This window comes from Methylocella sp. CPCC 101449, from assembly GCF_031921685.1.
In the GTDB taxonomy this organism is placed as follows: domain Bacteria; phylum Pseudomonadota; class Alphaproteobacteria; order Rhizobiales; family Beijerinckiaceae; genus Terripilifer.
Map to the genome: position 1 here is coordinate 1,717,269 of NZ_JAPDHU010000001.1, position 109,238 is coordinate 1,826,506.

Annotated in this window: 113 protein-coding genes (1 of these 113 only partly in view); 71 read left to right on the top strand and 42 right to left on the bottom strand. The window is 62.3% G+C overall.

Annotated features, from left to right (window positions below):
• Positions 1 to 989: the 3' portion of a xanthine dehydrogenase family protein molybdopterin-binding subunit gene (locus OIM99_RS07885; RefSeq protein ID WP_311849783.1), read on the top strand. Its footprint begins 1,327 nt before the window's first position; 989 of the gene's 2,316 nt are visible here — the last part of the coding sequence; its start codon lies beyond the left edge, outside the window; the stop codon is at positions 987 to 989.
• A 187-nt stretch (positions 990 to 1,176) separates the two neighbouring features.
• Here OIM99_RS07885 and OIM99_RS07890 read toward each other — a convergent pair whose 3' ends face one another.
• Entirely contained in the window at positions 1,177 to 1,455 is a 279-nt protein-coding gene (locus tag OIM99_RS07890; protein WP_311849784.1) for a hypothetical protein, read from the bottom strand.
• A gap of 85 nt (positions 1,456 to 1,540) precedes the next feature.
• Positions 1,541 to 2,464 carry a hypothetical protein gene (locus OIM99_RS07895; protein ID WP_311849785.1) on the bottom strand — a complete coding sequence of 308 codons (924 nt, stop codon included), beginning with the start codon at positions 2,462 to 2,464 and terminating at the stop codon, positions 1,541 to 1,543.
• 431 nt (positions 2,465 to 2,895) lie between these two features.
• Between OIM99_RS07895 and OIM99_RS07900 the strand changes: the two genes are divergently transcribed.
• Both OIM99_RS07900 and OIM99_RS07905 read left to right on the top strand, forming a co-directional pair.
• On the top strand, positions 2,896 to 3,930 hold the full coding sequence (locus OIM99_RS07900; protein ID WP_311849786.1) for an aspartate-semialdehyde dehydrogenase: 1,035 nt from the start codon (positions 2,896 to 2,898) through the stop codon (positions 3,928 to 3,930).
• Positions 3,931 to 4,096: 166 nt separating this feature from the next.
• On the top strand, positions 4,097 to 5,254 hold the full coding sequence (locus tag OIM99_RS07905) for a cobalamin-independent methionine synthase II family protein (protein WP_311849787.1): 1,158 nt from the start codon (positions 4,097 to 4,099) through the stop codon (positions 5,252 to 5,254).
• Between the two features lie 185 nt (positions 5,255 to 5,439).
• On the opposite strand, the gene OIM99_RS07910 is transcribed toward OIM99_RS07905, so the two are convergent.
• From OIM99_RS07910 to acnA, 3 genes are all read right to left on the bottom strand, one after another.
• Positions 5,440 to 6,072 (bottom strand): tetratricopeptide repeat protein, encoded by a 633-nt coding sequence (locus tag OIM99_RS07910; protein ID WP_311849788.1) that lies wholly within the window; start codon positions 6,070 to 6,072, stop codon positions 5,440 to 5,442.
• Positions 6,073 to 6,234: 162 nt separating this feature from the next.
• The gene (gene leuB / locus OIM99_RS07915) at positions 6,235 to 7,344 is read right to left on the bottom strand and encodes a 3-isopropylmalate dehydrogenase (protein ID WP_311849789.1); all 1,110 of its coding nucleotides are present in this window, start codon (positions 7,342 to 7,344) and stop codon (positions 6,235 to 6,237) included.
• 148 nt (positions 7,345 to 7,492) lie between these two features.
• A complete protein-coding gene (acnA, locus tag OIM99_RS07920) occupies positions 7,493 to 10,222 on the bottom strand; it encodes an aconitate hydratase AcnA (protein WP_311849790.1) in 2,730 nt (909 codons plus the stop codon).
• A 145-nt stretch (positions 10,223 to 10,367) separates the two neighbouring features.
• On the opposite strand from acnA, the gene ccmA reads away from it, so the two are divergent.
• The 5 genes from ccmA to OIM99_RS07945 all read left to right on the top strand — a co-directional run bounded on the left by ccmA (position 10,368) and on the right by OIM99_RS07945 (position 14,631).
• On the top strand, positions 10,368 to 11,066 hold the full coding sequence (gene ccmA, locus OIM99_RS07925) for a heme ABC exporter ATP-binding protein CcmA (RefSeq protein ID WP_311849791.1): 699 nt from the start codon (positions 10,368 to 10,370) through the stop codon (positions 11,064 to 11,066).
• Entirely contained in the window at positions 11,063 to 11,731 is a 669-nt protein-coding gene (gene ccmB, locus OIM99_RS07930) for a heme exporter protein CcmB (RefSeq protein WP_311849792.1), read from the top strand. The genes ccmA and ccmB overlap by 4 nt, the downstream gene beginning before the upstream one ends.
• A 121-nt stretch (positions 11,732 to 11,852) precedes the next feature.
• Entirely contained in the window at positions 11,853 to 12,830 is a 978-nt protein-coding gene (locus OIM99_RS07935; protein WP_311849793.1) for an ABC transporter substrate-binding protein, read from the top strand.
• A 3-nt stretch (positions 12,831 to 12,833) separates the two neighbouring features.
• Positions 12,834 to 13,589: a class II aldolase/adducin family protein gene (locus tag OIM99_RS07940; protein WP_311849794.1), complete on the top strand. Its 756-nt coding sequence runs from the start codon at positions 12,834 to 12,836 to the stop codon at positions 13,587 to 13,589.
• Positions 13,590 to 13,611: 22 nt separating this feature from the next.
• The gene (locus tag OIM99_RS07945) at positions 13,612 to 14,631 is read left to right on the top strand and encodes a hypothetical protein (protein ID WP_311849795.1); all 1,020 of its coding nucleotides are present in this window, start codon (positions 13,612 to 13,614) and stop codon (positions 14,629 to 14,631) included.
• A gap of 187 nt (positions 14,632 to 14,818) precedes the next feature.
• Here OIM99_RS07945 and OIM99_RS07950 read toward each other — a convergent pair whose 3' ends face one another.
• The 3 genes from OIM99_RS07950 to OIM99_RS07960 all read right to left on the bottom strand — a co-directional run bounded on the left by OIM99_RS07950 (position 14,819) and on the right by OIM99_RS07960 (position 17,911).
• Positions 14,819 to 15,808, bottom strand: coding sequence for an extradiol ring-cleavage dioxygenase (locus OIM99_RS07950; RefSeq protein ID WP_311849796.1), 990 nt, complete (start codon positions 15,806 to 15,808; stop codon positions 14,819 to 14,821).
• Positions 15,809 to 15,837: 29 nt separating this feature from the next.
• Entirely contained in the window at positions 15,838 to 16,791 is a 954-nt protein-coding gene (locus tag OIM99_RS07955) for an ABC transporter substrate-binding protein (RefSeq protein WP_311849797.1), read from the bottom strand.
• A gap of 148 nt (positions 16,792 to 16,939) precedes the next feature.
• The gene (locus tag OIM99_RS07960) at positions 16,940 to 17,911 is read right to left on the bottom strand and encodes an ABC transporter substrate-binding protein (protein WP_311849798.1); all 972 of its coding nucleotides are present in this window, start codon (positions 17,909 to 17,911) and stop codon (positions 16,940 to 16,942) included.
• A gap of 191 nt (positions 17,912 to 18,102) precedes the next feature.
• On the opposite strand from OIM99_RS07960, the gene OIM99_RS07965 reads away from it, so the two are divergent.
• From OIM99_RS07965 to OIM99_RS07975, 3 genes are read left to right on the top strand one after another with little or no spacing between them, the layout of a single operon-like run.
• Positions 18,103 to 18,858: a heme ABC transporter permease gene (locus tag OIM99_RS07965; protein WP_311849799.1), complete on the top strand. Its 756-nt coding sequence runs from the start codon at positions 18,103 to 18,105 to the stop codon at positions 18,856 to 18,858.
• Complete coding sequence (gene ccmD, locus OIM99_RS07970; RefSeq protein WP_311849800.1) at positions 18,858 to 19,010, top strand: heme exporter protein CcmD; 153 nt, start codon at positions 18,858 to 18,860, stop codon at positions 19,008 to 19,010. The genes OIM99_RS07965 and ccmD overlap by 1 nt, the downstream gene beginning before the upstream one ends.
• Positions 19,007 to 19,612 carry a DsbE family thiol:disulfide interchange protein gene (locus OIM99_RS07975; protein ID WP_311849801.1) on the top strand — a complete coding sequence of 202 codons (606 nt, stop codon included), beginning with the start codon at positions 19,007 to 19,009 and terminating at the stop codon, positions 19,610 to 19,612. Before ccmD ends, OIM99_RS07975 begins: the two co-directional genes overlap by 4 nt.
• Positions 19,613 to 19,764: 152 nt before the next feature.
• Here OIM99_RS07975 and OIM99_RS07980 read toward each other — a convergent pair whose 3' ends face one another.
• Entirely contained in the window at positions 19,765 to 20,424 is a 660-nt protein-coding gene (locus OIM99_RS07980) for a septation protein A (protein WP_311849802.1), read from the bottom strand.
• Positions 20,424 to 21,494, bottom strand: coding sequence for a signal recognition particle-docking protein FtsY (ftsY, locus tag OIM99_RS07985; RefSeq protein WP_311849803.1), 1,071 nt, complete (start codon positions 21,492 to 21,494; stop codon positions 20,424 to 20,426). The genes OIM99_RS07980 and ftsY overlap by 1 nt, the downstream gene beginning before the upstream one ends.
• 132 nt (positions 21,495 to 21,626) lie before the next feature.
• Here ftsY and OIM99_RS07990 point away from each other — a divergent pair, with 132 nt between their 5' ends.
• A complete protein-coding gene (locus OIM99_RS07990; RefSeq protein WP_311849804.1) occupies positions 21,627 to 22,292 on the top strand; it encodes an RNA pseudouridine synthase in 666 nt (221 codons plus the stop codon).
• On the opposite strand, the gene mtaB is transcribed toward OIM99_RS07990, so the two are convergent.
• Both mtaB and dapF read right to left on the bottom strand, forming a co-directional pair.
• Positions 22,289 to 23,584, bottom strand: a complete 1,296-nt coding sequence (mtaB, locus tag OIM99_RS07995; RefSeq protein WP_311849805.1) for a tRNA (N(6)-L-threonylcarbamoyladenosine(37)-C(2))-methylthiotransferase MtaB — start codon at positions 23,582 to 23,584, stop codon at positions 22,289 to 22,291. The genes OIM99_RS07990 and mtaB overlap by 4 nt on opposite strands.
• On the bottom strand, positions 23,581 to 24,450 hold the full coding sequence (gene dapF / locus OIM99_RS08000) for a diaminopimelate epimerase (protein WP_311849806.1): 870 nt from the start codon (positions 24,448 to 24,450) through the stop codon (positions 23,581 to 23,583). Before dapF ends, mtaB begins: the two co-directional genes overlap by 4 nt.
• Positions 24,451 to 24,653: 203 nt before the next feature.
• Here dapF and OIM99_RS08005 point away from each other — a divergent pair, with 203 nt between their 5' ends.
• Positions 24,654 to 25,367 (top strand): GyrI-like domain-containing protein, encoded by a 714-nt coding sequence (locus tag OIM99_RS08005; RefSeq protein WP_311849807.1) that lies wholly within the window; start codon positions 24,654 to 24,656, stop codon positions 25,365 to 25,367.
• A 6-nt stretch (positions 25,368 to 25,373) separates the two neighbouring features.
• On the opposite strand, the gene OIM99_RS08010 is transcribed toward OIM99_RS08005, so the two are convergent.
• Entirely contained in the window at positions 25,374 to 26,438 is a 1,065-nt protein-coding gene (locus tag OIM99_RS08010) for an MBL fold metallo-hydrolase (protein ID WP_311849808.1), read from the bottom strand.
• Between the two features lie 133 nt (positions 26,439 to 26,571).
• Here OIM99_RS08010 and OIM99_RS08015 point away from each other — a divergent pair, with 133 nt between their 5' ends.
• The 3 genes from OIM99_RS08015 to OIM99_RS08025 all read left to right on the top strand — a co-directional run bounded on the left by OIM99_RS08015 (position 26,572) and on the right by OIM99_RS08025 (position 28,883).
• Positions 26,572 to 27,615 (top strand): LLM class flavin-dependent oxidoreductase, encoded by a 1,044-nt coding sequence (locus OIM99_RS08015; protein WP_311849809.1) that lies wholly within the window; start codon positions 26,572 to 26,574, stop codon positions 27,613 to 27,615.
• 377 nt (positions 27,616 to 27,992) lie between these two features.
• The gene (locus OIM99_RS08020) at positions 27,993 to 28,283 is read left to right on the top strand and encodes a hypothetical protein (RefSeq protein ID WP_311849810.1); all 291 of its coding nucleotides are present in this window, start codon (positions 27,993 to 27,995) and stop codon (positions 28,281 to 28,283) included.
• Between the two features lie 330 nt (positions 28,284 to 28,613).
• Complete coding sequence (locus OIM99_RS08025; protein WP_311849811.1) at positions 28,614 to 28,883, top strand: hypothetical protein; 270 nt, start codon at positions 28,614 to 28,616, stop codon at positions 28,881 to 28,883.
• Between the two features lie 75 nt (positions 28,884 to 28,958).
• Here OIM99_RS08025 and OIM99_RS08030 read toward each other — a convergent pair whose 3' ends face one another.
• Both OIM99_RS08030 and OIM99_RS08035 read right to left on the bottom strand, forming a co-directional pair.
• A complete protein-coding gene (locus tag OIM99_RS08030) occupies positions 28,959 to 30,509 on the bottom strand; it encodes a UbiD family decarboxylase (protein WP_311849812.1) in 1,551 nt (516 codons plus the stop codon).
• A 59-nt stretch (positions 30,510 to 30,568) separates the two neighbouring features.
• Positions 30,569 to 31,615, bottom strand: coding sequence for a hypothetical protein (locus OIM99_RS08035; protein ID WP_311849813.1), 1,047 nt, complete (start codon positions 31,613 to 31,615; stop codon positions 30,569 to 30,571).
• A gap of 61 nt (positions 31,616 to 31,676) precedes the next feature.
• On the opposite strand from OIM99_RS08035, the gene OIM99_RS08040 reads away from it, so the two are divergent.
• From OIM99_RS08040 to OIM99_RS08095, 12 genes are all read left to right on the top strand, one after another.
• The gene (locus OIM99_RS08040; RefSeq protein ID WP_311849814.1) at positions 31,677 to 31,862 is read left to right on the top strand and encodes a hypothetical protein; all 186 of its coding nucleotides are present in this window, start codon (positions 31,677 to 31,679) and stop codon (positions 31,860 to 31,862) included.
• Positions 31,859 to 33,445: a CYTH and CHAD domain-containing protein gene (locus OIM99_RS08045; RefSeq protein WP_311849815.1), complete on the top strand. Its 1,587-nt coding sequence runs from the start codon at positions 31,859 to 31,861 to the stop codon at positions 33,443 to 33,445. Before OIM99_RS08040 ends, OIM99_RS08045 begins: the two co-directional genes overlap by 4 nt.
• Positions 33,446 to 33,509: 64 nt before the next feature.
• On the top strand, positions 33,510 to 34,286 hold the full coding sequence (locus OIM99_RS08050) for a hypothetical protein (protein WP_311849816.1): 777 nt from the start codon (positions 33,510 to 33,512) through the stop codon (positions 34,284 to 34,286).
• 256 nt (positions 34,287 to 34,542) lie between these two features.
• The gene (gene ffh / locus OIM99_RS08055; RefSeq protein WP_311849817.1) at positions 34,543 to 36,111 is read left to right on the top strand and encodes a signal recognition particle protein; all 1,569 of its coding nucleotides are present in this window, start codon (positions 34,543 to 34,545) and stop codon (positions 36,109 to 36,111) included.
• 68 nt (positions 36,112 to 36,179) lie between these two features.
• The gene (gene rpsP / locus OIM99_RS08060; RefSeq protein ID WP_311849818.1) at positions 36,180 to 36,542 is read left to right on the top strand and encodes a 30S ribosomal protein S16; all 363 of its coding nucleotides are present in this window, start codon (positions 36,180 to 36,182) and stop codon (positions 36,540 to 36,542) included.
• Positions 36,542 to 37,126 carry a ribosome maturation factor RimM gene (gene rimM / locus OIM99_RS08065; RefSeq protein ID WP_311849819.1) on the top strand — a complete coding sequence of 195 codons (585 nt, stop codon included), beginning with the start codon at positions 36,542 to 36,544 and terminating at the stop codon, positions 37,124 to 37,126. Before rpsP ends, rimM begins: the two co-directional genes overlap by 1 nt.
• A gap of 17 nt (positions 37,127 to 37,143) precedes the next feature.
• Positions 37,144 to 37,590 (top strand): thioesterase family protein, encoded by a 447-nt coding sequence (locus OIM99_RS08070; protein ID WP_311849820.1) that lies wholly within the window; start codon positions 37,144 to 37,146, stop codon positions 37,588 to 37,590.
• Positions 37,587 to 38,141 (top strand): MOSC domain-containing protein, encoded by a 555-nt coding sequence (locus OIM99_RS08075; protein ID WP_311849821.1) that lies wholly within the window; start codon positions 37,587 to 37,589, stop codon positions 38,139 to 38,141. The genes OIM99_RS08070 and OIM99_RS08075 overlap by 4 nt, the downstream gene beginning before the upstream one ends.
• Before the next feature lie 79 nt (positions 38,142 to 38,220).
• Entirely contained in the window at positions 38,221 to 38,532 is a 312-nt protein-coding gene (locus OIM99_RS08080; RefSeq protein WP_311849822.1) for a DUF1330 domain-containing protein, read from the top strand.
• A 31-nt stretch (positions 38,533 to 38,563) separates the two neighbouring features.
• The gene (gene rlmN / locus OIM99_RS08085) at positions 38,564 to 39,778 is read left to right on the top strand and encodes a 23S rRNA (adenine(2503)-C(2))-methyltransferase RlmN (RefSeq protein ID WP_311850371.1); all 1,215 of its coding nucleotides are present in this window, start codon (positions 38,564 to 38,566) and stop codon (positions 39,776 to 39,778) included.
• Between the two features lie 119 nt (positions 39,779 to 39,897).
• Positions 39,898 to 40,875, top strand: coding sequence for a MipA/OmpV family protein (locus tag OIM99_RS08090; RefSeq protein WP_311849823.1), 978 nt, complete (start codon positions 39,898 to 39,900; stop codon positions 40,873 to 40,875).
• 148 nt (positions 40,876 to 41,023) lie between these two features.
• A complete protein-coding gene (locus OIM99_RS08095) occupies positions 41,024 to 42,151 on the top strand; it encodes a PilZ domain-containing protein (RefSeq protein WP_311849824.1) in 1,128 nt (375 codons plus the stop codon).
• Positions 42,152 to 42,350: 199 nt separating this feature from the next.
• Here OIM99_RS08095 and OIM99_RS08100 read toward each other — a convergent pair whose 3' ends face one another.
• The 5 genes from OIM99_RS08100 to OIM99_RS08120 all read right to left on the bottom strand — a co-directional run bounded on the left by OIM99_RS08100 (position 42,351) and on the right by OIM99_RS08120 (position 46,046).
• Positions 42,351 to 42,836 carry a disulfide bond formation protein B gene (locus tag OIM99_RS08100; RefSeq protein ID WP_311849825.1) on the bottom strand — a complete coding sequence of 162 codons (486 nt, stop codon included), beginning with the start codon at positions 42,834 to 42,836 and terminating at the stop codon, positions 42,351 to 42,353.
• Positions 42,836 to 43,417 (bottom strand): YqaA family protein, encoded by a 582-nt coding sequence (locus OIM99_RS08105; RefSeq protein WP_311849826.1) that lies wholly within the window; start codon positions 43,415 to 43,417, stop codon positions 42,836 to 42,838. The genes OIM99_RS08100 and OIM99_RS08105 overlap by 1 nt, the downstream gene beginning before the upstream one ends.
• Positions 43,418 to 43,629: 212 nt before the next feature.
• Positions 43,630 to 44,226, bottom strand: a complete 597-nt coding sequence (locus tag OIM99_RS08110) for a DUF2852 domain-containing protein (RefSeq protein WP_311849827.1) — start codon at positions 44,224 to 44,226, stop codon at positions 43,630 to 43,632.
• A gap of 233 nt (positions 44,227 to 44,459) precedes the next feature.
• Positions 44,460 to 45,119: a TetR/AcrR family transcriptional regulator gene (locus tag OIM99_RS08115; RefSeq protein ID WP_311849828.1), complete on the bottom strand. Its 660-nt coding sequence runs from the start codon at positions 45,117 to 45,119 to the stop codon at positions 44,460 to 44,462.
• 6 nt (positions 45,120 to 45,125) lie between these two features.
• Complete coding sequence (locus OIM99_RS08120; protein WP_311849829.1) at positions 45,126 to 46,046, bottom strand: LysR family transcriptional regulator; 921 nt, start codon at positions 46,044 to 46,046, stop codon at positions 45,126 to 45,128.
• Between the two features lie 89 nt (positions 46,047 to 46,135).
• Here OIM99_RS08120 and OIM99_RS08125 point away from each other — a divergent pair, with 89 nt between their 5' ends.
• The gene (locus OIM99_RS08125) at positions 46,136 to 47,137 is read left to right on the top strand and encodes an NAD(P)H-binding protein (protein WP_311849830.1); all 1,002 of its coding nucleotides are present in this window, start codon (positions 46,136 to 46,138) and stop codon (positions 47,135 to 47,137) included.
• A 43-nt stretch (positions 47,138 to 47,180) separates the two neighbouring features.
• Here OIM99_RS08125 and OIM99_RS08130 read toward each other — a convergent pair whose 3' ends face one another.
• From OIM99_RS08130 to OIM99_RS08150, 5 genes are read right to left on the bottom strand one after another with little or no spacing between them, the layout of a single operon-like run.
• Positions 47,181 to 48,629, bottom strand: a complete 1,449-nt coding sequence (locus OIM99_RS08130) for a porin (protein WP_311849831.1) — start codon at positions 48,627 to 48,629, stop codon at positions 47,181 to 47,183.
• Positions 48,630 to 48,686: 57 nt separating this feature from the next.
• Complete coding sequence (locus OIM99_RS08135; RefSeq protein WP_311849832.1) at positions 48,687 to 50,033, bottom strand: MFS transporter; 1,347 nt, start codon at positions 50,031 to 50,033, stop codon at positions 48,687 to 48,689.
• A 39-nt stretch (positions 50,034 to 50,072) separates the two neighbouring features.
• Complete coding sequence (locus OIM99_RS08140; RefSeq protein ID WP_311849833.1) at positions 50,073 to 51,056, bottom strand: TAXI family TRAP transporter solute-binding subunit; 984 nt, start codon at positions 51,054 to 51,056, stop codon at positions 50,073 to 50,075.
• On the bottom strand, positions 51,053 to 51,385 hold the full coding sequence (locus OIM99_RS08145) for a non-heme iron oxygenase ferredoxin subunit (RefSeq protein WP_311849834.1): 333 nt from the start codon (positions 51,383 to 51,385) through the stop codon (positions 51,053 to 51,055). Before OIM99_RS08145 ends, OIM99_RS08140 begins: the two co-directional genes overlap by 4 nt.
• Before the next feature lie 10 nt (positions 51,386 to 51,395).
• The gene (locus tag OIM99_RS08150; protein ID WP_311849835.1) at positions 51,396 to 52,751 is read right to left on the bottom strand and encodes a hypothetical protein; all 1,356 of its coding nucleotides are present in this window, start codon (positions 52,749 to 52,751) and stop codon (positions 51,396 to 51,398) included.
• 217 nt (positions 52,752 to 52,968) lie between these two features.
• Between OIM99_RS08150 and OIM99_RS08155 the strand changes: the two genes are divergently transcribed.
• From OIM99_RS08155 to OIM99_RS08185, 7 genes are all read left to right on the top strand, one after another.
• On the top strand, positions 52,969 to 53,628 hold the full coding sequence (locus tag OIM99_RS08155) for a TetR/AcrR family transcriptional regulator (RefSeq protein WP_311849836.1): 660 nt from the start codon (positions 52,969 to 52,971) through the stop codon (positions 53,626 to 53,628).
• 24 nt (positions 53,629 to 53,652) lie between these two features.
• Positions 53,653 to 54,651, top strand: coding sequence for an MBL fold metallo-hydrolase (locus tag OIM99_RS08160; protein WP_311849837.1), 999 nt, complete (start codon positions 53,653 to 53,655; stop codon positions 54,649 to 54,651).
• Positions 54,652 to 54,657: 6 nt separating this feature from the next.
• Positions 54,658 to 55,605 carry a fumarylacetoacetate hydrolase family protein gene (locus OIM99_RS08165; protein WP_311849838.1) on the top strand — a complete coding sequence of 316 codons (948 nt, stop codon included), beginning with the start codon at positions 54,658 to 54,660 and terminating at the stop codon, positions 55,603 to 55,605.
• A gap of 61 nt (positions 55,606 to 55,666) precedes the next feature.
• Entirely contained in the window at positions 55,667 to 56,599 is a 933-nt protein-coding gene (locus tag OIM99_RS08170; protein WP_311849839.1) for an ABC transporter substrate-binding protein, read from the top strand.
• Positions 56,600 to 56,601: 2 nt separating this feature from the next.
• Entirely contained in the window at positions 56,602 to 57,417 is an 816-nt protein-coding gene (locus OIM99_RS08175) for an ABC transporter ATP-binding protein (RefSeq protein WP_311849840.1), read from the top strand.
• Positions 57,418 to 57,429: 12 nt separating this feature from the next.
• Positions 57,430 to 58,170: an ABC transporter permease subunit gene (locus tag OIM99_RS08180; protein WP_311849841.1), complete on the top strand. Its 741-nt coding sequence runs from the start codon at positions 57,430 to 57,432 to the stop codon at positions 58,168 to 58,170.
• Positions 58,167 to 58,931 (top strand): ABC transporter permease, encoded by a 765-nt coding sequence (locus tag OIM99_RS08185; RefSeq protein ID WP_311849842.1) that lies wholly within the window; start codon positions 58,167 to 58,169, stop codon positions 58,929 to 58,931. Before OIM99_RS08180 ends, OIM99_RS08185 begins: the two co-directional genes overlap by 4 nt.
• Before the next feature lie 69 nt (positions 58,932 to 59,000).
• Here the strand turns inward: OIM99_RS08185 and OIM99_RS08190 are convergent, their stop codons facing one another.
• Positions 59,001 to 59,480, bottom strand: a complete 480-nt coding sequence (locus OIM99_RS08190; protein ID WP_311849843.1) for a MarR family transcriptional regulator — start codon at positions 59,478 to 59,480, stop codon at positions 59,001 to 59,003.
• A gap of 256 nt (positions 59,481 to 59,736) precedes the next feature.
• Here OIM99_RS08190 and rplU point away from each other — a divergent pair, with 256 nt between their 5' ends.
• From rplU to proB, 5 genes are all read left to right on the top strand, one after another.
• Positions 59,737 to 60,051 carry a 50S ribosomal protein L21 gene (gene rplU / locus OIM99_RS08195; RefSeq protein ID WP_311849844.1) on the top strand — a complete coding sequence of 105 codons (315 nt, stop codon included), beginning with the start codon at positions 59,737 to 59,739 and terminating at the stop codon, positions 60,049 to 60,051.
• A 120-nt stretch (positions 60,052 to 60,171) separates the two neighbouring features.
• Complete coding sequence (gene rpmA / locus OIM99_RS08200; protein WP_311849845.1) at positions 60,172 to 60,444, top strand: 50S ribosomal protein L27; 273 nt, start codon at positions 60,172 to 60,174, stop codon at positions 60,442 to 60,444.
• Between the two features lie 168 nt (positions 60,445 to 60,612).
• Complete coding sequence (locus tag OIM99_RS08205; protein ID WP_311849846.1) at positions 60,613 to 61,221, top strand: GNAT family N-acetyltransferase; 609 nt, start codon at positions 60,613 to 60,615, stop codon at positions 61,219 to 61,221.
• A 97-nt stretch (positions 61,222 to 61,318) separates the two neighbouring features.
• Positions 61,319 to 62,398, top strand: coding sequence for a GTPase ObgE (gene obgE, locus OIM99_RS08210; RefSeq protein ID WP_311849847.1), 1,080 nt, complete (start codon positions 61,319 to 61,321; stop codon positions 62,396 to 62,398).
• 114 nt (positions 62,399 to 62,512) lie between these two features.
• Positions 62,513 to 63,670, top strand: coding sequence for a glutamate 5-kinase (gene proB / locus OIM99_RS08215; RefSeq protein WP_311849848.1), 1,158 nt, complete (start codon positions 62,513 to 62,515; stop codon positions 63,668 to 63,670).
• 219 nt (positions 63,671 to 63,889) lie between these two features.
• Here proB and OIM99_RS08220 read toward each other — a convergent pair whose 3' ends face one another.
• The gene (locus tag OIM99_RS08220) at positions 63,890 to 64,639 is read right to left on the bottom strand and encodes a superoxide dismutase (RefSeq protein ID WP_311849849.1); all 750 of its coding nucleotides are present in this window, start codon (positions 64,637 to 64,639) and stop codon (positions 63,890 to 63,892) included.
• A 228-nt stretch (positions 64,640 to 64,867) separates the two neighbouring features.
• Between OIM99_RS08220 and OIM99_RS08225 the strand changes: the two genes are divergently transcribed.
• Positions 64,868 to 65,617: a sulfite exporter TauE/SafE family protein gene (locus OIM99_RS08225; RefSeq protein ID WP_311849850.1), complete on the top strand. Its 750-nt coding sequence runs from the start codon at positions 64,868 to 64,870 to the stop codon at positions 65,615 to 65,617.
• Positions 65,618 to 65,621: 4 nt separating this feature from the next.
• Here the strand turns inward: OIM99_RS08225 and OIM99_RS08230 are convergent, their stop codons facing one another.
• Together OIM99_RS08230 and OIM99_RS08235 are read right to left on the bottom strand one after the other, a co-directional pair.
• Positions 65,622 to 66,599 (bottom strand): tripartite tricarboxylate transporter substrate binding protein, encoded by a 978-nt coding sequence (locus tag OIM99_RS08230; protein WP_311849851.1) that lies wholly within the window; start codon positions 66,597 to 66,599, stop codon positions 65,622 to 65,624.
• Between the two features lie 14 nt (positions 66,600 to 66,613).
• The gene (locus OIM99_RS08235; RefSeq protein ID WP_311849852.1) at positions 66,614 to 67,507 is read right to left on the bottom strand and encodes an MBL fold metallo-hydrolase; all 894 of its coding nucleotides are present in this window, start codon (positions 67,505 to 67,507) and stop codon (positions 66,614 to 66,616) included.
• 111 nt (positions 67,508 to 67,618) lie between these two features.
• Here OIM99_RS08235 and OIM99_RS08240 point away from each other — a divergent pair, with 111 nt between their 5' ends.
• A complete protein-coding gene (locus OIM99_RS08240) occupies positions 67,619 to 68,518 on the top strand; it encodes a LysR substrate-binding domain-containing protein (RefSeq protein ID WP_311849853.1) in 900 nt (299 codons plus the stop codon).
• A gap of 7 nt (positions 68,519 to 68,525) precedes the next feature.
• On the opposite strand, the gene OIM99_RS08245 is transcribed toward OIM99_RS08240, so the two are convergent.
• Complete coding sequence (locus OIM99_RS08245; RefSeq protein ID WP_311849854.1) at positions 68,526 to 69,551, bottom strand: LacI family DNA-binding transcriptional regulator; 1,026 nt, start codon at positions 69,549 to 69,551, stop codon at positions 68,526 to 68,528.
• Positions 69,552 to 69,692: 141 nt separating this feature from the next.
• Between OIM99_RS08245 and OIM99_RS08250 the strand changes: the two genes are divergently transcribed.
• Positions 69,693 to 70,343 (top strand): hypothetical protein, encoded by a 651-nt coding sequence (locus OIM99_RS08250; RefSeq protein ID WP_311849855.1) that lies wholly within the window; start codon positions 69,693 to 69,695, stop codon positions 70,341 to 70,343.
• 1 nt (position 70,344) lies between these two features.
• Here OIM99_RS08250 and OIM99_RS08255 read toward each other — a convergent pair whose 3' ends face one another.
• Entirely contained in the window at positions 70,345 to 71,226 is an 882-nt protein-coding gene (locus OIM99_RS08255) for a dihydrodipicolinate synthase family protein (protein WP_311849856.1), read from the bottom strand.
• Between the two features lie 174 nt (positions 71,227 to 71,400).
• Entirely contained in the window at positions 71,401 to 72,312 is a 912-nt protein-coding gene (locus tag OIM99_RS08260; RefSeq protein WP_311849857.1) for a LysR family transcriptional regulator, read from the bottom strand.
• A gap of 159 nt (positions 72,313 to 72,471) precedes the next feature.
• Between OIM99_RS08260 and OIM99_RS08265 the strand changes: the two genes are divergently transcribed.
• From OIM99_RS08265 to OIM99_RS08315, 11 genes are all read left to right on the top strand, one after another.
• Complete coding sequence (locus tag OIM99_RS08265; RefSeq protein ID WP_311849858.1) at positions 72,472 to 73,902, top strand: NAD-dependent succinate-semialdehyde dehydrogenase; 1,431 nt, start codon at positions 72,472 to 72,474, stop codon at positions 73,900 to 73,902.
• A gap of 107 nt (positions 73,903 to 74,009) precedes the next feature.
• Positions 74,010 to 74,369, top strand: a complete 360-nt coding sequence (locus OIM99_RS08270; RefSeq protein ID WP_311849859.1) for a metalloregulator ArsR/SmtB family transcription factor — start codon at positions 74,010 to 74,012, stop codon at positions 74,367 to 74,369.
• Positions 74,366 to 74,812 carry an ArsI/CadI family heavy metal resistance metalloenzyme gene (locus tag OIM99_RS08275; RefSeq protein ID WP_311849860.1) on the top strand — a complete coding sequence of 149 codons (447 nt, stop codon included), beginning with the start codon at positions 74,366 to 74,368 and terminating at the stop codon, positions 74,810 to 74,812. The genes OIM99_RS08270 and OIM99_RS08275 overlap by 4 nt, the downstream gene beginning before the upstream one ends.
• Positions 74,813 to 74,814: 2 nt before the next feature.
• The gene (locus tag OIM99_RS08280; protein ID WP_311850372.1) at positions 74,815 to 75,543 is read left to right on the top strand and encodes an MIP/aquaporin family protein; all 729 of its coding nucleotides are present in this window, start codon (positions 74,815 to 74,817) and stop codon (positions 75,541 to 75,543) included.
• The gene (gene arsC, locus OIM99_RS08285; protein ID WP_311849861.1) at positions 75,536 to 75,943 is read left to right on the top strand and encodes an arsenate reductase (glutaredoxin); all 408 of its coding nucleotides are present in this window, start codon (positions 75,536 to 75,538) and stop codon (positions 75,941 to 75,943) included. The genes OIM99_RS08280 and arsC overlap by 8 nt, the downstream gene beginning before the upstream one ends.
• 68 nt (positions 75,944 to 76,011) lie before the next feature.
• Complete coding sequence (locus OIM99_RS08290; RefSeq protein WP_311849862.1) at positions 76,012 to 76,287, top strand: metal/formaldehyde-sensitive transcriptional repressor; 276 nt, start codon at positions 76,012 to 76,014, stop codon at positions 76,285 to 76,287.
• Positions 76,288 to 76,320: 33 nt separating this feature from the next.
• A complete protein-coding gene (dmeF, locus tag OIM99_RS08295; RefSeq protein ID WP_311849863.1) occupies positions 76,321 to 77,235 on the top strand; it encodes a CDF family Co(II)/Ni(II) efflux transporter DmeF in 915 nt (304 codons plus the stop codon).
• Between the two features lie 108 nt (positions 77,236 to 77,343).
• The gene (locus OIM99_RS08300; RefSeq protein ID WP_311849864.1) at positions 77,344 to 78,648 is read left to right on the top strand and encodes a glutamate-5-semialdehyde dehydrogenase; all 1,305 of its coding nucleotides are present in this window, start codon (positions 77,344 to 77,346) and stop codon (positions 78,646 to 78,648) included.
• Positions 78,649 to 78,750: 102 nt separating this feature from the next.
• Positions 78,751 to 79,401 (top strand): nicotinate-nucleotide adenylyltransferase, encoded by a 651-nt coding sequence (locus OIM99_RS08305; protein WP_311849865.1) that lies wholly within the window; start codon positions 78,751 to 78,753, stop codon positions 79,399 to 79,401.
• Between the two features lie 75 nt (positions 79,402 to 79,476).
• Positions 79,477 to 80,610 carry an ImmA/IrrE family metallo-endopeptidase gene (locus OIM99_RS08310; RefSeq protein ID WP_311849866.1) on the top strand — a complete coding sequence of 378 codons (1,134 nt, stop codon included), beginning with the start codon at positions 79,477 to 79,479 and terminating at the stop codon, positions 80,608 to 80,610.
• On the top strand, positions 80,607 to 81,077 hold the full coding sequence (locus OIM99_RS08315; RefSeq protein ID WP_311849867.1) for a DUF4411 family protein: 471 nt from the start codon (positions 80,607 to 80,609) through the stop codon (positions 81,075 to 81,077). Before OIM99_RS08310 ends, OIM99_RS08315 begins: the two co-directional genes overlap by 4 nt.
• A 162-nt stretch (positions 81,078 to 81,239) precedes the next feature.
• Here the strand turns inward: OIM99_RS08315 and OIM99_RS08320 are convergent, their stop codons facing one another.
• The 3 genes from OIM99_RS08320 to OIM99_RS08330 are packed head-to-tail and all read right to left on the bottom strand — an operon-like array spanning position 81,240 to position 85,097.
• Positions 81,240 to 82,478, bottom strand: a complete 1,239-nt coding sequence (locus OIM99_RS08320; RefSeq protein ID WP_311849868.1) for an MFS transporter — start codon at positions 82,476 to 82,478, stop codon at positions 81,240 to 81,242.
• Positions 82,475 to 82,843 (bottom strand): hypothetical protein, encoded by a 369-nt coding sequence (locus OIM99_RS08325; protein ID WP_311849869.1) that lies wholly within the window; start codon positions 82,841 to 82,843, stop codon positions 82,475 to 82,477. The genes OIM99_RS08320 and OIM99_RS08325 overlap by 4 nt, the downstream gene beginning before the upstream one ends.
• 7 nt (positions 82,844 to 82,850) lie before the next feature.
• Positions 82,851 to 85,097: a TonB-dependent receptor domain-containing protein gene (locus OIM99_RS08330; protein ID WP_311849870.1), complete on the bottom strand. Its 2,247-nt coding sequence runs from the start codon at positions 85,095 to 85,097 to the stop codon at positions 82,851 to 82,853.
• 242 nt (positions 85,098 to 85,339) lie between these two features.
• Here OIM99_RS08330 and OIM99_RS08335 point away from each other — a divergent pair, with 242 nt between their 5' ends.
• Positions 85,340 to 86,320 (top strand): AraC family transcriptional regulator, encoded by a 981-nt coding sequence (locus tag OIM99_RS08335; protein WP_311849871.1) that lies wholly within the window; start codon positions 85,340 to 85,342, stop codon positions 86,318 to 86,320.
• On the opposite strand, the gene OIM99_RS08340 is transcribed toward OIM99_RS08335, so the two are convergent.
• Positions 86,317 to 86,949 (bottom strand): DsbA family protein, encoded by a 633-nt coding sequence (locus OIM99_RS08340; RefSeq protein WP_311849872.1) that lies wholly within the window; start codon positions 86,947 to 86,949, stop codon positions 86,317 to 86,319. The genes OIM99_RS08335 and OIM99_RS08340 overlap by 4 nt on opposite strands.
• Before the next feature lie 330 nt (positions 86,950 to 87,279).
• Between OIM99_RS08340 and OIM99_RS08345 the strand changes: the two genes are divergently transcribed.
• Positions 87,280 to 88,650: a dicarboxylate/amino acid:cation symporter gene (locus tag OIM99_RS08345; RefSeq protein ID WP_311849873.1), complete on the top strand. Its 1,371-nt coding sequence runs from the start codon at positions 87,280 to 87,282 to the stop codon at positions 88,648 to 88,650.
• Between the two features lie 120 nt (positions 88,651 to 88,770).
• Positions 88,771 to 89,316 (top strand): DUF1353 domain-containing protein, encoded by a 546-nt coding sequence (locus tag OIM99_RS08350; RefSeq protein ID WP_311849874.1) that lies wholly within the window; start codon positions 88,771 to 88,773, stop codon positions 89,314 to 89,316.
• A gap of 1 nt (position 89,317) precedes the next feature.
• On the opposite strand, the gene OIM99_RS08355 is transcribed toward OIM99_RS08350, so the two are convergent.
• Entirely contained in the window at positions 89,318 to 90,250 is a 933-nt protein-coding gene (locus OIM99_RS08355) for a LysR family transcriptional regulator (protein ID WP_311849875.1), read from the bottom strand.
• Between the two features lie 128 nt (positions 90,251 to 90,378).
• Between OIM99_RS08355 and OIM99_RS08360 the strand changes: the two genes are divergently transcribed.
• Positions 90,379 to 91,374: a tripartite tricarboxylate transporter substrate binding protein gene (locus tag OIM99_RS08360; RefSeq protein WP_311849876.1), complete on the top strand. Its 996-nt coding sequence runs from the start codon at positions 90,379 to 90,381 to the stop codon at positions 91,372 to 91,374.
• A gap of 88 nt (positions 91,375 to 91,462) precedes the next feature.
• The gene (locus OIM99_RS08365) at positions 91,463 to 92,653 is read left to right on the top strand and encodes an FAD-dependent monooxygenase (RefSeq protein ID WP_311849877.1); all 1,191 of its coding nucleotides are present in this window, start codon (positions 91,463 to 91,465) and stop codon (positions 92,651 to 92,653) included.
• Position 92,654: 1 nt separating this feature from the next.
• On the opposite strand, the gene OIM99_RS08370 is transcribed toward OIM99_RS08365, so the two are convergent.
• Positions 92,655 to 94,067: a short-chain fatty acyl-CoA regulator family protein gene (locus OIM99_RS08370; RefSeq protein ID WP_311849878.1), complete on the bottom strand. Its 1,413-nt coding sequence runs from the start codon at positions 94,065 to 94,067 to the stop codon at positions 92,655 to 92,657.
• A 146-nt stretch (positions 94,068 to 94,213) separates the two neighbouring features.
• Here OIM99_RS08370 and OIM99_RS08375 point away from each other — a divergent pair, with 146 nt between their 5' ends.
• The 4 genes from OIM99_RS08375 (at position 94,214) to prpB (ending at position 98,485) form a co-directional block, all read left to right on the top strand.
• Positions 94,214 to 94,636, top strand: coding sequence for an acyl-CoA thioesterase (locus tag OIM99_RS08375; RefSeq protein WP_311849879.1), 423 nt, complete (start codon positions 94,214 to 94,216; stop codon positions 94,634 to 94,636).
• Positions 94,633 to 96,183: an MmgE/PrpD family protein gene (locus OIM99_RS08380; protein WP_311849880.1), complete on the top strand. Its 1,551-nt coding sequence runs from the start codon at positions 94,633 to 94,635 to the stop codon at positions 96,181 to 96,183. The genes OIM99_RS08375 and OIM99_RS08380 overlap by 4 nt, the downstream gene beginning before the upstream one ends.
• Before the next feature lie 9 nt (positions 96,184 to 96,192).
• Positions 96,193 to 97,380 (top strand): 2-methylcitrate synthase, encoded by a 1,188-nt coding sequence (gene prpC, locus OIM99_RS08385; protein ID WP_311849881.1) that lies wholly within the window; start codon positions 96,193 to 96,195, stop codon positions 97,378 to 97,380.
• A gap of 190 nt (positions 97,381 to 97,570) precedes the next feature.
• A complete protein-coding gene (prpB, locus tag OIM99_RS08390; protein WP_311849882.1) occupies positions 97,571 to 98,485 on the top strand; it encodes a methylisocitrate lyase in 915 nt (304 codons plus the stop codon).
• An 8-nt stretch (positions 98,486 to 98,493) separates the two neighbouring features.
• Here the strand turns inward: prpB and OIM99_RS08395 are convergent, their stop codons facing one another.
• The 3 genes from OIM99_RS08395 to OIM99_RS08405 form a co-directional block, all read right to left on the bottom strand.
• Positions 98,494 to 99,150 (bottom strand): hypothetical protein, encoded by a 657-nt coding sequence (locus OIM99_RS08395; protein WP_311849883.1) that lies wholly within the window; start codon positions 99,148 to 99,150, stop codon positions 98,494 to 98,496.
• A gap of 175 nt (positions 99,151 to 99,325) precedes the next feature.
• Positions 99,326 to 100,093 carry an amidohydrolase family protein gene (locus OIM99_RS08400; RefSeq protein WP_311849884.1) on the bottom strand — a complete coding sequence of 256 codons (768 nt, stop codon included), beginning with the start codon at positions 100,091 to 100,093 and terminating at the stop codon, positions 99,326 to 99,328.
• Between the two features lie 36 nt (positions 100,094 to 100,129).
• On the bottom strand, positions 100,130 to 101,020 hold the full coding sequence (locus OIM99_RS08405) for a VOC family protein (RefSeq protein WP_311849885.1): 891 nt from the start codon (positions 101,018 to 101,020) through the stop codon (positions 100,130 to 100,132).
• 198 nt (positions 101,021 to 101,218) lie between these two features.
• On the opposite strand from OIM99_RS08405, the gene OIM99_RS08410 reads away from it, so the two are divergent.
• From OIM99_RS08410 to OIM99_RS08440, 7 genes are all read left to right on the top strand, one after another.
• Positions 101,219 to 101,899 (top strand): FCD domain-containing protein, encoded by a 681-nt coding sequence (locus OIM99_RS08410; RefSeq protein ID WP_311849886.1) that lies wholly within the window; start codon positions 101,219 to 101,221, stop codon positions 101,897 to 101,899.
• A gap of 299 nt (positions 101,900 to 102,198) precedes the next feature.
• A complete protein-coding gene (rsfS, locus tag OIM99_RS08415) occupies positions 102,199 to 102,534 on the top strand; it encodes a ribosome silencing factor (protein WP_409371486.1) in 336 nt (111 codons plus the stop codon).
• A gap of 245 nt (positions 102,535 to 102,779) precedes the next feature.
• A complete protein-coding gene (rlmH, locus tag OIM99_RS08420) occupies positions 102,780 to 103,262 on the top strand; it encodes a 23S rRNA (pseudouridine(1915)-N(3))-methyltransferase RlmH (protein ID WP_311849887.1) in 483 nt (160 codons plus the stop codon).
• Positions 103,263 to 103,396: 134 nt separating this feature from the next.
• On the top strand, positions 103,397 to 104,791 hold the full coding sequence (locus tag OIM99_RS08425; protein ID WP_311849888.1) for a peptidoglycan DD-metalloendopeptidase family protein: 1,395 nt from the start codon (positions 103,397 to 103,399) through the stop codon (positions 104,789 to 104,791).
• Entirely contained in the window at positions 104,791 to 106,254 is a 1,464-nt protein-coding gene (locus OIM99_RS08430) for a S41 family peptidase (protein WP_409371487.1), read from the top strand. Before OIM99_RS08425 ends, OIM99_RS08430 begins: the two co-directional genes overlap by 1 nt.
• Before the next feature lie 176 nt (positions 106,255 to 106,430).
• Positions 106,431 to 107,678, top strand: coding sequence for a divergent polysaccharide deacetylase family protein (locus OIM99_RS08435; RefSeq protein ID WP_311849889.1), 1,248 nt, complete (start codon positions 106,431 to 106,433; stop codon positions 107,676 to 107,678).
• Between the two features lie 115 nt (positions 107,679 to 107,793).
• The gene (locus tag OIM99_RS08440; protein ID WP_409371488.1) at positions 107,794 to 108,291 is read left to right on the top strand and encodes an RNA pyrophosphohydrolase; all 498 of its coding nucleotides are present in this window, start codon (positions 107,794 to 107,796) and stop codon (positions 108,289 to 108,291) included.
• Between the two features lie 186 nt (positions 108,292 to 108,477).
• On the opposite strand, the gene OIM99_RS08445 is transcribed toward OIM99_RS08440, so the two are convergent.
• A complete protein-coding gene (locus OIM99_RS08445) occupies positions 108,478 to 109,023 on the bottom strand; it encodes an acyloxyacyl hydrolase (protein WP_311849891.1) in 546 nt (181 codons plus the stop codon).
• Positions 109,024 to 109,238 lie beyond the last annotated feature (215 nt).

Below are 109,238 nucleotides of genomic sequence, written 5' to 3' on the forward strand. Positions count from 1 at the left end.
GCCGCGCGGAGGCTCGCCGGCGTGGCAAGTTGCGCGGCATCGGCCTGTCCAATTCAATCGAGAAGGCCGGCGCGCCCGGCATCGAAGGGGCTGAGATTCGTTTCGACCGCACCGGCAGCATGACGATCCTGTCGGGCTCGGTGACGCAGGGGCAGGGCCATGAGACCGTGTTCAAACAGCTCGTCTGCGATCGGCTCGGCATCGATCCGGGCGATGTGCATTACGAACAGGGCGACACCGATGTGATCTTCTATGGCGAGGGGACGGGCGGCTCGCGCACGTCCGCCATGGGTGGTGGCGCCATGGTGCTGGCCAGCGAGAAGGTCATCGCCAAGGCGATGAAGATCGCCGCCCACGTGTTGAAGGTCGACGATATCGAATTCAACGATGGCGTGTTCTCAAGCCGCAAGACCAATCGTAGCATGACGATGAAGGAGGTGGCGCTGGCGGCCTCGAAACCGTCCGATCTGCCCGACGACATCGAGCCGGGCCTCAGCGCCACGGCGGTCTACAACGGGCGGCAGCCGAATTATCCCAACGGCTGCCACATCGTCGAACTGGAGATCGACGAGGAGACCGGCACGGTGGAGCTCGTCAATTACAACGTGGTCGACGATGTCGGCGTGGTGATGAATCCGCTGCTGCTGAAAGGGCAGATCCACGGCGGTATTGCCATGGGCGTGGGCCAGATGTTGATGGAGGACATGGTTTATAACGAGAGCGGAGAAGTGCTGACCGCCTCGTTCATGGATTACGCCATGCCGCATGCGGACAATCTCTGCGCCTTCGAGGTGAAGAGCAATCCGGTGCCGACCAAGACCAATCCGCTGGGGGTCAAAGGTGCCGGGGAGGCGGGTTGTGTCGGCGCGCTGCCGGCGGTCGCCAATGCTTTGGTCGATGCGCTGCGGCATCTGGGCGTGCGCGACGTGCCGATGCCGGCGACGCCGCCGCGCCTGTGGCGGATCATGAAGGGGGTGAAGCAGGTTTAGAAAAAGAAGGGCGCGACCTTCGTGTCATCCCGGACACGCGCAGCGTGATCCGGGAACCAGGGGCCAAAGGCGTGGTGTTGCTCGTGTGCTTCGTGGAGAGCCGATGCTTATGGCTCTACCGTTTGCCCCTGGCTCCCGGATCGCGCCGTTGGCGCGTCCGGGATGACACCCAAGGGTTCAAACCAGTTCACATACCCGGCAGATCCCAGCGGCGCGGGAGGGTCTCGCCGCCGTAACGGCCGCGATGGGCGTCATAAGGCATCGAATTGAAGATCGTGCCGACATAGACGTAATTGCTCAGGCTGCCGACAGGCACGACACGGCCGCTGTCGAGGAAGCTGCGGGCCTTGTGGCCCTTGATGACCACTTCGCGCTTCTTGCGCGTCTGGGCATCGGCGGAGGTGACGGTGAGGCCGGTCATTGCCAGGGCGCCGAGCGCCAGAGAAACCATAGCCACGATACGCATTGCATCCCCCGGTTGGTGTTGATGTCACCATAGGTAGTCATCTGTGCGGCGCCTGCACAGAGCTTTTCACGGGGATGTTTAAGATTTATCTGCGCCGCGGTTTCGCCGCCACGCCGCGCAGCGGTGCCGCCGTACCGGTCTGGTCGATCCAGTTCGCTTGCCGGCTCGACTGCGCATTCGGCAAGATATTCATCGGTGTATTTATCGGCTCGCTCGTCTGGCTGGCGCGCCGGGGCAGGCAGGCCGGATCGCGATGGGTCGCGGCACTGGCGAAAAAACGGGCCAGGTCGTGGTCGTCGCCGGCCGAGACCAGTTCGATGCGCTCGATCGTGCAGGCCAGCGTCTGGCGGTCGATCGGATGGGCTGATGTCCCGCAGGCAAAGCCGGTCATGCGGACCAGGCGTTCCGGCGAGGCGAAGCGAAAGCCCATGCAATTGGCCTTGGCGCTGCTGGTCTTGGCGCCATTTGCATCGAGCATGACGTCGGCAGCCTCGAACAGGCCGAAACGGGTCGGCAGCGGATCGGCGACGTTGCCGCGGGTGACGGCGGCGCCGAAACCGGCTGCTTCGCGGACCATGTGGATGAAGAAGGAACTGTCCTCGGTCGGCTCCCGGCCGACCCGGTGGACGGCCAGGCGCAGATAGGGGTGGGCGTCGTCGTCGAGGCGCCCCCAGGTCATCACGTCGATGCGGCCGCGTCCCTCGCGGTGGCGCTTGGCGGTGAAAGTGGTGGGGTCGCGGCCATAGTCGGGGGCGTTGAGGCCGTACATCCCGGCCGGGCGTTCGATGGCCGCCCACGGGCTCTGCGGCAGCGGTTCGGGCGCGGGCGGTGTGGCGGGCGGCGTTGGAATCAGGGCTATCGCTATGAAAAGACTGGCAATCAGGCCGATACCAAGGCCAAGGTAGAGGCCGAAGGAGCGGGTCGTCTTGTGCCACAGCAGCCGGGCGCGGACTGCCAATTCCGCAGCCTTTCCCGGTCCGTCGGGCGCGCCGAAGACGATAAAACTCATGACACGAACTCTCGATACAAGCGGCAGCATGCCGATCGCCGGTCTATCCTTTGGGCCCACCAAGCCCGCGATGTCTCTATTTTGAGCAAAGCTCTTAACGGGTGGGTTACCGGCCGGGACCCAATTGGTCGCACAGTGAACGACCGGTTAAGCTGCGCCCAAGGTGCATGCCCCGCGACGCCGCTGGATCATTGACATTGTTCCAGATCGCGTGTTTTTGGACGCCACGGCATTTGCGCCGGGACACGTTCAGATCATGGTCATCGCTTCCTTCACGAAACCGACGACGAAACCGGCCGCCAAACGCGGCACGGCTGACTGACGCACGTCCTCGCTTCCGGGTTCTCTCCCCTGGCGGGAGAAGAGGCGAAGCCCGCGAAAGCTGGGCGCCATCCCGGGGAGACAGATTTTCCTACGCAAGGTCCACGCAAATGGGTTTCAAGGTCGCAATCGCAGGCGCAACCGGCAATGTAGGCCGGGAGATGCTCAACATTCTCGCCGAGCGCCGTTTTCCCGCCGATGAGGTCATTCCGCTCGCCTCCAGCCGTTCCATCGGCCAGGAGGTTTCCTATGGTGATCGCACGCTGAAGTGTCGCCACCTCGACACCTATGATTTCTCCGACACCGACATCTGCCTGATGTCGGCAGGCGGCAGCGTCTCCAAGGAATGGTCGCCGAAGATCGGCGCTCTGGGCTGCGTCGTCATCGATAATTCCTCGGCCTGGCGCTATGACGCCGACGTGCCGCTGGTCGTGCCTGAGGTGAATGCCCATGCGCTGGCAGGCTTCACCAAGCGCAACATCATCGCCAATCCGAACTGCTCGACCGCCCAGCTCGTCGTGGCGCTGAAGCCGCTGCATGACGTGGCGAAGGTCAAGCGCGTGGTGGTGTCGACCTATCAGTCGGTGTCCGGCGCCGGCAAGGATGCGATGGACGAATTGTTCGCGCAGACCCGCGCCGTCTTCGTCTCCGATCAGGTCGAGAACAAGAAGTTCCCGAAGCGTATCGCCTTCAACCTCATTCCGCAGATCGACGTCTTCATGGAAGACGGCTACACCAAGGAAGAGTGGAAGATGATGGCGGAGACGAAGAAGATCCTCGATCCGAAGATCAAGCTCGTCGCCACCTGCGTGCGCGTGCCGGTGTTCATCTCGCATTCCGAATCCGTCAACGTCGAATTCGAAAAGCCGATCACGCCGGATGAGGCGCGCGACATTCTGCGCGATGCGCCGGGCTGCCTCGTCATCGATAAGCACGAGCCGGGCGGCTACATCACTCCGCATGAAGCGGCGGGCGAAGATGCCACTTACATTTCGCGCATCCGCGAAGACGCGACCGTGGAGAACGGTCTCGCCTTCTGGTGCGTGTCCGACAATCTGCGCAAGGGTGCGGCGCTCAACGCGGTGCAGATCGCCGAAGCGCTGATCGCGCAGAAGTTGATCAAGCCGCGCGCCAAGGCCGCGTGATATTGGCGACCTGATCGCCGCACGTATTTGAAACGATTGAGGCCCTCGCCGTTGCGGCGGGGGCTTTTTTTATCAGCCCTGCTGCGAAGCTCGTGCATCTTGCGCGCACGCGCGTTTGGCGACATCGTGCGAATCTCAATGCATCAAGAAAAGATTGGAAACGCTCATGTCGATTGCCACCGAAAGCCAGCGTCGCATTCTCACGACCCATGTGGGCAGCCTCCCGCGCCCGGATTCGCTCAGCGCCTTCATGGTGGCGCATATGGATGGGCAAGTGGTCGATCCGGCGAAATATGCCGATGCGGTCAAGCGCGCGGTGGCCGATTGCGTTGCCTATCAGGTTGACAACGGCATCGACATCATCAGCGACGGCGAGCAGTCGAAGCCGAGTTTCTATGCCTATGTGCATCAGCGCCTCGGCGGCATTCAGCGGCGCACGGGGTCGCCGCAGGGCCGCACGCATACGAAGGAGCTTGATGCCTTTCCGGATTTCTACACCGCCGGTCATTCCGGCACGCAGCCGGCGGGCTTCGAATGTATCGGGCCGATGACCTATGCGGGCACCGATCTTCTGAAAACCGATCTCGACAATCTGAAAGCCGCGCTCACTGGCCGCAAGCCGGTCGACGTGTTCATTCCGGCGGCTTCTGTGGCCACCGTCGAAGGCGCCGTGGTCGACCGGCATTACAACAATGAAGAGGCTTATCTGGCGGCGATCGTCGAGGCGATGCGGGTCGAATATGAAGCCATCGTCGCGGCAGGTTTCTCGATACAGCTCGACGATCCACGTCTGGCCATGCACTACATGCTCAATCCCGAGATGACCGTGAAGCAGGCGCAGGCCTGGGCACGCCGCCGCGTCGAGGCGATGAACGAATCGGTGCGCAACATTCCAGCGGATCGCATCCGCCACCACACCTGCTATGGCATCAACATCGGCCCGCGCACCCATGATCTGGAGATGAAACATCTCACCGACATCATCCTGTCGATCAAAGCGAATTACTATTCGTTCGAATACGGCAATCCGCGCCATGAGCATGAGGCGGGCATCTGGGAAGGGGTGAAGCTGGGCGATGGTAAGGCGCTGCTGCCGGGTGTCGTCACCCATGCCAGCGTGCTCGTCGAACATCCCGAGCTTGTGGCGCAGCGCATCGTCCGTTTCGCCGACGTGGTCGGCAAGGAGCATGTCATCGCCTCGACCGACTGCGGCTTCGCTTCGTCGCCGCGCGCCGTGCCGGAGGTGATTCCGAGCATCGTCACCGCGAAACTGCAAAGCCTCGCCGAGGGCGCCAAGCTGGCCTCGAAGCAGTTGTTTGGTTGATCACGACGCGCAATCTCGGTGTCATCCCGGACGCGCTGAAAGCGCGATCCGGGAACCAGGGGTGTGTGGTAGAAACGAACGAGTCGGGCTGTGTGGCGGAAAGTTGCTGCCGACATTGAAGCCGTTGCCCCTGGATCCCGGATCACGCTGCGCGTGTCCGGGATGACACGGAGGCCTCAGACCACTTATCGCGCCATCAAGGCGCGCACCGTCGCGCGGTTCGGCGCCATATAGCGTTGGTAATAGGTTTGGCCGCGGGTCTGCGCGACCTTGATCTGGTCGCTGTTGAACGTGCGGGCCAGTTGCATCGCATTGTTCAGGGCCTGCGAGTCCATGATCTCGACATGGGTGGCGGTGTAGATCCAGGCGAAACCTTCGATGGGATCGCGTGGGACGCCTTTGCCTTCCACATAGAGAATGCCCAGTTCATTGGCGGCGCGGAAATGGCCGCGTGTGGCGGCGAAGCGATACCATTTCGCGGCTTGCGCATGATCGACGCCGGTGCCTTCGCCCTTGCGATAGGCCTGGCCCAGATTGTAGGCGGCCAGAACGCTGCCTTTGCTCGCACCCTGCTGATAATAGCTGACAGCGCGGGCCTGATCGCGGGGCACAGCTTTGCCCTCAGCATAGGCAACGCCGAGATTGTAGAGGGCTTGCGGATCGCCGGCACGGGCAGCCTGCTCCCATTCGCGCAAAGCGGTGGCATAATCGCCGCGCTGGTAGGCACTGATTCCGGTGCGCGTATTGGCAACCGCCTGGCCGCTGCTCAGCACCGCCATCAACGCGCCGATCATACCCACGATGCGCTTGCCGCTCATCGCGACCCTCCTTCCTGGCTGTGAGGATATCGAAGGAGATAACGCCGAGGCTGGTGCTTGGTTGCAGCGATAACCGGGGATCGTGCTGTTTGTTTTGTTCAGTCGTCACAAACGACAATGCCCGGCAGAGCCGGGCATTGCGACGACGCGTTGCGTAAAATTTTACGCAGACTTTTGCAGTTGCGCGAGAATGGCGTCGCCCATTTCGCCGGTCGAGATATAGGAGGAGGCATCGCCCTTGATGTCGGCGGTGCGCAGGCCCTGGTCGAGCACGTCGGCGATGGCTTTTTCGATGCGGTCGGCGGCGTCGCCGAGGCCGAAGGAATAGCGCAGACACATGGCGAGCGACGCGATCATGGCGATCGGATTGGCGATGCCCTTGCCGGCGATGTCGGGCGCCGAACCGTGCACCGGCTCGTAGAGCGCCTTGCGCTTCTTGGTCTTCGGGTCGATGTCGCCGAGCGAGGCCGATGGCAGCATACCGAGCGAGCCGGTGAGCATGGCGGCGACGTCGGAGAGCATGTCGCCGAACAGATTGTCGGAGACGATGACGTCGAACTGCTTGGGCGTGCGCACGAGCTGCATGCCCAGCGAATCAGCAAGCTGATGCTCGAGGGTCACGTCGGCATAGTCGCGCTTGTGCAAAGCGGTGACCACTTCGTTCCACAACACGCCCGACTTCATGACGTTGCGCTTCTCGGTGGACGTCACCTTGTTGCGGCGCTTGCGGGCGAGTTCGAAGGCGACGCGGGAAATGCGTTCGATCTCGTAGGTGTCGTAGACCTGGGTGTCGATGCCGCGCTTTTGGCCGTTGCCGAGGTCGATGATTTCCTTCGGCTCGCCGAAATAGACGCCGCCGGTGAGTTCGCGCACGATCATGATGTCGAGGCCTTCGACCAGCTCGCGCTTCAACGAGGAGGCATCGGCCAGCGCCGGATAGCACACGGCCGGGCGCAGGTTAGCGTAGAGGGCGAGATCCTTGCGCAGGCGCAGGAGACCCGCTTCCGGGCGCACGTCATAGGGCACGCCATCCCATTTCGGGCCGCCGACGGCGCCGAAGATCACCGCGTCGGCGGCGTGGGCCATGGCCATATGCTCTTCGCTGATCGACTGGCCGTGGGCGTCATAGGCGGAGCCGCCGACCAGGCCGCGTTCCATGTTGAAAGAGGCGATGCCGCTCTTGTCGAGGAAGCGGGCCACTTTCTCCACTTCCGTCATCACTTCCGGGCCGATGCCGTCGCCGGGCAGGAGAAACAGATTGTAGGTGGCCATGGGATCCTCGGTTTGACGTTGAATTTCGCGGCTTTGCTACCGGCCCGCCGCCGGATTGGCAAGCGATCTGCTCATAGGGTTTGGCTGATATGCAAAAAGCCGCCCCGGAGGGCGGCTTTTCAAAGGTTTGCCTTAACGCGGCGCCCGATTAGGCGGCGGCGAGCTGGCGGATCACGTATTGCATGATGCCGCCGTGGCGGAAGTATTCCAGCTCGTCGAGGGTGAGGATGCGGCAGTCGACCGCCACTTTCTTCTCTGACCCGTCAGCGAACTTGATCAGCGCTTCCATGCCCTGGCGCGGCTTCAGCGTGTCGCCGAGGCCGTGGATGGTGACCTGTTCGTCGCCCTTCAGGCCCAGCGTCTGCCAGGAGGTGCCGGCCTCGAAGGTCAGCGGCAGCACGCCCATGCCGACCAGGTTCGAGCGGTGAATGCGCTCGAAGCTCTGGGCGATGACGGCGCGCACGCCGAGGAGACGCGTGCCCTTGGCGGCCCAGTCGCGTGACGAACCGTTGCCGTATTCTTCACCCGCCATGATGACGAGCGGCACATTCTCGGCGGCGTATTTCATCGCCGCGTCGTAGATCGACAGCTTCTCGCCCGACGGATAGTGGACGGTGTTGCCACCTTCCAGCACGTTGCCGTCTTCGCCCTTGTTCATGAAGTTCTTGATGCGGATGTTGGCGAAGGTGCCGCGCATCATCACTTCATGGTTGCCGCGGCGCGTGCCGTATTGGTTGAAGTCCTTCTCGCGCACCTGGCGGTCGGCCAGCCATTTGCCGGCCGGCGAGGTGAGCTTGATCGAACCGGCCGGAGAAATGTGGTCGGTGGTGATCTTGTCGCCGAACAGCGCCAGGATGCGGGCATCAATAACGTCGGCGACGGGCGCCGGGGTCATCGTCATGCCTTCGAAATAGGGCGGGTTCTGCACATAGGTGGACGACATGTTCCACTTATAGGTCTGGCCCACCGGCGCCTTCACCTTGCGCCAGTTGGTGTCGCCCTTGAACACGTCGGCGTAGCGTTCCTTGTAGGTCTTCTTGGTGACGAACTTGCGGATGAAGGTGTCGATTTCCTTGTTCGTCGGCCAGATGTCGCGCAGGAAGACCGGCTCGCCCTTCTTGGTGTGGCCGAGCGGCTCCTTCGTCAGATCCTTGGTCACCGTGCCGGCGATGGCATGGGCGACGACCAGCGGCGGCGAGGCGAGATAGTTGGCCTGCACGTCGGGGCTGACGCGGCCTTCGAAGTTACGGTTGCCGGAGAGGACAGCCGCGGCGACGATGCCGTTCTTGTTGATGCTCTCGGAAATTTCCGGCGCCAGCGGGCCGGAGTTGCCGATGCAGGTGGTGCAGCCGTAACCGATCAGGTTGAAGCCGAGCTTGTCGAGGTCCTTCTGCAGGCCGGACTTGGCGAGATATTCGCCGACCACCTGCGAGCCCGGCGCCAGCGAGGTCTTCACCCACGGCTTGACGGTGAGGCCCTTGGCGATGGCGTTGCGCGCCAAGAGGCCCGCGCCGATCAGCACGTTCGGGTTGGAGGTGTTGGTGCAGGAGGTGATGGCGGCGATCACCACGTCGCCGTGGCCGAGATCGTAGTTCTTCGCATCGACCTTATAGCGCGTGGCGATGTCGTCGATCTTGCGATAGTCGGTGGTCATCGCCGACGTGAAACCGGCGCTGACGCCTTCCAGCGGTACGCGACCTTCCGGACGCTTCGGGCCGGCCATCGACGGGGCGACGGAGGCGAGGTCGAGTTCGAGCGTGTCGGTGAACACCGGATCCGGCGTCGCCTTGACGCGGAACATGCCCTGCGCCTTGGCGTATTTCTCGACGAGCGCGATGCGGGCCGAAGCGCGGCTTGACACTTTCAGATAGTCGATGGTTTCGGCATCGATCGGGAAGAAGCCGCAGGTCGCGCCATATTCCGGCGCCATGTTGCCGATGGTGGCGCGGTCGGCGAGGGTCAACGCGTCGAGGCCAGGGCCGTAGAATTCGACGAACTTGCCGACGACGCCCTTCTTGCGCAGCATCTGCGTGACGGTGAGCACCAAGTCGGTGGCGGTGACGCCTTCCTTCAGCTTGCCGTCGAGGCGGAAGCCGATGACTTCGGGCAGCAGCATGGAGAGCGGCTGGCCGAGCATGGCGGCTTCGGCTTCGATGCCGCCGACGCCCCAGCCGAGAACCGACAGGCCGTTGACCATGGTGGTGTGCGAATCGGTGCCGACGAGCGAATCCGGATAGGCCAGTTCGACGTTCACGGCCGGGCCGCGCGCCGGCTTGTACTTTTCCTTCTTCGTCCAGACGGTCTGCGACAGATATTCCAGGTTGACCTGGTGGCAGATGCCGGTGCCCGGCGGCACGACGCGGAAATTGTCGAACGCGCCCTGGCCCCATTTGAGGAAGTTGTAGCGCTCGATGTTGCGCTCATATTCAAGCTCGACGTTCTTCTTGAACGCGCGGGCCGAACCGAATTCGTCGACGATGACCGAGTGGTCGATGACGAGATCAACGGGGATCAGCGGGTTGATCTTCTCGGCGTCGCCGCCGAGCTTGGTCATGGCATCGCGCATGGCGGCGAGGTCGACCACGCCGGGAACGCCGGTGAAATCCTGCATCAGGACGCGCGACGGGCGGAAATTGATTTCGTGTTCTTTTTTGCCTTTGTTCGAGGCCCAGGCGGCGCAGGCGACGATGTCGGCCTTGGTGACGGTGCGGCCGTCTTCGAAGCGCAGCAGGTTCTCAAGCACGACCTTCATGGAGAACGGCAGTTTCGAAACGCCTTTGAGCCCGTTCTTCTCGGCATCCTTTAATGAATAATAATGATAAGTCTTGGTGCCAACGGTGAGCTTTTTCCGGCATTTGAAGCTGTCGAGGGAGGTCATTGGATGATCCCGGTTGAGTGGTGGGAGGGATTGACGGGGCTTATAGATAATTCCTGCGGCCCGCGCTACACGCTGATGAGTTGATTTTTCGTCTCACGTCGCAAGGCATCTCTCAAGACATCTCTCATGACAGGCTGGGACCGTTTTGCCTGATTTCTCGGCTTCTTCTTCTGCCGCGCCCGTCGCCATGCCGATCACAGGGCTCCGTGTGGCGGGTCTCGACCTGATCCGGGGCGAGCAGCAGCTCGCCCACCAGCTCAGGTTCACGGTTGCCGCCGGCACCGCTCTGGTGGTGGTCGGCGCCAACGGGTCGGGCAAATCGACCTTGCTGCGCTGTATTGCCGGGCTGCTGCCGTTCGAACGCGGCAGCATCGAACTCGAAGGCCGAGGCGAAACGCCGATCGCCGTCCTGTCCCACTATCTGGGACACCAGGAGGCGATGAAGCCGGCGCTCACCGTCGGCGAGAACCTGATTTTCTGGGCGCAGATGCTGCATTCTGAAGGCGCTGGCACCGCCGCAGGTTTGGCGCCGGCGGCCGCGCTGGAGCGGTTCGGTCTCGCGCATGTGGTTGATACACCGGCAGGTTATCTCTCCGCCGGGCAGCGCCGCCGGGCCGCGCTGGCTAGGCTTTTGGTGGTGTCGCGGCCGCTTTGGCTGCTCGACGAGCCGACGGCGGCGCTCGATGCGGCCTCGGTGAAAAAGCTCACCGAGGTCATGGCGGGACATCTGAATGCCGGGGGCCTGATCGTCGCCGCCACCCATGACGAACTCGGCATCGCGGCGCAGACGTTGCGCCTTGGTGAGCAGGTTGGCGAGCAGATTGACGAGGAAGACGGGCCATGATGGCCGCCTGCGGCGCTCTGTTCCTGCGCGAATTGCGCATCGCCCATCGCCTCGGCGGCGGGGCGACGATCGGCGTCGTGTTCTTCCTGATTCTCGTCACCATTGTGCCCTTCGCCATCGGGCCCGATCTCAATCTTCTGTCGCGCATCGGGCCAGCGGTGCTGTGGATCGCGGCTCTGCTGGCGACCCTGCTCGGTCTCGACCGGCTGTTTCAATCGGATGCCGAGGACGGCTCTCTCGATCTTCTGCGCATGGCTGATCTGCCGCTGGAGCTGATCGTCGCGGTCAAATGCGCGGCCCATTGGGTGGCGACCTGTCTGCCGTTGGTCATTGCGGCGCCGCTGTTCGGTCTGATGCTTGCCGTCGACGGCCTGGCGCTGGCGACGCTGACGGCGACACTTCTCGCTGGGACACCGGCTTTGACCTTCATCGGCGCGATCGGCGCGGCTTTGACCGCGAGCCTGCGGCGGGGCGGCCTGTTGATGGCGGTGATCGTTCTGCCCTTGACGATCCCGGTGCTTATCTTCGGCGTTTCGGCGGCGCAGGCGACCAGCGGCACCGTGCCGTTTCTCTCGCCCTTCCTGATTCTGGTGGCTTTGTCGCTGGGCGCGGTCGTTCTGGCGCCTTTTGCCGCAGCGGCGGCTTTGCGGGCCATGTCGCGATAACTCGTCGCGCTAGCGTCACGACAAGCATCAATTTAGCACATCTCTATTGTTTCACGCATTGATTGCGTCGCGCGTGCTCCTGCGCCATTGTCGCCCGCAAATCACAACAACAGGAGGAACGATGTCCAAGTTGAAACTGATCTTCGGCTGCGGCCCGTATGATCGGATGGAGGCGCTGGCGACCGGCGAGGTGAAGCCGGAGGGTATTGATCTCGATTATCGGGCGATGGAAGACCCGCGCGAATTGTTCGACCGGCTGATGTCGAGCGACGATTTCGACATGGCGGAAATGTCGTCGTCGGAACACATCGCCAATACGGTGGCCGGTACCAGCCCGTTCGTTGCTCTGCCGGTGTTCCCGTCCAAGGTCTATCGCCACGGTTTCATCTGCTACAACCGCAAGTCCGGCATCAAGACGCCGAAGGATCTGGCCGGCAAGCGTATCGGCGTGCCGCTTTATACGATGAGCGCGGCGCTGTGGTGTCGCGGCATGCTGGAAGACGAATATGGCGTCGATCTCTCCGACGTCACCTGGGTGCAGGGCAATATGCATTCGGCCGGCACGCACGGCAATCCGCATGCGCCGCCGTTGCTGCGGCCGATCAAGCTCGAAAACAATGCGTCCGCGTCGCTCAGCCAATTGCTCAGCCGTGGCGAGATCGACGCGACCTTGGGCGCTTTGATCCCGGACAGTTTGGGCGTCGATCCCGATGTGGTGCGGATGTTCCCGAACTTCCGCGAGGTCGAGATTGATTATTACAAGCGCACGAAAATCCATCCGATCATGCATCTCATCGTCATCCGCAAAAGCGTGTTCGAGAAGAACCCGTGGATGGCCAAGCCGCTTTACGAGGCGTTCGAAGCCTCGAAACGCAGCATGTGGGAGAAGCTGCAATATTCCGGCGCGCAACGTGTCATGCTGCCCTGGCTTTACGCGGAGATCGATACGATCAAGCAGACGTTCGGCGACGATCCCTGGCCCTATGGGCTCAAGGCCAATATGCCGACCTTGACGAAGGCGATCGAATATATGCATCGCGACGCCATGATCGCGCGCAAACCCGCCATGGATGAACTCTTCGTGGATGTGGGAGCCTAAATCATGGATATCGTCAAAACCGCCATCCGCGACGTCGTCATCGCCAATCGCATCCTGGCCTATGAGCATGTGCTCGATGCCTATGGCCACGTCAGCATGCGTCATCCGCTCGATCCGAAACGCTATCTCTTGGCGCGTTCGCTGAGCCCCGGCATCGTCACCGAGGCCGACATCATCGAATTCCATCTCGACGGCACGCCCGTGTCACCAGATGAGAAGCGGCCGCTCTATCTCGAGCGGTTCATTCACGGCGGCGTCTACGAGAAGCGCCCCGACGTGATGGCGGTGATCCATTCCCATGCGGAGGACGTGCTGCCCTTCACCATTTCGCGACGCAAGCTGCGACCTGTCCTGCATGCGGTTGGCAATATGGGATCGACCGTGCCGGTGTGGGATATCGCCGAGAAATTCGGCGATCGCACCACTTTGCTCGTGACCAATATGGAGCAGGGCCGCGATCTCGCCGGCTGTCTCGATTGCAATCGCGTCGCCTTGATGCGCGGCCACGGCTTCGTCTGCACCGGCGTGACAATCCAAGATCTGGTGCGCCTGGCCGTTTATATTCCGAAGAACGCGCGCGTGCAGATGGCGGCCATGCGCATGTGTCTTGGTGACGATGAGAACGAGATCAGGGCTCTGTCACAGGGCGAGATCGAAGCGCGTCTGGCGCTCGATCCCAAATCGCCGGCCATGCTGCGCGGCTGGGAATATTGGGCGCGGGAGGCAGGCTGTGGCGATCTGCTTGGCGAACTTTATTAAAAAACAAAAACGGGAGGGAAGAATGTTGAAAGCCAGAGCCATTCTGACATCGGCAGCGATTGCGTTTGCGCCGGTGGCGCAGGCGCAACCGGTCGCCGATTTCTACAAGGGCAAGGTGGTTTCGATTCTCATCGGCTTTCCGCCAGGTGGCGGCTATGACGCCAATGCGCGCCTGCTGGCGCGCTACATGGGCCGCTATATTCCTGGCGAGCCCAATCTGGTGCCGTCCAACATGCCGGGCGCCGGTTCGCTGGTCGCCGCCAACTACACTTACAACGTGGCTCAGGCCGACGGCACGGTCTTCACCATTTTCGCGCCGTCGACGGCGATGGAGCCGATCCTCGGCAATAAGACGGCGCGGTTTGATCCGGCGAAATTCTCCTGGATCGGCTCAATGGCGCAGGAAGTGGCCTATTGCGGTGTCTGGCAAGGGCCGGGTGTCGCCACTTCCTGGGCCGATGCGATGAAGCAGGAGGTGATCTTCGGCGGCGGCGCCACCTCCGCCATCACCTATCAGCACCCGATGGTGCTGAAGAATGTGCTCGGCGCCAAATTGAAGATCGTGCCGGGCTATCCTGGCACGCGCGAGATCAATCTCGCCATGCAGCGCGGCGAGGTGCACGGTTCCTGCGGCCTGTTCGTGTCGTCAATCGCGACGCAATGGGCCAAGGAGGTCGCCAGCGGCCAGCTCAAACTGGTGTTGCAGATGGGATCGAAGACCACCGATCGCTACGGCAAGGTGCCGAGCGTCTTCGATTTCGCCAAGACCGAAGAAGACAGGCAGATCCTCGACGTTCACTTCGGCCAGCTTCTGCTGTCGCGGCCCTTCGCGGCGCCACCCAACGTGCCGGCCGATCGGCTGGCGGCACTGCGCACGGCTTTCATGGCGACGATGAAGGATAAGGAGTTTTTGGCCGAGGCGACGAAGGCCGGGCTCGATGTCGATCCGGCGACCGGCGATGAAATCCAGGCGATCCTGGCGAAGTTCGCCGGCTTCCCGCCGGAGGTGTTGCGTAAGGCCGATGAGGCGATGGGGCGGTAGGTCCGGCTCAGTCTATGTGTCATCCCGGACGCGTTGAAAACGCGATCCGGGACCCAGGGGCAACAAACGAAGTGCTGCTCGTTGGAAGCGCCCTTGGGTGCCATTCGAGATTCGTCCACACGCCCCTGGGTCCCGGATCACTTGCTGCGCAAGTGTCCGGGATGACACCGTGGGCTTCGGGAACCCGTCACCCCCAGATGGCGAAGCCCATGCCGCAGCCGGTGCCGGCGAGCGAACGATAGCAGGGCACATAGTCCTGCCACTGCGTGTCGAGATGTTCGCAGGCGCCCGCCACCGTCAGCCAGTTGCGCACTTCTGACGTGCCGGAATTGAGCTTGTTCATCGGAATGGCGCGCAGCCAGTCGGCGTTCTTATTGCGGAAAGCTTCGAGCAGCGCGAGGTCCAGCTCTTCGTTGATGGTGAAATGGCTGAGGCCGCCGGAGGCGAGAATGCCGACGCGGCGCTGTTCCGGCCAGGCGCGCACGGCGGCGGCGATGGCGCGGCCGAGATCGTAGCAGCGGCGCGGGCGCGGCTGGTTCGGCGGGAAATAGGTGTTGAGCGCGATCGGCACGATCGGCACGATTTCCTGCGGCATCAAACGCTGATGCACGAAGCCGAAAGCATGGCCCTCGCCATGGTCCTTGCCGAGGCGCTTGGCATGGCTGATATCGAAATCGGCCTCCATCAGCGCATTGGTGAGATGGCGGGCCAGGCTGGCATCGACCGGATATTCGATCGAACCGTTGGTGACGTGATATTGCTGGCGTGCCGTGCGCCACCAATCCGGCGCATCCTCGTCCATATGCAGCGGATTGTTGAGAATGGTCTCGCCGGAATAGATCAGGATCGACGGCATGTTGTCGTCGAAGAACTGTTCGTGCTGATCGTCGCCGACGATGATGAGCGTATCCAGCTCGTGCAGCTGAATGACCTTCGCCAGCTTTTCGATATTGGCCGTGCAGCGCGCCGCGCGCTGCTGCATCACCGGCGCCGTGATCTGTTCGGCGAGCGACGGGCGGGCGAGTTCGACAAGCTCGCCGAAGGTGCGCGGATTGCCGTCGCGATCGATCAGCTTGCGGCCGCTTTTGTCGATCTCGGCATGTTTGGGATAGTCCTCGGCCGGCGTGGCGAGCATGGGCGAATGGGACGTGCCGATGCCCAAGACGATCTCAGCCATGGTCTTCTCCTTTTCTTCTTTTTGTTCGATCAGCGCGGAATGATCTGGAACAGGTCCTTGATCTGAGCCTCGGTCAGCGGCGCGGCGATATATTTATAGGTCACGGCGTCGGGCATGATTTCGGCCAGGCCGACGACCTTGTCGGGATCGATGGCGGATTTGGCGAAGAATTCATCGCGCGTGCGCTTGGCGATCGCTTCCGACACGCCGGCGAATTCGGCATAGGTCTTCAGCATGGCAGGATCGTCATACATGCGGTCTATGGTTTCGCGATAAGCCTTCATGAAGCGTTCGAGCTGCGGCTTCTTGTTCTGCAGGGTTTGCGCATGCACGTCGAGCAGGCGCACGGTCTGGTTCTTGAACGCGGTGTCATTGCCGGTGGCGATGACGCGGATTTTCTTCTGGTCGATGAAATCGAGGCTCGATGGCGGCGCCGACCAGCCCATGTCGACCTGGCCGGACATCACCTGCGTCAAGGTCGAGGACGGACTGCCGGTGGCGACCGGCCGGGCCTTCAGCTTCATCTCGTTGATGAAAGCGGTGACGATGCCGTGTGTCGAGGAGCCGTTGGTCGAATAGGCGATGGTCTTGCCGTCCATGTCCTTCATAGTCTTCACGGGCGAATCTTCGCGCACATACCAGAAGAGATCGCCGGCGCCGGTTGATTGTGCGCCGATGACGCGGATGGGCGCGCCTTTCGAGAAGGCGCCCAACGTGCCCATGATGCCGGCGGCGACGCCGACGTCGACGGATTGCGACAGCACCGCCTGAATGGTTTCGCCACTGCCCTGGGTCCAGAGGATCTCAAGTTCCAGACCTTGCTTCTTGAAGATGCCGGCGCGCTGGCCGATTTCGGGAACGGCAGAATCCCAATTGCCGCGCTGGCCCACGGCCAATTTCAATTTGTCTTGTGCGAAGGTGGGCAAAGCCGTCAAAGCGACAGCGAGAAAAAGACCAGTACGGATCAGTTTCGAACCCATCATCTTTTGTTTCCTCCGCACGATTGTTGTTGTGGTTGTCGATCAAAGTGTTGAAATCGCGTGCGCCATAACAGGAAAGCCGCACAGCGGCAATCATGCGCACTCAGATCGAACCGATCGGCTTATGCGATCGGTTCGATGATGTTTTGGTTTAGCGCGGCGGAATCTGGATCAGCTCCTTGAGCTGCGCATCGGTGAGTGGCGCCGCGATATATTTGAAATTGACCGCATCGGGCATGATCTCGGCGAGACCGACGACTTTGTCGGGATCGATCGAGGCGGGCGGGAAGAACTGATCGCGGGTGCGCTTGGCCACTTGTTCGGGAATGCCGACGAAGTCGGCATAGATCTTCAGCGCCGCCGGATCCTTGTACATCATGTCGATGGTTTCGCGATAAGCCTTCATATAGCGGTCGATCGCCGCCTTCTTGCCCTGCAGGGCCGAGACATTGGTGATGACGAGGCGCACCGTCTGGCCCTTGAAGCCCGTGTCATTGCCGGTGGCGATGATGCGGATTTTGTTCTGGTCGAGCAGATCGAGGCCGAAGGGCGGCGCCGACCAGCCGATGTCGATCTGGCCGGACATGACTTGCGTCAAGGTGGCGGAGGGACCGCCGGTGCCTGTCGGCGTTGCCTTGACGCCGAGTTCCTTGACGAAAGCCGTCACCACGCCATGGGTCGAGGAACCGTTGGTGGAATATGAGATGGTCTTGCCGGCAACGGCGTCCTTGAGCGACTTGATCGGCGAATCCGCCTTCACATACCAGAACAGATCGCCGGCGCCCGTGGTCTCGGCGCCTATGATGCGCACCGGAGCGTTCTTGGAGAAGGCGCTGAGCGTGCCCATGATGCCGGCGCCGATGCCGATGTCGGCCGAACCGCCGATGACCGCCTGCTGGGTCTCGCCGCCGCCCTGGGTGTAGAGCAGCTCCAATTCCAGGTTATGTTTCTTGAAGATGCCGGCGCGCTGGCCGATTTCGGAGACCGACGTGTCCCAGTTGCCGCGCTGTCCGACCGCCAATTTCAGCTTATCCTGAGCCAGAGCTTGGCCGGCGATGAAGATGGCCGTCGCGGCGATCGCCAGTTTCCAACCTGCTTGGTGCGAAACCCTCGAAATCGTCATGCATCCCTCCCTATATCGCTGATGTGGCGGCCTCTCCGGGTATTGCCCATCCGATAATGGGCAGCGATAGCAAGAAACCCTAAAGTCGGCAAACAAATGATCCGGCGGGTGTAATTTGCCGCTGTAATTTGATCGAACCGTGACCAGAGGGCGCGTTGCCATGGGCGCCTGGGAGCAATAGACGTTTCTCGATGCTGAAATATGCCAATCCTGCCAATTTCCTCTGGCTTGCCGACCGTTTGATCCCCTGGCTCGGCGGGGCTGCCGCCGTGGTGCTGGCGGTCGGTCTCTATCTGGCGTTCTTCGTCGCGCCGGCCGACTACCAGCAGGGCGAAACGGTACGGATCATGTTCATTCATGTGCCGGCCGCCTGGCTGTCGATGTTCTGCTATGGGCTGATGGGCCTGTCGGCGCTCGGCACTCTGGTGTGGCGCCATCCTTTGGCCGATGCGGCGCAGCAGGCGGCGGCGCCTTTGGGCGCGGCCTTCACCTTCATCTGCCTCGTCACCGGTTCGCTCTGGGGCAAGCCGATGTGGGGCACGTGGTGGGTGTGGGATGCCCGGCTTACCTCGGTGCTGGTGCTGTTCATCATCTATCTTGGCCTCATCGCTCTGTGGCGCACCATCGAGGAGCCGGCGCTGGCCGGCCGCGCAGCGGCGATCCTGACCCTGGTCGGTTGCGTCAATCTGCCGATCATCAAATTCTCCGTCGACTGGTGGAATACGCTGCATCAGCCGGCATCGGTCTTCCGCCTTGGCGGCCCGACCATCCATCCGTCCATGTTGTGGCCACTGCTGTTGATGGCGCTCGGCGCCACTTTGCTTTTCCTCACCCTGCATCTGATGGCGACGCGCAATGAAGTGCTGCGGCGCCGGTTACGCCGGCTCACCATCGTGGCGGCGCAGCGCGGCGAGCGGGCGCCGCTGGCGGCCGGAAAGGTGGTGTGATGGGCGAACATGCGGGCTTCATCATCGCCGCCTATGCGGTGACCGTCGCCGTCATCCTTGGCGTCATCGGCTGGACGCTGTTCGACCATGCGCGGCTGAAGCGCGCGCTACAGCGCTTTCCGGCGCGCGGCGAACTGGATGGTGGCGCATGACCGATCAGGTCAAACCGGAAGGCGGCCAATCGTCGGACGGACATTCTTCGCGCCGCCTGCTGGCGCTGATCCCGCTGGTGGCGTTTTTGGGCCTGGCGCTGCTGTTCTTCTTCCGCCTTGGCGCGGGCGACGCTTCGCGCATTCCCTCGGCCTTGATCGGCAAGCCGGTGCCGCCCTTCAGCCTGCCGGCGGTGGATGGCACGGATCGCCCTGGTTTCAGCGATGCGGACCTGCGCCAAGGGCGCGTTTCGATCGTCAATATTTTCGCCAGTTGGTGCGTGCCCTGCCGCGATGAACATCCGGTGTTGAGCAAGCTTGCTGGCGATCAAGCCTTGAATGCCAAGGGCGTGCGTCTCATCGGCCTCAACTACAAGGACGAGCCAGCCAATGCAGCGCGCTTTCTGAAAGAGCTGGGCAACCCCTACGCGCTCATTGGCGGCGACAAGCCGGGCCGGGCATCCATCGACTGGGGCGTCTACGGCGTGCCGGAGACGTTCGTCGTCAAGGGCGATGGTACGATCGCCTTCAAATTCGTCGGGCCGTTGAGCGAGACGAGCCTGCGCAGCGTGCTGATGCCGGAAATCGAGAAGGCGCTGCGCTGAGCAGTTAAGCGGAAGCCTAGGTGTCATACCGGACGCCGAAGGCGATCCGGTATCCAGGGCGCGTGATAGAGGCGACCGAGATTGCAGCGGTTGCCCGTGGTTCCCGGATCACTTGCTACGCAAGTGTCCGGGATGACACCGAGGTTGCGGCTTTAGCTTGCGTCTGGATCCTTGATCTCATGCTTCAAGATCAACGGCACCTGCGCCAGCGCGAAGATGACGGTGATCGGCATGATGCCGAACACTTTGAAGCTCACCCAGAAATCCGTCGTCTGCGTGCGCCAGACGATTTCATTGAGCGCGGCGAGGACGAAGAAGAACAGGCCCCAGCGAATGGTGAGCTTGCGCCAGCCTTCCTCCGTCAGATGCATGACGGAATCGAGCACCACCGGCAGCAACAGTTTGTTGAAGGCCAGCGAGCCGAGCAGAATGGTGCCGAAAATGACGTTGACGATGGTCGGCTTCAGTTTGATGAACAGATCGTCGTGAAAGAAAAACGTCAGCGCGCCGAAGAAGACGACGGCGATACAGGTGACGACGGGCATCACCGGCAGATGTTTGGTCAGCCGCCAGGAAATGAACAGCGAGACGACCACGCTGACCATGAGGACAAGCGTGGCGCCGAAAATGCCGGCCTTCTCGCCTTCGAGCAGCGAGGCGGGCATGATCGGTTCGAGCAGCGGGCGAAACAGCGCCGGGCGTGAATTGGCCAGAAAGAACAGAACCAGCGGTCCCATTTCGAGGACGAGTTTCAGCATCGGGTTCTGTTTGGGCGGCGCGGTGCGCGCGGCGGTGGTCGGTTCGGTGGTCATCAAATATCCTGTACTTCGTCGAGCCCGGCGATGGCGCGGGCAAAATCACGCGCGGCGAAGGGTTCGAGATCGTCCATCTGTTCGCCGACACCGATGAAATGCACCGGCAGACGGAATTTTTCGGCAATGGCGACCAGAATACCGCCACGCGCCGTGCCGTCGAGCTTGGTCATCACCAGGCCGGTGACGCCAGCCTTCTGGCCGAAAATCTCCACCTGCGACATGGCGTTCTGGCCGACGGTGGCGTCGAGCACCAGCAGCACCGCATGCGGCGCCTGCGGATCGACCTTCTTCATGACGCGAACGATCTTTTCCAGTTCGGCCATCAGTTCGGCGCGGTTCTGCAGCCGGCCGGCGGTGTCCATGATCAAGACGTCGGCATTCTCGGCGCGCGCCTGTTCGATCGCTTCGAAGGCGAGGCTGGCGGCATCAGAGCCCTGCGCGCGGGCCACCACCGTGGCGCCGATGCGCCCGCCCCAGATTTTCAACTGTTCGATGGCGGCGGCGCGGAAGGTGTCGCCGGCGGCGAGCATCACCTTGCGGCCCTCGGCGGCGAGTTTGCCGGAGAGTTTGCCGATGGTTGTTGTCTTGCCGGAGCCGTTGACGCCGACGACGAGGATGACGAAGGGTTTTTGGCCGGCGTCGATTTCGAGGGGCTTGGCCACCGGCGTCAGCACGTTCTCGATTTCGCCGGCCATGATGGCGCGGACCTCTTCCGGCGCGATTTCCTTGTCGTAGCGGCCTTTGCCGACGGCCTCGGCGATGCGGCCGGCCATGGTGACGCCGAGATCGGCCTGGATCAGCGCGTCCTCGAGTTCTTCCAGGGTGTCGTTACCGAGCTTACGCTTGGTGAAAATGTCGCCGATGCTCTGGCCGAGGGCCGAGGAAGAGCGCGACAGGCCCTGTTTGAGCCGCTGCCACCAGGATTTCTTTTCCGGCTTGGCCTCCGGTTTCGCAGTTTGGCCGGCTGTCTCGGCGGTCGGCTCGGCGACAGCGGTGTCTTCGGGCGCCGCGTCGCGTCCGAACAGACGGCCGAAAAAGCCCGGTTTCTTCTTTTCGTCGTCCGACATCTCGCCTTCCGATTGGGTCCACCTGGACCTTTTGACCTGCACGGGCTTGACGGCCATCCGCCGCGCCTCGATAGCCTGTTCTCCATGACGCCGGAAGAACTTAATAATCGCCTTCTTTATCGCGACGGTTTGATGCTCGTGGTCGACAAACCGGCGGGCATCGCCGTGCATAAGGGCCCGAAAGGCGGCGAAAATCTGGAAGCCTATTTCGATGCGCTGCGCTTCGGCCTGCCGCGCCCGCCCGCGCTCGCCCATCGGCTCGATCGCGACACGGCCGGCTGCCTGGTCCTGGGAAGACACCATAAGGCTCTGGAAAAGCTGGGTAAACTGTTCAAGCACGGGCAGGTGGACAAGCTCTATTGGGCTGTCGTCGAGGACGGTCCGAAGGAGGCGGAAGGGCTGATCGATCTGCCGCTTGGCCGGCTCGATGCGACGCGCGGCTGGTGGATGAAGGTCGATCCGCTGGGACTGCCCTCCCAGACCCGCTGGCAGGTGCTGGGCCGGGGGCAGGACGGCGAGGGCAAGGCGCTGACCTGGCTGGCGCTGGAACCGCTCACCGGGCGCACGCATCAGTTGCGGGTCCATTGCGCCTCCATGGGCTGGGCCATCGTCGGCGATCCGGTCTACGGCTCCGCCGCGCCGGGCACAGGCCCCGGGCTGCAATTGCTGGCGCGAGACGTGATCGTGCCGCTCTACAAGAACAAGGATCCGATCAAGGTGACGGCGCCGGCCCCGGCCCATATGCGGGAGCGGCTTTTGGCTTGCGGCTGGCGCGAAGTGACGGAAACTGCCGCCTAAACCAACAGCGCCGCACCGTCGTGGCCGGTGATTTTGGCGGCGACGATCTTTCCGCGCGCAGCTTCACCGATGCGCACGGGTGTAAAATCTTCCGTGCGGCCGATGCCGCCGCGCTCGCCGAGCACGTTCACCGTGCGGCCGACCTGGCTGTCGAGATGGAGGCGCAGGCGTTCCTCGCCCTTGGCGCGTAAGCGCGCGGCGCGCTCGCGAATGAGGGTGCCATCGACAGGGGGCATGCGCGCCGCCGGTGTGCCGGGACGTGGCGAAAACGGAAACACGTGCAGATGGGTGAGGCCGCAGTCGTCGACGAGATCGAGCGAGTGCTGGAACATCGCCTCGGTCTCGGTGGGAAAGCCGGCGATGATGTCGCAGCCGAACACCATGTCGGGGCGCGCGGCCTTGATGTCGGCGCAGAAGCGGATGGCATCGTCGCGCAGATGTCGGCGCTTCATGCGCTTCAGGATCATGTCGTCACCGGCCTGCAAGGACAGATGCAGATGCGGCATGAATCTTTTGTCGCTGGCGATGACGTCGAGCAATGTCGCATCGGCTTCGATGCAATCGATCGACGACAGGCGTAGACGTTCGAGATCGGGCACATGGCGCAGGATGTGCTGCACCAGGCGGCCAAGGGAAGGCTTGCCCGGTAGATCGTCGCCATAGGAGGTGATGTCGACGCCGGTCAGCACCGCTTCGCGATAGCCGTTGCCGGTGAGGCGGCGGATCTGTTCGACCACGTCGCCCATCGGCGCCGAGCGCGAGGGCCCGCGGCCGTAAGGAATGATGCAGAACGTGCAGCGGTGATCGCAGCCGTTTTGAATTTCGACGAAAGCGCGTGTGTGCCCTTCGATGGCATCAATGCCGCTGCCGGCGACGAAATGATGCGCCGTCTCCGGCAGCGCCATGATGTCGTTGACGCGGGCCTTCGCCGTGTCGCTCACGCCGAAATCGAGGGCTCTCCACGTGGCGGGCTTGGTCTTGTCGCCATTGCCGATGATGCGGCTCACTTCCGGCATGGCAGCGAAGGCGGCGCTGTCGATCTGCGCGGCGCAGCCGGTGACGACGATCTCGGCACCGGGTCGCTCGCGGCGTGTGCGGCGGATCGCCTGGCGTGCCTGACGCACCGCTTCGTTCGTCACCGCGCAGGTGTTGAACACCACCACGTCGCGATGGCCGGCCGATGTGGCGGCGCGGCGGATCGCTTCCGACTCGATGGTGTTGAGGCGGCAGCCGAAGGTGACGACATCGACAGCGCCCAAGTCGGGCTCGTCGTGTCGCACCGGCGCGTTCATACGGTCGCCTCGGTGAAGAGCGCCGGATCGAAGCGGCCTTCGAACTCCAATTCGACATCGCCGGTCATCAGCACGTGGTCATCGTCGCGCCACGTGATGACGAGATCGCCGCCGGGCAGGGAGACGGTGGCGCTGCGGCCAGTGAAGCCGTTACGGGCGGCACAGACGAGGGTGGCACAGGCGGCCGAACCGCAGGCCTGGGTGATGCCGGCACCGCGTTCCCAGACGCGCAGGCGAATATGATCGCGGCTGACGATTTCGGCGAAGGAGATATTGGCGCGGGCCGGAAACAGCGGGTGATGTTCGAGCTGCGGGCCGAGGCCGGCGACATCGACGCCCGCTACATCCTTGACCCAGAAGATGGCGTGCGGATTGCCCATGCTGGCGGCGGAGAAGGGGCCGAGCGCCTGGATGGCGGGCGTGGCGCCGGGCACGGCTACGGCGCGCGTGTCGTCGACCGGATCGCGCAGCGGGATGTCGCGCCAGCCGAGCCGGGGCGGGCCCATGTCGACGGTGAAATTGCGGTCGCCGTTGCGGCTGATGTCGAGCGGGCCGGCGCTGGTTTCGAGCAGTAGCCGGTCGCGGTCGGTGTCGCGGGTCAGTGCCCAGGCGACGCAGCGGGTGCCATTGCCGCAGGAGGCGGATTCCGAGCCGTCATTGTTGAAAATGGTCATGAAGGCATCGGCGTCGGCCTGATGCGGGTCGCCCAGAACCATGAGCTGGTCATAGGCCAACCCTTCGCCCCGGGCGATGGCGCGCGCGTCCTGCGGCCGCACGGCGAGGCCTGAGCCGCGCAGGTCGAGAACGACGATCTCGTTGCCGATGCCGTTCATCTTCAGAAAAGGGCGGTGCGCGAGTGGATTCATGAGCGAAGCGGCGAACGAATTCCGGATTCCGGGGTTGTCAGGGAGGGTGTTTCCCGGCGCTCTATATAGGATCGGAGCCCAGGAGGCCAAATTATGTGCGGGCCGGAACCGAAACGTGATGAGTTCAAGCGTTGACACGGCTGTCTTGGATTCGCCGTAAGGTTAGACTGCACTCGACGAATCGCGCGCCCTTCGGAGCGACCATGAACGTGCCTATGCCCCGGCCCCTTTTCCGCCTGCCCCACTCGCATTTCGGTCTGGCGGTGGCCGCCCTGCTGTTGCTGGCCGCGCCGGTCGCGGCGCAAACGCCGACGCCCGCGCCGCCGGCCTCGCCCGCCGCTCCGGCAACCCCGTCACCACCTTCAGCTTCGCCACCCGCAGACCAGGCGACACCTGCGCCCGCTCCAGTGCCGCCGGCGCCGTCCGCCGAAGCGGAGAAGCCCTCGGGCGATGCCTCGTCGGTCAAGCCGATCGAAATGACGGCCCGTCCGGCCCTGACGTTCTCCGGCAAGGCCGATTGGGACGACGGCTATAAGACGATCATGGAGGCGATCGCCAAACTGCGCGCCGAGGCGAAGCGGGCGGGCCTGAAAGTGTCCGGCTATCCGCTCACGGTGTTCCGCTCGACCGACGATGTCGGCTTCCGTTTCGATGCGATGCTCGTGATCGATCAGCCGCCGGCCGACCCGCAGCTCGGCACCGACTTCAAGATCATGCAGACGCCGGCGGGCAAAGCGGTGAAATTCGAGCACCGCTCGTCCTATGAGGAGATCGAGTCGACCTATGAGGCGATCACCGCCTGGCTTGACGAGAAGGGCCTCGACTCGCGCGATCTCTTCATTGAGGAATATCTCAACGAAGGCAAAGGCTCCGACGATACGGACCTGCAGGTCGATATTTACGTCTTCGTGAAATAGCGGCTCTTAAACCACCGCCAATTCCAGCACTTCGCCCGGCCGCTTCGTTTGAAACAGCGAAGCGGCGATGCCTTCGCGCTGCAAGGCTGCCGTCAACCGTTGCGGCGGTTCGTCGATCGCTTCATCGGTCAATTGAAACGTGCCCCAATGATGCGCCAGCGCCCGCTCGGCGCCGCAGATCTGGAAAATGCGCACGGCTTCATCGGGATCGATGTGATGATCGCGCATGAACCAGCGCGGTTCGTAAGCGCCGATCGGCAGGATGGCGAGGCGGAAGCCGTTATGCTTGTCGCGCGCCTGCTGGAAGATGGCGCCGTCGGCAAAGCCCGTATCGGCGATGTGATAGATATTGCCCGACGGCGTCTCGATGACGAAGGCACTCCACAGCGCCATGCGCCGGTCGAACAGGCCGCGTGCCGACCAGTGATAAGACGGTTCGAAATGCACGAAGACGCCGCGTCCCACTTCGACGCGGGCGTCCCAATCGAAAGCTTCGGCGCGGATCGCGCTGTCATGGCCGCGCATGATCACATCATTGCCGAGCGGCGTCAGGAAGCGCGTGCGTGGATTGCCAGAGAGCGCCGACAGGGTGGCGAGATCGAGATGGTCGTAATGGTTGTGGGAAATCAGAACCACGTCGATGGGAGGCAGATCGGTGAGCGCGATGCCAGGATCGTTGACCCGTTTCGGTCCGGCGAAACGGAACGGGCTGGCGCGCTGCGACCACACCGGGTCGACCAGAATGTTGACGCCATGCGTCTGAATGAGCAGCGAGGCGTGCCCGACATAGGAGACTCTGAGATCGGCGCCATCGACGCGCGCCGGCGGCTTGTCCTGCCCGGCGCTTGGCGCGCGCTCCGGCCATTTCTGGCGGTTGCGATCGAATTGCCATTTCAGCAAATCGCCCGTCGATTTGTCGCTCGTAATGTTGGGGATGTGAAAACGCAGGCCGTCGAAGTGGTCGCTGACGGGACCGTTGTAATAGGGATTGCGCAAGCTGGCGTATCCGGCATAGCCGGCGCCGCCAAGAAGAGGCAGGCCGAGCAGGGTGAGAAGACGGCGGCGGTTCATGACCCCCAGGACTTGGGAGAGAACCGGCTTTTCGTCAAGGCAATGACGCGAATGTCATCAGCTCAGTCCGCTCTTTCGCGCGGCGGGGCGACCCGTTAAGGTCCAGCACATCATTTCAACTAGGGCGGAAAAAATGAAGTTTGGCATTTTCGACCATATCGATATGGCGGGCGACCGGCCGCTGGCGACGCAGTATGACGAGCGCCTGACCTTTGCGCAGGCGGCCGACGAGGCCGGATTCTACTGCCTGCATATTGCCGAACATCATGCTTCGCCGCTCAACACCGTGCCGGTGCCCGGCATCTGGCTCGGCGCGCTCGCCCGCGTCACCAAGCGTATGCGGCTTGGACCCCTGGTCTATCTGCTGCCGCTTTATTCGCCGCTGCGGCTCGCGGAGGAAATCTGCATCCTCGATCATCTGAGCAAGGGCCGGCTGGATGTCGGCGTCGGCCGTGGCGTGTCGCCGTTCGAACTGGCCTATCACAAGATCAAGCACGACGACTCGCGCGATATTTTCGCCGATGCCTATAAGGCGCTGAATACGGCGCTGACGAGCGAGCTCTTCAGCTACGAGAGCGAACGCTATAACTATAAGAACGTGCCGATGCCGTTGCGGCCGTTGCAGCAGCCGACGCCGCCGATGTGGTATGGCTCGTCGAATGCCACCGGCTCGGCCTGGGCCGGCGATCACGGTCTGCACTTTGCCTCGAATGGACCGACCGAACGGGCCAAGGGTAATATCCAGGTCTTCCGCGAACATTTCGCCAAGCACGGCAAGCCGGCGCATCCCAAGCCCGAATTCGAGGGCGGTGTCGTGGTCGGCGTCGGCCGGCAGATCGTCGTCGCCGAAACGGAAGCCGAAGCGCTGCGCATCGCCAAGCCGGCGGCCGAGCATCACCACGCCAATCTCACCTATCTGTTGCGCGTTCATGCCAGTGACGAAGCGGCAAAACGCTTTCAGGTGCCGACCCGTGCCGGTCTCGAAGAGCAAATGGCCGACGGCAGTATGATCGTCGGTACGCCGGCGACGGTGGCTGAGAAGATCGCCGAACAGGTCGAGACCATGGGGCTCAATTACATGATGGCCTATCTGTTCTTCGGCACGATGCAGCTCTCCGACGCGCTGCGCTCGCTCGAACTGTTCCGCTCCGAAGTGATGCCGAAATTCGCCAAGTAGGCGGAGGAGATCAATCGGCCTGCGGCTCGGTTGTGACTGAGTCGCAGGCGATTCGCTGCACTATACTGACACTCGTGTGGTGCAGCGGGTCGATGGTGCGCATGTGAACTTTGCACGAGCGCGTGAACATCGCGACACGTCTTTTCACGAAGCCGAGAGCCAGCGTCTGTCCTGATTTTGGCGTTTAAGCGTGAAGTCCTTGTCCCGCTTGGCTTAGCCGAAAATGCATCTTGGCGCGACATTACCGGATCTTTAGGCTTGTGGCAGGACTGCCAAGGTTGCGCCGGATTGCGCTCGCAATCACAGAGCAATTCGATCCGCGTGGGAGAGCTCGATTGACGCTGAAGCGTCGATCATCGACCGCGTGGAGCACGATCATGTTAAACTTGAACCATAAGCGTCTTATTCCTGTTCTGGCCGTCGCCGCCTTGCTGGGCGGTCTGGCGTCGGCGCCCGCTTCGGCGGCCACGCGCCATCATCGCCAGCAGCCTCAACAGACGGAACAGTCCTATCAGGCGCTGCAGCCTGAAGAGGTGGCGCCGACAGCGCAGCCGGCCATCATGCGCGACAGTGAGTCGGGCGGTGGCTGCTATGCGACACGCATTCAAGAGCCGGTCGTCGGCGGTGGCCTGCAATGGGTGCCGGAACTGACCTGCCCGTATGAGTGATCAGTCGCAAGCAGATGGTGTTTGGCAAAACGGCGAGAGCGAACTCGCCGTTTTCCTTGTGAAAGCGGCCGCATGTGGAGGCAAAATTAAGTCACGAGCGCGTGACTTTGCCTATGGGTCGTTTCACGAACCCGCGACTGGGGAGTTGAATCGTATCGAGATCGATCACACGAAAACCCTTGCGGGACAGCGATTAAATGAATGATCAATCTTGATGCGACATTACCGGAAATCCACTCTTGTGGCGAAACGGACAAAATTGAGCCGGAATCCAATCGCAATTGCGGCGCACCTGGACAACCGTAATCATTACATCACGGGAGAACCTTCATGTTGATTTTCAGCACACGCCTCGTCCCGGCCGTTGCTGCCGCCGCTGTGCTTGCTGGTCTCGCCGCGTCGCCCGCTTCCGCGGCCCGCGCCCGCCACCATCATCCCCAAGCCGTGCAGGAACAGAGCTATATGGCGACCGTTCCGCCGGCGCAGGAAATGGTCGCAACGCCGGACAGCAATTGCTATCCGACCCGTATGCAGGTGCCGACGGTTGGCGGCGGCCTGCAATGGGAAAACGAAGAAACCTGCGCCTATCCGGACAACTGATCGCCTTCACTGGCGCATGAAAACGGCGGGATGTTTCCCGCCGTTTTTGATTCAGAGCGTTCCGAGCAAAAGACTCTAGCGGCTTTTCTGGCCTTCTTCCTGATAGACGAAACGCTCTTCGCTCTCGAAGGCGCGCACCTGCGGCGCCTTGCCCGGCAGGCCCAATTCCTCCCAGCGCGCCGCGACTTTGTCATAGGTCGATTTGCGCAAAGTGGTGCGGGCCGAGAATACCGGCAGGTAGCGGTGATCCTTGCAGGCGTTGATCAGCACTTTCGAACCATAGGGTCGTTTCTCGGGCGGATTTTGCGAGGGATCGAGCGGCGTGCTCCAGGTGTTGCGCAGAATGTCCATGTCGTCGATCGGATTGCAGCGGCTGCCCATGGCCCAGAGTACTTGGTCGATGTCGGTTGGATCGACATCCTCATCCACGGCGATGATGAATTTGGTGTAGTAGGCGCCGCCGGGCACTTGTGCGGCGAGCGCCAGCACCTGCGCCGCATGGCCGGCATAGCGCTGCTGCAAACTGATGATGGTCATGCCAAAACCGCCGGCGGCGGCGGGATGCGAATAGATGCCCTGAATGCCGAGCACGCCGAGCTTGTCGAAATCATCCCAGATCTTGGCCGAGCGAACGATGGCGAAAAAGCCGCTCTGTTCGCAGGAGGGATAATCGGCCATCAAAGCATTCGTCAGCACCGGGCTGGTGCGATAGTGAACGGCAGTCACTTCAACCAAGGGGCAAGCGGCTTCCGGCTTGCCGTAATAGCCGGTGAATTCGCCGAACGGGCCTTCCGCCTTCAAAGCGTTGGGGCGCAGAATGCCCTCGATGACCAGTTCGGCATTGGCGGGGATCAGCAGATCGGTGGTCGTGCCTTTGACGACGGGGATTGGCTGGCCCTTGATGCCGCCGGCATATTCATATTCCGACACGGTCTTGGGGAAGGATTGCGACCCGACCAGCATGAACAAGGGATCGATGCCCCAGGCGGCAGCGACATGCAGCGGCTCGCCTTTGTCCCAGGCCTTCTGAATGTGCAGGCGCGCATCCTTGCCGGGCGACAGATAAAGCCCGACATGGTTCTTGTCCTGCTGCATCATCCGATAGGTGCCGATGTTGAGATAGCCGGTCTCCGGATCGCGGGTGATGACGGCATCGCAGGTGCCGGCATAGCGGCCGCCATCGCGCGGCCAGTGTTTGGGGATCGGCAGGAGATCGAGATCGATGTCCTTGCCGGTGATGGTGTTCTCGTAGACCGGTGCTTCGGAGCGCTGCACTTCGCGCGGCGGCGTGCGTCGTTTCAACTTGTCCTTGGTGCGGCGGATGAGTTCGACGGTGGGCGTATCGGGATCTTCTTCCAGCGAAATGGCGATGCGGCGCACGCTTGGGCCGAACGGCGACCAGAGATGGCGTGCGCCGATCGGATTGTTGTCAAAGCCCACGACCTTGCTGAACAGCGCGGCGGGCGACGGCTTTTGCTTGGCGAGCAGATAGGAGATGGCGCTCATTTCCTCGTCGCGATCGACCGGTTTGTCGACGCGCACCAGTTCGCCGATCTCCTCCACACGGGCGAGCCATTCGCGCAAATCCTGAATCGGCGCGCGCACCGTGTTGGCCGTATCGTCCATGGCGTTCTCTCCTAAAGTTTATAAGGCGTGTTTTTCGGCTCTATGCCACGGCGTACGGACTATTGCTCGAAATATTTTCGCGCCCGCTGCTTCAACGGTTCGGGCACCGCAAACAGTGCTTCGATGGTGTCGTGCATCCGCTGCGGGCTGATCGGGTTGACCTCGATCTGCGCGGCAGCGGCTTCTTTCAAAAATTCTGGATCTTTTGTCATGGCGACAAAGGCTGAGCGCAGAGCGGCAACGCGTTCAGCCGGCACGCCGGGCATGACGGTGAAGGGATAGCCGAGGCGGTTGCCTGAGGTGACGACGCGGGCCACCAGCCGATCGTTGGCATCGCTGATCACGTCGTCGAGTTCGGGCACGTCCTTCAGTTCGTCGGGCTTCAGGCCGGAATAAACCAGGATCGACACATCTCTGTTGGCGATCCAGTTCGGCTTGGTGCTCTTGATACTGTCCCAGGAGTTGTTGCGCGCTTCCACCTCGCCGCGTTCCATGGCGAGATTGAGCGCGCTGGAACCGGGATAGCCGGTGATCATCTTGAATTTGGTGCCGGCGAGATCGTTGAGCATCACCGGATAAATATAAGTGATGCCCGAGGTGCCGTTGGAACCGGCGATGATTTCCTTGCTGCGCGCTTCTGCAATCGTGTGAACGCCCGTTGTTTTCCAGGCGATCATGGTTTCGGTGGTCGGCGTCAGCGCGCCAAGCCATTGAAACTGTCGCACATCGAATTGCACGCCTTCCTTGCCGACCGCCTGATAGGTCGGCAGACCGTTTTGAATCAGACCGATGGCCGTGCCGTCTCGTGGTGCGACGCGATAAAGGTAATTGGCCATGACCAGACCTGTTGCGCCGGTCATGTTCTGCGGCACGGGCGTTGGATTGCCGGGGATGAAGCGGACGATATGACGCGCGACCAGACGCATTTGCAGGTCGTAGCCGCCGCCGGCGCTGACACCGACGAGAAATTGCAGGTTTTTGCCTTTGTAGAAATTTTCGATGGGGTCGGCTTGCGCCGAGGTCGCTGCGGTCAGCAGACTAAAGACCAATCCCGCGCAAAACATGCGAAAAGTACCGGCATCAGCCCCGGCCACGTGCCTGATCATCGTGTTTCCATCCCAAATTTCGTTGTTGGGTCCATCCTATACGCTGTTTGAGCGGATGGCGATGGATGCGGAGATCGCTGGGATCATGACAATCCAGGTGACGAGATTTCTGATTGCGCTTGCAAAAAGCCGCGCGGCGCGGCTTGATTATGACATGGAGGTGACGGCCTATGGTGCCGGCGGCAGCGGACCGCCCGCACGCGTTCTTAATGAACCCCCTGCGCTTCAGGACCCGATTAAACCATGACAGACACGACCGATACGGTCGCGCCGGCCCCCGATACTGTTGCGGAAGCCCCGCAGACGGTGGGTCGAGAAATTGAAATCAAGCTGACTGGCGATACGCGACAAATCGTTGATGCTTGCGACTGGCTCGCCCGCAATGGCGCGGCGTTTCGGCCCCGCGCGGCAAACCTGCACTCCGTCTATTTCGACACGGCCGACGAGCGGCTGCGCGCCGCCGGCATGGCGCTACGCGTGCGCAAGGTGCGTGGACGGCATATGCTCACCTTCAAATGGCGCAGCGATGATGCGGCGACCGCGTTCGAGCGTGGCGAAGCTGAAGCGCGTCTGGCCGGTCCCGAACCCGACATCGATGCCTTGGGGGCCGATACGGCGGCGCTCATTCGCGGCGTGTGTGGCGAAGCGCCACTCGAACAGCGCTTCACCACTGAGTTGAAGCGGCGCGATGCGGTGGCCCTGCCTGGCCTGTCCAGCATTAAAGTGGCCGTCGATCGCGGCCATGTCTTCGCCGGCGATCGCAGCGTCGAGGTCGAAGAGATCGAATTCGAACTGGCGGATGGCGATATCGGCGATCTCATCGATCTGGCGGCGCGTCTCACCGATGCCTGCGGTTTGCGGCTTGGCTCGCGCACCAAGTCGGAGCGCGGTTATGCGTTGGCGGCCGGTGAGTTGCCGCAATGCGTGAAGGCCTTGCCGCTGACGCTTGCCGACGATGCGGCAACAGAAGTGGCGATGGGCTCGATTCTCATTGCGGCCGTGGAGCAATTCGTCGCCAATTGGCCGGGCCTGCTCGAAGCCGAGCTGCCAGAATCCGTGCATCAGATGCGCGTGGCGCTGCGTCGTCTGCGCGCGGCGATCAAATTGTTCCAGCGCGAATTTCCTTGCGCCGACTTTGCCATTCTCGAGCGTCGCGCCGCCGATATAGCGTCGGCCATGGGGCAGGCGCGCGACATGGATGCCTTCACCGCTTTGGTGCAGGACGGGCCAGGCAACACGTTGAAGGACGATGCGGATTTCGGTCCGCTGCTCGAAAGCGCTGCTGTGCGCCGCTTCGAAGGTTATGAAAAGGTGCGCGCGGTTCTGCTCGATCCGATGACCACCGGTTTCGTGCTGGAACTCTATAGTTTCGTGTTGCGCCGGGGCTGGCGCGGTGCGCTCGATGTGGAGGCGCTCGGCCGTCTGTCCATGCCGGCGCAGACCTTCGCCAACGAAACTCTCGACCGCTTGCATAAGCGCGTGCGTAAGCGCGGCAAGGACCTCGAACGGCTGACCGTCGACGAGCGGCATCGCCTGCGCATTGCCTTCAAGGATTTGCGCTACGCGGCCGAATTCTTCACGGCGCTCTATCCGCACAAGGCGGGTGCGAAGTCGTTCATCCGTTCGATTTCAAAACTGCAAGACGTGTTCGGCGCCTATAACGACACGATCACCGCCCACACGATCGTGGCGGCGCTGGAAGGCGAAGGCACGATCGATGCGGCGGCCGGCATGGTGCTGGGCTGGTGCGCGCGCGGCGCGGCCGATGCCGAGACGCATCTGGCGGCAAGCTGGAAGATCTTCCGCAAGCTGGAAAAATTCTGGCATTAAGGTGTAATGGCTTAGCGGTATCGACAGTGCGGGGGGCGTTGGGCTTCTCGCGACGGTGGTTGTTTTGAAATATTTATTTCCAGCGCTTTTGATTTCGCTTTGGTTTGGTCTTTCGCCCTCCGCAAGCCAGGCCGAGATTTCGCAGACAAACCAGGCTGAATCGGCTGCCGCCTTCCAGGCGGTCGACGCTCTGGCGCGCCAGACCCGTGCGGCGGGGGATTTGCCACGCTGGTCGAATCCGGAACACGCCAAGGTGCTCGGCCGGTTTTGGGACGTGAAGGCGACTTTGGGCGCTCCGCCCTATCGCTCCGCCGACGTGCCGGCGCTGCTGCCCATCGGCGATCGGGCGGGCGCGCTCTTCAAGACCTATGTGCTGTTCGCGCCGCAGGCGGGAACCGTGCCGGATACGGCTGTTAATACCGCGCAATATCAGGACGAGATCGCCCGGGCGGGCGCTTATCTGCTGCGCGTGCAGGCGGCCGGGCTCGAGGCCATTACTGACTTCCTCGCCACGCTGCCGGCGGCTCAGATGAACGTCGCCCGCCGTGATGGGCTGCGTCAATTACGTCTTGGAATCAACGAGATGGTGACGGGCATCGTGCTGATGCTGCGCGCCCCGGGCCTGCGTCCCGAAAACCGCGTCCTCCTGCTCGATGCGCTCAGTGAGGGCGCCGCGACCCTGGCGGCTTCGACCCCGCCGGCCGACCGGGCGGCGCTGATTGCCCAGATCGACACGGTTCTGGCCAGTTTGAGCGGTCTGGAGCGGGAGAAGGCGCTGGCGTTCAAGGCGGCTTTCGAGAGGAAGGAGTGTGTGGGGCTTTGCGCGATGGAAGCGCAATAAGGCCAGGGGGTTGTCATTTGGGGCCGGCGGCTGAAAGGCTATTGGATTGGCCGGCTCACGTTGACTCTCCCGCCGTCCCCACCTAAAAGCCTGTCACTCTCGTCAGAGACGTTCTTTTGACACAGCCCCGTGGAACCCCTTGAGGTTCGGGGTCAACGCCCGGCAGCGCGATGCGCCCCCGGGCGCTATTGGTCTTTGGAATTTGGCTTTGGAGCATGGCTTCGGAGCTTCTGAATCGAGCCATTGGAGTTTTTGCATGTTCGAGGGCCTTTCCGACAAGCTCTCCGGCATATTCGATACGCTGACGCGGCGCGGCGCTCTCTCGGAGAGCGACGTCAATACCGCCATGCGCGAAGTGCGCCGCGCCCTGCTTGAGGCCGACGTGGCGCTCGACGTGGTGCGCGAGTTCACCGAGAAGGTGCGCGTCCAGGCCGTCGGCGCCAATGTGGTGAAATCGGTCACGCCGGGGCAGATGGTCGTCAAGATCGTCAACGACGTGCTGATCGAAACCTTGGGCTCCACCGCCGAGACCATCGATCTCTCTGCTTCGCCTCCCGTCGCCATCATGATGGTCGGCTTGCAGGGCGCCGGTAAAACCACCACCACCGCCAAGATCGCGCGCCGCCTCACCGACCGCATGAAGCGCAAGGTGCTGATGGCCTCGCTCGACGTGAAGCGTCCGGCGGCGCAGGAACAGCTCGCCGTGCTCGGCCGCCAGGTCGGCGTCGACACTTTGCCGATTGTCGCCGGACAGACGCCGGTGCAAATCGCGCAGCGCGCCGAACAGGCGGCGCGCCTGCAGGGCTACGATGTCGTCCTGCTCGACACGGCCGGGCGCACCCACATCGACGAGCCGTTGATGGAGGAAATGGCGGAGATCAAGCGCGCCGCCAGCCCGCATGAAATTCTTTTGGTCGCCGACTCGCTGACCGGCCAGGACGCCGTCAATCTGGCGCGCAACTTCAACGATCGCGTCGGCATCACTGGCATCGTGCTGACCCGCACCGATGGCGATGGCCGTGGCGGTGCCGCGCTTTCCATGCGTGCCGTCACCGGCAAGCCGATCAAGCTCATCGGTACGGGTGAAAAGGTCGAGGACCTCGACGATTTCAATCCGCAGCGCATCGCCAATCGCATTCTCGGCATGGGCGACATCGTCGCGCTGGTCGAAAAGGCGGCGGCGTCGATCGATGCCGAGAAAGCCCAGGCCATCGCCGAGAAGATGCGCAAGGGCAAGTTCGACCTCGACGACATGGCCGAACAGTTGGCGCAGGTGGAAAAGATCGGCGGCCTCGGCGGCATCATGGGCATGCTACCCGGCATCGCCAAGATGAAGGACCAGATCGCCTCGCGCATCGACGACAAGATGATCAAGCGCCAGCGCGCCATCATTCTGTCGATGACCCGCGCCGAGCGGCGCAATCCGGACGTGTTGAAGGCGTCGCGCAAGAAACGCATCGCCGCCGGCTCCGGCATGAAGGTCGAGGACGTCAACCGCTTGCTGAAACAGCACCGGCAGATGGCCGACATGATGAAGGCCATGGGCGGCGCCAACAAGCGTGGCCCGATGGGCAAGATGGCGCAGATGTTCGGGCTCGGCGGTGGCGGTGGCATGCCCTCGCCGGAGCAGATGGCTGAATTGCAGAAGCAGATGGGGGGACAAGGTGGCGGTTCAATGCCGCAGCTTCCCGAAAAACCACCGCCGGGTTTGACCAGCGGCGGGCCGCTTCTGCCGAATGGACTTCCAGGATTGGGCGGGCCGAAGCTGCCCGGTCTTGGTGGCGGAACACCGGGCGGGTTCAACCCGTTCGGGAAGAAGAAGTGAAAGTGAAATATGTGATGCGGGCAGGGACTGCCGCGCATCGTCAAATGAAGATCTGAAAGGAAGTACCTATGTCTCTTAAAATTCGTCTTTCGCGCGGTGGCACCAAGAAGCGTCCGTTCTACAGCGTCGTGGTTGCTGACTCGCGCATGCCGCGCGATGGCCGCTTCATCGAGAAGATCGGCACGTTCGATCCGCTGAAGGCCAAGGACAATGCGGCGCGTCTCGTACTCGATACCGAGAAGGCCAAGGATTGGATGGGCAAGGGTGCCCAGCCGACCGATCGCGTCTCGCGTCTGCTCGACGGTCTCGGCCTGTTGAAGCGTGAAGCGCGCAACAATCCGGAAAAGGCGCAGCCGAAGAAGAAGGCGCAGGAACGCGCCGCTGCTGAAGCCGCCGCCGCTGCCAAGGCCGCTGAAGCTCCGGCCGCCTGATGACGATGCCAAGCGGGCGCGATGGCAAGCCTTCTGATTTGCCTGTCGCGCCGGCTTCCGGCCTCGTGCTCGTCGGCCGCTTCGGCGCGCCGCATGGGGTGCGCGGCGAGATCCGCATCAAATCCTATACGGGTGATCCCCTGGCGCTCGCCGGTTACGGCGGGCTGACCGATGTCACGGGGACGCGCCGCTTCGTGCTCAAGCGTGTGCGTCCGGTGAAGGACGACATGCTGGTGGCGCAGGTCGAAGGCGTCGCCGATCGCAATGCCGCCGAAGCGCTGACCAATGCGGATATCTTCGTGCCGCGCGCCAGTTTGCCGGCGCCCGACGAAGACGAATTCTATTTCTCCGATCTGATCGGGCTCGCCGCCGTGCTGCCCGACGGCAGCCGCTTCGGCACGGTGCGCGCCGTCGACAATTTCGGTGCCGGCGACATTCTGGTGATCGAAACGGGCGCGGGCGAAGAAGCGCTGCTGCCCTTCACCAAACTGGTGGTGCCGAAGGTCGATATCGCCGGTGGCGCCGTGCATGTGGTGCTGCCGGAGGAGATCGACGGCGAGGATGAGGCGCAGTCAACCGAATAACTGGCGAGGTGGTGGGTATGGCTGAGAGACCGCAACTTGCCCGCCGCGCCGATTATGTTGCCTTCGTGCCGATCTCGACGCGCTGGCATGACAATGATGTCTACGGCCACATCAATAATGTCATCTACTATTCCTATTTCGATACGGCGGTGAACCAACTGCTGGTCGAGGCGGGTGTGCTGGATCCGGCCACCAATGAGATCGTCGGGCTGGTGGTCGAAACGCGTTGTTCCTACTTCGCGCCGATCGCTTTCCCCGATCCTATCGAGGTTGGCGTCAAAGTGGTGCATCTGGGCTCGTCGTCAGTGCGCTATGACGTCGGTATCTTTCGGGGCGATGCGGAAATCACCAGCGCACGCGGCGATTTCACCCATGTCTATGTGGAGCGCGCGTCGGGCACGTCGACGCCGATACCCGCCGCCGTGCGGGCGGTGCTGGAGCAGTTGAAAGGAAGCCAAGCATGAACGCCGTGGTGCAAGGTCTCGTCAAAGCCGTCAGCCTCAGCCCGCGCCATGCGTTCAGCAAGGCGAACGTGCTGTCGATCCGGCTCGTCGAAGGTCATGGCGTCGAAGGCGATGCGCATATGGGCGTGACGGTGAAGCATCGCTCGCGGGTGGCCAAGGATCCGCTGGCGCCGAATCTGCGCCAGGTGCATCTGATGCATGCGGAACTGTTCGACGAATTGCGGGCGTCGGGCTTTTCGCTCAGCGCTGGCGACATGGGCGAGAATGTCACCACCCATGGTGTCGATCTGCTGGCTCTGCCTGTTGGAACGCGGCTCAAGCTCGGCGACGAAGCGGTGGTCGAAGTCACGGGTCTGCGCAATCCCTGTAGCCAGATCGACAAGTTTCAGCCGGGCCTGATGAAGGCGACGCTCGGCCGCGATGCCGAAGGCGGCCTGATCCGCAAAGCCGGCGTCATGGCCATCGTGCTCACGGGCGGCGAGGTGCGGCCGGGCGATGCCATTGCAGTCGAACTGCCGCAAGGGGTGCTGCGGAAACTGGAGCCGGTTTAGGTCCTCGGGTAGCTAAATCGGCGAAAAGCGCTATCTGTTAAAGTGAAAGCGTCGAATTTCGGCCCAAAAGAGATGTCTCATGTCGGATAAGGAATTGCCTTTAAAAGGCTATTGGATCGGTACCGTCGATGTGACCGATCCCAACGCCTATAAGGACTATGTCGCCGCCAATGCGGTGGCCTTCGAGAAATACGGGGCCAAGTTTCTGGTGCGCGGCGGCCGGACGGAGACCCTGGAAGGGCGCTTTCGGGCCCGGACGGTGGTTCTGGAATTCAAGGATTATGAGACGGCACTCGCTTGCTATCACTCGCCGGAATATACGGCGGCGCGAGCTCTGCGGGACAAAGCTAGCCTGGGTGATCTGATTGTTGCCGAGGGATACGGCGGCTAATACGAATGTGGTTGGAACGATGAACGAGACGATGACAGCGCAGACCGATCTTCGGTCGACCATGGCACCAGCGGCAGCTTTACCGTCTCTGGTCGGCATGACGCGTGCCCGTCTCGGCGACGCTCTGCGCGCCATCGACGTGCCGGAACGCGAAATCCGCATGCGTGTCGGCCAGCTCTGGCAATGGATCTATTTCCATGGCGCGCGCGACTTCGCCGCCATGCTCAACATCGGCAAGCCGCTGCGCGCGCGCCTGACCGAGCATTATTCCTTGTCGCGGCCGCAGGTCGTTGCCGAGCAGGTGTCGAGCGACGGCACGCGCAAATGGCTCATCCGTCTCGATCCGGTCGATGCGAAGGATAGGGGCGCGGAAGTCGAATGCGTCTATATCCCTGAGAGCGATCGCGGCACGTTGTGCGTGTCGAGCCAGGTCGGCTGCACGCTCACCTGCACGTTCTGCCACACCGGTACGCAGAAGCTGGTGCGCAATCTGACCGCCGAAGAGATCGCCGTGCAGGTGGTGGTGGCGCGCGACATGCTGGGCGATTTTCCGGGTCTCACGCCGCCGACCAACGGCCTCATTCCTTCGGGCGAAGGCGTGCGCGCCGTTTCCAATATCGTCTTCATGGGCATGGGCGAGCCGCTCTATAATTTCGACAATGTCACCGATGCGATTTCGGTGCTCACCGATGGCGAAGGTCTGTCGCTGTCGAAGCGGCGGGTGACGGTGTCGACATCAGGCGTCGTGCCGCAGATAGGGCCTTTGGGCGAAGCGACCGGTACGGCCTTGGCGATCTCGCTGCATGCGGTGCGCGATGATCTGCGCAACACACTGGTGCCGCTCAACAAGAAATATCCGATCAAGGATCTGCTCGACGCCTGCCGCAACTATCCCGGCTTGTCGAACGCGCGGCGCATCACCTTCGAATACGTGATGCTCAAGGGCGTCAACGATTCAAGAGCCGAAGCGAAGGAACTGGTGCGGCTGCTCAAAGGCATTCCGGCCAAGATCAATCTCATTCCGTTCAATCCGTGGCCGGGCACGAAATATGAATGTTCGGACTGGGATACGATCGAGCAATTCTCCGACATCGTCTTCAATGCCGGCTATGCGAGCCCCGTGCGCACGCCACGCGGCCGCGACATTCTCGCTGCCTGCGGCCAGTTGAAGAGCGAGACGGAAAAGCTTCGGGCGCGCGCCCGGATGATGGAATCGCATGACGAAAGTCATCCCGAATCCAAATGAAAACAGCCGCCTAAATTAGCTTTCACGTTTTGTTAGCCATATTGGTTGGCGTCACATTAACGTAAACGGCCTACTTCATCGATTCATTGATCATTGCTGTTCATTGAATCGGATTGTTCATGCGTCCCTTGCGTCTATCGTCCGCCGTTTTCGCGGTCTCCGCTGTCGTTCTTCCCGCTCTTCTCGTTCAATCCGTTGAAGCCGCGCCGCGTCATGAGCGGCAGCGCCACGTCCACAAGAGCGTGAAGAAGAAACCGGTCGCCCATCGCCATCATGCGCCGCCGCGTCACGTCTATCGGCCCGCGCCGCGTTATGTGGCGGCACCCGCGCCGATGCCGGCGCCCGTGGCCGAGCCCGCCGCGCCATCGTTCTTCTCGCCCTATGGCTGGTTGATCACCGTCAACGCCAAGACCTTCGTCTCGCCGCGCTTCACCGGCTCGGACGATTACAGTTTCATCGCTTTTCCGACCGTGTCGTTTCGCCGGCCGGGCGAAACACCGGAATGGTCCTCGCCCGACGACAACATCAGTTTCGCGGCGTTTTCCAGCAGCGGCTTCAGCGCCGGTCCGGTCGTTGCTTATCGCGGTGGCCGTTACGATCGCGGCAATCGCGAATTGTGGGGCGTGCATAATGTGCGGTGGACCCTGGAGCCCGGCGTGTTCGGCCAGCTCTGGCTGATCCCCGACACGCTGCGCGCGCGTCTCGAAATCCGGCGCGGCTTCCGTGGCGAGGATGGTTTCGTCGCGCTGCTCGGCGCGGACTGGGTGACGCGCTGGCAGGATTTCACCTTCGCCATCGGTCCGCGCTTCAACTTCGCCGATGCTCGCTCGATGCGCTCGCGCTTCGGCGTCACGACGGCTGATTTCTTGGCCAATCCGGTTTACGCACCGCATAGCCCCGGCGCGGGGCTGGTTTCGGCCGGTCTCTACACCTCGCTCACCTATCGCTATTCGCCGGAATGGGCGTTTACCTTACACGGTGGCTATGACCGGCTGACCGGCGGGGCGGCGTCGAGCCCGATCGTGCGCCAAACCGGCAGCCGCAATCAGTTCACGGTTGGCGTCGCCGCCAGCTATACCTTTCAGCTGTCTCGCTGATTTTATGTTGCTGGCTTGAGCTTTTCTTTGAGCCGGCAACGCAAATTAAACATTTGTCCACCATGTTGGCGTGGGATACCGGCCGGCCAAGTTTGCGCCGGCCAGTTGTGTATTGTGATCTACCGCAAGTTCTGCGTTGGAGTGAGTGATGGGTGTGCGTAACGAATGGGTCGGCCGTCGCCAGGCGATGCGCCAGACCTGTCAGATGCGGGCTGAGTTGCGCTTCACCGACGGGCGCTTGCCGATCGAATGCACGATCATCGACATCAGCGCCGTGGGCGCCCGCTTGACCTTGCCGGATGGTTTCGACTGTCCGGAGGATTTCGATCTCTACATTCCCTCGCGCGATGAGACCAAACAGGCCAAGGTGCGGCGCGTGACGGACGATGGCGTCGCCGTCGCCTTCGTCAAGGCGCGGCAGCAGGACCCGCAGACGATGCAATCGATCAACGAACGTTTGGCGCGTCTGGAAACAGCGTTCGCCGATGTGAAGCGTCTGGCGCCGCTGCATGCCGTCGACGCGGATGCTTCGATCCTGCCTGCTCTGGACGCGCGGGTCGATGCTTTGGCGGCCGGTCTCGCTGAGTTGCGCTCTTTGTTCGATATGCGTGCGGCGGCGCCGGAGCCGGTCGATCACGCACCGGAGATCGCTTCTCTGCGCGACGATTTTTCGGCGTTGAATGGGCGGCTGCAAGAGATGAGCGCCGCGGCCGAACAACCGGTCAAAGACCTCGCCGAAGATATCGCGAAGGACTTCACCGGCATTCGCGCCGAGATGAGCCGGCTCGATACGTCGGTGCGGGCGCTGACCGAAATGGCGAGTGTTAATGCGGCGCTGACGCCCAACGATCATGGCCCGGAAATCATATCGCTGCGCGGTGAAGTGGCCGCTTTGGCGCAAGCGGTGCGCGACGTGACGGATGGCGATGCGTTACCTTCCTCACCGCCCGCCAACGATCTTTCCGACATTCGTGCCGAGATGGAAAAGCTTGGCGTGTCCATGCGCGGCAATGCGCAGATTCCACGCCCCGAAGATGTTCGTCCTGTTCAGCCGACGCCTGCCGTTCATCTGCCGAGCGAGGCCGATGTGGCGGAGATGAAAGCGGAGATTGCCGAACTGCGCGCCATCGTCGCCAAGATGGCTGCGGCTGAACCGGCCGCGCCGCAGGAAGGCGCGGAGACATTGCGCGGCGAGGTCGACGAGCTGCGCCAGTCGGTGCGCGCGCTCATTCTCGTGGTGGCCAAGAGCCTCAATGCGCCGCGCCAGGCGGCTTAGCTCGCATCTTCGTGTCAGTTGATACGCCGCTACCTTGGTGTCATCCCGGACACGCGAAGCGTGATCCGGGAACCAGGGCGCGTGACGAAATCTTGGTTGGCTGCGAATGCCGCTTCACCGCTGGGATTGCAGGCTCTACCGCTCGCCCCTGGTTCCCGGATCGCGCCGTTGGCGCGTCCGGGATGACACCGAGGGCGTACTAAGCGCGCGAGATGGTGCGCAGCGCCAACGCCGCGAGCACCGCTGAGATCACTGCGTTCCATCCGGCCAGCGACAGGCCGAGAATGCGGATGGCAACTGCGTCGCAACGCACCACTTTGGTGGTTTCGAGCTGACGCATGAAGTCGCTCATGTCGGAAGCGCGCTGCGGAATGGCGCCGGTGCAGCCGGTCGGGCCTTCCCAGAAGCCCCATTCGACGCCGGCGTGATAGGCGCCGAAAATGGCGCTGCCGATAAAGATCAAGGCGAGCAGGACGAACAGCAGTTTGGACACTGGTGAGGGCTTGCCGGACACCGTGCTGGCGACGGTCAGCGCCGCGACGGGCACGCCGATGTAATAGGCCCAGCGCTGCTGCAGGCATAGTTCGCAAGGCAGATAGCCGGCATATTCGAAGATCCAGGCACCGGCGATGGTGGCGAAGGCGATGACGAAGATCGCCAAGGCGATGCGGAAGGGAGTAAGCATCAGAACACCTTTATAGCCACCCAGAACCCGAGCACGACGAAAGCAATGATGAGTGCCATGAAGACACCGAAATGGCGGTCGAGCAAGGTGCGGGCCTGGTCGCCGTAGCGATGCAGCAGGCCAGCGACGATGAAGAAGCGCGCGCCGCGCGTGATGATGCTCAACAGCACGAATAGCAGGAAATTATATTCGAGCAGGCCCGAGACGATGGTGACGAGCTTATAGGGGATGGGCGTCGCGCCCTTGATCAGGATGAAGGCCCAGCCCCATTGCGCGTAGAAGGCGCGCAGCGAGTCCACTTTGTCGGTATAGCCGTAGAGATTCATCAGCCATTGGCCCAATGTCTCATAGAGCAGATAGCCGATGCCATATCCGACGATGCCGCCGAGCACCGAGGCGATGGTGCAGACGGTGGCGTAATAGAAAGCCTTCTCCGGCTTGGCTAATGCCATCGGCACCAGCACCACGTCGGGTGGAATGGGGAAGAACGAGGATTCCGCGAAGGAGATCGCCGCCAGCGCTGGTGTGGCACGAGGCGATCCGGCGAGAGAGAGCGTCCAGTCGTACAGGCGTTTGAACATGGGCTCCGTGCGGCGGGAATCAGGGCAAGACGTCAGTGGCGGGACTCAGCTTTAACGGCCGAGAGTTGGCAAAGGCCTAACTGGCTGGTGGCTTGGCAGCAAGCCGTGGAGTTACCGGTGGAACCCATCCCGCAGGATTGTGATGGCCGTTTGAACGAAAAATGCCGTGGCGGTTGGCCGCCACGGCATCGGTATTGGTGAGGATTGGGGCCTTACTGGGGCTGGCCGTTGCCGTCCGACTTGGTGTCGTCGAAGGGCTTCCAGCCGCTTTCACCACGCGCCTGGGCGGCCGAGCGTTCGCGCTTGAAGCGTTCGAACTCGTCGCGGTCGCGGGCCATGCGCAGATGGGCGAGATATTCGCCGAATTCGCGCTGGGCGGCCTCGAGTTTGCGGCGTTCTTCCTCGATGCGCTCGAGTTCGGCCGTCCGCCATTCGTCAAAAGCCCGATTGCCGGTGTTATCAGCGCCGCGACCCCAGTTCGGGCCACCGCCAAAACCACCGTTGCCGCCTTCGCGATTGCCGAACTGCCAGGGGCCGCCGCGCCAATTGCTCTTGGCCCGCTCGCGCGCTTCGTCGAAGCGCATGTTGGCAAAGCTCACCAGATCACCCTGCTGGCCGGATCTCTTCTGCCAGATCTTCAGCATCAGGATCGCCAGGCCGATCGGCCAGAAGACGATGAAGCCGAGGATCATCGCGACCAATTCCAACGGGCGCCAGGGCACCCGGTTGTAATTGCCGCTTTTCCAATCACAGCGGCCGCGGCGACCCTGGCCGCGATCGTTGTCCGCCCATTCCGCAGTCGCACTCATTTGCGCTCTCCATATCGGCCACTCGGGCCTGATGTGAATGTAACGTACATTAACATGAGGCGGGAGTCCATTGCCCGCAAGGGGGCTGAAGGGAAAATTTTGCAACGGGAGGCCAGCTTTGCCGATCCCGGCCCTTTAAAACTCCGGCATCAGAGGAGGTGGGGGCTGCCGTTGAGGGTGCAAGGCGGGATGGCGGCTTGGCCGCAGATTTAATGTGAGCTCAAGCTTGATAGTTACCGCGACCAAGGCCCCTTGCGGGTGGTGCGGCGGATGGCGCCTTCGACCAGGCTTTGGGCGGCGGTTTCCAGAATGGCGGCCGGATTGGCGCCGGTGCGCTGCGGGTCAAGATGGCCCGACAGCATGAGCATGGCCAAGCCGTGCGACAGCGACCAGATTTCAAAGGCGAGTGCCTTGGCGCCGTCACGCGGGGCGCCGTGGTATTCGAGGACGCTGGCGCAGGCCTGGCGGATGCTTTCCAGCGCCCGATCGGCGGCGGCGCCCGGTTCCGGCGCGTTCAGGGTCTGCACATTGCCGAACATCGCCGCATAGAGGCCGGGTTCCTCGCGGGCGAATTCGAGATAAGCGGTGCCCATACGGTGGAACGCCACTTCCGGCAACGGCTGGCCGTCCTGCCAGGCGGCTTCGAGCTTCTGCACGAAAGCCTCGAAACCGCGCTTGGCCAATTCCTCGATCAGGGCGCCGCGATCGGCGAAATGCCGATAGGGCGCTGCCGGCGTGACGCCGACCATTTTGGCCGCCTCGGCCAGAGTGAAGCCGGACGGGCCGCGCTCGGCCGCAAGATAGCGCGCCGCTTCCAGCAGGGCCTCTTTCAGATGGCCGTGGTGGTAGCCGCGCTTCTCGCCGCCAAAGAATCGGGGGCCGAAGGTGTTCATGGCGCTTTACATAGGGGTGATTGGCGCGGACGGCGAATCTGGTCTGATCGACATTGCCATTCCCTCGACGAGAGCGTCGAAGACCACGCGGCAGCGCGGGCTTGTTCTCAGATCCTCGTGCATGACGATCCAGAGCCCCAATTCGAGATCAAATTCGCTGGCCAGCACGCGCACGAGATCGGGATTGCGCGCCGCCAGCGGAATCTGGCAGCCACCGATGCCAAAGCCGCAACGGATCGCCGCGAGCTGGGCGAGATCGCTGTCGGCGCGCAGTGCGAAGAGCGATCGGTTCATGGCCGGAACGGATTGCAGAAATGCCCGCAGCGCAGGTGTTTCGCGATCGAAGCCGATACAATCGTGATGAACCAGATCGGTCAGCGACGTCGGCACGCCACGGCGCGCGAGATAGTTGCGATGGGCATAAAGGCCCAGGCCGATGCTGGCGAGGCGCTTGGCGATCAGCGCATCTTGCAGCGGCTCGACCATGCGCACGGCAATGTCGGCATCGCCGCGCAACAGATCGCCGACCGCATTGGAGAGGACGAGTTCGATCTCGAGTTTGGGGTGTCGTTCGCGCAACCGGGCGAGGATCGGCGGCAGATGTTCGGCGCCGACGACCTCGCTGGCGGTGATCCGCACAGTTCCTTTCACCGTCTCGCCGTAGCCTGACGCGGTCCGCAACAGCGCGGTGGCCGTCGCGGCGAGGGTTTGCGCATAGGGTTTGAGTTCCAGCGCCGCGTCGGTAGCGATCAATCCGCGCTGCGAGCGCAGAAACAGGCCGCAGCCGGTGGCGGCCTCCAGGGCATCGATGTGCCGGGCTATGGTCGGCTGGGTCAGTCCGAGCAGACGGGCGGCGCCCGAGAGGGAGCCTTCGTCCAAGACGGCGAGAAAACTGCGATAGAGATCCCAGCTTGGATCGGTGTTCATATATTTTCGTATAGCATATCCAGATATTTCGACAATTTTGTTTTGTTAAGGCCTGCCGCATCCTCCCTTCAGAAATTGGAGTGTCGGCTATGCAAAACAAAATCGCATTGGTTCTGGGCGCCACGGGTGGCATTGGCGGGGAAGTCGCCCGTCGGCTCAACAAGCGGGGCTGGCGTGTGCGCGCCCTGCATCGCAAACCCGAACGGTTCGACGGGCGTGGCGACTTCGCCTGGCTGCGCGGCGACGCCATGGTGGCCGGCGATGTCCTGGCTGCCGCCGAGGGCACGTCGTTGATCGTCCATGCGGTCAACCCGCCGGGCTATCGCAATTGGGGCGAACTGGTGCTGCCGATGTTCGACAATACGCTGGCCGCGGCGCGCGGTGTCGGTGCCCGCGTTCTTCTGCCGGGCAATGTCTACAATTACGGGCCGGACGCTTTTCCGCTCGTCAATGAAAACTCGCCCCAACATCCGTTGACCCGTAAAGGCAAAATCCGCGTCGAGATGGAAGAGCGGCTGCGCACCGCCGTCGCGGCGGGAGATGTCAAAGGCCTGATCGTCGGCGCGGGCGATTTCTTCGGTCCGCAGGCCGCCAACAATTGGTTTTCGCAAGGGCTGGTGAAACCGGGGCGGCCAGTGCGGGCGATTTCCTATCCGGGCCGGCCCGGGGTCGGACACCAATGGGCCTATCTGCCCGATGTCGCCGAGACCATGGTGCGCCTCGCCGAACACGATGGCCTCGATGATTTTGCGCAGTTCCATATGGGAGGCCATTGGGATCACGATGGCCGGCAGATGGTGGACGCGATCCGGCGGGTGGTCAGCGCCCCCAACATGCGCGTCAGTCGCTTTCCCTGGCTGGCCGTGACCTTGGCGTCGCCGTTCGTGCCGCTGTTCCGCGAACTCAGCGAAATGAAATATCTCTGGCAAGTGCCGGTGCGTTTGCAGAACGCGCGGTTGTTATCGGTGCTTGGGGCCGAGCCGCATACGCCGCTTGATGTTGCCGTGCGGACGACGCTTGTCGGATTGGGGTGCATCGGCGTGGGTGAGGTAGATGCCTCATCGACGCATCGGCAAAACGTTCTGGCTTAGAAAAAACGCCGCCGGAGTGCGGCGGCGTTTATCCGTTGGATGATCAGAACGTGCGCTCGGCGCGCATGCGAACCGTCCAATTGCTCGGGCTGACTTGCGCCAAGGTGCCAAGGCCCGCCGGTACCGAAAGTGGCAGGCTCTGGTTCAATTTGGCGTAGGACAGTTCAGCGCCGAGATCGAAATTGCGCAGCGGCGACCAGACCAACTGTCCGGCGACGTTCCACAGACGCGCCTTCGACAGGCCGCCATTCGCCCAAGACGTATTTTGCGTCACGCTGCCGGGTGTCACCTGCACATAGGTGGCGATGAAGTTCGAGCGCAGCGACGGTGTCCAATAGTGGGTGAAGATCGCAGTGGTGCCAAACGCCTTGGTTAGCTCGGCACCGCCGGCTGTACATGCCGCATTGATGCAATACAGCGTGACGTTGCGATCGACGCGCAGGAAGCCACCGAGGAAGTTCGTTGTCATCGCGAAAGTGCCGTTGAGGCCGAGGCCATAGATATAGTCGAGTGCGCCGACGCCATAGTTGGCGAAGAATTGCACGTGATCGCCAGCCGCGATCATTGGCAGCAGGATGCGGGCGCCGGCGCCGACGGCCCAACCGGTCCGACGGATCTGTGGACCGGCATTGCCGACCACCGCCAGCGGTGCATTGCCGAAGGTGGCGGTGTTTTCCTGCAGCATAGCCGAGACCATCGCCATGCCCCACGTCTGATCGACGCGCAGGTTGCCGATGAGCGAAGGCAGGCGCTGGGCGACGGGGCCTGCGGTCGCCGCCGTGGCGGTGAACGGATTGGCGCCCAGCGTGTTGGCGGCAGCCGTCAGGATTTCATCGCCGCGATTTTCCAGGGCAAGCACGGCGGAGAAGCCGTTGCCGAAGGTGGCGGTATAAGCGAGCTGGCGGACACCGTTGGGGAAGCCGCCATTAGGGGCCGAGTGGTATTGATAGGGCGGCAGCATAAAGAAATTTGACGCGGCCTGACCGACGGTGAAACCGGCGAAGCGGATATAGGCTGATTCGATGGTCGCTGTATTGTTATTGCCCGCCGCAAAGACACTGGCGGCATAGCCAAAGGGTGCGTTGGCGAGACCCGAACCTGCCATGAGACGCAGCGCGAAAACGGTTTGCACCGTGCCCCAGGCCGATTGCGTGCGCGCATCCATGTTGACGATGCCGCGCGCGAACCAGCCGTTCTGATCAACGCCATTCGAACTGATGAACGTGTTGGCGGGTGTTGTGGCGCTGGCGGTCGAGCGATGCACGACCGCATTCTTGGCCGGTGTGTACCAAGCCTCGACGCGGACGCGGCCGCCGACTTTCAGACAGGTGTCGGTGCCGGGGACCCAATAAAAGCCGGTGCCATAGGCATCGCAGACCCGTACATATTCGGCGGGTGCGGTTTTGCGCGACGGCAAATCCGCCGCTTGCGTCATGGCGATAGGCAAAAGAGTAGCGCCGGCGCAAATGAGCGCCGTTTTGATAGGCTTCATAGTCCCCCTCCTGTTAAAGTCCTTGGAAGCTTATGTTGGAATTGGCTTGATCAGCACTCAGGCCGGTGCGCGTTCGCTGACACCTGGCGCCGGGCGGGTGCGCAACGCGTGGAAGACCAGGCAGAGAATGGCGGTGGCGATGTAGGGGGTCGCCATGGCGATGCCCATGCCGCTCAGCGACAGTTGCGAGACCAGCAGGCCGCCGACCACCGGACCGATGATCGCAGCGACACGCGCGGCACCGCTGGCAAGTCCGACGCCGTTGCCGCGGATGGCGGTGGGATAGAACGGGCCGACCAGGCTGTAGAGCGAATTATGCGCGCTGGTGGCAAATGACATGGCGACGACGATCAGGCTGATGACCAGGGTTGGCGTCAGATCGGGGATGCCGAGCGCGAAGAGAGCGGCGACCGCGACGATGGTGGCGAACAGCGTCGTCAGCCAGCCGAAGGAATCGATGAAGCGCGACAGCAGCAATTGCGCGATGACGCCGCCGACGGCACCATAAGCGAAGGCGAGCGAAGCCATGGCCGGTGACACGCCGCTGCGCTGGAGCAGGATCGGCACCCAACTGACCAAGGTCATGAAGGTGAGGGTTTCGACGAAAAAGACTGCCCAGAGCAATGGTGTGATCGTCGCCAGCCGGTCGCGGAACAGGTCGGCCAGTCCGGGCTTTTTGCTCACATCGCTGTCGATGACGAATTGCGTTTGCGGGCCAATCGCAAGATCGGGAGCGATGCGGCGCAGGGCTTGGCGCAATTCTTCCGATTGCGGCTTCTTCAGTGCGAGATAACGGATCGACTCGGGCAGAACGAAATAGAGCAGGATGCCGAGCAAGGTGCCGGCGACGCCAACGATGAGAAACACCGACGGCCAGCCGGTGCGCGGAATAAGGAAAGCCGCAAGACCACCGACGGCGGCTGGGCCGAGAGCATAACCGATCGAAGCCAAGAGGACCGAACTGCCGCGCACGCGTTTCGGCGCGCCCTCGGTGAGCAGCGTGACTATATTGGGCAGAACGCCGCCGATGCCGATGCAGGTGAGGAAACGCAATATCAGCAGATGTTCGTAGGAATCGGCGAAAGCGGTGGCAAGCGCCGGCAGGCTATAGGTCAGAACGCCGGCGACGATGCCGATGCGGCGACCATAGATGTCGCCGAGCTTGCCGAAAGCCACCGCACCGATGAGCAAGCCCAGATTGCCGACGCCGAAGATCGTGCCCATCACCTTCGGTTCGAGCTGCCAGTCGCGCAGAATGGCCGGCGCGGTAACGAGGATGGCGGCGAAGTCCATGCCGTCGAGAAACAGAGTGACGAAGCACAGGATGAAGATGCCGATGTGGGTGCGGCCGATCTTCATGTCGTCGAGCAAAGGCGCGATGTGGACGGTCTGTTTGGTATCCATGAAATCCCTCCCCAAGATTTCTTCGGCGTTAACGTGCTGCTAGAGATGTCCGGCTTGCTTGAAGTAGCGCTCGGCGCCCGGATGGAGTGGGATCGACGTGCGGCAGGCGGCTTTCGGATTGATCGGATAATTGACGGGGCTGCGTTCCGGCGGGATGTGCGTGTATTGCCGCGACAAGCCCTCGTAACGCTCGATCAAGCTCCAAGCCATCGCATAGGCGACATCGTCGGGCAGATCGGTGGTCGTCAGCAGAATGAAATCGGAAAAGTCGAGGAATTCGGTTTCGACATCGAGGCCCGGCTGATAGTTCGCCGGCAGGGTGGCGCTCGGCCAGCCGTAGGCGCGGTGCAGCTGATCCTTGGTGGCCGGTTCGATCGGCAGATAGTGGAGTTCCACTTTCTTGGCCATGGTGTGCCACCAATCGGTCATTACCGCTTCCATAATGATGGCATCGGCCTTGCCCGCCGTCATGTCGTGAAAGCAATCGGCCGGCTCGTCGCGCTCCAGATAGCGGCCGCCCCAGCTTTCGAGGGTTTCTCGGGGAATGCCGGCGGCGCGCATGAATTCCTGCGTCACCTGGCCGATGAGATTTAAGCCGTCGTCGCGCGCGGCGATGATGCGCAGCGGCGGCTGCTTGGCGCGCAGATCGGCGAAGCTGCGAATATTGTGTTCGCGGCGGATGGCCAGGATGAGGCGATCGTTCTGCGGCACGAGGCCCAAGGCGCGCAGATGCGGAAAAGCTTCGCCGGCGCAAAAGCCGGTGCCCTCGAGAGCCATGCGGGCACAATGGGCCGGCGTCATGATGGCGACATCGACTTCGCCACGGCCGACGGCGCGCGCCGCGTCCAAACCGCCCAGGCCGTTCCAGATGGCGAAGCGAAAGCGCGGACCGGCGAGGCGGCCGAGTTCATAGCCGAGCCAGCCCATGACGCGATGCAGATTGGCGCGCCCCCAATCGCCCTTGAAATGCAAGGTGAGCGAACGGCCGAGCGTGGGCGGCGGAATTTTCACGGGCGCCGTCATGCGGGCTGCACGACAGGCAGGCCGACAAGCACGTCGTCGCCGTCGACGCGCACGGGGAAGGTCTTTAGGTCATGCGTGCAGGGCGCGGCAACCGCCTTGCCGGTGCGAATCTCGAAAGCGCCGCCGTGATAGGGGCATTCGATGATCTCGCCTTCCACATAACCTTCCGCCATGCGCGCATAGGCGTGGGTGCAAATGCCGGCGGTGGCGTAGAAGTCTTCGCCCAGGCGATAGATCGCCAACAAAGTACCGCCCACCTGCGCTTCGCGCACGTCGCCGTCGTCGAGATCGCTAGTGGAAGCGACGCGATGATAAGCCAATTCGGTCATTAATCTTCTCTCAGGCGACAGGTGCGGGCGCGGCGGTTTTCGCTGCGGCTTCGATCATGGTTTTGCGTGCTTGCACCACGACATGGGTGCGGCGGCGATAATCGGCCCAGCCCCAATATTGCGTCGGGAATGGCGCGTTGAGGTGGCCGCAGCTCTTGCACGTCCGCATGGCGGGGTCGCGGTTGATCTGCTCGACGATGAAGGCATCCTGGGTGATCGTCGGCAGACCGATCAGAACCGGATCGTTGGTCTCGATCGCATCGGGAAAGTCATGGGCATCGTAGGGATAGCGATGCAGCTCCGTGTCACATTTGGCGCAGATGATGGAGAAGGCTTCACGCTGCGGCGTGTCGATTGCCTGGCGCTGGGTGATGACGGCGATGGCGATCATGTCGGCGCGATCGCCATTACCCGGCCGTTCGCCGACGCCATGCTTGTCGCCGGCATGGTCGTCGTCAGGCGAAGGCTTGTCGCCGACGCCATGATGCAGCGGGCCGACGAAGACCTGGCCCGGCGCGCGGAAACTGCTGCGAGCGCCGAAGCAGACATTGACTTCCTGCTGGGTGTTCTCGTGCAGGAAATAGCCCATGGTGCCCTTGAATTCAGGATCGTGCATGGCAGAGCAGGGCACGATGCAGCCGGCGCCGAGATAGGGGAACAGGGGATTGAGCTGCGTCGTCGCCGAGCGCACGGCGTCATAGATATTGACGCGCAGCGGCTCGGTATGGGTCGGTGGCGCGCGGAAGGTGCGATCGGCGCGCGGCTTCGGTGCCGCGAAAGACAAACCGCGTTTGGCCGCCCGTTCGCGCTCGCTCTTCTCGGACGCGCTGATGTCCTGCGCAAGGGCCTGCCAGTTGAAGGGTGTCAGGTCGATGGGCGGCAGCATCGCGCCCGTCGCCGGGCATGTCCGCATGGACGATGTGGCATTAAAGAGTTCGCAGGCTCTGAGATAGCCTTCCTGCGGCAGTTCGGTGGCGCAATCGAAGGTGACGCGGCTGATCTCTTTGCCGGTTTCTTCCGAGAACCAGGCTACCGCTTCGAGGCCGGGATCATCGGCCTTGTAGCGCAGGTGGACGGAGGCTTCGCGCGGCAGCAGGCGATGCGGCGTGCCGCCGGGCACGTAAACGAAATCGCCGAGCACGAGATCGAAATAATTGACCGAGGCGTCGCGGAATTCGATGCGCGCCGATCCCGACATCTGCACCAGCACGCAATCATGTTCGCAGATCAGGAAGAAGGGCTGCGCCACTTCGTTGCGACTGAGATGCAGTTGCGGATCGATGCCGAGTTCGAGGATCGGCATTTCATCGAAATTGCCGCGGCTCGTGGCCTCGGCAAACAGATCAGCCCGGTTCTTGCGGCGCATGTTTCTCCCTCTGGTCCCGGCGTGTGCGATCGGCCAGTCCCGGACTCATGCCTCATATGACAGTATTCTGTCAAGATGACAGTATACATATATTAAAGCCAAGCCCAGGGCACCCCGCCGGCGGATGTCCCCGAACGGCCAAGTCCATGTTGCTAAATTTCTTTTGCCGCCTCGAAGGTCGATTGACGGCTGCGCGGTTCTGGGTCAGATTTTGAACATGTGTTCAAAACGTGTGTTCAACGCCAAGCCCAACCCGACCCGCGATGCGATAGCGGAATCGGCCTTGCGGCTGTTCGCCGAACAGGGCGTCGAGAACACCACCATGCGCCAGATCGTCGATGCCGCCGGCATCAGCCTGGGCACGGTGAATTTCCATTACGGCTCCAAGCTCGGGCTGGCGCAGGAGGTGCTGGAGCGCCTCGCCAAGGACGTGCGCGACGCGCGCATCGCCGAATATGAGGCGCTGGAAGCGGCCGCTGGCGACAATCCGGTCGATCTGGAAGATTTGTTTCGCGCCTTCATCCGTCCCTACGTGGAGGGTGAGGAACATGCGCGCCTGCTCGTCATCTACATTCTGCATCAACTGCGGCTTGCGAGCGTGCGTCGGCCGGAGCTGACGACGGCGAGCATCATCACCTATTTCGACGAAGTGGCACTGCGCACCGTGCGTCTCCTGAAGAAGGCGCGGCCGCATCTCTCCGATGCCGACATCTGGTGGCGCTATTCGCTCGGCCTCGGCGCGGTTCTCTCCGCCGTGTCCGATTGCGGGCCCAACAACCGTATGGCGCGTTTGTCGGAGGGCGTGGCGGATACATCCGATCGCCGGAAGTTGGTGGAAGAGGGCATCAAGTTCTGGGTGAAGGGGTTCGATACATAGAGAGAAATTGAGGGAGGAGCGTGCGTGAGCAAGTGGCACTACACGAAAGGTCTGCATGACCTGGGGCACGGCAACCATGCTTATCTGTTGCCCGACGGCAGTTGGGGCTGGAGCAATGCCGGTCTGATCGTCGATGGCGATCAGAACCTGCTCGTCGACACCCTGTTCGACCTGAAGCTGACGCAAGAGATGCTTGACGTCATGCGCGATGCGGTGCCGGCAGCGCGCAAGATCAAGACATTGGTCAATACCCACGCCAACGGCGACCACACTTTCGGCAACCAACTCATCACCGATGCCGAGATCATCACCACCAAGGAGACGGCGGAGGAAATGTTCGAGCGGCCGCCGACCATCGTCGCCGAATGGAAGCGCAATTATAAGCAGCTCGGTGAAGGCGGCGCCTTTCTTTACGAAATGATGGGCCGCAATTTCGATTGGGATGACGTGCGCTATACGGCGCCGACCAAGACCTTCAGCGGCAATCTCGATCTCAAGGTCGGCGACAAGGAGATCAAGCTCATCTATGCCGGCCCGGCGCACACTAAGGGTGATACGCTTGTCTATGTGCCGAAGGACAGGATTCTCTATGCCGGCGATCTGCTTTTCGTCGGCGGCCATCCGGTGATCTGGGCGGGCCCTGTCGGCAATTGGATCAAGGCCTGCGATCTCATTCTCGGTCTCGATGTCGATATCGTCGTCCCAGGCCACGGACCGATCGCCGACAAGGCGGCGGTGCGGACGTTCAAGAGCTATCTCGAATATATCCACGGCGAAGCGCGCAAGCTCTACGATGCCGGAGTCGATCGCTATACGGCCGCGACGATGATCAAGATGGATCCCTATCTCGATTGGCTCGATTCCGAGCGCATCGTCATCAATGTTGCCTCGCTTTATCGCGAATTCGGTTCCAAGGAACCGATTGTGCCGCTCGATCTGTGGGCTGGCATGGCGCGCTTCCACAAGGCGGGGCTCTGCAACTGCGGCCGCCTCCATAATGGCTTCAAGGCCGAGGCGGTGTGAGGCATCATGAAACTCGTCACCTTCATCACCCCTAAGGGCGAACAACATATCGGTGCATTGGGTGCCGATGAGAGCACCATCGTCGACTTCACCGCCACCGATCCCTCGCAGCATTTCCGCGACATGCTGGCCTTGATCGACGGCGGCGACCCGGCGCTCGATGCGGCGCGGAAAATGCGCGATAGCGCCCGCTCCGTCGTCGTGCCTGCCGCGCAACAGAGATTGCTGGCGCCGGTGCCGGAGCCGCGGCAGATGCGCGATTGTCTGTGTTTCGAGAAACATCTGCGCCAGGCGCGGGCGTCGCGCATGATGCGCGACGATCCGAACGCCAATGTCACGCCTGAAGACATCAAGGTCGCCGACGTCTGGTACAAGCAGCCGATCTATTACAAGTGCAATCGCTTCAGCGTGGTCGGGCCGGAAGCCGACGTGGAATGGCCGAGCTATTCCCAAGTGCTCGATTACGAAATGGAATTCTGCATCTTCACGGGCAAGGGCGGCAAGAACATCGCCCGCGACAAGGCGCGCGATCACATATTCGGTTATGCGATCTTCAACGATGTCAGCGCGCGCGATGCGCAGGCTGAGGAAATGACCGGCATGCTGGGACCAGCGAAAGGCAAGGATTTCGACACGGGCAATGTGATCGGACCGTGGCTCGTCACCGCTGACGAAGTCGCCAATCCCTATGACCTTACCATGACGGTGCGGGTGAACGGCCAGCAACGCTCAAGCGGCAATAGCGGCGACATGCATCATAAATTCGAGGACATACTTGCGCATGTCTCGAAACATGAAACAATCCGAGCGGGAGAGTTCTTCGGCTCGGGAACGGTCGGTGGCGGTTGCGCCCTCGAAATCGGCGGTTTCCTTGAAGTGGGGGATGTCGTCGAGCTGGAAGTGACGGGGCTTGGCGTTCTGCGCAACAAGATCGTCGCGCCCAAATTGAACTGAAGCAGCATCAGGTGACATGAACTGACGTTTTCATTTTTGCGCGAACACCGGGAGGGAGACCATGTTCAAACGCATTCTGTCTTATGCAGGTGTCGGCGGCCTAGCGCTGGCCTTGATGGGCGGCGCCATGGCGGCGACGAAAGTCAAAATAGGTTATTCGGCCTCGACGGCTTTCGCCAATGCCTATGTGGCCGCCGATCAAGGTATTTTTGCCAAGCATGGTCTCGATGTGGAAATGGTGCTCGTGCCCAATTCCTCGACGACGCCGGCGGCTTTGATCGCCGACAGTTTGCAGATCGGCCCGCCGACGGCGCCCGTCACTTTGCAGGCGATGGAAAACGGTCTCGATCTCGTCATCCTCGCAGGCGGTGGCGTCACCGATCGTAATGCCAGCGAGGTCGGCGTCTTGGCGCGTGAAGGCTCAGGCATCAAGACCGCGAAGGATTTCGAAGGCAAGAAGGTCGGCACGCCGGGGCTCAACGCCTTCCTGCATGTGATGTTCCGCGAATGGATGACGCGCAACGGCGCCGACTGGAAGAAGACCACCTTCGTCGAATCGCCCTTCGCGCAGCTGGGCGATGTGATGAAGGCGGGCCAGGTCGATGCGGTCGTCACCGGCGATCCATTCAAGACGCGGGCGCTCGAAGCCAAGCAGGGCTATCTCGTCGCCAATTATGTCAGCGACATGGGCGATGGCATCGCCACAGGCTGGTATGTCGCGTCGCGCAAGTGGGCGACGCAGAACAAGGAAGCGGCTAAGGGCTTCCAGGACGCAATCCGCGAAGCGACCGAACTCGCCAAGAAGGATCCGGCGATCCTGCGCAAGGCGATCGGTGCCTATATCAAACTGCCGGAAGGGGTTTTGGCGCAGGTGCAATTGCCGGCGTTGCAAGCCGCCGTCACGCCTGAGCAGATCAACGACTGGTCGAAGATTTGTGTCAGCCAGGGGCTGACCAAGAAGCCGACCGATCCGGCGCGGGTTCTGTGGAAATGACCATGGTGCAGGATAAGCCGATGCAGCGGGCAACGGACATGCAGAGCCCGCTGCTGTCGATCGAGAACGTCAGTTTCTCCGTGCCGGTGGCACAGGGGAAACTGACGATCTTGCAGAACATTTCGCTGAACGTGCGTCAGGGCGAGTTTGTCTCGATCATCGGCGGATCGGGCTGCGGCAAGACCACGTTGCTGCGTCTTATCGGCGGCCTCAACCGGCCGACCGAGGGACGCTTGATGTTCGACGGCACGCCGATCGAACAGCCGTCGCGCCGCCGCGCCGTGGTTTTTCAGGATTACAGCAAGGCTTTGCTGCCGTGGCGCACGGTGACGAGCAATGTGCAATTGGCTTTGGACACCGATCCGACGCCGCGCGATGCGGCGACCAAGAAGAAGATCATCGAGCGGCTTCTGGAACAGGTCGGCCTCGCCGAGGCGGCCGATCGCTTTCCGCGTCAATTGTCGGGTGGCATGCAGCAACGCTTGCAGATTGCCCGCTGCCTGGCGCTCGAGCCGAAAATGCTTCTGATGGACGAGCCGTTCGGCGCGCTCGATGCGATGACGCGCCAGACCTTGCAGGACGAGATCTCCAAGCTCGCCAGGGAAACCGGTATGACGGTGATCTTCATCACCCATGACATCGAAGAGGCGATCTATCTCGGTGATCGCGTCTGCGCCATGGAAAGCCGGCCGGGGCGGATTTCGGCGGTGCTCGACATCGATCTGAAATTCCCGCGCGATCAGCTCACCACCCGCGAGGATGAGCAGTTCCTGCGCTATCGTCACGAATTGTTCCAATATCTGCCGAAGAAGCATTGACGGGAGGCTTGCATGTTGCGCGCGCTCGTTCTGCCCGTCTCGCTTCTGCTGCTGTGGGAATTCGTCGGCCAGTCCGGCCTCATTCAATCGGACATGATGTCTTATCCGAGCGCCGTGGCGGCAGCGGGCGCGGGCGCATTACTCGACGGCAGCATGTTGAAGGCGACGCAGCAGACCATCGTCAGTGCCCTGATCGGTCTGTTGATCGGCGGCGGCATCGGCATTGCGCTCGGCGCCTGGTTTGGCATGTCGGATGCGGCCAATCGGCTCGGCCGTGTTTCGGTGGAAGCGGTGCGGCCGATCCCGTCGGTGGCGCTGATCCCGCTCGCCATGCTGGTGTTCGGCTTCGGCTATGGCATGACGATCGCGGTCGTCGCCTTCGCCTGCATCTGGCCGGCTTTGATCATCACCCAGACGGCGGTGAAACAGGTGCCGCGCGAGTTGCTGGAAGTGGCGCGCGGTCTTGAGCTGGGTTGGGTGCGCAAGCTTTTCACCATCGTCCTGCCTGACGTGGTGCCCAATCTCTTCACCGCCTTGCGGCTGGCGGCCGGCGTGGCCTTAATCGTCGCCGTCACGGTGGAGATCACCGCCAATCCGCAGGGGCTGGGCTATGCTTTGATCGTGGCGCAGGAGACGCTGCATCCCGATCGTATGTTCGCCTATCTGATCTGGGTCGGTCTCATCGGCTGGCTGTTGAACTTTGGCTTGTTGCAGGCGCAGCGCCGGCTCTTTACGCGTTGGGATATCGCATGACGGCGCGTGCCTTTCTCCTCAACATCGGCAGCATCGTCGTCCTGCTGCTGTTCCTGGCGCTTTGGCAATTCGCTTCGGTCAGCGATCTCGTCTCGCGCGTCTTCCTGCCTCCGGTCACCGATGCTTTCGATGCGCTCTGGCGGCAGGTGGAGGATGGCTCGCTGTTGCAAGCCATTCTCGGCACGACGGGGCGGATGCTGGTCGGCTTTGCTTTCGCCGTCGTCGTCGGTTGCGGCTTCGGTCTGTTGATCGGCCTGTCGCCGACGGTGCGCGCCTATATCGAGCCGAGCCTGGAATTCCTGCGGCCGTTGCCGGCCTCGGCGATCATTCCAGTCGCCATTCTCATGCTCGGCCTGACCAAGACGATGATCATTTTCGTCATCGCCTTCGGCTCATTGTGGCCGATCCTGCTCGCCACCATTCAGGGGGTGAAGTCGGTCGAGCCGCGTCTGTTCGAAATGGCGCGGACGATGGAACTCTCGTCGCGGGAGGTGATCACCTCGATCGTGCTGCCAAGTGCCGTGCCGGATATTTTCGCCGGTGTGCGGCTTGGCCTCACGGTGTCGCTGATCCTGGCTGTCATCACCGAGATGATGTCGGCGGAGGTCGGGCTTGGCGCCAACATTTTGCATGCTGCGCGCTCGTTCAACAGCCCGGATCTCTTTGCCGGGGTGATCACGCTCGGCCTGCTCGGCCTTGTCATCAATGCGATCATGGAAACGGCGCAGCGCCATCTGACACGCTGGCAGCAAGATTATTAGATTCTTGTTCTGACGCGTTTTCTTCACGCGAACGGGTGTCCACTTCGCTTGAAAACGCTTTTTTGGGGATCAGCGCTTGGCTTTGCGGCTGGGTTTCGCCGCCGCCAGCGCCTGGCGAAAGCCGCGCAGGGTTTCAAGCGTGGTCTGCAACCCCTCGGCGGAAAGGGCGGCGCCCATTTCATTTGCCCAAGTGGTCTGGCGCAGTTGCAATTGCCGGCGGATGTCGATGCCCTTTTGCGTCAATTGCACCAGTTTGGCGCGTTGGTGATCAGGGTTGTCGATCAAAACCGCATAACCGCCGGCGACCAGCCAATCGACCAGGCGCTGCACGCTCTGGCGGGTCAGGCTCATGTGGCGGGCGAGCTGGGCGACCGAGCGCAGGCCGCTGCCGGCGGCGCCCAGCACCTGCCAGCGGGCGCTGGTGAAGCCGAGGTCGCGGGTCAGGTGATCGCCGTCGGCGATGAGCTGGGCATTGACCAGGAAAACCGTCTGGATCAGTTGGGTGACGGCGGCGCCATTGGGCGTGTGGGTCGGGGGCGTGTCGGACATGATGGTCGCGATGATTAAGGATTCGCCCGGTTCCGTCGAGCCGGTGGCAGCGGCGATCCAGCCTAAAGGTTTGACAGAACGGCGTGGATGCGCCTATAGAAGCGCCGTTCCAAGCGCGGCGAAGGCCGCGTTTTTCGTGTTTTGCTGGTCTTTTTGGTCTGGCAAGCCCGAAAACCGGGACATTTTCGCTGGTTAGACCCTGCAAAGAAGCCGGTCGCGATTGTCGCAGAACCGGGATTGAACACGGAGAAAAACGATGTTCGCAGTGATCAAGACCGGTGGCAAACAGTATAAAGTTGCCACCGACGACGTGATTACCGTGATGTTGCTGGCCGGAGAGGCGGGCGACAAGGTGACCTTCAACGACGTTCTGATGAGCGTTGATGGAGACAAGACGAATTTTGGCGCACCGTTCCTCAGCGGCGCCCAGGTGTCCGGCGAGATCGTCGAGCAGACGCGTGGTGAGAAGGTCATCGCCTTCAAGAAGCGCCGCCGCAAGAACTCGAAGCGCAAGCGTGGCCACCGTCAGGACCTGACCCTGGTCAAGATCACGGGTATTTCCCTGGGCTGATAAAGCCCTTCGGCGATTCCCTTTCCCGCGTGTTTCGGGTATGGTGCTCGAGATACAGATTTCATCTGAGGCAGCGCCCCATGGGTGGCGCGCCTTACAGAGATAGGTTCGGAGCAGGTTATGGCTCACAAAAAGGCAGGCGGTTCGTCCCGTAACGGCCGCGATTCAGACGGACGCCGTCTCGGCGTGAAGAAGTTCGGCGGCGAGGCAGTCCTCGGCGGCAATATTCTCGTGCGTCAGCGCGGCACCAAGTGGCATCCGGGCTCGAATGTGGGCATCGGCAAGGACCATACGTTGTTTGCGCTCTGTGACGGCACGGTTGCTTTCGCCTCGAAAGGCAAACGAGCTTACGTAAACGTCCTTGCGGCCCAAAAACTGCAGGCCGCTGAGTAAGGTGAAGGTCAGCGAAGGACTTCACCGGCTCCAAACCCCGGTGGACCGTCCTTCAGGAACCTCCTGAAATCCAGTCCAAGGCCAAAATGGCTAAGCCAGGGGAAATGGGGCTCCATTTCCCCTTCGCGTTTTTGGGCGCGAGGGCGCCCGTTGGACTGGAGAACGGGTATGTTCCCGGATTTGCTACGCGACGACATTTTTCGGCTCGAAACCAAGCGTTTGTGGCTCCGTTGGCCGCGAATTGCCGACGCTGCCGCGATTGTACGCCTGGCCGGGGACAAAGACGTCGCGCAAATGACGGCGCGCATCCCCCATCCCTATCCTCAGGCGGCGGCGGATCGCTGGATTTTCGAGAGCCGGGTCGGCAATGCCCAGGGCAGCGCCGTCGTTCTGGCGCTCACTTTGAAGGACAGGCCCAGCGAGCTGATCGGCGTCATCGGCGTGCATCAGACCCGTGCGGGCCGGGCCTTGCTCGGTTATTGGCTCGGCAAGCCCTTCTGGGGCCAGGGCCTGATGACCGAGGCGACCCAGGCTTTGGTCGACCTGGCCTTCCGGGCGAGCGAAGTCGAGAAGATCGAGACCCATGCGATGGTCGACAATCCGCGCTCCTGCGGTGTGTTGCTCAACGCCGGTTTTGTCGTCGAAGGTGAAAAGCCGGTCGATATGGCCGAGCGCGGCGGCGTGTTCGTCTGCCGGTATTTCGGTCTCGACCGGGAAACCTGGCAGGCGCGCCAGACGGCGCCTTTGGCGGCGGGCGATATGCGTCTCGCCTGCTAATTATCGTTTGATCTGCCGGTTGGCGGATTTTGGGGTTATAGAAGTGCAGCCGCGACGCTTGAGAGGCGCCGCGGCTGTGATTGTTTGGAAGAGTGAGATGAAATTTCTCGATCAGGCGAAAATCTACATCCGCTCCGGTGACGGTGGCGGCGGATGCGTCTCGTTCCGGCGCGAGAAGTTCATCGAATTCGGCGGGCCGGATGGCGGCGATGGCGGCCGTGGCGGCGATGTGATCGCCGAATGCGTCGATGGCCTCAACACGCTCATCGACTATCGCTACCAACAGCATTTCAAGGCCAAGACCGGCGTGCATGGCATGGGCCGCAACCGGGCCGGTGCCAAGGGCGCCGACGTGATCCTGAAACTGCCGGTCGGCACGCAGATTTTCGAGGAAGACAACGAGACGCTGATCGCCGATCTCACCGAGGTCGGCCAGAGCCTCGTCATTGCCAAGGGCGGCAATGGCGGGTTTGGCAATCTGCATTTCACTACCTCGACCAATCGTTCGCCGCGCCGCGCCAATCCGGGTCAGCCGGGGCAAGAGATGACGCTGTGGCTGCGCCTGAAGCTGATCGCCGATGCGGGTCTCGTCGGTCTGCCCAATGCCGGCAAGTCGACCTTCCTTGCCACCGTCTCGGCGGCGAAGCCGAAGATCGCCGACTATCCCTTCACCACTCTGCATCCGGGCCTCGGCGTGGTGCGCGTCGACGAACGCGAATTCGTGCTCGCCGATATTCCCGGCCTCATCGAAGGTGCACATGAAGGCCATGGCCTTGGCGATCGCTTCCTCGGCCATGTCGAGCGCTGTCGCGTGCTGCTGCATCTGGTCGATGCCGGCGGCGAACATGCGGGCAAGGCCTACAAGATCATTCGCGGCGAACTCGAGGCCTATGGCGGCGGCCTGGAAGACAAGCCGGAGATCGTCGCTCTGTCGAAGACCGATACGGTCGATGCCGACACGTTGAAACAGCAGGTGGAACGTTTGAAGCGCGCTATCCGCTCGGCCGGTCCGGCGCGCGCCGAGGGCGAGAAGCCGCGACCGCTGCTCTTGCTCTCGGCGGCAACGCATACCGGGGTCACCGAGGTCTTGCGGGCGCTCTACAAGGAAATCGGCGTCGTGCGCGCTGCGGATCCCGAGGCGGCGGCATCACGCGAGCCGACCTGGCAACCGTTATAGGTCGGCAACCGCGCTGAAGGTTTTCAGCAGGTTGTCCACATCGGGCGGGGTGACGGATCAAACCCCGGAGAAAGTGGTTATCGTTTCTTTACGTTACATTGGCATCAACGTCCCGTGACAACCATTCCGCACCTCGTCTCGTTTCGTCGTATCGTCGTCAAGGTCGGCTCGTCGCTGCTTGTCGATCAGGGCAAGGGCGAGGGTGAAGGCGCCGTGCGCCGCGACTGGCTTGAAGCGCTGGCGCATGATCTCAGCGAATTACATCGCAACGGCAAGGATGTACTCGTCGTCTCCTCGGGCTCGATCGCGCTCGGGCGCACGATCCTGAAATTGCCGCGCGGGCCTTTACGGCTGGAGGACAGCCAGGCGGCGGCCGCCGTCGGGCAGATTGCTCTGGCGCGCACCTGGTCGGAGGTGCTGTCGGCGCGCGGCATCACGGCGGGGCAGATTCTCGTCACCCTCAACGATACGGAAGAACGCCGCCGCTATCTCAACGCGCGCGAGACGATCGCGCGTCTGCTCGACATGCGCGCCGTGCCCGTCATCAACGAAAACGATACGGTGGCGACCACCGAAATCCGCTATGGCGACAACGATCGTCTGGCGGCGCGCGTCGCCACCATGGCGAGCGCCGATCTCCTGGTTCTGCTGTCTGACATCGACGGTCTTTATACGGCGCCGCCGCATCTCGATCCCGATGCGCAACTCATTCCGGTCGTGCCGCGGGTGACGGCACAGATCGAGGCGATGGCCGGCGGTGCGGCGTCGGAATTTTCGCGTGGCGGCATGTTCACCAAGGTCGAGGCGGCGAAGATCGCCACCACCGGCGGCACCCATATGGTGATCGCCGACGGGCGCATCAAACATCCGATCGCCCATGTGGCGGCGGGCGGGCGCTGCACCTGGTTCCTGACGCCGTCCAATCCGGTGACATCGCGCAAGAAATGGATCGCCGGCTCGCTCGAGCCGCGCGGTACGGTGCATGTGGACGTGGGCGCGGCCCGCGCCTTGAAGCGTGGCTCGAGCCTCTTGCCGGCGGGTGTCACCCGTGTCGAAGGCGCCTTCGCGCGCGGCGATTGCGTCATCATCCGCGATGCGCAGGGCGCTGAACTTGGGCGCGGTCTCATCGCTTATGATGCGGCGGAAGCCGGCCAACTCGTCGGCCGCAATTCCAAGGATATCGAAAGCGTGCTCGGCGCGCCGGGGCGCGCTGAGATGATCCATCGCGACGACATGGCGCTCGCCGGCGACGTGCCGCTTGGCGAGGCGTGAGCGGAGTTTCTACCGAGGCCTGGTGTGCTGAACCTCTGTGTCATACCGGACACGCGAAGCGTGATCCGGTATCCAGGGGCAAGCGGAAGAGCCTGCAATCGCGACGATGAAGCGGCTTACGCAATCGACCGAGATTTCGTTACACGCCCCTGGTTCCCGGATCGCCTGCGGCGTCCGGGATGACACAAAGGTTTCGGCGTATCGAGCGATCAGGCCTTGTTAGCCCTTGGCTTTGGCGTAGTTCTCCGCCGCCTTGTCCCAGTTCACCACGTTCCACCAGGCGGTGAGATAGTCCGGCCGGCGGTTCTGATATTTAAGATAATAGGCGTGTTCCCACACGTCGACGCCGAGCACGACGGCGCGGGCGCCCAGTTCAAACGGCGTGTCCTGATTGGCGGTGGAGACGATGCGCAGCGCGCCGTCCTTGTCGACGATCAGCCAGGCCCAGCCGGAGCCGAAGCGTGAGGCGGCGGCCGCATTGACCGCCTGCTTCATCTTGGCGACATCGCCGAAAGCCGCGTCGATGCCGGAGCGCAGTTTGTCCTGCGGCTCCTTCGCGCCGCCGGGCGTCATCAATTCCCAGAAGAAACTGTGGTTCCAGTGGCCGCCGAGATTGTTGCGCACGGCGGTGCGCTCCTTCTCCGGCACTTTGTTCAAATCCTGCAGAGTCTCGACGATCGGGATCTTGGCGATCTCCGGCCACCGTTCGGCCACCGCATTGATGCCGTTCACATAGGCCTGATGATGACGCGAGTAATGGATCTCCATGGTCATCGCGTCGACATGCGGTTCCAGCGCATTATAGGCATAACCGAGTTTCGGCAGATGGAACGGGCCGCTCGGGGCGGCCGGCGCGGGAGCGGAGGGTGCCGGGGCTTGTGCCTGTGCCGCGCGCGGCAGCAGAGACTGGGCGAAAGCCAGCGCAGCAGCGCCGACCGAGGATTGAAGGAGGGTGCGACGCGCATACATGGGACGTCTCCTGGGGAGTTGCGGGCTGGAAGTTAGGTCACGAATGTAAAGCAATTGAGGCCGGATTTGGTTTCGACCTTTTTCCGCAGCGGAACGGCAGGTTAGCGAAGGTCAGGAAGACTGCCAATCGCATCATCTCATCAACCTTAGTCGGTCAGGCTTTCGCCTTGACGGCTGCTATCGGTTTGGCGAAGTCTTCAGCTTCACCGCCGCCAGGGATGGAGACGCATGACCACCTATCTCCTGCTCTGCGCCGCGGGCTTTCTGGCTGGTGCGATGAACGCGCTGGCGGGCGGCGGCTCTTTCGTCACGCTGCCGGCCCTCATCGCCGCCGGCGTGCCCTCGGTCGCCGCCAATGCGTCGAGCACGGTGGCGCTCTGGCCAGGCGGTGTGGCGAGCGTTTGGGTCTATCGCGATGGGCTTGGCCAGGTGGCGGGCGTGCCTCTGTTGCCGACATGGCTGGCGACCTTGATCGGCGGCGCCATCGGCGCGCTGCTGCTGTTGTGGACGCCGACGAGCCTGTTCGACCACGTGTTGCCCTGGCTGCTGTTGGTCGCGACCCTGATGCTGACTTTTGGACCCAGGCTTGGGCCTCTGCTGCGGCGTCATTTCTCCGCCGGCATCGTCACCGTGCTGTCGATCCAGCTCATCCTGGGCATTTACGGCGGCTATTTCGGCGGCGCCGTCGGCCTGATGATGCTGGCCGCCTGGAGCCTGCTCGATACGGCCGACATCAAGACGCTCAATCCCTCGCGCGCCCTGATGACGACGTCGGCCAACACCATCGCCATGGTGATCTTCGCGTTCTCCGGCATCGTCTATTGGCCGGAGATGACGGCGATGGCGATCGGCGCGCTGGCGGGCGGCTATGGCGGCGCGCATTTGGGTCGCCGGTTGCCGCCGCAGATCGTGCGCGGCGGTACGATCCTGTTCGCCTGCGCGGTGACGGCGGTGTTCTTCCTGCGCGCTTACAGGTGATCGGTCATTCCTTCACGGCGAAACCGCCCTTGGCGACGATGTCCTTCCACATCGTCGCTTCGGTCTCGCTGTTGCGGGTGAATTGCTCCGGCGTTTCGCCGCCGGGCAGGAAGCCCAGTTCGTCGAAGCGTTTCAGCACGGCTTTGTCCTGCAAGGCGGCGCGTGTGGCGGCATAGATCGCTTGGATCACCGGCTTCGGCGTGCCGTGCGGCGCGGCCAATCCCCACCAATTCTCCATCACATAGCCGGGCAGGCCGCTCTCCGTAGCGGTCGGCAGGTCAGGCACATTGGGCAGGCGCTGTTCGGCGGCGACGGCGAGCGCCTTCACCTGACCGGATTGGACGAGCGAGCGGCCGACGCCCCAGCCGGCGAGATAGAGCTGTACGTCGTTTTGTACCACCGCCTGCAAGGCTTCCGGCGCGCCGCGAAACGGCACATGGGTGATCTGAATGCCGGTGAGCTGTTTCAGCCGCTCGACGGCCAGATGCGGCGCCGTGCCGGCGCTGGGCGAAGAATAATTGAGCTTGCCGGGATTGGCTTTCGCATAGGCGATGAATTCGCCTAAGGTTTTCGCCGGCACGGACGGGTGCGTGTACATGACCGAAGGCACCACGGCGACCCGGGTGATCAAGTCGAAGGCTTGCAGCGGGTCGAGGCCGGACTTCGGCAGCATGAACTGATTGATGACGAAATTGTTCGTCGCGCCCATCATCAAGGTATAGCCATCAGGTGCCGCGCTCGCCACCGCCTTGGCGCCGATCATGCCACCGCCACCGCCGCGTGCATCGATGACCAAAGGTTTGCCGAGCTGCTTTTCCATCACCTCCGACAACAGCCGGATGGTGATGTCGCCGGCACCGCCCGGCGCATAGGGAACGATGACCATGATCGGTCGCTCGGGATAAGCGGCGAAACTTCGCGTCGAAATAAGAGGAACAGCAGCAGCAAGGGTCAGAACGGCACGGCGGCTGATCGCACTCATTTCTTGCTCTCCGTTTAAAGATCAATCCGCATGAGGTCGTGGGCGATGCGCAGCGGGCCTTTGTAGGTGCTGCGGATTTCCTTCACATAGGCGTCGATCTGATGCGGGCCCATCAGCTCGACCGGCAGATGCTTGCCCGCGGCGCGTTTGAGAACAGGCGACAGGGAATCGACATGGCCGATATGGGTGGCGATCACTTCCTTCACGCCAGCGTCCACCGCAAGCTTGCCGAGTTCGGCGGGGCTCGTGTGCGAGAAGGTGCCGACGGCCGATTTGCGGCGATGTTCGATGAAGGCCTCGGTGAAAGTGCATTCGTGGATCAGGAGATCGGCGCCTTGCGAGATTTTCCGAATGCCTTCGCAGGGCGCGGTGTCGCCGCTGAAGGTGACGATCTTGCCTTCCGCCTCGATGCGGAAGCCATAGCAGGGCGAAATCTCGACCGGGATGTGATCCATCAGCGCGGCGGTGACATGGATATCCTTATCCTCGAAGACGAGGCCTTCCTTATATTCGCGCACGGCCGGGCGGATCGCTTCCATATTGGCCTGGCGCGCCGGATAGGCGCTGCGCGCCCTGATATCGGCGGCGAAAGCGCCGTTCTCGAACAGATGGCCGACCATCTCCTTCGTGCCGGCGGGGCCATGCAGGTTGAGCGAACCGCGCTTGCTCAGGATCCATTGCGAAATGACGAAGAACGGCAGTTCGCAGACATGGTCGTGATGCAGATGGGTGAGGAAGAGATCGCTGACATCGGCCGGATTGACGTCGACGCGCATCAATTGGCGCGTCGCGCCATGGCCGCAATCGAGCATCAGGTGCCGGCCGTTGTCCAAGGTGATGAGAATGGAGGTGTGGCAGCGATCGGGATCGGGCAAAGCCGCGCCGGTTCCAAGCATCACGATCCGCATCTCAGTCCTCCATTATGTGCCTGCACTATGAAACGGCGCTTTGATAAGAGAAGACGGATTTTTGGCATGACATGATAACCAATAGGAATAATATGATTTCGGAGGTTCGGGATGATTTCGTCGCTGCGCATGCGCCATCTGGAGGTCGTGCTGGCCGTTGCCCAGGCGGGTTCGATGCAGCGCGCCGCCCAGCGGGTGCGGCTGACGCAGCCGGCGATTTCCAAGCTGATTGGCGAGATCGAGGCGATCCTGGGCGCCACGCTTTTCGTGCGCAGCAAGCGCGGCGTCGCGCTGACCGAGAGCGGCCAGGCCTTCATCGGCCGCGCTGAGGCTTTGCTCAACGATGTCGAGCAGTCGCGCCACGAAGCGGTGGCGATCAGCAAGGGGCAGCGCGGCTTGCTACGCGTCGGCATGCTGTCGGTGGCGGAAGGCGATATTCTGCCGAAGAGCTTATTGGCTTTGCAGAAGATCGCGCCGGGGCTGCGCGTGCGCATCGAGGAAGGTACCTATACGGCGCTGCTCGATGCGCTGCTGCGCGGCGAACTCGATTGCGTCATCGGCCGTCTCGAAGCGGGATTGAGCGGTGTCGATGTGCAGACCATCGCTTTCCATCCGGCACCTAGCCTGGTCGCGCGGGCCGGCCATCCGCTGGCGCGGCGCAAGCGTGTGACTTTGGCCGATCTGGCCGCCTGTGCCTGGGTGCTGCCGCGCGGCAATGCGCCGGTGCGCGTCGCCATCGACAAGATTTTCATCCAGGCCGGGCTCGTGCCGCCGGTGCCGCTGGTCGAGTCCACATCGATCCGCTTGAACTACGAACTGTTGAGCCAGTCGGACATGATCGGCGTCATGACGGCCGATGCCACTACCGACTATGTGGCACGGCGCAAACTGGTGGTTCTGCCGCTGGATATCGGCGATCTCCTGCCGCCGATCGGCATCATGCAGCGCCCGGGACAGCGTTCGCACGTAATGACGCTGTTTCTCAGCCTGTTGAAGAAAGCCTATGGCTGAGCGGCTTCTACGGTGCGGCCGTCGATTGTCGAGCGACGAATTGCGGGCGCAACAGCACATCGCCTGGCATGTCCTGGCCGCCAATGCGCGCCAGCAGCAGGCGCGAGGCTTCAAGCCCCATGTCGCGCTGGTGGATGCGCACTGTGCTGAGCGGTGGCGAGACCACATCCATGAAAGGCGAGTCGTTATAGCCGGTGATCGAAATGTCGCGCGGGCAGACGAGGCCTTGCTGCGCGAAGACATCGTAACAGCCTAACGCAATCATGTCGTTGGCGGCGACGATGGCGGTGAGATCGGGGTTTTGTGCGAGCAGGGTGATACAGGCGCGGCGGCCCTCTTCGCGCGAGAAGGCGGCGGACGTGACGACGGGTCGTTGTGCCTCCGGGATCGACAGCTCGGCGCAGGCCAGCAGAAAGCCATTGAGGCGCGCCGCGCCGGTCGACAGCGAGGCGGGGCCGGCGATATGGCCGATGCGGCGATGGCCGAGCCCGGCAAGATGGTGCACGGCAAGCCCAATGCCTTTGATGTCGTCGCTGAGCACGGCGGGAGCGCGGCCGAATTCGTCGGTGCGATTCATCAGGACCATCGGCGCGGGGCCTTGCAGCCATTCATCGAGGATCGGATCACGCAAGGTGGCCGAGGCGATGATCAGACCATCAACCTGCCGCTCCATCATGCCGGCAAGGATCAGGCGATGGCGCTGCGGATCATTCGCCGAATTGGCGACGATGGTCATGTAGCCCTCCTTGAGGAGGTTGTGCTCGATGCCTTCGAGAATGGGCGGAAACAGCAGGCTCGCCATGTCGGGCACGACGACGCCGACCACGCCCGATCGCTTGGTGCGCAGGCTGGAGGCGAGGGAATTGGGTCGATAGCCGAGCGTGCGGGCGGTTTCGAGGATGCGGGCGGCGATCTGCGGTTTGACCAGATTGCGGGTCGCCGGGTTCAGCGCCCGCGAGACGGTCGAAAAATGCACGCCCGTCGCCGTGGCAACGTCCTTCAAGGTGACGGGTTTTTTCGGCTCGGCTGGCATGCGGGGCTCGTAATATGAGGTTCTACAAACGTTTGTATCGATTTTGCCGGAAAACCCAAGAGGCTATTGACAATATCTGGGGATATGGCGGAATATTCGCCTACAAACGTTTGCAATACGTTTTGCTTAAGGGAGGCACTGATGGCGCCACGGATCAGCTATGTCGAGCCAGCCACGATGACGGATGAGGCGATGCTGCGGGAGCTCGATCGCTGTCGCCGCGAGGGCACGCCGCGTCCCGAGAGCCAGGCGATCCGCGCCCATGTGCCGGCGGCTTTCTGGTCTTTCGCCAACACTTGGCAGACGGTGTTTCGCGAAGGCGTCGCCGATCACAACATCAAGGAATTGTGCCGGGTCTATGTGTCGCGTTCGGTGCTGTGCGAATATTGCGGCAATCAACGCTCGATGAAGTCGGCCAAGGCCGGGCTCGAAGAGGCCGATTACAAGGACCTGATCAATTTCGAGAGTTCGACACGCTATGACGATCGGCAGAAGGCGGCGCTCGCCTATGCCGAATGCATCACCTGGGATCTGCCGTCCGAAGATAAGATGTGGGAGCGCCTGCGGGCGCATTTCAGCGAGCCGGAAATCGTCGAGATCGGCTATTTCGTCGCCATCACCATGGGGCAGCAGCGCTGGCTGCGCACTCTGAACATCGAGCATCACCAGATTCTCTCCGGCACCGATGCGTCGATGGCGCCGGGCTTCGAGACGATGGACGATCTGTCCCGCTCGAAGGCCGATGCCAATTACTGGGCCAAATCGAAGGCGGCGCCGAAGTCGGCGGCCTGATTTACAGCCTCGCGATATTCTCCAGGACCTGAGCGACGATCTTGCGTTCGTCGCTCGCCAGACCACGCTGCGGCGCGATCGGATCGCCGACCTCATAGCCTTGCAAGGCAAGCCCGGCCTTCACGCAGGCGGCGAGATTGAACTTGGCGAAGGCTTCGTTGAGCGCCCAGAGATCGCGTTGCAAGCGCGCGGCTTCCTCCCATCGTCCGGCGATGCACAGATCGTAGAGCTTGACGCTTTGGCGTGGTGCGAGGCAGGCGGGGCCGGAGAGCCAGCCCTTGCCGCCGATCATCATCACGCTGGTGATGATGTGCGAGGAGGCCGCGAAAATATCGAGCCGGTCCTGACAGCGCCGTGCCACCGTCAGAAGATGGCCGGTGTTGGTCGAAGCATCTTTCAGCGCGACGATATTGTCATGGCGCGACAACTGTTCCAGCACCTTCAGGCTGAGATTGGTGCGCTGAAAATTCGGATTGGTATAGATGATCACCGGGATGTCGATGCTTGAGGCAACCGAGGTGAAATAATCGATGACCTGAGCGTCGTTCAGCGGAAAGTAGGAATCGAGGACGAGCAGGATGCCGTTGGCGCGCAGGGCTTGATAAAGTTTGGCCTGGCGGATCGCGTCTTGCGTGCTCAGCGCCGCGACGCCGGGAATGACGGGCACGCGGCCATGCGCCGCTTCGATCGTGGTGGCGACGACGCGCCGGCGTTGCTCGTCGTTGAGATAGGGATATTCGCCGGTGCTGCCCAAAGGCGTGAGGCCGTGCACGCCGGCTTTGATGAGATCGTCGCATAACCGGGCAAGCACCGACGTGCGAATGGTGCCATCGGCGTCGATGGGCGTGACGAGATAAGGCATCACGCCTTTGAAGAAAGACATAGTCGAATCCGCCGTCTTTTTGTCGATCGTTCGCTGCGAACGATCCGCGCGCAGTCTCAGCGAATGGACTGAAGCATCAAGAGGCGGTGGCTTATGGATTTATAAGCGCCATATAACGCTTTCGAGCGAAATGGATTCCGGTTTGCGTAAAGAAAAGGCGTCGAAAGTAAAAGTTCAGACGGAGTTCGGCGGAAACAGGCTGGCCTTCTGCGCGCGCAAGGATCGCAGGAACGACATGGCCGCCGGCGAAAGCGCGCGGGTTTCCGAATAGATCACCGAAACGTCGCGGCGCACTTCGGGGTTCTTCAACGGCTTGGCCAGCACGCCGAAGGCCTGTGCGAAACGCCAGGCGTAAGACGGCAGCACGGCGATGCCGAGATCGGCGGCGACCATCATCACGGCGGTCGTCACCTGCGAGACTTCATGGGCCGGCCGTACCGACAGGCCCAGCGATTCATAGGTATGATCGAGCAGGAAGCGCAGACGGCTTTCACGCGTCAGGGTGATCAGGTCGGTTTCGGGCAGATCCGCCCAATTCAGGCTTTTCTGCGCGGCGAAGGATGAGGAGGGCGCGCACCAGGCCATCATACTGTCCTGGAACAGCAGTTCGCGGCGTACGCCTTGTTGTTCGTCAGGAAAGGTGCCGATACCGCAATCGGCATCGCCGCGCCGCACGCGATCGACGATCAATTCCGGCGCGATGTCGAGCACCACCACTTCGATGCGCGGAAATTTACGTTTGTATTGCTGGATCGTTTGCGGAACGATCATCGCCGCGAGCAGCGGCGGGGCGGCGATGACCAGGCGGCCGCGCTTGCGATGCGCCAGTTCGCGGGTGTTGTGAACCGCATGTTCGAGATCTTCGATCAGCCGGTCGACCGCCTGCAGGAATTCGCGGCCGGCGGCGGTCAGTTCGACGCGCCGGGTCGTGCGGTCAAAAAGCCGCGCGTCAAGCTCATCCTCCAGTTCGCGCACGATCTGCGACAGGGCGGGCTGGGCCACGCCCAGCCGCTGCGCTGCCGCCGTGAACGTGCCGGCTTCCGCCACCGCCTTGAAGCCATAGAGTTGGCGAAGGGTAATATTCATCAGCCCTGATTATAAATTGAGACTCGTTTCATATCTTGCCGGGCGTGGTGCGACCAAGCAAGACAATTCCAAAGCCGCGAAAGCCGCCGTATAGGTCCTGCTTCATGCTCCCGCCATACGCACTTGCTTTCCGCTCCCGGTTGTTTCGTCGAGGTTCCTATGACGCGCTATCCTGATCTTCAAGTTTACATCGGCGGCTCCTGGCGCAAGACCAAGCGGTCGCAGCCGGTGCTCAATCCCGCCGACGAGAGCGTCATCGGTGAAGTGCCGCTGGTCGACCAGTCCGATCTCGACGATGCGTTGCAGGCGGCCGCCGACGGTTTCAAGATGTGGCGCAAGGTGGCGCCGCGTGTGCGTGGCGAGATCATGGTGAAGGCAGCGGCGCTGATGCGCGAACGCGCCGACGAGATCGCCACCTCGATCACGCTCGAACATGGCAAGCCGTTTCCGCAGGCGAAGCTCGAAGTGGTGCGCGGCGCCGAATTCTTCGAATGGGATGCGGCCGAAGGTCAGCGCACCTATGGCCATGTCATTCCCAGCGAGCCGGGCATCAAATACATGACCCTGCATCAGCCGATCGGCATGGTCGCGGCCTTCTCGCCGTGGAATTTCCCGATGAGCCAGCCGTGCCGCAAGATCGCCGGCGCTTTGGCTTCCGGCTGTTCGATCATCATCAAGGCGGCGGAAGAAACGCCGGCCGGTGCGATGCATATCGCGCGCGCCTTGCAGGATGCGGGCCTGCCGCCGGGCGTGCTCAATCTGGTGTTCGGCGTGCCGGCCGAAGTGTCGAGCTATCTTATTCCGCAAGAGCAGACGCGGCTGATTGCCTTCACCGGCTCCACGGCGGTGGGCAAACATCTGACGGGCCTTGCCGCGCAACATATGAAGCCAGTGCTGATGGAGCTTGGCGGTCATGCGCCGGTCATCGTCTGCGACGACGTCGATCCGATCGAAGCCGCGATCACCTCGGTGTCGCGCAAGATGCGCAATGCCGGCCAGGTCTGCACCTCGCCGACGCGCTTCTATGTGCAGGAGCCGATCTATAACGCTTTCACCAAGGCCTTCGCCGAACATGCCAAGAAGATCGTCGTCGGCAGTGGCTTCGACGCCGGCGTCGAAATGGGTCCGGTCGCCAATCATCGCCGCATCGAGGCGATGGAAATGCTGGTCGCCGATGCCACCGCGAAGGGTGCGCGTCTGCTGGCCGGCGGCGATCGCATCGGCAATCGCGGCTATTTCTTCGCGCCCACCGTATTGGCCGATCTGCCCGACGATGCGCGCGTCATGCGCGAAGAGCCGTTCGGTCCGCTGGCGGTGATCAATCCGGTCAAGACGCTGGACGAGGCGATCGAGAAAGCCAACGCCCTGCCGTTCGGTCTGGCCGCCTATGCCTTCACCCGCTCGTCGCGCAATGCCGATGAGATCATGGACCGGGTCGAGGCCGGCAACGTGTCGATCAACACGCTGGAAGCCTCGGTGGCGGAAGTGCCGTTCGGTGGCGTCAAGGACAGCGGCTATGGCCGCGAGGGCGGCGCCGAAGGTCTGTCGCACTACACCGTGGTCAAGACCGTCTCGCATCGCATGATGTAATCGGTCCACGCCGGCCCCTCGTCTTTGGCGATGGGGGCCGGCGTGCCCCTTTACCCAGGTCAAAACGGTGCCTTGACTCACTTCTATATTTCTATGATCATGGAAATATGGAATCAAATCTTGCTATCAAACGCCTTTCGGCCCTCGCGCAGGACAATCGCCTGGCGGTTTTCCGGCTGCTGATCAAAGCCGGCCCCGATGGGCTCGCCGCCGGCGAGATCGCCCGCGCCCTCCAGATCACGCCCAATACGCTGTCGGCGCAACTGACGATCCTGTCGAATGCCGGCCTCATCGTCAGCCGCCGCGACGGGCGCTCCATCATCTATGCCGCCGACTTCGAGGGGATGAGCCAATTGCTCGTCTATCTCATGGAAGATTGTTGTCAGGGCCGTCCGGAGGTCTGCGCGCCTCTGGCGGAGGTCGCCAGTCGCGCCTGTTGCGCGCCATCGAAAGAGGTCCGGTCATGAAACGTCTTCACCTGCATGTCGCTGTCGATGATCTCAGCAAATCGATCGGGTTCTACTCGACCTTGTTCGGTGCCGTGCCGGATGTGGTGAAGCCGGACTATGCGAAATGGATGTTGGAGGATCCACGCATCAATTTCGCCATTTCGAAGCGAGCCGTTACCGCCGGTCTTGATCATCTGGGTATTCAGGTCGAGACGGCCGAGGAATTGAGCGAGCTTGCGAGCCGGCTGAAGGCGGCGGGCGAGACGACACGTGATCAAGAGGCGGCAACGTGCTGCTATGCCCGTTCCGACAAGGCCTGGGTCAATGATCCTTCGGGGCTGAGCTGGGAGACGTTCTACACGTTTGGCGACGCGCCCGTGTATGGCGAGGATGATCAGCCGCAGGCGCCGAAAGCCGCGTGTTGCGGCGCTTCGGCCAAGCCTGTTGCATCGGCCTGCTGATCATGCTTGATGTCGGCGATGCCAACCTGATCTGTTCCGATCGAGGTTCGTCGCGACAGGTTTTCGATCTGCCCCGCCGGCTGGTTGCCGAAGCGCTGGGAACAGTGCTCCTCCTGGCCATCGTCATCGGCTCGGGGATCATGGGCGAGCGCTTGGCGCAAGGACATGTCGCACTGGCGCTTCTCGGCAACACGGTGTCGACAGGGGCCGGCCTTGCCGTTCTGATCACGGCATTCGGGCCGCTCTCTGGCGCGCATTTCAATCCTGTCGTCACAATGGTTTTCGCGTTGCGCCGCGAGATCGATGGGTTAACAGCGGCGGCCTATATCGCCGTGCAATTTGTCAGCGCTCTCATCGGCGTCTGGATCGCGCATGCGATGTTCGGCGAATCCATCATGCAGGTTTCGACAAAGCTGCGCGATGGGCCGGCGCTGGCGTTCTCGGAAGCCGTCGCAACCTTCGGGCTGATCATCGCGATCCTCGGCACGCTGCGCTTCCGGCCGGATGCAACCGCCTTTATCGTCGGGCTCTATATCACCTCGGCCTATTGGTTCACGGCCTCGACGTCCTTCGCCAATCCGGCGGTGACGGTGGCGCGATCCTTGAGCGACAGCTTCGCCGGCATCGCGCCGTCGTCCGTTCCCCTGTTCATCGCGGCTCAATGCGCCGGCGCCTGTTCGGCGCTGGCGTTGGGCGGCTGGCTTTTCCGAGAGGACGAACCGCATGAATGATTTTCCGATTACGATTTATCACAATCCCGATTGCGGCACGTCCCGCAACACATTGGCGATGATCAGGGCGGCCGGATACGAGCCGACCGTCATCGAATATTTGAAAGTGGGCTGGACGCGCACGGGGCTGCAAGATTTGTTCGCGGCGATGCATGTGGGGGCCCGCGATGTCCTGCGCCAAAAGGGAACGCCGGCGGCCGAACTCGGACTGCTCGATCCAGGCGTCAGCGATTCGCAGCTTCTCGAAGCGATGGTGGCGCATCCGATCCTGGTGAACCGACCCATCGTGGTCACGCCGAAGGGCGTGAAGCTCTGCCGTCCGTCCGAAGCCGTGCTCGCGCTGCTCGATCGGAAACCCCAGAGCTTCACCAAGGAAGACGGAGAAGTGGTTCAGCTCTGACCTGGGAAGACTGCGGCCCCTGGGAGGAGGCTTGTCACGGGCAACTATATAGTATAGGGGGGTATGCTATGTCACATACCACATCGAATAAAGATCAGCTCCTGGCGCGGGTTCGGCGGATCGCCGGGCAGATGGCTGCCGTCGAGAAGGCGATCGAGGCCGAAGCCGGCTGCTCCGTGATCCTGCATCAGGTGGCAGGGGTGCGCGGCGCCGTGCATGGGCTGATGGACGAGTTGATCGAGGATCATGTCCGCGAGCATGTCGCCCATCCTGGCCTCACCGACGATGCGCGTTCAGCCGGCGCCGAAGAGCTGATCGCCGTGGTGCGCCGGTACGCCAAGTAGAAGCTGAGTAAACCCAGAGTTTGGAGCCGTGCCATGCCTGCCGAGACCGACGCTTTGCGTCATGACCATGTGTTTCTGGGCGACCGGCACGACGAAAACGCCCGCCGCACTTTGTGGGTTGTCGGGCTGACGGCGGTGATGATGGTCGGCGAGATCATCGCCGGCAGTATTTTCAACTCGATGGCTTTGCTGGCCGATGGCGTTCACATGGCGACCCATGCCGGTGCATTGGCCGTGGCTGCCGCCGCTTATGCTTTCGCGCGCCGACATGCGCACGATCGCCGTTTCAGCTTCGGCACGGGCAAAGTCGGCGATCTTGCAGGCTTTGCGTCGGCGCTGGTGCTGGCGCTGATTGCCTTGGGCATCGGCGTTGAATCGGTGGCGCGCCTGTTTGATCCGCGCCCGGTGGCGTTCACCGAGGCGACGTTGGTGGCGGTGCTCGGTCTGGCGGTGAACATTGCCAGCGCCTTCCTGCTGGCGGGTAGTCATAGTCATGGGCACGACCATGATCACGATCACGACCATGGGCACGATCACCGTCACCGCGACAACAATTTCCGCTCCGCTTTCGTCCATGTGCTGGCCGATGCCTTGACCTCCGTCCTGGCGATCGCCGCTCTGCTGTTGGGCCGTTATCTCGGCTGGGTCTGGCTCGATCCGGTGATGGGCATCGTCGGCGCTGTCGTCATCGCCATCTGGTCGTGGAGCTTGTTGCGCGACACGGCCACGGTCCTGCTCGATGCCTCCGATCCGCATCTGGAGGCGGAGGTGCGCCAGGAGGTGGAGAGCCCGGGTGACGCGCGGATCACCGACCTGCACATCTGGCGCGTCGGGCCGGGGGCCCATGCGGCAATCGTCAGCGTGACCGGCGGGATCGATAGCGACACCGTCCGCCGCCGGCTGCGGCCAGTGCACGAACTGGCGCATATTACCGTCGAAACGCGTTAGACCTCTGCATTTTGCCGTGCCTGAGCGCTATCGGCCCCGGTTCACGCATGGCCGCTGCATGGTCCGCGCGGGTGGCGCTGTTGCGGCGCCGGTGTTATAGGCACGGCCATGAATAGCCACGTTCAGCCCGTTTCCACGTCTGGCCAAGTGCCTGCCGATGTGCCTGCCCTGATGAAGGGTCTGGGCGCGCAGGCCCGCGCGGCTGTCCATGCCCTGGGCCTTGCCTCGACGCAGGCCAAGAACCTGGCCCTGACCAAGGCGGCCGCGGCGCTGCGGCGCGATGTTGAGAAGATCATCGCTGCCAACCGCACGGACATGGAGGCCGCCACCAAGGCCGGCGTGTCGAAGGCCAATCTCGATCGGCTGATGCTCGATGCCGGCCGTGTCGAAGCCATGGCGCGTGGTCTCGACGAAATCGCCGAACTGCCCGATCCGGTGGGCCGCGTATTGTCGACCTTCGAGCGTCCGAACGGTTTGAAGATCGAACGTGTCGCGACGCCGCTTGGCGTCATCGGCGTGATCTACGAAAGCCGCCCCAATGTGACGGCCGATGCCGGCGCCCTGTGCTTGAAGGCCGGCAATGCGGCGATCCTGCGCGGCGGTTCCGACAGTTTCCATTCCTCGCGCGCCATCCACGCCTGTCTCGTCGAAGGGCTGCGCGCCGCCGGTCTGCCGGAAACGGCAATCCAGATCGTGCCGGTCACGGACCGCGCCGCCGTGGGTGAAATGCTGAAAGGTCTCGATGGCGCGATCGATGTGATCGTGCCGCGCGGCGGCAAGTCGCTTGTCGCGCGCGTGCAGGATGAGGCGCGCGTGCCGGTCTTCGCGCATCTCGAAGGCATCGTGCATATGTATGTGCACGACAAGGCGAAGCTCGACATGGCGCTGGAGCTGCTGCGCAACGGCAAGCTGCGCCGCACCGGCGTTTGCGGCGCGACGGAAACCCTGCTGATCGATCGCCAGGTGGCGCAGAGCCACGGTCCGGCGTTGGTGAAAATGCTGCTCGATCTCGGCTGCGAAGTGCGCGGCGACGAAACCTTGCGCGGCGCCGATCCGCGTGTCGTGCCGGCGAGCGAACAGGATTGGTCGACCGAATATCTCGACGCGATCATCTCGGCGAAAGTGGTCGACGGGCTCGATGCCGCTATCGCGCATATCGAGCGCTACGGTTCGCATCATACCGATTGCATCATCACGCAGGATCAGGCCGCCGCCGATCGCTTCCTGCGCGAGGTCGATTCAGCCATCGTGCTGCACAATGCCTCGACGCAATTCGCCGATGGCGGCGAGTTTGGCTTTGGCGCCGAGATCGGCATTGCCACGGGCCGGATGCATGCGCGCGGCCCGGTGGCGCTCGAACAGCTCACCTCCTTCAAATACCGCATCCACGGTTCGGGCCAAACCAGGCCCTGATTCACCGTGATGGCCGCGCCTCTTGCGCAGGCCTTGGAGCCGGCGATAAATATGTTCCAAATGAGCATAACGGCACCTGGAGGCGGCGATCCTCCCGATCGCATGGCAGAGCCCGCCCTGGCGCGGGTCCAGCCCCCGGTTCCGGGGCGGGTGCCGGCGCGCCTGCCGCCGCATGGGGCGGGCCAGCGCATCGGCCTGTTCGGCGGTACGTTCAATCCTCCCCATGACGGCCATCGGCTGGTCAGCACCACGGCCCTGAAGCGGCTGCGGCTCGATGCGGTGTGGTGGCTGGTGACACCAGGCAATCCGCTGAAGGAAAACAGCGGTTTGCCGCCTTTGGCCGTGCGCATGGCGGCGGCCCAGGCGGTGGCGGCCCATCCGCGCATTATCGTCACCGGCGTCGAGGCGGAAATCGGCACGCGCTACACCTATGACACGGTGCGCTATCTGACCTTGCGCTGTCCGACGGTGCGTTTCGTCTGGCTAATGGGCGCCGACAATCTGGTCGGCTTCCATCGCTGGCAGCGCTGGCAGGACATTGCCTCGCTTATTCCGATCGCGGTGATCGACCGGCCGCAATCGACCCTGAAGGGCGCGCATAGCCGCGCCTCGGCCTGGCTCGCGCCGCATCGTATCGATGAAGGTGACAGTTCCATCCTCCCCGATCTGAAAGCCCCGGCCTTCACCTTCCTGCACGGCCCGCGCTCGGATCTATCGTCGACGGCGCTGCGCGCGGCGGGGCGGACGCTTTAGATTACACATAGTACGCTGACGATTGCGTCTTAAGCAGATGTGGTTAAAGATATATCAGATCAAGCAGTTGATGTGATGCCGAGCGAACAAATCCCAATTACCCCGGCTATTGTTACTTGGGCGCGTAAGCGTGCAGGATTTGCGCTCGCGGATATGGAGCGAGAATTTCCCAAGATTGCGCAATGGGAGGTGGGTGATAGCTATCCGACGTATCGGCAGCTAGAGAATTTGTCGGTAAAGCTAAAAGTTCCGGTCGCAGTTTTTTTCTTCCCAGAGGAACCGAGAACTCCGCCGATAGAAGAAACGTTCCGTACCTTGCCTCAAGCCGTGCTGGATCGACTGCCAAGTCGGATGAAATTACTGCTGCGAAAAGCGAAAGCTCTGCAACTCAATCTTATCGAGTTGTGCGGAGGCCGAAATCCGATGCCTCGCCTAATAACGAGGGATCTAAGGTTCTCGCCTGCAGAATCTGTGGTGACTATGGCCCGCGAAGTTCGAGAATATTTAGGTATTTCAATTGATCAGCAAATTGCGTGGCTCAATGATGATAGTGCGCTGAAAGCTTGGCGAGATAGTTTGCAGAAATTCGGCGTTTTTATCTTCAAAGATGCGTTTCAAGCGGCAGACTATTCCGGCTTCTGTTTGGTCGATAATGAATTCCCAATCATCTATCTGAACAACAGCTGCTCGAAAACTCGACAGATGTTCACGATCTTTCACGAGCTTGCTCATCTCCTATTTGAGACGAGTGGAATAGACTCTTTAAGTGAAATTGAAGCTCGACCCGGTCAGTCCCGTCAGATTGAGGTGTTCTGTAATCGATTTGCTGCGGAGTTTTTGTTGCCGGCGGCGGTTTTCGAGCAAGCCCGACGGGGGTTGGCTGCTAGCGAGGAAACGGCTCAACTATTGGCCGCGCGTTTCCATGTAAGCCGAGAATCGATCTTCCGCCGCTTTTTGGATCGACGAGAAATCTCGCTGCGGCAGTATGAAGAAGCGGCAGAGCGCTGGAACAACGAAGGCGGGGAAGGTGCAGGCGGAAATTATTACAACACTAAGTTGGCCTATCTGCCGAGAGATTATGTTGCTCTAGCGCTAGCCGCCTATCATCAGAATCGAATTTCTGAGGGTAAGTTGGCGGAGTTTCTCGATACCAAGCCTAGGAACCTGAGTACGTTGGAGGAGCGGTTTATCGGGAATGCAGCTGCATGAGCTACGTTTTTGACAACGGGCCATTCTCCCAGCTTTTTCGGAATTTCTTCCCTAGTATCTTTGTCACGCTGTGGGAGAATTTTGATCAGCTTGTAGCTGAGTCTCGAATTGTCTCTGTTCGGGAAGTGCTAGGCGAAATAGAAGATGGCTCGTTGGAGCGGTTAAGAGAGTGGGCAGGAAATCACCTTGATATCTTCGCTGCACCGACGGCCGCTGAAGCAACTTTCATCACCCAAATTTATGCTGAGCGCCACTTTCAACATAATATCGAGCAACAGAAGTTGTTGAAAGGCGGGCGTATTGCCGATCCATTTGTTATTGCCAAGGCAAAGATTGAAGACAGAACCGTTGTTACGACGGAGCTCCTGAAGCCGCACGCCGCCAAAATCCCAAACATATGTCAGCACTTTGGTGTGCCGTGTATGACTGTTCAGCAGTTTATGGAAACCGAAGGCTGGCGTTTCTAACGCTATAGTTATTGTAAGCTAGCTCGGTGCGTCGCGGCGCAAAGGCCGTCGTCGACAGCGTGCGCGGTGGGACGCTCCAGACTCACCTGCCGTCCTCCACCGTCCGAGGATATCGGGAAGGCACGTCGCGCCGCGGGCCCGACGTGGCGTGATCAATGCGTGTTAGGTCTGACTTCGTGGCACTTCCTCGCGGTGCAGCGAGACGAGGATGTGCAAGGTGGCGAGCACCGCTATGGCCGACAGCGCCGTGGCGAGGCTGAAGAGCTGACCGTAGCCCATGAGATCGGCGATCTTGCCCGACAGCATCGAGCCGACGAGATAGACGATGAGCTGCGCGCAGGCGAGGATGGTGAAATCGGTGCCGGGTTGGCTCGATGACGTCACCGACATGAACAGCGAATAGAGCGCGACGATTTCCATATAGCGGATGAGGGTTTGAAAGCCGGCGGCGCCGAACAAAGGCAGCGTGCCGGTGACCCAGCCCAAGGCATGGGCGGCGAAGAGCGCAAAGCAGAGCGTGCGCAAGAGGCCGAGCAGGCCCAATGTGGTCGCCGTGCCGAAGCGGCGCACCAGTACGGCCGCGATAACCGCGCCGGCGAGGCCAGCGGTGGTCGCCGAAATCCCGGAGAGATAGCCGATCTGATTCAAGGGCACGCCGGCATCGACGAGGTAAGGCCCTTCCATCGCCTTCACCAGGCCTTCGCTGACGCGGTAGATCAGCGCGATCCACAGCACCTGGCGCACCTCGGTGCGGCGCAGGAAGGTCATGATGGAGGGGCGTGGCGCCTGCTGCGGCGCGACTGGATCGCTCTCGCGCATGGCAAAAGCGGCGATCAGCGGCAGCAGCGAAAAAGCGGCGATGACCAGCAGCATCGTCGTCCAGCCAGCATAATGATAGAGCAGCAGGCCGAAGGTGCCGCCGATCACCACGCCGAAGGCGATGGACCCACCCTGAATGGCATTGCCGATGGCGCGATCCTCGGGCGGCAGATATTTCGCCGCATAGCCGTCGGTGGCGATGTCCTGCGTCGAGATGAGCAGCGACGCGACGAAGCCGACCGCGATGATGCCGATCACATGGGTTGGGCCGAGCGGCAGCAGCGCCAGAATGCAAAGGATGACGCCGGTTTGTGTGACGATGATCCAGCCGGCGCGATGGGCGCGGGCGAAGGGGCGCAAACGATCGACATAAGGCGCCCAGAGGAATTTCAGCACCAGCGGCAGGAACAGCAGGCTGAGATAGCCGATGGCGGTGCGTGACACGCCGGCTTCGCGCATGATCGGCGGCAAAGCGGCGGCGATGAGATAGGACGGGATCGACTGTGCCAGATAGAGCCCGCCGAGCACGACGAACAGCCGCCAGCGGCCGATGGGTGGAGCTGATGTCGTGACAGCGCTCATGTGGTTGCCATATGTTGAGCCAGGAAGGCGCGCGCCTCCGCCTCGTCATGGGTGGCGGCGATCGGCATCGGCCAGAGCTTGCGAAAGGTTTCGGCCATTTTCTCGGTGGCGCCCGGGCGCACCATGGCGATGGCCTTGCAACGCTTGCCGAAGTGCGCCCGCGTCGCCTTGAACCAGAGAGCCTGTTCGCGTTCGCCAGCTTGCGACAACCGGCCGCCGCCGGCGAAAATCGTCAGCAGGACGAAATCGCCGTCGTAGCGCCCTATTTCGACGAGGGCGTCGAGATAGGCGCGCTCGTCGGTCTCGGCGTAAGGCGGCAGGAAGCGTAGAACCTGCCAGCCGCCTTGTTGTTCCAACGTTACCATGAGTTTCTCAGAACGTTTTGCGGTAGCCGAACGTCACCGTACGGCCCCAGGAATAGACGGGCAGATTGCGCACGGATGTCGCAGTCGGATTCTGCAAGTTCGCGTTGAACAGATTGTTGGCCGACAGATAGGCTTCGCCACCCAGCAGCGGCGCGGTGAAGGCCACATTGACCGTGGCACCGGAGGGGATCTTGTAGCGCGTGCCGGCGAGATCGATCGCCTGGTTGCGGCCGCTATAGGCTTCCACTTCGACGCGGGTGGTGATGCCATTGTCGAAGCGATAGCTGCCGAAGGCCATGCCGCGCAGCGGCGTGGCGATGCGGTTGTTGGGCAGCCAGCTATCGAGCTTGCCGTCCTTGTTGCTGTCGTAACGGCCCTCGCGATAGCCGAGCATGCCGCCGAAGGTGAACTGATCCGTCAGCGCATATTCGCCGGTGAATTCGGCGCCGTAGATGAATTCCTTCTGCTGCGAGATGACATTGGTCAGCGGATCGAAGGTGACGCCCTTGTCGGACGTGCTGATGAAGCCGGTGAGGCTGCCCTTGAAACGGCCGATGGAGCCGCGCACGCCCAGTTCGTAATTGTCGACGATCTGCGCCGAGGGGCCGATCATCGCATAGCTGATCGTGCTACGCGAGGCGGGAAGGCAGTTCGGCGCGGTGACCGGGCAGGCATAAGCAGTGGAGAGGCCGGCGCGGCGTGTATAGGCGCCGACGTCAGGCAAAGCGAAGCCCTGCGAGAAGCCGCCGAAGATCTCGCTCGTCTCGGTCAGTTTGAAGGTGGCGCCGATGTTGAAGGTCGGCGACGAATAATTGAACTTGCCGCCGATGACATTCAGCGCCGGCAGGACGAATGGCTGATAGCCAAGCGCCGTGCGCGCCGCCACGGCCGCATAGGCGGCGGGGCGGGTGAAGCCGTCGACATCCAAGGCGAAATGTTCATAGCGCACGCCGCCGCGCACGGTGAGGCGTTCGGTGAGCGGCACTTGCAGGAGGCCGAAGACCGCTTTGGTGGTTTGGCTCAGCGGCGTGAACACGTCCTGGCCGTTGGTCAGCGTCTGGTGCGTACGCTCATGAATGACGTCGCCGCCCCAGGTGAACTTGGCGCCCTGCCAGACTGGGTCGAGCGGCGTATCGATGGTCAGATTGACGCCGCCGCGCTTCGAATAGAGCGTCGTCTGGTTATAGGGGCTCGTCGGATTGCGCGGGTCGAAGGAATAATAGACCTGCGAGTTATAAGGATAGGAGAAGGTCGAGTAATTGAAGCGCTTCTCGATGTCGTTGTAGAAGGCGACCGCATTGAGCGAGCCGAGGATGAATTCCTTGTCGCTGTAGCGGGCGGTGAAGGACTTGGTGTTCTCCAGCACGCTGAGGCCCGTATAGGGCTGCGTGTAATCGGGCCGCGCATAGGGGCCGGCATAGCTCGTCATATATTGCGGCGACTGGTTGAAGGTGAGCCAGTTGGCCGACATTTCGAAACGCTTGCCGCCGTCGAAGTCGCGGCCGATCTTGGCGAAGAGATTGCCGCTGTTGAAACGGTCGCCGCCGCCTTGGCCGAGCATGGAATCGGACGGCAGTTCGCGCCCTGCGCCGTCGAAGGTGCGGCGGGCGACGCGGCCAGAGCCGACGAAGACATAGTCGAAGCCGTTCTCGACCTTGCCGGAAATGGTGGCCGACACTTCTGGCGAAATGGATTCGGCCGGATGGGCGGTGAAGCCGCGCAGCGCCGAATTGATGGTGATCTTCGGCGGGCCTGCTTCAGCCCGCTTGGTGATGAAATTGACCGTGCCGCCGGTGGCGCCGGCGCCATAGAGACTGGAAGCGCCCGACACCATTTCGATGCGTTCGACCGAATTGAGATCGATGAGCGAGAGAATGCGAGAGACATCGCGCAGCGGCGTGTTCAGCGGCACGCCGTCGACGAGCACCAAGAGGTCGCGGCCGCGATAGGTTTCCGAGGCGCCGGACACCGTCTGGTTCGACATCGAGAAGCCGGGCACGATCTTGGCCAGGGCCGCCGAGGCACTGCCGGCTTGCTGCACCTGGGTCTCGATTTCCTTCTTGTCGATCACCTGCACCGACTGCGGAATGTCCGACAGGGAGCGTTCGGCACGGGCCGCCGTCACGGTGATCGTGTCGAGTTCGACATAACTACCGTTTTGGCTACCGTTCTGTTGCGCCAGGGCGGGGAGCGCCAGGAGGCCGCAACTCACGCCAAACGCCGTGGTCGACAAAAGGATTCTTCGCATCATCATCAGCACGCCCCTTATGTATTTCTTTTCAGCCCATGCTGTCTGCAAGCTTTCGGCTGTTATGGCGGCGGATGTGTTGTTGTTTGGAACTGTTTTAATTTGCGTCTACTGCCGCAATGCTTTCCAAACGTCGCCCATCGCCATAGATGTAGTGAATTGCACTAGAGCGTTGACGCTTCGGCATCTTGGACATGGGCGAATTGGAAAGCGGACTCAGGCGAACAAAGCGCACGCGGCACGGGCCTGTGGCCGTCGGGCGACAGCGGCTGACGCCGATCTGGCTCGTCGCCGACAATGCGCGCACGCATCGCAATCTGCCCGACTTCAAGACGCCGGGGCTGGCAGGGCAGCCGCGCCGTCTTGAATCTTCGCGCGATGTGCCTTTCGAAGCCAAGGCGATCTTGCGCATGGAGCCCGACGTCGGGCTGATGTCCTGTTTCGATCCGGCGCCGCTCTGGGCCTTCGAGGCTTTGGCTGAGGCGAGCGCTCTCGTCGTGCGGCCGTCGAACGGCATCATCGTCGTGCATCAGGCGGGCACGCAGGTGGTCGTGGCATCGCGCGAAGCGGCGATTGTCTCCTGCGCCAAGGCGGCGCGCTTCATCCTCACGGATGTCGATCGGCTCGATTGCTTTTTGCTGCCGCGCAGTGACGGCGACGATCCGTTTGCCGACGTGGCCTTACGCAAATTCGGCCAGGACAATGGCGCGCTGTTGCTGCTCGGCCATTACGCGGCGGCGCTGATGCGCGGCCTTCTGCCGATGAACAGCGACGGCCTGCAGGATCTGTCGATGCGTTATATGCGCGATCTCGTCGCCAATATGTTCGAGACGCCGGCTCTCGAACAGGCGCCGCGTCCGGCCATGCGCCTGCGCGCCATCATGGCCGAAATCGAGGCACGGCTCGATCAGCATTCGCTGTCGGCGCAGGAGGTGGCGAGCCAGCACGGCGTCAGCACGCGCTATCTGCAAAAACTGTTCGAGGCGGAAGGCGGCACTTTCTCGGAATATGTGCTGCGCCGGCGGCTGGAACGGGCGCTGCTGCTGCTGCAATCCTCGGAAGCGCAGACGCGGCCGATCAGCAGCATCGCCTTTGATGTCGGTTTCGACGATCTGTCTTACTTCAACCGCACGTTCCGCCGTCGCTTTGGCTCATCGCCGCGCGAAATCCGCGCCCGCCACCGCGCCAACTTGCAGGCGCAGGGACGGGATGGCGGGGAGTCGAGCTAACCGCAGGTGAGGTCGTCGCACTCGCGCACGGAAGCGACGAGGCGCGCGACGGTCTTGGGGCCGGGATAGCCGAGAATGCCGACGCCATTGAGCGTATAGGACGGCGTGGCGTTGAAGCCGAGATTCTCGGACAGTTTGATATGTTTCTTAAGGGCCTCGCCGATCACCGGATCATCGGCCTGTGCCTCGACCTTGCCGACATCGAGTTTCAGCTTCTCGGCGACATCGAGCGCGGTGCGGCCGCCGACCGTACCGCGATGGGCGAAGAGTTCGGTGCGCATGCGATGGGCCGGCTGCGGCCCATGCATCCGCAGCACGGCGAGAAAGACACGCGCGGCTTGAAAGGAATCGAGGCCGAGCACGGCGTTCTGCACCATGCCGATGCGCAGCCCCTTGTCCTTCTGGCGCAGGCTTTCCAGATCGCGCGCCGCGCGCTTGCAGAAGGGGCAGTTGAAATCGGAGAATTCGGTGAGGATCACGTCGGGCGATTCCGGTCCGATCCAGAGGATGCCCGGCAGGCTATCGACGGAGAGTTCCGACGGCAGCTTGTAATTGACCACCGGCTTGCCGCTGTCGTCGGTCAATTCATGCAGGCTGTCTTGCGCTGAAACGTTTGTGGCGGTGAGCATGAGGCCGCCGGTCGCGATCATAAAATTCCGTCGTGTATAGATCATTCAAGTGCCCGCACTATCCGTTTTGTCGCTGAAAATGCAGTTCAGCCCGCGTCTTACGCTGGACTCATGACAACAGAAATCGGCTGAACTGGGGCAAGATCGCTCTGATCGCGTGGCATATCGCTTGCTTTCTCATCCTTCTCACCGGGCTTGCAGAGGAGCCCGGTCGACCACCCAAGCAAATTGCGTTTCCATAGAAACGCAATTGTGCCTGGGATCTTTGTTTCGACGCGTCTTTGTGGCGTTTGACTACGTCAAACTGCAAAACGCTATAGGAGGGATGCGATGTCAGCCTCAGTGGCCGCTCCGGCGGAAGCGGTGAAAAGCGCCACGCCGCTCTATAAATCCTTGTTCGTTCAGGTGATCATCGCGCTCTTGCTTGGCATTGTGCTGGGCATGGCGGCGCCCGATTTCGCCGTGCAGCTCAAAGTGCTGAGCGACGGCTTCCTCAAGCTGATCTCGATGATCGTCGCGCCGATCGTCTTCTGCGTGGTGGTGCATGGCATCGCCGGCGCTGGCGATCTGAAGAAGGTGGGGCGTGTCGGCGTCAAGGCGCTGGTCTATTTCGAAGTGATGACCACCATCGCTTTGGCGCTCGGCATTCTGTTGGCCTATCTGTTCGGGCCGGGCCACGGCATGAACATCAATACGGCAACGCTTGATGGCAAGGCGCTCGGCAGTTATGCCGACAATGCGCACAAGCTGCAGGGCGGCGGCCTGTCCGCCTTCATTCTCAACATCATTCCGAGTACGTCGTTCGATGCGCTGGCGCGCAACGACGTGTTGCAGGTGCTGTTCTTCGCCGTTCTGTTCGGTGTCAGCCTGGCGCTTTATCGCGGCTCGCAGGCGCAGAAAGTCTCCGAGATGATCGAGGCGGTGTCGGGCGTGCTGTTCAAGGCGATGAGCCTGATCGTGCGCGTGGCGCCGCTCGGCGTGCTGGGCGCGGTCGCCTACACCGTCGGTCGCTATGGCGTGGGATCGCTGAAACAGCTCCTGTCGCTGGTGGTGCTCTATTATGTGTCGGTGCTGCTGTTCGTCTTCGTCGTGCTCGGCGCGGTGATGCGGATGGCCGGGATCAATCTGTTCAAGTTCTTGGCTTATATGCGCGAGGAATTGACGATCGTGCTCAGCACCGCCTCGTCGGATGCGGTGCTGCCGCAGATCATGCGCAAGCTCGAAGTGATGGGCATCAAGAAGTCGACGGTCGGCCTCGTCGTGCCGACCGGCTATTCGTTCAATCTCGATGCCTTCTCGATCTATCTTACTCTGGCGGTGGTCTTCATCGCCCAGGCGACCAATACGCCGCTGTCGTTCGGCGATCTCCTGTTGGTGCTGGGCGTTTCGCTCGTCACCTCCAAAGGCGCCCATGGCGTGCCGGGTTCGGCCATCGTCATCCTGGCGGCGACCTTGAATGCGGTGCCGTCGATCCCGGCCATCGGTCTGGTGCTGGTGCTCTCCGTCGACTGGTTCATCGGCATGGCCCGGGCGCTTGGCAATCTCATCGGCAATTGCGTGGCAACCGTGGTGGTTGCTGCCTGGGAGGGGGATCTCGATCATGAGAAAGCCCGGCAGGTCCTGAACGGCGCGGCGACCGATGTCAGCGACATGGCCGATGCGCCGGTGCCGGAAGCCGTGCCGGTGGCGTCGGCGGTGTGAGCCGGTTCACCCCTGCCTGCCGATCGGCTACGATCCCCGCCGTCTTTGCGGTGGAGATTGAGGGGGCTGGCCATGCCAGGAGTGCGATCGAGCGCGATATGTCTTGGTGTCGCTGTGATCATGAGCGGCTGCGCTTCCCTGGATGGGGGTCTGTCCGATCCGCCACGTGGGCGCTTGCAGGGCACGCTCTTGCTGCAATGGAGTTCCGAGGACGGGTTCATCTATGTGCCTGATCCAACATATCCGCTGATCTACGCCTTGGCCGGCAAGCCGCCGATTCAGCCGGGCCGCATGTATACGGACGGCGGCTCGATCCCGCGTGTATTCTGGAGCGTGAAGGGCTTTTCGCCTTGGGCCTATGGACCCGCCTATATCCTGCACGACTGGCTGTTCAACGAACATCGTTGCCGCCGTCTGCCTGAAGCGCCTGATGGCTACAGTCTGATCGAAGCGAATGCGGTGCTTTATGATGCCATCGGCATTCTGGTGGCGCAGGGCAAGGCCGACAGCAACGGCGAAGCGCGCCGCCTGATCAAATGGGCGGTCGATGCGTTCGGCCAATCGGCCTGGGATGGGCCTTGCGTCAAGCCGCCCCCTTCGCCATCGCCGCAGGCGCTGCGGGCGGCACGGCCGATCACGCTTTATAAGGTGACGTTGGGTCGATAGCTCAGTCGCGCGTCACCGCGGTGGTGTGCTGCCGTTTCAGATCGCGCGCCGCGCGCCCCAAACTGTCGATGAAGGCGAGGGCACCGGGCGACAAGGTGCGGTCGGCGCGATGGACGACGTCGAAGTCACGCTTGAGCGAAGGGCTGTTCAGCGGCCGTGCGATTAATTGGTCGGAAGGCAGAGCCGTCAAACCGTAAAGTGGCAGAACGGTGAGGCCGAAGCCAGCTTCGACCATGGCGATGACGGTGGCGAGTTGGCTGAATTCATGCGCTGGCTCGGCTGTTAGTCCAGCGGCGGCGTAACCGCGTTCGAGCTGTTCGCGAATGCCGTTGCCGCCACGCAGCGCGATCAAGGCATGACCTTCGAGATCACGCCAGCGTGGCCGCTTCAGCGCCGCCAGCGGATGATCGGTGCGGCAGAGCAGCGAGAAGGAATCGGTGACCAGCGAGCGGCGTGTGATCGACGGATCGACCCGCAGGAACGTGCCGATCGCCAGATGCAATTCGCCGTCCTTGAGCATCTGATGCAGATCGGCGATCGGCCGGTCGACCAGGGTCACGGTGACATCGGGCGAATGCTGCGCGAAGTCGGCCATCGCATGGGGCATCAGCGCCGCCGCCAGCAGGGGCGGTGCGCCGACGGCGATATGGCCACGGCGACGCAGGCCGATGTCGCGGGCGCGGCGCAACGCCATTTCGACATTGTCGTTGATGCGTTCGACGTCGTGCAGAAATTCAAGTGCCGCATCGGTCGGCTCGACGCGGCGCGTCGTGCGGTTGAACAGGCGAAAGCCGACTTCGGCCTCGAGATCGCGCACGAGGCCGGAAACGATCGGTTGCGCCAGGTTCAGCCGTTCGGCCGCGCGGGTGAAACTCTGCGCCTGCGCCACGGCGATGAAAGCTTGCAACTGGCGCAAGGTGATGCGGGATGACATTGATATAAATTCCATATCAATTGATCAATTAATCGCCGATTGTTTAATAGATGTCGAGCCCTTAATTCCGCCCTTCAGATGAGGCCTCCACCGAGGCCGTTGGCAATGCTGTTCTGGGGAGGAACATGATGGATCGTCGCCGCTTCAACACGGCGCTGCTGGCTTCAGGCGCCGCGGCACTGTTGCCGCAAGGCGTGCGCGCCCAAGGCGGGCCAGAGGCCGATTGGCCGAAGCAGATCGTGCGCATCGTCGTACCGTTTCCCGCTGGTGGTACGTCCGACGCGCTGCCGCGTTTGATCGCCGATGTGCTGACCCAGGTCTGGAAACAGCCTGTGGTCATCGAGAACCGGCCGGGCGCCGGCGGCAATCTCGGCGCCGAAGTAGTGGCCTTTGCGCCGCCCGATGGCTACACGCTGCTCGCCGCGCCGCCGCCGCCGATCGCCATCAATCACAATCTCTATCCCAAGCTCGGCTACGACCCGACCAAGTTCAAGCCGATCACCATCATCGGCTCGGCCACCAATGTGGTCGATGTCAGCAACAAGCTCGACGTTTCCACGATCGCCGAATTGATCGCCAAGGCGAAAGCCAATCCGGGCGGCATCAACTGCGCCAATCAGGGTAATGGCAGCACGTCGCATCTGACGGCGGCTTTGTTCGAGAGCCGGGCGGGCGTCAAATTCAATCACGTGCCTTATCGCGGCACGGCGCCGGCGCTGGCCGATCTCGTCGCCGGCCATGTCGATATTTTCTTCGACAACATTTCACAGTCGCTGCCGCAGCATCGTGCCGGCATGTTGAAGATGATCGGCGTGTGCGCGCTGGAGCGTTCGTCCGACGTGCCGGAAGTGCCGACCTTGTCGGAACAAGGTCTGCCCGGTTTCTCGGCGGGTGCCTGGTACGGCATGATGGCACCTCCGGGCACGCCCGATGCGCTGATCGAGAAGATCAATCGCGACGTGGTGGCGATCATCCGCTCGCCGGAGGTCACGCGCAAGTTTGTCGAACAGGCGGCCAAGCCGATCGGCAACACGCCGCAAGAGGCGGCAGCCTTCATCGCCGCCGAGGAGAAGCTTTGGGGCGGTGTCATCAAACAGGCGAACGTCAAAATCGGTTCCGGCTGAGCACTCCCTCAACCATTGGCCTTCTGGCCAACCCCGCAACGATGTGCGAAACAGTCTGAAGGCAAAAACAATGAACAGGCACGTGAATATGGGACGGAAACTCCGCGTCGCCATCGTCGGCGGCGGCATGGGTGGGCTGGCGGCGGCGAACTTCCTGGTGCGCCGCGGCTTCGACGTCACGGTCTATGAACAAGCGGCGGCGCTGGGCGAAGTCGGCGCCGGCCTGTTCATCTATCCCAACAGTCTGCGGGTTCTGGAACGGATCGGCTTTCAAGGGCCGTTGAGCCAAGTTGGCGCCAAGGTCGGTCCCGGTTCGCAATATTATCGCATGGATGGCACCGTCGTCGGTCCGATCCTGACGACGGATTCGAACGGTTGGAACGGCATGTATGGCATGCATCGTGCCGACATGCTGAACGCGCTGGCGGCGGCGCTGCCGGAGGGCTGCGTGCGCACCGGCCATCGCTGCACGGGCTTCGAGCAGGACGAGCAGGTGGCGCGCCTGTTCTTCGCCCATGGCGCCCAGGCGGAAGCCGATGTGGTGATTGCCGCCGACGGCATTCAATCGGTTCTGCAGAAATTCGTAGTGGAGCCGCAGGCGCCGGAATATTCCGGTTCGCGCGCCTATCGCGGTCTCGTGTCGCGCGACAAGCTCGCCACCTGGAACGATCGCACCCATCAGGTGTGGATGGGCGACGGCAAGCATTTCATGGTGTTTCCGGTGCGCGGCGGCACTCTGCTCAACTATGTCGGCTTCGTGCCGACGGGTGACGAACTGGCCGAATCCTGGTCGGCGGTGGGTGATCGCGATGAGCTGGCGGCGTCTTTCGCCGGCTGGCATGCGCCGATTGTCGATCTGCTGACCAAAGTTGAAAGCTGCTTCTGGTGGGGTCTTTACGATCGCCTGCCGCTGTCGTCGTGGACCAACGGCCGCCTCGTGCTGCTGGGCGATGCGGCGCATGCGATGCTGCCGCATCTGGGCCAGGGCGCCAATCAGGCGATCGAGGATGGCTGCGCTCTGTCAATCTTCCTTGAAGGCCATGCGCCAGCCGATGTGCCGGCTGTGCTGAAGGCTTATGAAGCCTTCCGGCGTCCGCGCACGGATTTGATCCAAGCGGAAGCGCGGCGCAATGGTCTGCGTTACGATTCGCGCAGCGGTAGCCTGGAACAGCGCGACCGCGAGATCGCCACATCGGCGCAGTTCCGCAAGTCGCTTTATGACTATGACGTCGAGAAGGACGCGCTGGCGCGGCTCGGGCGCGAGCCGGCGGTGGCGTAAGTCAGTTCACCCCATAGGGCGCGAAAGCGCTGCGCGTGTCGTCCACCTGCAGCGCCTTGCCGACGGGCGGAAAAGCGCGTTGCGGGCACGCCTCGCGCTCGCAGATGCGGCAGCCGGCCCCGATCGGCGTGGCGGCGGCGGGGTTTTTCAGGTCGAGCCCGTCTGAATAGACCACGCGGGAAGCATGTTGCAGGTCGCAGCCCAGCGCGATTGCGAAGGTCTTGCGCGGCGCATGATAGCCGCCCTGGCCGTGCGACACCGTGCGGGCGATCCAAAGATAGGTGCGCTCGTCGGGCATGCGTGCCAGTTGGGTGAGAATGCGCTGCGGCTGCGCGAAGGCCTCGTAGACATTCCACAGCGGGCAGGTGCCGCCGATGCGCGAGAAGTGAAAGTCGGTCGCCGACTGGCGCTTGGAAATATTGCCGGCGCGGTCGACGCGGATGAAGAAAAACGGCACGCCGCGCGCGCCGGGTTTCTGCAAGGTGCTGAGACGATGGCACGTGGTCTCGAAACCGACGCCGAACTGCTGGCTCAGCACATCGATGTCGTAGCGGCAGGCCTCGGCCCTGTCGCGAAAGGCGGCATAGGGCAAAAGCAGGGCGCCAGCGAAATAATTGGCGAGGCCGATGCGGGCGAGCCGGCGGGAGGCTTCGTCCGCCAGCGCGCCTTCGGTGACGATTCGATCGATCGTCTCGCCCTGTTCAAGAAACGCCACTTGTGTGGCCATCTGGAACATCTGCTGGCCGGGGTGCAGGCGCGACGAGAGGCGCAACACGCGGGCTTCGCGGTCGAAGTGGCGCAAGGCATCATCAGGCGTGCCGGAGATGACACGAATGCCATGGCGCATTTGCAGGCGCTGCGCCAGCGCGGCCGTGCTGTTGCCGATGGGCAGTTCGGCGTCGCTGGCGATCCGCTCAGCCGCCTCGTCGAGTTCGGCGATATAGTTGTGTTTGCCGTAGAAGAAGTCGCGCACTTCCTCGAACGGCGTCGAGACGGGTAAAGGCATGCGATCTTGCCGGTCGTCGCCGAAGCGGGCGGCGAGCGCGGCCGATTGTTCCAGTGCCCGGCGATAGCGCCGGTGTAAAGCGACGAGGGCGCGGCCGACGGCGGGCATGGCACTCGCCAGTTCGCGTGTGTCGGCCAAGGCGATCGGTTCGCCCAGCGCCGGATCGGTGAGCGCTTCCCTGAGATCGGCGATGAGGCGGGCTTCGTCGTCTTCGGAGAACAGTTGCACATCGATGCCGAAGGCGGCGTTGAGTTTGAGCAGGACGGGAACGGTGAGCGGGCGCTGATTGTTTTCGATCTGGTTGAGATAGCTGAGCGACAGGCCGATGGCGGAGGCGAGCGCCTGCTGGGTCATCTGCCGTTCCTCGCGCAGCCGCTTCAGCCGCACGCCGACGAAGGCTTTCTTCATGACGACCTCCGAGCTTTGCAAGCTTCGCAAATCCTGATGCAAGTCTTCGCAAATCTACGCATTTTCAGTTCTTTACCTGCCTTTTGAATTGCGAATATTGCGAACTCAGTTTCGTCTGGCAAGAGAATTGGCAAGGGGCTTGAGCGATGGTGCAGGACGCCCTGGCTGAAATCTCGACCGAAACCGGCGCCCGATTCACCGAAATGGTGTTTCCGGAACAGGCCAATCATTACGGCACCTTGTTTGGCGGCCATGCCTTGTCGTTGATGGGCAAGGCGGCCTTCATCGCCGCGACGCGGCGGGCGCGGGCGTCTGTCGTCATGGCCCGATCCGACAAGGTCGAATTCCATGTGCCGGTGCGCGTCGGCGAATTGATCGAGCTGTCCGCTGAAGTGGTGCGGGTTGGCCGATCCTCCATGACCGTGGTGGTCGACGTCACGTCGGAAGGCCTGGTTTCAGGCAGCCGCCGCCTCGCCGTGCGCGGCTCCTTCGAAATGGTCGCCGTCGATGCGGAAGGGCAACCGGTCGCAATCGCAAATTCAACCCCAAGCAAGGAGTGTTCAACGTGAAGTTGCACAGCGTTCGCACGCATAAATCCGCCGAGAACCTGCCGCGCGAGGGACAGTTGGCCTGGAAGATCGCCGAGGTGGCGAGCGATCCGGTCGATGTCGCCGATGACGTGATCGAGATGATCGGCAATCGCGTCATCGACAATGCGGCGGTGGCGGCGGCTTCGCTCAATCGCCGGCCGGTGGCGAGCGCGCGGGCGCAGGCCGAGGCGCATCCGTTCCAGCCGGGCGCCACGGTGTTTGGTCTCACGCAGCACCATCGCCTGTCGCCGGAATGGGCGGCCTGGGCCAATGGCGTGGCGGTGCGCGAACTCGACTTTCACGATACTTATCTCGCCGCCGATTACTCGCATCCCGGCGACAATATTCCGCCTATCCTGGCGGTGGCGCAGCATTGCGGCCTCGATGGTGCGGCGCTCGTGCGCGGTCTTGCCACCGGCTATGAAATCCAGGTCGATCTCGTCACCGGCATCTGTCTGCACGAGCACAAGATCGATCACATCGCGCATCTCGGTCCCTCGGCCGCGGCCGGTATCGGCACGGCTTTGGGCTTGCCGGCGGAGGTGATCTATCAGGCGGTGCAGCAGGCGCTGCATGTGACGACGACGACGCGGCAATCGCGCAAGGGCGAAATTTCAAGCTGGAAAGCCTATGCGCCAGCCTTCGCCGGCAAGATGGCCATCGAGGCGGTCGATCGCGTCATGCGCGGCGAAGGCGCACCGTCACCGGCCTGGGAGGGCGAGGACGGGTTCATCGCCTGGCTGCTCAGCGGCCCGAAGGCTGAATATCACGTGCCGCTGCCGGAACGCGGCGAAGCCAAGCGCGCCATTCTCAATACCTACACGAAAGAACATTCGGCCGAATATCAGAGCCAGGCCTTGATCGATCTGGCGCGGCGCATGGGGCCGCAGGTGCAAGCCAAGGGCGGCTTCGGCGCGATCCGCAGCATCGTCATCCACACCAGCCATCACACCCATTATGTGATCGGCACCGGCGCCAACGATCCGCAGAAGATGGATCCGAAGGCGAGCCGCGAAACGCTGGATCATTCGATCATGTATATTTTCGCCGTCGCGCTGGAAGACGGCGGCTGGCATCACGAGCGGTCCTATGCGCCCGCGCGCGCCAATCGGCCGGAGACGATCGCGCTCTGGCATAAAATTTCGACCGCCGAAGACGCCGAATGGACGCGGCGCTATCACAGCCGCGATCCGAAGGAACTGGCTTTTGGCGGCCGCGTCGTCATTACCCTGAACGACGGATCGGTAATCGAGGATGAAATCGCCGTCGCCGATGCGCATCCGCTCGGCGCGCGTCCGTTCAAGCGGGCGCAATATGTCGAGAAATTCCGCACGCTGGCGGAGGGCATCGTCGCGCGTGCCGAACAGGATCGTTTTCTAGGTCTGGTGGAGCGGCTGCCGGTGCTGACGGCGCAGGAGCTTGGCAGCCTCTCCTTCTCGGTCGATCCGGGTCTACTGCAAGGCCGGCAGGCATCAGGGATTTTCGATGGGCGCAAAGGCAGTGCCGCTGGCCTCGCAGCCGAATAGGAGGAGAATATGGCCGCAGAGACGAACGATCGCACGAACCCGCCACCGAAAAAATCCGTGGCCCTGTCCGGCGTCATCGCCGGCAATACGGCGCTCTGCACCGTCGGGCGCAGCGGCAACGATCTGCATTATCGCGGTTATGACATTCTCGACGTGGCGGAGACCTGCACGTTTGAGGAGATCGCCCATCTGCTGGTGCATGGCACTTTGCCGACGGTGACGGAACTCGCCGCCTACCAGGGGAAACTGAAGGCGCTGCGCGGCCTGCCCGCCGCCGTGCGGACGACCTTGGAAGCGCTGCCGGCGGCGGCGCATCCGATGGACGTGATGCGCAGCGGTGTGTCGGCGCTCGGCTGCGTGCTGCCGGAGGCGCATGATCATAACGCGCCGGGCGCCCGCGACATCGCCGACCGGCTGATGGCAAGCCTCGGTTCGATGCTGCTCTACTGGCATCACTTTGCCCACAACGGCCGGCGTATCGATGTCGAGACCGATGACGACAGCATTGGCGGCCATTTCCTGCATCTCCTGCATGGTGTGTTCCCATCGCAAGAGCATGTGCGGGCAATGCATACGTCGCTCAATCTCTATGCCGAACATGAATTCAACGCATCGACCTTCACGGCGCGCTCCATCGCCGGCACCGGCGCCGACATTTATTCGGCGATCACCGGAGCGATCGGCGCTTTGCGCGGCCCGAAACATGGCGGCGCCAATGAAGTGGCGTTCGAAATTCAGAAGCGTTACGGCGATGCCGATGAGGCGGAAGCCGATATCCGCCGCCGCGTCGCCGAAAAGGAAGTGGTGATCGGTTTCGGCCATCCAGTCTACACCGTCGCCGACCCCCGGAACCGGGTGATCAAGGATGTGGCGCAGCGCCTGTCACGTGAGGCCCAATCGATGAAAATGTTCGACATTGCCGAGCGGATCGAGGTGGTGATGGCGCAGACCAAGAACATGTTCGCCAATCTCGATTGGTTCAGCGCGGTCTCCTATCATAGGATGGGCGTGCCGACGGCGATGTTCACGCCGCTTTTCGTCATCGCCCGCACGTCGGGCTGGAGCGCCCATGTGATGGAACAGCGCGCCGACAACAAGATCATTCGTCCCTCCGCCCATTATATCGGGCCGGAAAATCGCGTTTTCGTGCCGCTGGATAAACGCGGTGTGGCGGAGGCCACGGTGCGGGCCGCTTAGCCAACATATCTTACCGTCATTGCGAGCGGAGCGAAGCAATCCAGGAATCAAGGTATAGATCTTGGACGTAAATACGCCCGCATTGCAGGCATTACTTGAGAATCCACCACGCGCCCCTGGATTGCTTCGTCGTTGCACTCCTCGCAATGACGGGAGAGACCGCTCGGAACGTTATAAAAAAGGAAAGACCATGCCTTATCTCGTTGCTTCCGATCTGCCGCAGGAGCCGGCCGGACAGCGCTTTCGCGCCTTGATCGCGCGCGGCGGCATCTTGCCGATGCCCGGCGCGCATAACGGCATGGCCGCCTTGCAGGCCAAGGCGGCCGGGTTCGAAGCGCTCTATCTGTCCGGCGCGGCGATGACGGCGTCCATGGGCCTGCCCGATCTCGGCGTCATCACTGTCGACGAAGTGGCCTTCTTCATTCGCCAGGTGGCGCGGGCGAGCGGTCTGCCGCTTCTCGTCGATGGCGACACGGGCTATGGCGAAGCGCTCAACGTCATGCATATGGTGCGCACGTTCGAGGATGCGGGCGCCGGTGCCGTCCATATCGAAGATCAGTTGCTGCCGAAGAAATGCGGCCATCTCAACGACAAGAAACTGGCCGATGCGCGGGATATGGCGGCGAAAGTGGCGGCGGCGGCGCGGGCGCGCCGGCATCTCTACATCATCGCGCGCACCGATGCGGCGGCGAGCGAGGGCTTTGATGGCGCGGTGGCGCGCGCCAAGCTTTATCTGGAAGCCGGCGCCGATGCGATCTTTCCCGAAGCACTGACCGACGCAGAGATGTTCCGCGCCTTCGCCCGCGCTTTGCCCGGTGTGCCGCTGCTCGCCAATATGACGGAGTTCGGTCGCACGCCGTTCTTCACGGCGGCGGAATTCGAGGCGATGGGCTATCGCATGGTGATCTGGCCGGTCTCGTCCTTGCGCATGGCCAATAAGGCGCAGGAACGGCTCTATGCCACTTTGCGTCGCGATGGCAGCAGCAAGGCGCTGCTCGGCGACATGCAAACCCGCGCCGAGCTTTATGATCTGATCGATCTCAAGGCCTTCGAAGCCCTTGATGCCTCGATCGTGGCGACGATCGTGCCGCGTGCCGCCGAATAGAAGCTATCTCAGTGAAAGGTGTAAAGGCGTTGCGCCGCGCGAACGCGCTGATAGAGCACGGCGGCGACTTCCGTCGCCCAGATCACGTCATGCCATTCCTGTTCGGTGAGCCGGGAGCGTCGCAGAATATCGAAGATTTCTTCGGTGACGGTGCCGTCGCCGGTCTGGCGCGCGAGCAGGAAGCTGGTTTCCTCGGGCGTCAGCCCCAACGCCTGCACGATCTGAAGCGCCGAGCCATTGCCGAGGCGCGCGCTGACCGCATCCAGCATGGCGGCGATGGCGAGCTTCGCCAAAGGCATGCGATAGGCGACATAGTGGCTGAGGGCGAGATAGGCGGTCGTTTCGACGCCGGGAAACTGACCATCGGGGTCCGGTCCCTCGTAGCGGGTGGCGGCGAGATCGTTGCGAATCCACTGCCAGCGCGATTTCTCCCGCGCCGCATGGCGTTTCAGATAGTCGCGCGCCTCGGGCCGGTCGGGGCCGAGATTGTCGCCGGCAATGGCGAATGTGCAGGACGAGCCGGAGACATGATGAAACAATTGCCCGAGCAGTTCGTGATAATCCGCCATGGTGATCTCATCGATACTGGCCCGATAGGCGGGGCAGATGTCGAGGAGGGCGCTGACGTGACGATCGATGGTCGTGCGCAGGGTTTCGATGCTCATCGCATGGTCCGAGATGTCAGGATTTGACGGTCGCTGACAGGGCTGATGTCGAAGAGGTGCCAGGGCCGGCGCGAAGGTCCTCGCGCGCCCGGAGTGGACAAAATTGTCCGTGTACGGACTGTGCGATTTCGCACATCGGATATTCGAATCGCCCTCGCAACTCGAATTTGGGTGATTATTCCAGCAGATCGCGCTTGAAGCCGCAGCGTTGCAGGACGCCGGCGCGCGCTTCCTCGGCGAGGCGCAGAACGCGGGCCGTGTCGACGCCGACCATGTGGCCCCGCCATTTCTTCATCTTGCCGTCGATCATCACGGTGTCGACGTGGCTCGGGTTCATCACATTGACGACAGCGCCCACCGCATTGTTGATCGGCCAGGCCGAGAGACTGTCGGTGCGCAGGAGAATGAGATCGGCCTGTTTGCCGGGGGTGAGGCTACCGGTCTTGTGGTCGAGATGGGCGCAGCGTGCGCCCTCGATAGTGGCGAATTCGAGTACGTCCCGGGCGGTCAGCAGCGGCGGCAGGTTCTTTTCGCCTTGGCGCTCGCGCTGCAGGACGAGCGCCCGCTGCAAGGTCAGCGTCGTGCGCATGATCGTGAAGGGGTCCTGCGCCATGGTGGCGTCGACGTCGGAACTCAGGCTCGGCCGGATGCCATGATCGAGCGCGCCTTGAATGCCGGGCATGCCGTGGCCCATCGTCATTTCAATGGGCGGGGCTAGCGACACGCGCAGGCCGGCGTCGCGCGGCTCGCCTGGATAGTATTTGCCGATATATTGCGCCAGCATGCGCGCGCCGATGTCGATGCCGCCACCCGCCGTGCCGCCGACGGCGATGGTGAGCGTCTTGCCCTTGAAATAGCCGTCCGCACCTTGCGCCTGCGCCAAGCCAGTGCCAGCGAGCGTCAGGACGATGGCGAGCTGAAATGAATGCCGTGCTTTGGCCATCTGCGCCCTACCCTTCGTGCAGCGGACGTTTGGTCTTTATGGATAGCCAGGGAACGTCCCGAAGGAGCCGAAGCCCCAAGCGCTGCGCCACGTCTCCTTCGGCCATTTCTTCGGCCGCAGCGGCATTTCCTCATGCCAGGGACGGGGCTGCCAATAGCCCAATTCCTCGTCGGCCATGATGTCCATTTCGCAATAGCATTCGATGCGCAGGTCATCGCTGTTGCGGTGATAGGCGGCCACGTTATGGCCGACGATGTGGCGCAGCGGTCCCCACACGAGCTGGATTTCGTTGCGCGTCAGCACTTCGCAGGCGTGATGAATGGCGGCCCAGTCCTTCACTTCGAAGGCGACGTGATGCAGGCGCTGCGTTTCATATTGCACGAAGTTCACGGTGTGATGTTCGATGCCGCAGCGCATGAAGACGAAGTGATCGCCGAGCCAGTCGGAGACGCGGAAGCCGAGAAACTCCTGATAGAATTTGGCGACCTTCTGCACATCGTTGACGCGCGAGGCGACGTGGCCGATTTTCAGCGGATTGACGCCGCCTTCGCTGGCATCGCGCTTGTGAAACCGACAGTCGGCGAAAATCTCGACGGTGGTGCCTTTCGGGTCGGTAAAGGTCAGGCAGTCGGCGACGCCGGGCGTCGGGTCGGATTGCCGGTCGCTGGCCACACCTTCCTTTTGCAGCTTCTGCGCCAGAGCTTTCAGGTCGGTGCCCGGTGCCACCTGGAAGGCGATGCGCTGCAGGTCGGCATAATCGGCGGTTTCGAGGACGACCGATTCCTGTCCGAGTTTGCTGGCGAGAATGGCGCGCTTTGGCGAACGGTCGACCAGCGACAGTCCCATCACGTGCGTCCAGTAGTCGGTTTGGCGGTCCAGATCAGGCGTCGAGAAAGTGGCGTGCCCCAGTCGCTTCACCTGAATCATGCGTTCGCTCCCGTCGATTTTGGGCGCCACTGGATTGGCGCGGTTATGCTCATTTTTATGCATAAAAATTTGGGATACGCAAGCCGAAGATATCATGGCAGGGATATCCATAGGCTTATTCTTAAGTGGGATTTACATGGACTATATTTTATGCATAAAAATTAAATTGGCCGAGGATGCCCGGCGGCAGGCGCGAGCATGACGAACCAGAGTGACGTTTCAGAAACGGAGACCGTGCGATCGGAGGCCGCCTATCGCGCGATCAAGCATGAGATCGTCACGGCACGGATCGCGCCGGGGGCGAAGCTGAAGGTCGATGCGTTGCAGCGGCAGTTTGGCTTTTCCAGCAGTCCGCTGCGCGAGGCGTTGACGCGGTTGGCGGCGGAAGATTTTGTCGTTGCCGACCAGCGGCGCGGCTTTCGCGCGGCGCGGGCCTCGCTCGGCGATCTCAACGACATCACGCATTTTCGCCTGGTCATCGAAGTGCATGGTCTGGTCGATTCGATCGAACGTGGCCAAAAGTCCTGGGAGACAAGGATTATCGACGCCCTCGATCGGCTCGATGCGGTGGAGAGCAAACTGCCGCGACCGGAGCGATTGCATGCGGAGATCTGGATCGAGCGGCATAAGGATTTTCACATGGCGCTGGTCTCGGCCTGCGGATCGGAGCGGTTGCAGGAGCAATGTTCGTCGCTGTTCGACCAGTCGCAGCGCTATCGCAGCCTCTACGCCTTCAACCGGACAGGGGCGCGTAACGGTTCGGCCGAACACCGCCGCATTCTGGAAGCGGCCCTGGCGCGCGATAAGGCCACCGCGGCCGCTTTGATGCGCGATCACATCGCCAAAACGGCGGCGCACGTCGCGCAATATGTGGAATAGGCCAGGGGAAAGGTAGTCCCGCACCACTGCTGGGGCCTCAACGGAATCTTACCCCGGCGAGGGCGGTTTTCCGGCCCGGAGTGTTGCTTCTATCGCACTCTTTTCAGGCGATTTCGTCCAATCGTTCCGGTTGAATTGAAATTGTCGCGAATCGGGTCCATTTATAGAGTGTCGCGCAAAATTTGTTGGATGCGCGAGGTCAAGGAGAAGTCGCACTGACAAGCACCGTTCATCTGGAAGCAGCCCTGGCGCCGCTTCACCCGGTTCCCTCGCCGCGTGGCCTTGAAACCGGAAGCTTAGTGCAGAACGTGTTGCAGAGCCTTGAAGACCTGAAGGCGGAAGAGATCATCTCTATCGAACTCGCCGGCAAAACGACCCTCGCGGACACGATGCTCATCGCGTCCGGACGGTCGAATGTGCATGTGGGCGCGATCGCCGAAAGCGTCGTGAAGGCCTGCAAGGATGCCGGCATCGATTCGCCGCGCGTCGAAGGCCTGCCGCATTGTGATTGGGTGGTGGTGGATGCGGGCGATCTGATCGTCCATATCTTCCGGCCGGAAGTCCGCAAATTCTACAATCTTGAAAAGATGTGGGGTGGCGACCGGCCTAACGAGGCTCAGGCGCGACAATCCTGATCGGTCGTTCCGATCTCGATCGTCCTGCTGTGACCGCCTGATCGCTGTCCGAGCCCGTACGAGGCGGGCCGCGGACCGGGTTGCGCAAAGGCCGCCGCATTTTGCGGCGGAGATGGGATTTGCGCATCTGCGATGGACGTTGTCGGCGCCGCGTGGCATCCGATGGTGCGATCTTGCAATAGCAAACGTCCAACAGTCATGACGCACGTCTTTCAAAAGCACCTCTCTTCGAAAGCGGCCCCGCCGTGAAAATCATTCTCGCGGCGGTCGGCCGGCTGAAGAATGGAGCGGAGCGGGATTTATGCGCGCGCTATCTGGAGCGTGCGCAGGCGAGCGCGCGCGGTGTGGCGCTGAGTGGCGTCGAGATGAAAGAAATCGATGAGGGGCGGGCGCGCCGCGTCGAAGATCGCAAGGCGGAAGAGGCGAAGGCCCTTGCCGGCTTCATCGCCGACGGCGCCCGTCTCATCGTGCTCGACGAGCGGGGCCGCGCCATCAGCAGCGCCGATTTCGCTGCCGATATCGGCCGCGCCCGCGATGAAGGTGCGCCGGCCTATGCGCTCGTCATCGGCGGTCCCGATGGGATCGATCCGGACTTGCGGGCCAAGGCGCATAAGGTGATCGCCTTTGGCGCGATGACCTGGCCGCACCAGCTCGTGCGCATCATGGCGACGGAGCAGATCTATCGCGCCATCACCATTCTGGCCGGTCATCCCTATCATCGGGTGTGAAAGGCGTTCGCGGCGAAAAGGCTCCCGTGCCACTATGCTGGCTGCGAATCGCCGCAATCGGCGTCCATCTCGTGATCACAGCGCCCCCGAACCCGGCCGCGGCGGCGCCCTCGTTCAGCGGCCGGTAAGAGACCATGCAGCGCAGCCCGTTCCTTCTCTCGGCGTCCGGATTTCGCCGGCTTCGCTTCGCCGGCGCATCGGTTCTGGCGCTGGGTGTGGCGCTTGGCTTTGGCCTCGTTGCGGCGAGAGGGCAGACGCAGCCGGCGCCAGCAACCCCGGCGCCGTCCGTCACGCCGCCCGCCAATGAGCGCAGCCGGATCGAGGTGCGCCAGGAGGAATTGCGGGCGATCGAGCAGGGTCTGCGCCTGTCGGATGAGCAACGCCGCAAGATCGAAACCGAACTCGAAGCGATCAAGACCGATCGGGCGCGGCTGAATACGGCTTTGGTCGAGACGACGGCGAAAGTGCAGGCCGCCGAAACCAGCATCAGTGAGGTGGAGCGCCGGCTGGAAAGTTCGGTCACCGCCGAACAAGCGATCCGCAAGTCGTTGGAAGCGCGGCGCGGAGTCATCGCCGAAATCCTCGCTAGCCTTCAGCGCATGGGCCGCAATCCGCCGCCCGCTCTGTTGATCGCCCCGGAAGACATTCTGAAAGCGATCCGCACCTCGATGATGCTCGGCGGGGTGGTGCCGGAGCTGCGCGCCGAGACGCAGGTTCTGGTCAATGATCTCAATGAGTTGGTGGAACTGCGCAAAGCCATCGCCGTGGAGCGGGAGCGGCTCGATGGCGAGGTGAAGACCATGGCGGCCGAGCGACAGCGTCTCGCCGGCCTCATCGATGCCCGTCAGACGGCCATGGGCGTGACCGAACAGGCACTGACCACGGAGCGCGGCAAAGCGCAGCAGCTCAGCCGCCAGGCGCTCGATCTCAAGGATTTGATCGCCCGCATGGAAGGGGAGGTTGAGAGCGCCCGGCGGGCCGCTGAGGCCGCCCAGAAGGCGGAAGTGGAGCGCCAGCAAATGGCCGCGATCAAGCCGCCGGATCCGCGTAAACCGGCCGATTCCTCACGTTTGCAGCCGGCAATGGCCTTTTCCGAGGCCAAAAACATGCTTCCCATGCCGGTTTCGGGCTCGATTGTGAAGAAATTCGGCGAACCGGACGGGTTCGGCAGTGCCGAGCGTGGGCTTTATATCGGCACACGACCAGGTGCGGTCGTCGCCTCGCCGATTGATGGGTGGGTGTTGTTTTCGGGCACTTTCCGAACCTATGGACAATTATTAATCATCAACGCTGGCGGCGGATATTATATACTGCTCGCTGGAATGGCCCGGAACAATGTCGAGGTTGGTCAGTTTGTCCTTTCGGGCGAACCCGTTGGGCTCATGGGAGATGCGTCGGCCAGGAATGCCGCCGCCCTTGCCATTGGCGCGACTCAACCCATTCTCTATGTAGAGTTTCGGAAAGACGGGACGGCCATAGATTCATCGCCCTGGTGGGCGAAGCCGGTAGCTGAGAAGGTTCGCGGATAATGCGGAAACTATCCCTCATTTTATTGGGTGCAGCGGTGGGTGCGGGTGCGGCCACGGCCGTGTCGCATTTGAACTTGGTCGATGGCATGGCAGCGCGTGCCGCCGTCTCCGAGACCTACAAGAGCTTGAACCTGTTCGGTGACGTCTTCGAGAAGGTGCGTACCGACTATGTCGAGAAGCCGTCCGAGCAGAAACTGATCGAGTCGGCCATCAATGGCATGCTCACCAGCCTCGATCCGCATTCGAGCTATATGGACGCCAAGAGCTTCCGCGACATGCAGGTGCAGACGCGCGGCGAGTTCGGCGGCCTCGGCATCGAAGTCACCCAGGAAGACGGTTTCGTCAAAGTCGTAACGCCGATCGACGATACGCCGGCGTCCCGTGCAGGCATCATGGCCGGCGACGTGATCACCGCCATCGACGATGAGCAGACGCAAGGTTTGACGCTCAATCAGGCGGTCGACAAGATGCGTGGCGCCATCAACACCAGCGTCAAGCTGACCGTGGTGCGCGGCGCGTCGCGTGAACAGAAAGAGTTCCGCATCACCCGCGATCGCATTCAGATTCGGGCCGTGCGTTCGCGCATGGAAGGCGATGACGTCGGCTATATCCGCGTCACCCAGTTCAACGAACAGACGTTCGATGGACTGAAGAGCGCCATCCAGAAGATGCAGTCGGAGAAGCCGGGCGACCAGCTCAAGGGCTTCATCATCGACCTGCGCAACAATCCGGGCGGCTTGCTCGATCAGTCGATCTATGTGTCGAACGCCTTCCTGGAGCGCGGCGAGATCGTCTCGACGCGCGGCCGCAACGCCGACGAGACGCAGCGTTACAACGCCAAGCCGGGTGGTGAACTCGCCAAGAACAAGCCGATCGTCGTCTTGATCAACGGTGGTTCCGCCTCGGCGTCGGAAATCGTCGCCGGTGCGCTGCAGGATCACAAGCGGGCGACCATTCTCGGCACCCGTTCGTTTGGCAAGGGTTCGGTGCAGACGATCATTCCGCTCGGCCAGAACAATGGCGCGCTACGCCTGACCACGGCGCGCTACTACACGCCGTCGGGCCGTTCGATCCAGGCCAAGGGTATCGATCCCGATATCCAGATCCTGCAGGAAGTGCCGGATGAGTTTAAGGGCCGCGACTCCACCAAGGGTGAAGCGGCGCTGCGCGGCCATCTGAAGAATGGCGATGACGAGAAGGGCGGTTCGCAGGCCTATGTGCCGGCCGATCCGACCAAGGACAAGCAGCTCATCGCGGCTGCCGAACTGTTGCGCGGCCAGAAGAAGGCGGCGGAACTCGTCGAGCAGAACAAGAAGGAACTGATGGCTGCGGCGCAGACGCCGGCAACTCCGGCCCCTGCGCCGGCTCCGGCGGCACCCGCGGCCGCGCCGACACCTGGCGCTCCTGCTCCGGCGCAGCCGGCTCCGGCTCCTGTCGAGAAGCAGCCGGAAACGGTGAAGTAAGGCGTTCATCGCGCCTGGCCTGCGGGCCAGATGCGATCAAGTTGAAGATTTCAACTCGACTGGCCCGGCGTGTCGCATGAAAATGCGGCGCCGGGCCTTCTGATTCGAAGGCTTCTGAAGGCTTTGCTTCGGAGGCTTGGCGTGTGCGGGACTATGGAATTGGTGGACGGACTGGCATGAAGGGTCCAGAGCAGGACGAATTTGACTCGCTTTCCGGTTCCCCTCTGCATGCGCCGCTTGGATTGAACCAGCGGCGTCGTGGACCGCCAAGCCATTTGTCGGCCCGGCAATTGGCGATCGGCGCCAGCGTCGTCGCGGTGGTCGGCATCAGCGTGCTGGTGTGGCGCGGCAAGGATTCGAACGGCGAGCCCTATGCGGTGGCGCGCATCGAACGGGTTGCGCCGGAGAAGCCGGCGGCTGCCGCGCCGCCGGCCGCAGGGCCTGTCGCTACGGCGCCCGATGTCACCGGCTCGATCCCGCCGCGCGCCAGCGGCGCCGAAGTCGAGGCCGCGACGGGCGTCAAGGTCACGCGCGGCACCGAGGGCGGCGATGTGCCGGCCGGGCTGATCATCCAAGTGCCCAAGACATTCGACATGCAATTGACGCCGGCGCCGGATCGCCGCCTGGTCGAGAAGGGGCCCTATGGGCCGCTGCCGAAGATCGGCGCCGATGGGTCGCGGCCGATGGAGGTTTACGCGCGGCCGCTGATTAATCGGGCCGATGGACGCGCCCCGGCGAAGCTGGCGCTGATGATCGGTGGCATGGGACTCAATATCGCCTTGACGCGCGAGGCGATCAATCAACTGCCCGGCGCGGTGACCTTGGGCTTCGCGCCCTATGGCAGCGAACTCGACAGTCTGGTGGCGGAAGCGCGCAGCGCCGGCCATGAAGTCATCCTGCAATCGCCGATGGAAAGTTTCGGCGAAAGCGACGATCCCGGTCCCTTCGTGCTCAAGACCTCGCAGGACAAAGGCCAGATCGTCGACAACCTGCGTTGGCAGATGAGCCGGTTCCAGGGCTATATCGGTATTGCTGGTTTCCTCGGCGCGCGGTTCACTGCCAGCGAGCCGGCCTTCTCGCCGGTGTTGCGCGAGATCGGCCAGCGCGGCCTGCTTTATCTGGATGATGCCAGTTCGCCGCGTTCGCTTGCCCGCTCCTTGAGCCAAGGCGCCAATACCGCTTTCGTCGGCGCCGATCTTTTGATCGACAGCCGTAGCGCCGATGAGATCGACGTGGCCCTGGCGCAGCTCGAGAGCATGGCGCGGGACAAGGGCATGGCCGTCGGCACGGCGAGCGGTCTGCCTATCGTGATGGAGCGTGTTGCGCGTTTCACCAAAACGTTGGAGAACCGCGGCATAACGCTGGTTCCTATAAGCGCGCTGGCGGTGCGCGGATCGGCTGTCTCGTCACGCACGCGCCGCTAGAGCAAATTGCGTTTCGGTAGAAACGCAATTTTGCCGAGGCTCATTGTTTTAACGCGTCTTTGTGGCGTTTGCCTAAGTCAAACTGCAAAACACTGTGAGATCGATAGAGGCGATGATGGTGAAAGACGCGTACCGTCCGTGTGTCGGCGTGATGCTGCTCAATCGCGATGGCCTGGCCTTCATTGGCCGCCGCCGCAACAAAAACCTCGTCGAACATGTGGCGCCGGGACATGAGTGGCAGATGCCGCAAGGCGGCATCGACGACGGTGAAGAGCCTTTGGCGGCGGCGCACCGCGAATTGATGGAAGAGACGGGCGTCACCTCCGTGACCCTGATCGCCGAAGCGCCGGACTGGCTCGCCTACGACCTGCCCGACGACATCGCCCAGCAATCGTGGCGCGGCAAATATCGCGGCCAGACACAGAAGTGGTTCGCGTTCCGCTTCACCGGCGCCGACGATGAAATCAATATCGAACATCCGCCCGGTGGCCATAAGCCTGAGTTCGATGCCTGGCGCTGGGAACCGATGGTCAATCTGCCGTCGTTGATCATTCCGTTCAAACGGCCGGTCTATGAGCAGGTCGTGACGATCTTCGCGCCTTTGATGCGATGAACACGATAGGCGTCTGATGCAAGATACGCGCGTCTCTGTGTGTCATCCCGGACACCTGCGTAGCAAGCGATCCGGGATCCAGGAGCGTGTGGCAAAATTTTGAGGCGTTGAACATTCTTCCATTTGCCCTGGATACCGGATCGCCTGCGGCGTCCGGTATGACACCAAGATTTCTGGGTCCGACTCTTAGAACGTCCAAGCGGCGCGCAGGCCGAAATTGGTCAGGCCGCGATTTTGCGCGCAGAGGCCGGCATTCGACATATGTTCGAGCGTGCCCATCAGCGCGAATTGCTGGGTGAAACGATAGCCAAGCGACAGGCTTTCGCGGAAGGCGGCGCGACAGCCCATGGCGTTATGACCGGCCACGGGAATGCGGCCGATGGTTCCATTGTGAACGGCGCCGCCTAATGAGAGTTCGGCGAAGAGTCTGGGCGTCAGATCGAAGGTCCAGGTCAGGCCCGTGTAGAGCGAACTGGTCTTGCCGGCGGTGTTGATCGTCGTGCCGACATGCCAGCGCGGCGTCAGCCAGGACAAGGCGGAGGGGGCCGGCCGGAACAGATGCATCAAGGCTTCCGCATTGATGTCGGCGCTGCCGCGTTCCGGGCTGAGGCTGTCGTGGACGAAGGTGCCGAGGCGCAGTTCGAAGCCCGATGGATCGAAGGTCGAGCCTGGCACGTCGCCCGCATGGGCAATGCCGGTCACTTCAAGTGCCGAGACTGCCGCTAAAAGCATCCATGACGACGCCCTGATGAGCAGGGCGGGCACCGCGCCGCGTCCGCGCCGTCGCATAAATTGGTCCAGGCCGTTGAATCCGAAACCGGAATCAGGTGGTTAACGATCGATGGACTGTGCGCTGGCATGGTTAATGAAAGGCAAACGCCGCCGACCGTTACGGGCCGCCTGACCTGTGCGAAGCGGCGGAAATCGTTAATAAAGCCTTGCTGTGC

Excerpts from the sequence above, each read along its gene's own strand:
- OIM99_RS07890 (WP_311849784.1), bottom strand. The coding sequence starts at position 1,455 with ATGCGTATCGTGGCTATGGTTTCTCTGGCGCTCGGCGCCCTGGCAATG.
- OIM99_RS07895 (WP_311849785.1), bottom strand. The coding sequence starts at position 2,464 with ATGAGTTTTATCGTCTTCGGCGCGCCCGACGGACCGGGAAAGGCTGCG.
- OIM99_RS07900 (WP_311849786.1), top strand. The coding sequence starts at position 2,896 with ATGGGTTTCAAGGTCGCAATCGCAGGCGCAACCGGCAATGTAGGCCGG.
- OIM99_RS07905 (WP_311849787.1), top strand. The coding sequence starts at position 4,097 with ATGTCGATTGCCACCGAAAGCCAGCGTCGCATTCTCACGACCCATGTG.
- OIM99_RS07910 (WP_311849788.1), bottom strand. The coding sequence starts at position 6,072 with ATGAGCGGCAAGCGCATCGTGGGTATGATCGGCGCGTTGATGGCGGTG.
- leuB (WP_311849789.1), bottom strand. The coding sequence starts at position 7,344 with ATGGCCACCTACAATCTGTTTCTCCTGCCCGGCGACGGCATCGGCCCG.
- acnA (WP_311849790.1), bottom strand. The coding sequence starts at position 10,222 with ATGACCTCCCTCGACAGCTTCAAATGCCGGAAAAAGCTCACCGTTGGC.
- ccmB (WP_311849792.1), top strand. The coding sequence starts at position 11,063 with ATGATGGCCGCCTGCGGCGCTCTGTTCCTGCGCGAATTGCGCATCGCC.
- OIM99_RS07935 (WP_311849793.1), top strand. The coding sequence starts at position 11,853 with ATGTCCAAGTTGAAACTGATCTTCGGCTGCGGCCCGTATGATCGGATG.
- OIM99_RS07940 (WP_311849794.1), top strand. The coding sequence starts at position 12,834 with ATGGATATCGTCAAAACCGCCATCCGCGACGTCGTCATCGCCAATCGC.
- OIM99_RS07945 (WP_311849795.1), top strand. The coding sequence starts at position 13,612 with ATGTTGAAAGCCAGAGCCATTCTGACATCGGCAGCGATTGCGTTTGCG.
- OIM99_RS07950 (WP_311849796.1), bottom strand. The coding sequence starts at position 15,808 with ATGGCTGAGATCGTCTTGGGCATCGGCACGTCCCATTCGCCCATGCTC.
- OIM99_RS07955 (WP_311849797.1), bottom strand. The coding sequence starts at position 16,791 with ATGATGGGTTCGAAACTGATCCGTACTGGTCTTTTTCTCGCTGTCGCT.
- OIM99_RS07960 (WP_311849798.1), bottom strand. The coding sequence starts at position 17,911 with ATGACGATTTCGAGGGTTTCGCACCAAGCAGGTTGGAAACTGGCGATC.
- OIM99_RS07965 (WP_311849799.1), top strand. The coding sequence starts at position 18,103 with ATGCTGAAATATGCCAATCCTGCCAATTTCCTCTGGCTTGCCGACCGT.
- ccmD (WP_311849800.1), top strand. The coding sequence starts at position 18,858 with ATGGGCGAACATGCGGGCTTCATCATCGCCGCCTATGCGGTGACCGTC.
- OIM99_RS07975 (WP_311849801.1), top strand. The coding sequence starts at position 19,007 with ATGACCGATCAGGTCAAACCGGAAGGCGGCCAATCGTCGGACGGACAT.
- OIM99_RS07980 (WP_311849802.1), bottom strand. The coding sequence starts at position 20,424 with ATGACCACCGAACCGACCACCGCCGCGCGCACCGCGCCGCCCAAACAG.
- ftsY (WP_311849803.1), bottom strand. The coding sequence starts at position 21,494 with ATGTCGGACGACGAAAAGAAGAAACCGGGCTTTTTCGGCCGTCTGTTC.
- OIM99_RS07990 (WP_311849804.1), top strand. The coding sequence starts at position 21,627 with ATGCTCGTGGTCGACAAACCGGCGGGCATCGCCGTGCATAAGGGCCCG.
- mtaB (WP_311849805.1), bottom strand. The coding sequence starts at position 23,584 with ATGAACGCGCCGGTGCGACACGACGAGCCCGACTTGGGCGCTGTCGAT.
- dapF (WP_311849806.1), bottom strand. The coding sequence starts at position 24,450 with ATGAATCCACTCGCGCACCGCCCTTTTCTGAAGATGAACGGCATCGGC.
- OIM99_RS08005 (WP_311849807.1), top strand. The coding sequence starts at position 24,654 with ATGAACGTGCCTATGCCCCGGCCCCTTTTCCGCCTGCCCCACTCGCAT.
- OIM99_RS08010 (WP_311849808.1), bottom strand. The coding sequence starts at position 26,438 with ATGAACCGCCGCCGTCTTCTCACCCTGCTCGGCCTGCCTCTTCTTGGC.
- OIM99_RS08015 (WP_311849809.1), top strand. The coding sequence starts at position 26,572 with ATGAAGTTTGGCATTTTCGACCATATCGATATGGCGGGCGACCGGCCG.
- OIM99_RS08020 (WP_311849810.1), top strand. The coding sequence starts at position 27,993 with ATGTTAAACTTGAACCATAAGCGTCTTATTCCTGTTCTGGCCGTCGCC.
- OIM99_RS08025 (WP_311849811.1), top strand. The coding sequence starts at position 28,614 with ATGTTGATTTTCAGCACACGCCTCGTCCCGGCCGTTGCTGCCGCCGCT.
- OIM99_RS08030 (WP_311849812.1), bottom strand. The coding sequence starts at position 30,509 with ATGGACGATACGGCCAACACGGTGCGCGCGCCGATTCAGGATTTGCGC.
- OIM99_RS08035 (WP_311849813.1), bottom strand. The coding sequence starts at position 31,615 with ATGATCAGGCACGTGGCCGGGGCTGATGCCGGTACTTTTCGCATGTTT.
- OIM99_RS08040 (WP_311849814.1), top strand. The coding sequence starts at position 31,677 with ATGGATGCGGAGATCGCTGGGATCATGACAATCCAGGTGACGAGATTT.
- OIM99_RS08045 (WP_311849815.1), top strand. The coding sequence starts at position 31,859 with ATGACAGACACGACCGATACGGTCGCGCCGGCCCCCGATACTGTTGCG.
- ffh (WP_311849817.1), top strand. The coding sequence starts at position 34,543 with ATGTTCGAGGGCCTTTCCGACAAGCTCTCCGGCATATTCGATACGCTG.
- rpsP (WP_311849818.1), top strand. The coding sequence starts at position 36,180 with ATGTCTCTTAAAATTCGTCTTTCGCGCGGTGGCACCAAGAAGCGTCCG.
- rimM (WP_311849819.1), top strand. The coding sequence starts at position 36,542 with ATGACGATGCCAAGCGGGCGCGATGGCAAGCCTTCTGATTTGCCTGTC.
- OIM99_RS08070 (WP_311849820.1), top strand. The coding sequence starts at position 37,144 with ATGGCTGAGAGACCGCAACTTGCCCGCCGCGCCGATTATGTTGCCTTC.
- OIM99_RS08075 (WP_311849821.1), top strand. The coding sequence starts at position 37,587 with ATGAACGCCGTGGTGCAAGGTCTCGTCAAAGCCGTCAGCCTCAGCCCG.
- OIM99_RS08080 (WP_311849822.1), top strand. The coding sequence starts at position 38,221 with ATGTCGGATAAGGAATTGCCTTTAAAAGGCTATTGGATCGGTACCGTC.
- rlmN (WP_311850371.1), top strand. The coding sequence starts at position 38,564 with ATGACAGCGCAGACCGATCTTCGGTCGACCATGGCACCAGCGGCAGCT.
- OIM99_RS08090 (WP_311849823.1), top strand. The coding sequence starts at position 39,898 with ATGCGTCCCTTGCGTCTATCGTCCGCCGTTTTCGCGGTCTCCGCTGTC.
- OIM99_RS08095 (WP_311849824.1), top strand. The coding sequence starts at position 41,024 with ATGGGTGTGCGTAACGAATGGGTCGGCCGTCGCCAGGCGATGCGCCAG.
- OIM99_RS08100 (WP_311849825.1), bottom strand. The coding sequence starts at position 42,836 with ATGCTTACTCCCTTCCGCATCGCCTTGGCGATCTTCGTCATCGCCTTC.
- OIM99_RS08105 (WP_311849826.1), bottom strand. The coding sequence starts at position 43,417 with ATGTTCAAACGCCTGTACGACTGGACGCTCTCTCTCGCCGGATCGCCT.
- OIM99_RS08110 (WP_311849827.1), bottom strand. The coding sequence starts at position 44,226 with ATGAGTGCGACTGCGGAATGGGCGGACAACGATCGCGGCCAGGGTCGC.
- OIM99_RS08115 (WP_311849828.1), bottom strand. The coding sequence starts at position 45,119 with ATGAACACCTTCGGCCCCCGATTCTTTGGCGGCGAGAAGCGCGGCTAC.
- OIM99_RS08120 (WP_311849829.1), bottom strand. The coding sequence starts at position 46,046 with ATGAACACCGATCCAAGCTGGGATCTCTATCGCAGTTTTCTCGCCGTC.
- OIM99_RS08125 (WP_311849830.1), top strand. The coding sequence starts at position 46,136 with ATGCAAAACAAAATCGCATTGGTTCTGGGCGCCACGGGTGGCATTGGC.
- OIM99_RS08130 (WP_311849831.1), bottom strand. The coding sequence starts at position 48,629 with ATGAAGCCTATCAAAACGGCGCTCATTTGCGCCGGCGCTACTCTTTTG.
- OIM99_RS08135 (WP_311849832.1), bottom strand. The coding sequence starts at position 50,033 with ATGGATACCAAACAGACCGTCCACATCGCGCCTTTGCTCGACGACATG.
- OIM99_RS08140 (WP_311849833.1), bottom strand. The coding sequence starts at position 51,056 with ATGACGGCGCCCGTGAAAATTCCGCCGCCCACGCTCGGCCGTTCGCTC.
- OIM99_RS08145 (WP_311849834.1), bottom strand. The coding sequence starts at position 51,385 with ATGACCGAATTGGCTTATCATCGCGTCGCTTCCACTAGCGATCTCGAC.
- OIM99_RS08150 (WP_311849835.1), bottom strand. The coding sequence starts at position 52,751 with ATGCGCCGCAAGAACCGGGCTGATCTGTTTGCCGAGGCCACGAGCCGC.
- OIM99_RS08155 (WP_311849836.1), top strand. The coding sequence starts at position 52,969 with ATGTGTTCAAAACGTGTGTTCAACGCCAAGCCCAACCCGACCCGCGAT.
- OIM99_RS08165 (WP_311849838.1), top strand. The coding sequence starts at position 54,658 with ATGAAACTCGTCACCTTCATCACCCCTAAGGGCGAACAACATATCGGT.
- OIM99_RS08170 (WP_311849839.1), top strand. The coding sequence starts at position 55,667 with ATGTTCAAACGCATTCTGTCTTATGCAGGTGTCGGCGGCCTAGCGCTG.
- OIM99_RS08175 (WP_311849840.1), top strand. The coding sequence starts at position 56,602 with ATGGTGCAGGATAAGCCGATGCAGCGGGCAACGGACATGCAGAGCCCG.
- OIM99_RS08180 (WP_311849841.1), top strand. The coding sequence starts at position 57,430 with ATGTTGCGCGCGCTCGTTCTGCCCGTCTCGCTTCTGCTGCTGTGGGAA.
- OIM99_RS08185 (WP_311849842.1), top strand. The coding sequence starts at position 58,167 with ATGACGGCGCGTGCCTTTCTCCTCAACATCGGCAGCATCGTCGTCCTG.
- OIM99_RS08190 (WP_311849843.1), bottom strand. The coding sequence starts at position 59,480 with ATGTCCGACACGCCCCCGACCCACACGCCCAATGGCGCCGCCGTCACC.
- rplU (WP_311849844.1), top strand. The coding sequence starts at position 59,737 with ATGTTCGCAGTGATCAAGACCGGTGGCAAACAGTATAAAGTTGCCACC.
- rpmA (WP_311849845.1), top strand. The coding sequence starts at position 60,172 with ATGGCTCACAAAAAGGCAGGCGGTTCGTCCCGTAACGGCCGCGATTCA.
- OIM99_RS08205 (WP_311849846.1), top strand. The coding sequence starts at position 60,613 with ATGTTCCCGGATTTGCTACGCGACGACATTTTTCGGCTCGAAACCAAG.
- obgE (WP_311849847.1), top strand. The coding sequence starts at position 61,319 with ATGAAATTTCTCGATCAGGCGAAAATCTACATCCGCTCCGGTGACGGT.
- OIM99_RS08220 (WP_311849849.1), bottom strand. The coding sequence starts at position 64,639 with ATGTATGCGCGTCGCACCCTCCTTCAATCCTCGGTCGGCGCTGCTGCG.
- OIM99_RS08225 (WP_311849850.1), top strand. The coding sequence starts at position 64,868 with ATGACCACCTATCTCCTGCTCTGCGCCGCGGGCTTTCTGGCTGGTGCG.
- OIM99_RS08230 (WP_311849851.1), bottom strand. The coding sequence starts at position 66,599 with ATGAGTGCGATCAGCCGCCGTGCCGTTCTGACCCTTGCTGCTGCTGTT.
- OIM99_RS08235 (WP_311849852.1), bottom strand. The coding sequence starts at position 67,507 with ATGCGGATCGTGATGCTTGGAACCGGCGCGGCTTTGCCCGATCCCGAT.
- OIM99_RS08240 (WP_311849853.1), top strand. The coding sequence starts at position 67,619 with ATGATTTCGTCGCTGCGCATGCGCCATCTGGAGGTCGTGCTGGCCGTT.
- OIM99_RS08245 (WP_311849854.1), bottom strand. The coding sequence starts at position 69,551 with ATGCCAGCCGAGCCGAAAAAACCCGTCACCTTGAAGGACGTTGCCACG.
- OIM99_RS08250 (WP_311849855.1), top strand. The coding sequence starts at position 69,693 with ATGGCGCCACGGATCAGCTATGTCGAGCCAGCCACGATGACGGATGAG.
- OIM99_RS08255 (WP_311849856.1), bottom strand. The coding sequence starts at position 71,226 with ATGTCTTTCTTCAAAGGCGTGATGCCTTATCTCGTCACGCCCATCGAC.
- OIM99_RS08260 (WP_311849857.1), bottom strand. The coding sequence starts at position 72,312 with ATGAATATTACCCTTCGCCAACTCTATGGCTTCAAGGCGGTGGCGGAA.
- OIM99_RS08265 (WP_311849858.1), top strand. The coding sequence starts at position 72,472 with ATGACGCGCTATCCTGATCTTCAAGTTTACATCGGCGGCTCCTGGCGC.
- OIM99_RS08270 (WP_311849859.1), top strand. The coding sequence starts at position 74,010 with ATGGAATCAAATCTTGCTATCAAACGCCTTTCGGCCCTCGCGCAGGAC.
- OIM99_RS08275 (WP_311849860.1), top strand. The coding sequence starts at position 74,366 with ATGAAACGTCTTCACCTGCATGTCGCTGTCGATGATCTCAGCAAATCG.
- OIM99_RS08280 (WP_311850372.1), top strand. The coding sequence starts at position 74,815 with ATGCTTGATGTCGGCGATGCCAACCTGATCTGTTCCGATCGAGGTTCG.
- arsC (WP_311849861.1), top strand. The coding sequence starts at position 75,536 with ATGAATGATTTTCCGATTACGATTTATCACAATCCCGATTGCGGCACG.
- OIM99_RS08290 (WP_311849862.1), top strand. The coding sequence starts at position 76,012 with ATGTCACATACCACATCGAATAAAGATCAGCTCCTGGCGCGGGTTCGG.
- dmeF (WP_311849863.1), top strand. The coding sequence starts at position 76,321 with ATGCCTGCCGAGACCGACGCTTTGCGTCATGACCATGTGTTTCTGGGC.
- OIM99_RS08300 (WP_311849864.1), top strand. The coding sequence starts at position 77,344 with ATGAATAGCCACGTTCAGCCCGTTTCCACGTCTGGCCAAGTGCCTGCC.
- OIM99_RS08305 (WP_311849865.1), top strand. The coding sequence starts at position 78,751 with ATGGCAGAGCCCGCCCTGGCGCGGGTCCAGCCCCCGGTTCCGGGGCGG.
- OIM99_RS08310 (WP_311849866.1), top strand. The coding sequence starts at position 79,477 with ATGCCGAGCGAACAAATCCCAATTACCCCGGCTATTGTTACTTGGGCG.
- OIM99_RS08315 (WP_311849867.1), top strand. The coding sequence starts at position 80,607 with ATGAGCTACGTTTTTGACAACGGGCCATTCTCCCAGCTTTTTCGGAAT.
- OIM99_RS08320 (WP_311849868.1), bottom strand. The coding sequence starts at position 82,478 with ATGAGCGCTGTCACGACATCAGCTCCACCCATCGGCCGCTGGCGGCTG.
- OIM99_RS08325 (WP_311849869.1), bottom strand. The coding sequence starts at position 82,843 with ATGGTAACGTTGGAACAACAAGGCGGCTGGCAGGTTCTACGCTTCCTG.
- OIM99_RS08330 (WP_311849870.1), bottom strand. The coding sequence starts at position 85,097 with ATGATGATGCGAAGAATCCTTTTGTCGACCACGGCGTTTGGCGTGAGT.
- OIM99_RS08340 (WP_311849872.1), bottom strand. The coding sequence starts at position 86,949 with ATGCTCACCGCCACAAACGTTTCAGCGCAAGACAGCCTGCATGAATTG.
- OIM99_RS08345 (WP_311849873.1), top strand. The coding sequence starts at position 87,280 with ATGTCAGCCTCAGTGGCCGCTCCGGCGGAAGCGGTGAAAAGCGCCACG.
- OIM99_RS08350 (WP_311849874.1), top strand. The coding sequence starts at position 88,771 with ATGAGCGGCTGCGCTTCCCTGGATGGGGGTCTGTCCGATCCGCCACGT.
- OIM99_RS08355 (WP_311849875.1), bottom strand. The coding sequence starts at position 90,250 with ATGTCATCCCGCATCACCTTGCGCCAGTTGCAAGCTTTCATCGCCGTG.
- OIM99_RS08360 (WP_311849876.1), top strand. The coding sequence starts at position 90,379 with ATGGATCGTCGCCGCTTCAACACGGCGCTGCTGGCTTCAGGCGCCGCG.
- OIM99_RS08365 (WP_311849877.1), top strand. The coding sequence starts at position 91,463 with ATGGGACGGAAACTCCGCGTCGCCATCGTCGGCGGCGGCATGGGTGGG.
- OIM99_RS08370 (WP_311849878.1), bottom strand. The coding sequence starts at position 94,067 with ATGAAGAAAGCCTTCGTCGGCGTGCGGCTGAAGCGGCTGCGCGAGGAA.
- OIM99_RS08375 (WP_311849879.1), top strand. The coding sequence starts at position 94,214 with ATGGTGCAGGACGCCCTGGCTGAAATCTCGACCGAAACCGGCGCCCGA.
- prpC (WP_311849881.1), top strand. The coding sequence starts at position 96,193 with ATGGCCGCAGAGACGAACGATCGCACGAACCCGCCACCGAAAAAATCC.
- prpB (WP_311849882.1), top strand. The coding sequence starts at position 97,571 with ATGCCTTATCTCGTTGCTTCCGATCTGCCGCAGGAGCCGGCCGGACAG.
- OIM99_RS08395 (WP_311849883.1), bottom strand. The coding sequence starts at position 99,150 with ATGAGCATCGAAACCCTGCGCACGACCATCGATCGTCACGTCAGCGCC.
- OIM99_RS08400 (WP_311849884.1), bottom strand. The coding sequence starts at position 100,093 with ATGGCCAAAGCACGGCATTCATTTCAGCTCGCCATCGTCCTGACGCTC.
- OIM99_RS08405 (WP_311849885.1), bottom strand. The coding sequence starts at position 101,020 with ATGATTCAGGTGAAGCGACTGGGGCACGCCACTTTCTCGACGCCTGAT.
- OIM99_RS08410 (WP_311849886.1), top strand. The coding sequence starts at position 101,219 with ATGACGAACCAGAGTGACGTTTCAGAAACGGAGACCGTGCGATCGGAG.
- OIM99_RS08425 (WP_311849888.1), top strand. The coding sequence starts at position 103,397 with ATGCAGCGCAGCCCGTTCCTTCTCTCGGCGTCCGGATTTCGCCGGCTT.
- OIM99_RS08430 (WP_409371487.1), top strand. The coding sequence starts at position 104,791 with ATGCGGAAACTATCCCTCATTTTATTGGGTGCAGCGGTGGGTGCGGGT.
- OIM99_RS08435 (WP_311849889.1), top strand. The coding sequence starts at position 106,431 with ATGAAGGGTCCAGAGCAGGACGAATTTGACTCGCTTTCCGGTTCCCCT.
- OIM99_RS08440 (WP_409371488.1), top strand. The coding sequence starts at position 107,794 with ATGGTGAAAGACGCGTACCGTCCGTGTGTCGGCGTGATGCTGCTCAAT.
- OIM99_RS08445 (WP_311849891.1), bottom strand. The coding sequence starts at position 109,023 with ATGCTTTTAGCGGCAGTCTCGGCACTTGAAGTGACCGGCATTGCCCAT.